This is a genomic window from Copranaerobaculum intestinale, assembly GCF_009831105.1.
GTDB lineage: Bacteria > Bacillota_I > Bacilli_A > Erysipelotrichales > Erysipelotrichaceae > Copranaerobaculum > Copranaerobaculum intestinale.
Genome location: NZ_WUUQ01000002.1, coordinates 114,931 through 230,273 on the forward strand (window position 1 = coordinate 114,931; position 115,343 = coordinate 230,273).

The window sequence follows — 115,343 nt, forward strand, 5'->3', positions numbered from 1 at the left end:
GTTTACCGTTTTCATTCTGCTGATCTTTTAGCTGCTGCTCCAAAAGACTGATCTTCGTTTCAAGCTTCTGTGTTTCTGATGTATTCGGTTTTCGAGTCAGAAGCAGGAAAGTCATGATCAGCGAAGCAGCACTTATCACAATACAAAGTATGAGTAAAAATTCCATTGTTTTTCTCCCTCTTTCGCTGCTTTATTATATCACATCTGTGAAGCTTTGAGCGAAATGGACACCGCGATAAATTCTGTAAATTCTAATTTTTTGTATAAACTCAGCAAAGCCCCAGGTAATCTTATACAATTTCCAGACTTCGGCCTAAATGGGCTTGCTTTTTTTACATACTTTATATTGAGATACACAAGAGATATCTCAGGAAAGGGAGGATTCGATATGTGTAACAGATGCAATTGTGGATGTGGCAGTAATCGTATGTGGGGAGGCTGCGGCTGCGGTACAAACCGATATGGTTATGAATACGGCTGTAACAACAGCTGCGGTGATTCTGCATGGTATGAAGCAGAACGCTTAATGCGTCGGGCTGAAATGCGCCGCTGCAGAGAAGATCGCTGTGCACGTGAATTTATTCGCTGCATGAGAAATACGCACTGCGGCTTCTAATTGCCCCTTTTATAAAAGCATCTTCCTCAGTGAAGATGCTTTTTTGATACTCTTACAGAAGTAATGGATATTTCGCTGCATACCATGTTTTCAAAACGTCAGTTGATCAGTAGATTTATGCTTTGTAATAGGTATTTCCCTTGATGATCGTCTGTAATACATGATAGTCTTGATCCATGATTGTGAAATCAGCACGACGGCCAACCTCAATCTTTCCGCGGTCTGTGATGCCAAGACACTTTGCAGGATTTTCACTGTATATGGATCCAATTTCTTCCATGCTTAATCCGATTTTTTCTTTGGCGGCGCGCATGATTTCGTTCCATACCATATTGCCGCCTAGCAGCATGCCGTTGTTATCGGTAACAGTATTGCCTTTTACATTGATTTCACCAAAGAAAGGGTTCTTGTGCTTTCCTTCCGGAAGTCCAGAAAAGCTGGTCATATCCGTAATTCCATAGATATGATCCAATCCTTTTACCCGTATCGCCAGCCGAATCCAATCGGCGCCGACATGCATGCCGTCGCAGGTAAGCTGAGCGTTGATGCGATCATCCAAGAGCGTTCCGATTCCTGGGCCATTGATTCGATGGTGCATTGGCTGGTAGCCGTTATACAAATGGGAGGCTTGCGTCAATCCATGATCCGCTGCGTCACGCACTTGATCACTGGTAGCCTGAGTGTAGCAAATTTCCGCTTTGACGCCTTGCTTCGTAACCCAATCGATCCATTCGATAGCACCGGGAAGTTCCGGAGCGATACAGATCAGCATGACGTCACTTAGGTCACCGTCGGTCATTGCCATCGTATGTTCCTTGCTAGGATTCACTTGATACTTTGGCATATTAGAGGCTGTCTGCTTTGGATTCATATAAGGTCCTTCATAATGAATCTGAAAAGGATCAGCCCCCACGATATCTTTTCTGACTTTACGAATCAGCCGGGTAGATTTTATTAAGGATTCCAAAGGTGTACTGCCGTCAAACGTAGGAAGACAGGAAGTAACGCCGCTATAAGGAAGTCTGCGGCAGATTTCGCGCACTTGTTCTTCACCGTTACTGAAATCTACATTTTCACTTTCATAAAAGGAATACGTATAGCCGCCGTGGATATGGGTATCGATCATCCCAGCATATAAGTACATACCGTTAGCGTCAATGAAATGATCATCCTGTATCTTGGTATCGACCTTAGTGATGATTCCGTCTTGATATTGGACTTCCAAATTTTGAAATTTACCGTCGAGAAATACTTTAGCATTTGTGATTTTCATAATGTATCCTTTCCTCCGCCATTAGGCTATATGCTTTCTTTACGTACATTGTAAGGAAGGATTTGTGGAATGTCAACAAATTATTATAATGTTATAACATTATATAGATTTGCGGAATAGTGATTGAAACCGGAATTTACTTACGTTATAATAAAAATATAGAAAATGGAACAGGGCAGTGATCTTTATTCCAAGGGGAGAGACGTAAAATGGATTTATCATTTATCAATATCAGTAAATATAGTAAGGTGCCGCTTCATGAACAGCTCAGAGAAAGTATTGTGAAAGCAATTCATAACGGTACGCTGAAGGCAGATGATAAGCTGCCTACTGAGGATGAGCTATGCAAAGCGTTTGATATATCTCGTATTGTTGTAAGACAGTCCTACAACGATCTTTTAAAAGACGGTTTGATTGACCGCGGCCGCGGCCGTGGTTCGTTTGTGAAGAAAATGGATGACAGCGGATTATTTATGCATCACATTTTATCGTTTCGTGAGGAAATGTCGATTCTGAATCGTAATTCACATGTAGAAGTAATCAAGGCAGAGTGTATTTCCTATGAGGCACCTATTTTTGATGAATTGGGTTTAACAAAGAGCGATCATTGTTTTCTTTTGAAACGGGTGCGGTATGCGGATGGAAATCCTTATACATATATTGAAAATTATGTGCGCATAGATCGGTTTTATAATCTCGATACCTACGATTTTACTGTGCAGTCACTGTATGATGTGCTTCAGACCGATTATGATACAAAGCCATCCTTGGCAAAGCGATCGATCGGAGCCATGAAAGCGGACGCTGAAATGGCCGGTTATCTGGGAGTCAAAAAAAATGCCGCAGTTCTAATTGTGAAGAGTGTTGTTTATGATCAATATGATCGTCTGATCGAGATCAGCAACGAATATGTAGCAGGGGATTCTCACCGTTATGATTTCGAGGTAAGGAATAATTGAGTCTATTTTTTGAAGAGTATTATATTTTTTTGAAGCAAAAAATGAATTTTATACTATATTTCTGCTTGGATGATGAAAAAAAGACGATGCTGATTGATACAGAATCGTCTTATTTTATTTCTCAATGGGGCGGTCGAAGGGAATCGAACCCTCGGAATGACTGGACCACAACCAGTTGTGTTAACCACTTCACCACGACCGCCAGGTATTATTTAAGGCAAGTGTTATTATATATGAAGGTCTTGTATTTGTAAAGAGATTTTATTGTATTTTTGAAAGTTTGTTGTTATAATGCAGGCTAAGGAGTGATTTCATGAACAGGATCGCATTGATGTGTGATTCTTCCGCAGATATAACGAAGGAAGAAGCAGCTGCGCTCGATATTCATGTTGTACGCATGCCGATCGTAATTGATGGAAAAGACTATAAAGAAGAACTGGAAATCAGTGATCGGGAATTTATCGAAGCAATGCGCAGTGACAAAAGGATTACCACCACTCAGCCGAGCCTTGGTGATTTCATTTTGATGTGGGAAGAGCTTTTAAAAGAATATGATGAAGTATTTTATATACCGCTTTCCAAGGCATTAAGCGGGACATGCCGTAACGCGATTCAATTGGCAGAAAAATATGAGGGGCGGGTCACGGTCGTTGATTCAGAATATGTGTGTTCTCCAGTAGTTGTGCAGCTTCAGGAAGCTCGTAAAATGTTTGAGCTTGGCTATACTGCTGATGAAGTGAAAAAGAAACTTGAAACAGAGAGCGACATGTTTGCCATCCTGATACCCGAGGACTTAAAGTATTTGAAAAACGGCGGTAGAATATCTCCTGCAACGGCGGCCTTGGGCGGTTTGCTGAAAATTCATCCGTTGCTGAAAGTGGAACATGGAGCCATAGATGTTCAGGACAAGGTTCGTACGCTGCCTAAGGCTCATAAAGAAGGCATACGCGTCGTTACCGAAAATATCGATCCGCAAGAGTATTATTGGATGATCATTGATGCGGATAATCGTGAAGCCAGTGATCAGCTGAAAAAAAGCCTTGAATCAGCGACTGGTCAACAGGTGATGCAGAGGGTTTTCAAACCGATTATTATGTGTCATGTGGGACCGGGAACCATAGGCTTCGGTCGCATTAAAAAGATGAAGTATTAGCCATTTGTATATGGCTTTTTTTATAAAGAAACGTAACAATAGGATCGAGCGGATTGCTGACTCGATCCTATTGTTTTATAGAATGCTATCGGATAATCTGCGTCAAGGTTTGGATACTGCCTGTTTCTTCATAGCCGACCAGTGCAATTTTGATTGGAAATGTAACTTTTACCAAATAGCGTTCCTCCTCATTGTGAATTGAAAGCTTTAAAGACGGGTATTTTTCAGTCTGATCATCAATTAGTTCCTGTACGTGCTGGTCAAGTCGATTTTGATGTTCAATCGTTGATATTGCATAATCCTGCAAATATCTTGCTTGGTTATAAGACATGAGTATTTCGACAAAGTTAATACCTAAAATAATGGCTGGGAATGTAAAAATCAAAATAAGTGATAGTTCAAAAGCACCTTTCATAATTTATTTCTCCGAATTTGCGGTCATGCTGTTCCACTGATTTTCAAGGGTATCCTGCATGATCGACTTGAATCCGTCGCTGAAGGCAATCATGCCGGTGGCAATGATTGTAACGACAAGAACCAATCCATATTCCTCAAAAAAAGCCTTCAACCCATCACCCCCTTTCCAAAGAGATCTAGAATGATCTGAAACATGACTGCCATGAACATAACGGTTACTCCCAACAGCGGCAGCATTCCCCACCACTGATAGAACAGCAGTTTGGTATCAAAGCGTTCCTTGCGCTCAGCCCGAATCCATTTTGCGGTTGTTTCAATCATCCGCTGAAGCTGTTGATAGGCATCCGCCTTGCCAACGCTTTGATAGCGATAGAGCAGCTTCATTGCCCGTTCCACCTCTGCGAGATGATATTGATTTAAAAAAGATAAATAAGGCTGTATGCTGATGGCGTCATTGCTTGTCGCTTCAATCAGGTGACTCAGATCATCACGAATTAAAGAGGGAGCCGTTTGGGTAGAAGCGATCAATGCCTGATGAACAGTGTTAGTCTGAATCAGAATTTGCAGCTGTCGAAGCCAGATTGGAAATTGAAATTGAAGCTGCCGCACCTGCTGCTTTTTTTGATGCTTCTGATTCCAATAAGGATGTTTATAAAGATAAAAAGATAAACTGAAAACCAGTATTAAAAATCGCCAATCATACTTCATAAAGGGCCATATCACAAGCGTTATGAAAACATAAAGCGATCTGCGAATGCGTTTTTGATAAAAACTATCTGCCGCGTAATGAAATATGGATTCTGCGTCGGCTTCCTTCAGCAGCGGCAGCAGGTAGTTCTCAATCGTTGTATGAAAGATCGTAATTACGGCCAAAAACAGATAGAGTATTAGGATTCCCAGCATACATATTCCTCCGCATCTATCCAGCTGTCCTGCAGAATACGGTGAGCCATGATGATGGTAACACCGATACAAATAAAGAACAGGGACATTGATATCTGATAGACACCGCCTGTTACTTGAAAGTCAATCTGGGCCAGCATCTGTTTGGATACAAAAGCGATGAGACCTGCAAAAGCGCAGAGAACCAGCATGCGGTTTTTGGCCTGAAGCTGCTGTTTTTTGAACAGATAAACATCTTCGATCCAATCATCGATATCATCCTGAATAAAATCCAGACCTTCCTGATAATAAAGTGATCCATGCTCTTCCACAGCGCAGGTGATGGTGAGAAGATTATGAATAATAAAATGCGGACAGTATGATCGCAGCGGCTCAAATGCCGTTTCCAAATCTTCGCCGTTCTCAATATTAGTCATAATGGCTTGCACCGTGATTTTTAAATCTCCCTGTGTGAGGGCCTCACAATCCGTAAGGGTTTGATAGAGCTTGGGATTGAGCTTGAAAAGGGCGATAAAATGTTGAAGGAAATTAGTCAGATCATTGAATTTACGTTCCTCAAAGGTATGTGAAGCTGACCATAAAACTAACAGCGGCATCAGTAAAACAGCAGTGAAGGCCATCACCATGATACTAGCTAACTGCAGTTGAAAGAGAAAACCCGCTGCGGTCACCAAAATTGCGCTCAGGGTGCAAATCAGAACGTGCTGACGCATTTGATACTGATAGCCATAGGCGATGACAGACTGCTGCAGATTACGGAAGCCGCCGCGCTGCAGGATGCAGTAACGGAGAATGGCACCGCCTTGTCTGCGGTTGCCCAGATACAACATAATAAGGATTATAAACAAAATGACAGTCATGATTTCTTCCTCTTTTTTTTCTGTGGATTCATCAGGCGCTCTTTCATCTCATCGGGCAGCAGCTTTATGAAATCCAGTTCTTTTCCTTGTTCATAAAGCAAAACTTGGACGGGATTGCCATGATCGACAAAGTAAGCAGTCACAGAATGGATGTATCTTTGTACACCGTCAGTACCGATGTTTGATCGGACGCAAATTCCTAAATCGACGGCATCGTAAATGACCTGCTCCAGCTGGAGATTATCAATTTCCTGACCAGGATACATCTGCTGAATTCGATAGGGGATGCGGGATGCGGAGCGGCAGTGCAGAGTAGATAAAATATGGGTTCCGGTGGACATGCTTTCCAACAGATAAACAACCTCACGGGAACGGACTTCTGATACCAGAATCCAATTGGGACGCTGCCGCAGGCCCGCTTTGATAGCATCTGCATATGTAAAATGTTCATTGACCTTCAAAGCTACACAGTCCCGCTGTGGATGCAGATCATGATATCGAAGCTCTAGGGTATCCTCAATCGTAATGACACGCTCATGTTCCGGTATGGAAGCACTCAATAACTTGATAAGCTCTGTTTTTCCTACTCCCGGCAAACCGCATACTAAAATATTAAAATGATGAGCGACTGCATCTTGCAGAAAATGCAGGAGGGATGCCGGAACATATTGAGATTTCACTGCCGCTGTATCACTAATTCGCATGAGTGCAGGAGTTTTACGAATAGAAATACTATTGCCGCCGTGGGCTATGGATTCATGAATAATACTGATTCTCAGTTCATCAGTCTCTGCTTCCAGAAGCGGTGAGGTTACATTAAAGGGCTGATTGACATAATTGGCAAGTTTGTAACAGAATTGCTTCATAAACGCCGTTTCTTCAAAATCTTCAATGGAATATCGCCCCTTTTTCAAATGGTCGATCCATAGCGTATACCCATTGAAATTAATGTCAGTGATATTTTCATCCTGAATAAACGGCTCCAGCGGGCCAAACGAAAACTCATTCATTTTTCAGATAGGAGAGCACCTTAGATTCACTTATAAAAATGGACTCTTCTTTCTCCTTGGAATTTGCAGTCTGTGCATATAGATCGATCACACCGATTTTATTAGCAATCTTCAGATATGGAATAATTTCATCACGTATTCCCAGAATGACCACATAGGGAATTCCGGTCGTATTCGGATCATCCATATTCAGGCCTTTGCGGTCTTTCACAGAAAGCACTCGTACATTTTTTACCAAACGATCTACCACCGGCTGTTCCCTTGGCTTTTGTACGGTCACATAAACATCGACTTTTTGTCCTTCCACAATTGTATTTCCGGACAGCTTAACTAGATCGCTTGGCAGTGAAAATGCTGTTTGCCCCTTTTTCAGCTGCATAGAAGGATAATCCGGCAGGTCCTTCAGGTCATGAAGCATTGTTTTATAAAAGAGCGAGCCCTTGGGAATTGTTCCAGTGATTTCTGTATATTTATGAAGCACCTGTGTTTTGTTTGTATAACAGCTGCTGTCAGCATAGGCCTTTGGTACTTTTTTGATGCCGATCATCGATGCTTTGATTTCTTGTCTTGGCCGAATTTTCACCTTCGCATAAGGAACTTCCACCAAATCAACGGAATGATCAACGGCTACACGAAAGGCTACTATATTAATCAAAACCAGTAAGGCTGTTAATATCATCAACTTTGATTTTTTAGGATTCATCCTTTACCTCCTCAATCATGGCTTCTTCTACTTTAATTTTCATATTCTGAATTTTTCCTGTTTCCTGAGCAGTTACCCGCACCTTCATAAACAGCGGTTCATCTATATAACCGTTCAGAGTCATAACATATTGAAATCCATCAACGGCGTTCATTCGAAAGTAGTCATTGAAATATTCCATCAGCTCATCCGGATGGCTGCGATTTTCTTTTCTGCTCATTACCATCGCATAGGCGATTGCCCGCTTCGTATTTGTCTCAAGGGTATTCTGGATATGGTCGTAGCGTACCCACCAGCTCCCACAGAGGAGGGATACGAAGGTGAAGAAAAGAAACATGGCAGCGAGTATGACAGCTTTCATTGCTTCACCTCCTGCTTCACTATACGGTAAAAACAGATGTTGACCTAACCCAAATTTTTTTATTTAATCTATACAGTCTTTGCTTTTGCTATATCTTTCCTTCTCTGCTTTATCTTTCTTGCTGGGTAATACATATATGAGCAGTGTCGGATCGGTTTAGAATGCATGTACCTAAAACATTAAAAATCATTTGACAATTGGATTGATCCATGATATTGTTACTGGGCATAAAGACAGTGGAAAGTAGAAGCACCCCTTCTCACCTGATGGCCGAAGTCATAGGTATATGCTACGATAGTCAAAAAGACGAAAGTACATAAACAAAGCGGGTGCCCTATCATGTGCCCGCTTTTTGCTTTAAAATGGAGGTGTCTGTTATTTACAACAAAAAAGTTATTCCAAACAACGTTAACGACGATCTGGTCAATGAAAAAATCCGGTTCAAGGAAGTTCTGGTAATTGATGCCAACGGTGAACAGTTGGGTGTCAAGCTCCGCCGTGAAGCTTTAGAAATTGCATACGATCAGAATCTTGATCTGTTATGCGTCGCGCCAAACGGAGTACCGCCGGTATGTAAAGTGCTGAATTATGGACGGTATCACTTTGAACAGCAGAAGAAAACAAAGGAAGCCAAGAAAAAACAGCATGTTACAGAAATCAAACCGCTGCGTCTATCCCCGGTCATTGATAAACATGATTTTGATACGAAAATGCGCCATGCCCGCAAATGGATAGAGGACGGCATGAAAGTAAAAGTTGATATGCGTTTCCGTGGCCGTTTGATTACAAGACTGGAAGTCGGTAAGAAAATAATGAACAGCTTTATTGAAGAAATATCAGATATTGCTACTGTTGAGAAAAAGCCGCTGTTGGAGGGCAATACCATGTCCTGCGTATTGACGGCGAAGAAAACAAAATAGGAGGATGTACTTATGCCAAAGATGAAGAGTCACAGAGGATTAGCAAAACGTGTCAAAAGAACAGGTTCAGGTCAGCTGAAAAGAGGCCGTGCTTATACTTCTCACCGTTTCCACGGTAAAACCCAGAAGCAGAAACGTCATTTAAGAAAGGCATCACTGGTCAGCAAGAGCGATTACAAGCGGATCAAACTGATGCTGCATAAATAGGAAGAGGAGGAATAAAACATGGCAAGAGTTAAAGGTGGTTATGTAACCCGTCAGAGAAGAAAAAAAGTTTTAAAATTAGCAAAGGGCTATTTCGGTTCTAAACATATTCTGTATCGCACTGCGAATGAGCAGGTTATGCATTCCCTGCGCTATGCATATAATGATCGCCGCGATCTGAAAAATGAAATGCGCAAACTGTGGATTGCCCGCATCAATGCCGCTGCTAGAATGAATGATATTTCTTATTCCCGTTTAATGCACGGTTTGAAGCTGGCTGGCATTACGGTTAACCGTAAAATGCTTTCTGAAATTGCAATCAGTGATCCGAAGGGATTTACCGGTATCTGCGATAAAGCAAAAAAAGCGTTAGAGAAATAATCGGAAGATCATCATGGATGAGACTCGTCAGACATTAAATGAGTTACTGGTCGATCTTTTCAATTACATTCTTCTAATTGAAGAACGCAATCTGCAGGAAAGCAAGGTTGCGCTCTCCATGACGGAGGTGCATATTCTGGAAGCAATTCAAAAAAGTGAATCTAAAATGATGTCTGCGATCGCCAAACGGCTGATGGTGACTCAGGGAACACTTACAGTTTCTACTTCAAAGCTTGTGAATAAGGGATATGTGATTCGTGAACGTGATGAAGAAGATCGGCGTATTGTCCGTCTGGCCTTGACGGACAAGGCACAGCATGTACTGGATGTTCATGATCAGTTCCATTCCCGTATGATCGATAAGGTACTCGATGAACTGGATATCGGCGAGGATGAGGCATTGGTCAAATCCTTAAGCAATGTCCTGTCATTCTTCAAGGAACAGTATTAAGACTGCCGTTTTGGCAGTTTTTTTAGTTATGGGAAATCACAAATACTGCCAAATCATGTACTTGTTTTAAAAAACGATACTTTCTGTTATACTATATGCGCGTGTGATTAGGATTACATGCATATGAAACGGAAGGAGCAATCGGCTTGAAAAGAATCGGATGGATATTGGCGGCGCTGTTAGTTATCAGCGGCTGTACTGCGAAAGATCCCGTGAAACCAGCAAAGGGCAAGATTAAGGAAGTGCATGCGGCAGAAGTGCTGAAGCAGCTTGATCAAAAGCAATCAATGCTGCTGGTGATCGGCACCTCTACTTGTGGTTCGTGTATAGAATTTGACGATGTGCTGAAAGAATACATAAAGGATCATAAAATTACCTTTGCTTCTTTAAAGACGGATGATGAGCCGATCATAAAAAATACAGAGGGTCAGGAGGTCCGACAGGATTACCTGGATCTGCAGGCGAGAATCGGTAAGATTACAGTTACCCCGACAATTGTGATGATCGTAAATGGAGAAGTAAAAGCCATGGAATCCGGAGGCTGGAATAAACAGGAACTCAAAGAGCTGTTAAAAACATTTGATGAAGCTAAGAATACCAAACCTTTAACGGGCAGGATCACATATAAAAACAGTACTGAGGTCATGCAGGCGATTCAAAAGAAAGAGTCAATGATTTTGATTGTGGGCAGGACGACCTGCAGTGCCTGTATTCATTTCCAGAAAACAATTCATTCTTTTCTGGAAACAGAAGCATATACTTTTACGGAACTGATGACGGATAAGGAAACAGCTGTTAAGGATGAAAATGGTAAGACCGTACTTCCGGAATTTGAAAAGCTGGAAGCAATCATCGGTCAGCTTGAATATACGCCGACGATGTTTCGTATTGAAAACGGTGTGGTTGTGAATACATCCGTAGGTTCTATCAGTGAAACTGAATTAAAAGAATTTTTGGATGGATATCCGTCTTAACAGCTGAGGGAAAATGTGCTATACTGGTTATACAAGTTAATATTGGTAAGAGAAAACGAGACCAGAAAAAGAAATTATCTTTTTTGGCTCGTTTTTTTATATTTAATGGGAGGTAAGAAAATGAAAGATGTTGTAATCATCGGCGGAGGAATTATCGGATGCAGCATTGCATATGAATTGTCACATTATGAGGGCTCTGTAGTTTTGGTGGAAAAGAACAGTGATATTGCAGATGAAGTCAGTATGGCCAATAGTGCAATCGTTCATGCTGGTTATGATCCGGAGGACGGTACATTGAAAGCAAAACTGAATGTACGGGGTGCGCAATTAATGAAACAGTGGTGTGCGGAACTGGAGGAAGAATATCAGACATGCGGTGCGTTTGTCGCCGCATGCGGTGAAGGAGAAGAATTGCTGCTCCATCGTTTGTATGAACGTGCGCTTCGGCGGAATGTAAAGGTACAGCTGCTTGATAAAGAAGCTGCGATAAAACTGGAACCAAATCTCAGCGATCAGGTTACAATGGTGATGAATGTACCGGATACAGCGGTAATCACACCTTGGAATTTTGCTTTATCAGCTTTGGAAACTGCAGTTGTGAATGGGTGTCAGGTATACCTTAACAGTCCGGTAACAGCGATTCAAAAGCTTTCAAAAGGTTATGCGGTGCAGGCGGGGAAGCAGCGAATTGAGGCTCGCTATGTAATCAATGCAGCGGGCTTATACAGTGATCAGATCGATCAAATGGCAACCGGAATCAAGCATTTTACGATTCAGGCCCGCAAGGGTGAATATTTCGTGCTCGCAAAGGATGCAAGGAATTTTATATCTCGTGTGATATATCCGGTTCCCGGACCAAAGGGCAAGGGGGTATTGGCGGTTCCAACAGTACATGGCAATATCCTGATCGGGCCAAATCGCAATGATACGGATCGGGAGGATCATGCCACCGACGCAGAGGGATTAGCGATGGTTCGTTCTCAGATCACGCATACGATGAAAAATGTACCAATGCAGGAAACAATCCGAACCTTCAGCGGTCTTCGTCCAGCCGGCAATCACGGAGATTTCTATATTCGGGAAGAGGTCGAATCCGCCGGCTTTATCAATGTTGGATGCATTGATTCACCGGGGATAGCCAGTGCTCCGGCAATCGGGGAATATGTACGGCAGCTCATTGAAAAAAAGCATCCGCTAAAGAGAAAGACACACTATAAAAAATGTAAGCCTTTGGTGCGCATGGCTGATTTATCTATGACAGATAAGCAGTCCATGATCAAGCAGGATCCGCGCTATGGACATATTGTTTGCCGCTGTGAAAAAATATCGGAAGGTGAAATCATCGCTGCGATACAGCGGCCGATCCCGGCCAAGACGATTAAGGCGATCAAAAAGCGTATTCGCCCCGGCATGGGAAGATGCCAGGGAGGCTTCTGTGAACCGCTGGTGACGGATATCCTTTCAAAAACAATGAATGTAGATATGTGTGATATCTGTTACGACCAGCCGGAAACAAAGATGTTTGTCGGTCATACCAAGGAGGAGCAGTTATGAAACAGCTAGAGCTGGTGATCGTTGGAGGCGGCAGTGCCGGCATGGCGGCTGCACTTTCGGCCTTTGAACAAGGGATCAAGGATCTGATTATCCTGGAAAAGGATGATGAATTGGGAGGAATCCTTCAGCAGTGCGTCCACAATGGCTTTGGATTACAGACCTTTCATGAAGAACTCAGCGGACCTGCTTATGCCCAGCGATATATCGATCAGATTCGAACGAAGGAAATTCCCTTTGAAACACAGGCAACGGTGATTCAAATAACGCCGGATAAGAAGATTACGTATGTCAGTCCAAAAAACGGTTATCAGGAAATACAGGCAAAAGCGATTATTTTAGCTGGGGGCTGCTATGAGCGAAGTGCCGGGGGGATACAGCTTCCCGGAACAAGACCCAAAGGAATCTATACCGCAGGTACGGCTCAGCGTTACTTAAATATTGATAATGTAATGGTCGGACGAAAAGTTTTTATCCTCGGCAGCGGTGATATCGGATTGATAATGGCAAGAAGAATGACGTTGGAAGGGGCTGAGGTTGTTGGAGTGGCAGAACTCATGCCGTATTCCAATGGGCTTATGCGAAATATTGTACAATGTCTTGAAGATTTCGATATTCCCCTCTATCTTTCACATACTGTGGTAAGAGTGGAGGGCTTTCCAAATTTGGAGCGGGTAATTATCGCTGAAGTTGATGCGTTCCGTCAGCCAATTGATGGTACCGAAAAAGTGTTTGAAGCGGATACTCTGCTTCTGTCGGTGGGATTACTGCCGGAGAATAGTCTGGCCAAGCAGCTGGGACTTGCCGTGGATACCAAAAGTAAAGGGATCATCGTGAATGAAAAGCTGGAAAGTGATATACCTGGAATCTTCGCTTGCGGCAATGGCCTGCATGTGCATGATTTAGTTGATTTTGTCAGCAGTGAGGGGAATTTAGCCGGCAGAAATGCGGCCGCATATATTCATGGTATGAAAGAATCTGCCGCGTTTATTAAGTGTACGGCTGGACAAGGTATCGGGTATATGTTGCCCCAGTGCATTCATCCCGATCGAATACAGGAGCCGCTTACTTTTTCACTGCGGGTTACGAAGCCCTATAAACAGGTGAAACTGCGTATTCTAAAAGACGGTCAGGTTTTCAAAGAGCTGCCAAAGCGCTATCTGCTGCCGGCGGAAATGGTTCGTATCATATTGAAGCCGGAAGATTTACAGGATGTTCGACAAGAGCTTAAGGTGGAGGTGTGTGAATCATGAAAAAAGAAATGATCTGTATCATCTGTCCGATGGGGTGTCATCTTCAGGTTGATAATATAGATGGAGATTGTGTCGTACAGGGAAATGCTTGTCCCCGCGGTGCGAATTATGCAAAGCAGGAAGCGATATGTCCAATGCGTACTTTGACATCTACTGTACGCATAGCAAATGCGATTCATCCATTACTGCCGGTGATTACATCTGCACCCGTGCCAAAACAGAAATTATTTGTTATAATGGAAGCAGTTAATCGGGTGCAGGCTGAAGCTCCCATAAAGTCCGGAAGTGTTGTGGCTCATAATATTGCCAACTGCGGCGTGGATCTGCTTGCATCGCGTACAATGGAGAATATACATGGAAATAAACAGTCAGCGGGTGATCCCGGTCATCCAGGATCATAAACAATTTTCAAAATTTCTAGCATCAGATTTATCTGTTTGTATTCTGATGGAATTTCATCTGAATTTCTTAGATGATTTAATTCATCAGCTTCATCATGCAGGAAAATATGGAATCGTGCATCTTGATTTGATCCATGGGTTATCTAATGACGAATATGGCGCACAATTTTTATGTCAGAGCATTCACTGTGACGGCTTGATTTCCACAAAGCCCAAAGCGGTGCAGACGGCCCGTAAGCTCCATAAGCTGTCGGTGCTTCGTATTTTCCTGATTGATTCGCGCTCGCTGCAAAAGGGAATTGAGTTAGCATCTTCGCTTCAGCCGGATTTTTTGGAAATCTTGCCGGCTACGACATGGAACGCCGTTTCTCTGATTCGCAAAAGCAGTGAGATTCCGCTGATCGGCGGTGGTTTGATTCAGACCAAGGAAGATATCGACAAATGCTTTCAGCAGGGAATGTGTCATATCACATCATCGAATTTAAAGCTTTGCTTGGATTATGAAATGGGGGATCAATCATGAAAAGTGCGCTTGTGCTCGGTGGGGGCGGTTCCAAGGGCGCGTATGAAATCGGCGTCTGGAAAGCATTGCGTGAACTGGATATCCACTTTGATATCGTGACCGGGACTTCCATCGGCGCTTTGATTGGGGCGATGGTGGTACAGGATGATTTTGCGAAAGCGTATGATCTTTGGGATCATATGGATGCATCCCAGGTCATTCAGAATGGCATATCATTGGATTTTGATTTGGATTTGCTGATGAGCCAGCGCAGTCAGATAAAGCAGATGCTGGCATCGTATATTGATCACCGCGGCGCCGATATCGCACCGCTGATAAAGATGATTGAGAATATGTTTGATGCGGATAAATTTTTCGCTTCCGATATCGACTTTGGATGCATGACTGTATGTCTTGATCCGTATTCGCCGTCACCCTTTGTCAAAAGTCAGTTTACGAAGAACAATGCACACGATTTTCTGCTGGCAAGCGCTTCCTGCTTTCCTGCCTTCCCCATGAAATTCATGGAAGGGAAGCGTTATATTGACGGCGGCTATCACGATAATGTTCCGATAGAACTGGCTCGTTCGCTGGGGGCTGATCAAATCGTAGCAGTTGATTTGAAATATAAAGAAGAAAAAGTGAACAGTGATGATGATGTTTTGTATATTGAACCGAATATGCCGCTTGGATCCTTCCTTGATTTCAAACCGGAAACCCTTCATCGCAATATGCGGCTTGGGTATTTGGACACATTAAAAAAATTTAATGTGTATTATGGCTATACCTATACCTTTGCCGCAATGGATCTGCCGCAGATTCAAGCCTATGAGGATGCTTATGAGCGCTTTTTGAACAATTACCGCAGTGATGCTTCCCAGCCGATTGTAAACCGGTTGTTTCAGCAGCTGGTTGATCGATCGATAAATAAAGCACTTGCTGAATATGAATCGTATATGTTTCAGTATCTGCGCATTCTGGAAGACTGCGCGAGAATGTTTGATATGGATGATGAACTCGTGTATACCTTTGATGATTTTGTAATTGAGCTGCTTCGTCGTTTTGATACGATGGTGCATACCATTGATAAGGTTCTGATCTCAAAAAAAACCATTAAAGAGATTGCCCTGGAAGTAAAAAACTATCGCCAGGAAGATATCATTTATTATCTGTATCATCGTTTAAAACAGGCAAAGCAGCAGGATCGCGACGATCTGTCCTATCTCTCCGTATTCTTTAAAAAGGAGTATATCGCGGCTTTGACGATCTTTGCTTTAAAATATCAATTTCAGACAAAATAAAAAGCGTTTTTTTAACGCTTTTTTTAATCATTGAATAACTCGTCCTGATGACTTGCGAACAGATATTCATCAATGCAGTTCACAATCCGATCTTTCAGCATTACTTCTGGCTTCTTTTCCAGTCGATGTTCACGAATTTTTGTATATTGGATCGGCATATACTGAGAAATCAGCGACAGCGGAATATCAATTGACGAAAGATTACTGATTAAAGTGTGAATTGCGGTCTGAACGCTTGCTTCCGGCATGTAGTAACGGCAGCGATCTGAGAAAGAATACTTGCGGGCGATATATAGTTTATTATCATCTCCGTGATAATGCTTCTGCCAGTTTTTTGGATTGGCGAGCATTGCCTGATCGAGAACCTCGATAAAATTGCTGGTTTTTACATCTGTGCCATGGAATACTTCTTCTTCGATGTGTGCTAAGGCAAACAGTGCTTCCCGCATGGCAAAGGTAAGACCCGGACCGACTTTTAAGATGCCTACACCGTCCTCTACCAATTCCTTTAATGCGTATTTGGTCTGATAATCGGTTGAATGTCCTTCAAATACTAAGTTTGGATAATCTTTGATCGAAGCCATCAGCTCTTTTGCTTCTTCTCGGTCGTATTCTTTCGGACCGGTATCTGCTTCTTCCACTCCCGGCTGAACGACCACACCAATAACATCGTTCCAGGTTTCCTGAAGTCCTTCGTTTTCGAATGCTTTTTCAAAAGCGGAAACGGTCGCTTTAAAATCCGCTACTTTGGTAACCTGCACACCAGCACTTGCTTCCTGAGCACCGCCGGGAATCGGTACTTCACTGCCGACGATATATACCGGGCGCACTGCATTTGGATCTGTTTTCAGCAGCTTTTGATACGTGTCTTCGCAAACTCGCGCCAGCCGTGCTCCGCGCTTTGAAATAATTTCATCACTAAGCCGAGTGTTTGGATCATCGTCAGCCACTTTCATGCTTGTATCGATATGAATTTTCGTGAATCCGGCAGCCACATAGCAGCGTACCAATTCTTCTGATTTTGCCATTGCTTCAGCTTCCGGGGCAGCTGCGAAGGTTAACGGACCCAAATGATCACCGCCTAAGAAAACCCGGTTGGTTTCAAAGCCAACGCGTTTTGCTATCGCATATACGAAGTTGCGGAAATCGATTGGCTTCATACCGGTATAGCCGCCGAACTGATCAACCTGATTGGCAGTTGCTTCAATCAGAACGCAGGAATGATCACGCTTGGCACATTCGATGGCAGCTTCGATAACATATTCATTGGCGCTGCAGCAGGAATAGATGCCTACTGCTTTGCCCTGCTTCTGTTTTACGACGATTTGTTTTAATGGATTTTGATTGGTCATAGATACAATCCTCCTTAATTAAAAAAATTATAGCACTGCGATTAAGGGATTGTAAAATGATTGTGTCGGGCTTGTTATTTTGTATAAACTAATTACTGAAAAATGCAAATAGAAAGGAACCATTCTATCCTTTTTTATAAATTTGTATTATACTGAGACAAAGGAGTTGATCGTATGTTTTATCAGATTGAGGATGCGCTTCATCCAATTGATGCGGCAGCTTGTGAGCCGAGTCGCCTCACCGTAGGTATTTTGACACCTGCGGAGTTGAAGCAGCAAAACGAACATTTTCATTTTCATCAGCAGACTATCGAGGAAGCGATGCATCCCCGCAATAATCATATTGATCTGTATGAAAACTATGATTTTGGAACGATCTGTTTCCATAATACACGCGGCAACGGAGAAGTAAAAGATTTTCAGGCAGCATTTTATATACGCCGCAATCAGCTTATTATCAGCAGTGAGGATATCGGACGGGTACTGGTTGCGATACGGGAAGTGACGGGCCGGATACCTTTGAAATCTTTGACTCTGGAAAAATTAATCTATGCATTGTTTGAAAAACTCATCAGTAAGGATTTTTCTCTTCTTCAGGAAATTAATGAACAGATTGAGAGAATTGAAGAAGATATCATGAATGATCGCAATGTATCCTTTCATCAGGAAATTGCGCCGCTTCGCAAAACCCTGCTTCTGTTTGAAAATCATTACAGCCATCTGATTGAAATGGGCAGTGATCTTCAGGAGAATGAGAATGAAGTATTCACCGAAGAGAATCTTCGTTATTTCCATATGATGACCGATCGTGTATCAAGACTGTTCAATCAGACCCGAATGCTTCGTGAATACATGACACAGGTGAGGGAAGCGTATCAGGCGCAGACAGACAATCACTTAAATCAGATTATGAAATTATTCACGGTGATAACGACTATCTTTTTGCCGCTTACATTAATCGTTGGCTGGTATGGTATGAATTTTACCAATATGCCGGAGCTGACTTGGAAGTACGGCTATCTGGCGGTGATTATACTAAGTGTGGTAGTGGTTGGTTTCTGTTTTTATTATTTCAAGAAAAAGAATTTGTTTTAAACCTTATCCAAAAATGAGCATTGCCATGACAAATGAAAGAAGACTTTGCAGACATCGATAGAACAAATATTGAGGATAGTGCAATGAGCTGTGTACTGCCATCGCATGAATCTGCAGATGCACGCACAATCCGCCGAAGGACAGCAGTGCGGCAGTAGCGGCCAGTTTTATGGATGAGGTCATTGTACTTTCCGCAATCATAATTGTACCGCTGGAAAATTCGGTGATCACCTTAGTAAAGAATTGCGTGATTGCGGGAAGAAGAGGAATGATTGCTGCGGTTACACTCATGACGATCATAAGATAGCCGCCGATCATGAATAGGGCTTTTCCGCTTTCCATCATGGATGAAGACAGAATATGGAAAAAGGGAACACACTGTCGTTTCGTAACCGCCGGCATCTCAACAGCTTGTCTGCGGGTCAGTAAGAGCAGCAGCAGACCACTGATAAAAGAAACTAAAAATAATTGGAAACCGATCTTTGCGGAGTGATAAAGCACAGTGCCGCAGGATAAAATGATAAAGCCGGGAGTCGCAAAGCAGCAGCAGTTAATCAGCTTACGCGCATCCTCGCTTTTTAAATATCCTTTTTGGACTTCTTCGTCAATCAGAATAGCTGAAGTGGGAAATCCTAAAAACAGCGATGCGATGACAAGCGCAAAGGCATGGGAATCCAAATGAAATAGTGGGGTGATCAGCCATTTGAAAGGCTTCGCTAACAGCGGCAGTATTTCCATTTGGTAAAGCACGCGCACCAGTACCATGGAAACAAACATGGAAGGTACGAGTTTTTCAAACCAGATCGTAAGCGCGGATAATGCATATGTATAAGTAATACCGCCCTTGATCAAATAGATCAGCAAAATAACAAACAATGAGAATCCGATTGTTTTTTTCATATTATCACCTGTATTACTATATGAAAGGAAGAACACTTTCAGACATTTGACGAGACTGTTTAAAGGGTATATACTGAACAAACAGTAAAGAGAGGGAGAGGATTATGATCGACTGGCTGATTCATCGATTCGTGAAGGATTATGAGAATATTCATGACAGCAAAGTTCGGGAGCAATACGGAAGGGTAACCTCGATAACCGGCATCGCCTGTAATATATTTTTGTTTACAGCAAAGTTTACTGCCGGTACGCTGTTTCACAGTGTCGCAATCGTTGCCGATGCGGTGAATAACTTATCGGATGCCGGCAGTTCAGTGGTATCCCTGGTGAGCTTTAAATTATCTTCCCGTCCGGCAGATGAAGAACATCCGTTCGGTCATGAACGTTTTGAATATATCGCATCGTTGGCTGTGGCCTTTTTGGTTCTGCTGGTCGGCTTGGAGCTGGCGCGCACCTCAGTAGATAAAATTATGCATCCTGATCCGATTGTGTTTTCCATGCTGAGTGTTACAGTTTTGATCGTATCTATACTGGTGAAGCTGTGGATGTATTCCTATAACCGTAAAATTGCCAGACGCATTGATTCATCAATGATGCAGGCAACTGCTGCCGATTCCATTTCTGATGTTATGGCAACCGGGGCGGTACTCGCTGCCACTATCCTTTCACCGCTGGTGCATGTTCAGTTGGATGGCTATATGGGGGTTATCGTAGCCTTATTTATTTTATATACCGGTTATGGAATAGTACGTTCTACGATCGATCAATTACTGGGGCAGGCTCCTTCTGAGGATCAGGTAAAGATGATCAGCAATACCTTGAAAAAATATGACGGGGTGCTGGGTTATCACGATCTGGTCATTCACAGCTATGGACCAAACCGCTGCTTTGCGACAGTTCATGTGGAAGTTAACAGCAAGGAGGATGTGCTGATCAGTCATGATATGATTGATAATATCGAACGTGATTTTGCTGAAAATCATCATATGAATGTAGTTATTCATCTTGATCCGATCGTATTGGATGATGAAGAAGTGAATGCCATGCGTGATCAGGTACGTACTATTATCCAAAATATCGATGAAGTACTGACCATGCACGATTTTCGTATGGTAGTGGGAGAGACGCATACCAATCTGATTTTTGATGTGGTGGTACCGCAGCGCTTCCCGCTTACCGATATTCAGCTTCATCAGCAAATTGATGAAAAGCTTCATAAAATCAATCAGCAGTACCGCACGGTGATTACATTTGATCGAACCTATACAAAGCTGAATTAGGATTTTTTATAGCAGATTTATTGAATACCAAAAAGGAGATGTTGCCGCAAATCTCCCTTTTTATATGATTTCACCTCATTGTTTTGTATCAGCGAATGAAAAAATTAAATTATAAAAAAGTAAGCTTTCTGTATGAAAGGTAAGATGAAATTCATAAATATAATGAGAAGTATGCTATGATAAGTTATAGAAAGATATGTAGTATGGTTAAGGTGCGAATGCATGGAAAGGAGATTTCTATGAAAGACAGCCAATTCATATCGAAAACCCAATGTTATATCGTTTCTGGCATATTGACGGGAGTAGTTTGTATTTTGCTTGTATTTGTTGTTCTTTTAAAGAAGGATGTAACGGCATATGAAAATACCGCATCGATCATCGGTACTTATGAATCAAATGACGGGGTTTCCGAATATACGCAATATCTGGTTTTTGAAAAGCACAAGGACGGCCTGAAATGCATTTGGTATCAGCAGGGAGAGTTTCAGCATGACGGACAGGTTACAAGCTTGAAAAAAGGAATCCATCAAATTTATTTCGATGACCTGAATCAAGAATTTTTCATTTATGTCGATCGTGAAGATCACATAAATTTTGTCGCGAAAGATTTTGCAGGATCATTTGATAAAATTGCCGATCATTCTGTTTATATGGGAAAACAGCCGTCCTAGATAAATTAAAAATCAATTGGGTTGCTTATTAATTTATCAAGATAATTGTAACGATCATGCTTATGGTAATGCTTGGATCAAGCAAAATACTATATTTTTAGATGTGAAAAAGTTTTCCGTCGTTCTATTTAGGATGAGTAAAGAGCCAAGATACATCATAATACATGCAAGATCATGGATATTAAAAAAAGATATATCATCCCATGGAAAGATATATCTTTTTCATCTGTTTTATTTCATCATAATATAAGACATATGCCGGCCACAGCTGTGATCGCGGCGATAAGAGAAGAAACGTTCATTGGGTGCGAATGTATCGTTCTTATCAACACTGATATGATGCTCCTTCAGTCCGGCATTCAGCAGCATCTGCTTATTCAATCCTTTGTTGTCAATAAAGGCTTTTTCATTAGCTGCATATTTGATGAAGGCATCGGTTGGAAAAGACATCGCTTTTACTTGTTGCACAACCTCTATGCCTACTTCAAAGCTGCTGGCCGCAATCGCTGGGCCGATATAGGCATGAATGCGCCGTGGATCACAATGTTCCACTTCAATTAAGTGTTGCAGTGCCTTGGCGGTGATTTCTTTCACGGTTCCCTGCCAGCCGGCATGGATTGCGCAAATGATTTCCTGGATTGGTTCATATAAAAGAATCGGAACACAATCAGCTGTCATAACGGTCAAAAGCAAGCCTTTTTCTCTTGTATAAAGGGCATCACAATCCTCAATGCCATCCTCATAGGAAACGGCACCGCGTCCCCGTTCAGCTGCGGTAACCGCTTTGATATGGTCACTGTGCGTCTGCTTAGCACATACCCAATCTTGCAGGGAAATTCCTAAATAATCAGAAAACGCGCGGCGGTTGTTTAAGACCTGTTCCAGATTACCTCCGGTATGCAGGGCGAGGTTGCCGTTTTCCGGCAGATTTATGTCACGAAGCGTTGTTCCCGCCATCAGTCTTGACGGCTTTTTCCATGTGATAACATTCATATCAATACCTTCTTTCTTAGTGATGTTTGAAAACGATACTATTATCCTATGCAGCATCATGAGATACATGACGATGTTTGTCTCGATCTTTAAGAAAGTATATCAAATATGCTGAAAATTACAATTCAGATGATTTTTGCCAAAAGAGAGTAAAAAGCATACAGCAATTCCTTATATAAATATAGAAAAGCGGGAAGTATAAAGAAATACACGGTACTTGATCAGGAACATGTCTGTTTTTCTTTGTATATCCTATTTGGAATCGTCATCAACATCCTCTCTTTGTACTTCAGAGTATTCTGAAAAAAATTAGCACTAAATAGTTGACAGTGCTAACGAAATGGCATATACTGTTAGCAGACATGAGATAAGAGTGCTAGAGAGGAGTGGTGAAATGTTGAATGAACGTCAGACAGCCATCTTCAAAACGATCGTTGAAGAATTTATTCGGACAGCTGAGCCGGTAGGCAGTAAAACACTGATGAACATGTTGGATTTTACCTGCTCTTCTGCAACCATACGAAATGAAATGGCGGCGCTGGAAGACATGGGTCTTTTGGAAAAGACACATACCTCGAGCGGACGTGTTCCTTCCAGTAAGGGATATCGCTATTATGTCGAAAATCTTATGGAAAAACAACTGGATGAATCAGTTAAGAATTCATTGCAGACGGTTTTCAAAGAAAAGCATTACACGCTTGATGAAGTGGTAAAAAAAAGCTGTGATATTCTATCACAGATGACCAGCCTTACTTCACTGGTGCTGGGACCGGATTCTCGCTCACAGACCTTGCAGCACATTCAGCTCTTTCCTATTTCGGATCGAACAGCCGTAGCGGTATTCATTACTGATCACGGGCATACGGAAAATAAAACATTCCAGTTTGATGAGTCGGTATCGCTGAATGATATTCAAACCTGCTGTAATCTGCTGAATGATAAACTGTCCGGGACACCGATCAATCATGTCTTGGAAAAGATGGATGAAATAAAGCCGCTGATGGCGGCGTGCGTGAAACGGCATGAGGTTTTGTTTGAAGCCTTTGTCAATGCATTCGTTCGGTTCGCCTCGGATAATGTGTACTGCAGCGGTCAAAGCAATATGCTGTATCAGCCTGAGTTTGCGGATATTGAAAAGCTGAAAGGGCTCATGAAGATGCTGGAGGACAGTTCCCTGTGGCGGCAGCTGGCTGACCATGAGGGCGATCTCGCGATTCGCATCGGCGAGGACAATGAAGTTCTGCAGTCGAACAATGTATCAGTCGTAGCCAGCAAATTCCATATTCATGACGGTGAGGAAGGACAGCTGATGATTGTCGGACCTACTCGTATGCATTACAATCAGGTCGTAGCCCTGATGGAATATATGAGCAGGGTCATTGAAGAAATGTATCGTGAAGAAAGTTAGGAGGTTATCCATGGAAGAACAGAAGAAAGAGCATGTAGAAGCAAACGAAGTCGAAAAAGAATCCTGTGAGGATGCAAAATGTACGACTGAAAAGCATGCGGATGAAGAAAAGAAAGAAGATAAAAAAGAGCGCGGACATAAGCATAAGAAGGAGCTGGAAGCGCTGAAGGAAGAAAATGCGAAACTTAAAGAGGAGCTGGCAGTAAGCAAGAATGCTTATTTCAAGGCATATGCGGATACGGAAAATTTGAAAAAACGGCTTCAGAGCGAAGCTGAGAGTACTCGCAAATATCGAATTCAAAGCTTTGCCAGTGAAGTGCTTCCGGTCTTGGATAACTTAGAGCGCGCGCTTGATGTGAAGGTTGACGATGAGAATATCAAAAATTATGCGAAAGGATTTGAAATGATTCACAGTCAGCTGATTCATATTCTCAAGAATGAAGGAGTCGAGGAAATCGATGCCTTAAACAAACCATTTGATGCCAATTATCATAACGCTTTGATGCAGGAAGCAAAAGAAGGTGTGGAAAGCGGTATCGTAATTGAAGTTTTACAAAAAGGCTATATGCTGAAGGATCGCGTATTGCGTGCGGCTTTGGTAAAAGTCAGTGAATAAATCAAAAACATGTAAATAAGGAGGAAATATTTATGAGCAAAATTATCGGAATTGACTTAGGTACAACAAATTCATGCGTCAGTGTTATGGAAGGCGGCGAATGCAAGGTTATTACGAATCCGGAAGGAAATCGTACGACACCATCGGTTGTCGCTTTCAAAAACGGTGAAAGAATTGTCGGTGATGCGGCGAAACGCCAGGTTGTCACAAATAAAAATACGGTAAGTTCCATTAAACGTAAAATGGGTACGAATGAAAAAGTTTCGCTGGAAGGAAAGGAATACACACCGCAGGAAATTTCTGCTATGATTCTGCAGTATTTAAAAGGATATGCAGAGGATTACTTAGGAGAAAAGGTTGAAAAAGCGGTTATTACCGTACCTGCTTACTTCAACGATGCACAGCGTCAGGCGACCAAGGATGCCGGAAAGATCGCCGGTCTGGAAGTAGAACGTATTATCAATGAACCGACAGCTGCGGCACTGGCATATGGTATTGATAAAACTGAAAAAGAACAAAAGGTTTTGGTTTATGACTTAGGCGGCGGTACATTTGATGTATCTATCCTGGAACTGGCCGACGGTACTTTTGAAGTATTATCAACCGGCGGTGACACTCAACTGGGCGGAGATGACTTCGATAACGCGATCGTTGATTGGATGATTGAAACCTTCCGTAAAGAAAACGGAGTAGATTTAAGCAAAGATGCAATGGCTATGCAGCGTTTGAAGGAATCTGCTGAAAAAGCGAAAAAAGATTTGAGCGGAATGGCTCAGACACAGATTTCACTGCCGTTTATCTCTGCCGGCGCAGACGGTCCGCTGCATTTTGAGGCGAGTCTGACACGGGCAAAATTCGATGAAATGACAAAGAAACTGGTTGATCGTACGATTGAACCGGTACGTCAGGCATTGAAAGATGCAGGCTTGACTAAGCTGGATATTCATCAGGTATTGCTGGTAGGCGGTTCTACCCGTATTCCAGCTGTTCAGGAAGCGGTGAAAAATGAGCTGGGTAAAGAACCAAACCGTTCGGTAAACCCTGATGAAGTAGTTGCGATGGGTGCTTCCATCCAGGGCGGCGTTATCGCCGGTGATGTAAAAGATGTATTGCTGCTGGACGTTACGCCGTTATCCTTAGGTATTGAAACCATGGGCAGTGTTATGACCGTATTGATTCCTCGCAACACGACCATCCCTACAAGCAAGAGTCAGGTGTTCTCAACCGCTGCTGATAATCAGCCGGCTGTTGATATTCATGTACTGCAGGGTGAGCGCCCGATGGCAAATGACAATAAGACGCTCGGTATGTTTAAGCTGGATGGAATCGCTCCGGCGCGCCGTGGCGTACCGCAGATTGAAGTTACCTTTGATATCGACGTCAATGGTATCGTCCACGTATCTGCGAAAGATAAAGGAACCGGCAAATCACAGTCCATCACAATTCAGAATTCATCCGGATTAAGCGATGATGAAATTGAAAAGATGGTAAAAGAGGCTGAAGAACATAAGGCTGAAGATGAGAAGCGCAAAGAAGAAGTAGAACTGCGCAATAAAGCAGAGCAGTTCATTAATCAGATTGATACTTCTATCGCGGAAGCAGGCGATAAGATCGATGCGAAACAAAAAGAAGAAACCATGAAGCTGCGTGATGAACTGCAGAAATCTTTGGATGAAAACGACATGGAAGCAGTTAAGACAAAGCTGGAAGCATTGGAACAGGCTGCTCAGGCCGCAAGCGCTGCGATGTATCAGCAGCAGGATCAGCAGGCTGCTCAAGCCGACAGCGGTGCCAAAGACGACAATGTAGTTGACGCTGAATTTGAAGAAAAGAAATAAACAAATACACATTTCCTAGTGTCAGCGCTAGGATTTGTGTATTTCATCCCTTCATTATGAGATGAATGAAGAAACCGGAGATATCTTGCTTTTCTTGTCAGATATGATAAAATAGCACCCGGTATGAAATATGAGAGCTGCCCACAATACGAATCAGCGGCGGCATCGGACATATATAAATTTGCTGCCAGAAAGATGTAGGAGGGTGATGAGGCAATGAGTAAGAGAGATTATTATGAAGTCCTGGGTATCGAAAAGGGTGCCAGTGACGATGAAATCAAAAAAGCCTATCGTAAAATGGCTAAGAAATATCACCCCGATGTGAATAAGGATGCGGACGCGGAAGCGAAGTTTAAAGAAATTAATGAAGCCTATGAGGTTCTGGGCGATCCGCAGAAAAAAGCGACTTATGATCAGTTTGGTCATGCCGGTATGGAGGGCGCAAACTTCGGTGGTGCCGGGGCATCGGGATTTGGCGGATTTGAAGATTTCGGTGATATTTTCGGGTCGTTCTTTGGCGGCGGATTTGGCGGAAACAGCCGTCGGCAGAATACAAACGGACCGCGTAAAGGAAATGATCGCTTTATGCAGATGCGCATTGATTTCATGGATGCCATCTTCGGTAAGAGTGAAGAAATCACAATTGAATTGGATGAACAGTGCAGCCAATGCTTAGGCAGCGGTGCCCAGTCAAAGGACGATGTAAAAGTATGTTCACGCTGCGGCGGTTCTGGAACGGTTACTACCCAGCAGCGTACCCCGTTTGGTGTGTTTCAGTCACAGTCGGTATGTCCGGACTGTGGCGGAACCGGGAAAACCATTCTTCATAAATGCTCCAAGTGTCATGGCAAGGGCTATGAGCATAAACGAGTAAAATTGGATATTAAGATTCCGGCAGGCATTCAGTCCGGTCAGCAGGTGCGCGTCCCTGGTAAAGGAGAGCGCGGTGCCAATGGCGGCAGTAACGGTGATTTATACATTGAAATTCTGGTTGCCCGTCATAAGACATTTGTTCGTGACGGTAATGATATTCGTATTACGGTTCCGATTTCATCAGTTGATGCGACATTGGGAACCAAGGTGGACGTACCGACCGTATACGGTGATGTCGAGCTGACGATTCCAGCCGGCACGCAATACGGCCAGCAGTTTCGACTGCGCGGCAAGGGTGTGAAAAATCCTCGCGGCGGTCAGGGCGATCAGTACGTAGAAGTACAGGTCGAAATTCCGACTAAGCTGAATAAAGAAGAAAAAGAGTATTATGAGAAGATTAAAAAAAGTAAGAGTTCTGAATCTCCATTTGAAAAATTTAAACGGGCATTCAAGTAAAGCTTGCTGAAGTTAATAAGGCATCCCAGCGGATGCCTTTTCCTATGGAGGGAAGTTTGTCTTTCCCTAAATACCGTGTTATAATGCCTAAACATGAGCATTTGGAGGAAATATTTATGATTGGAACAAATAATGTCAGTGTTCGCTTTGGCGGGCGTACGCTTTATAAAGATGTGAATTTGAAATTTACCGATGGCAACTGCTATGGCTTGATCGGCGCGAACGGAGCCGGTAAAAGTACCTTTTTGAAAGTGTTAAGCAAAGAATTGAAGCCGGATACCGGGGATGTGTTCACCGGACCGCATGAAACAGTATTTACGCTTCAGCAGGATCATTATAAATTTGATGATGTACCGGTGCTGGAAACGGTAATGATGGGAAATGAACGGCTGTACCGGATTATGAAGGAAAAAGAACATTTATATACCAAGGAGGGTGAATTTACCGAGGCCGACGGCATCAAGGCCGGAGAACTTGAAGAGGCATTTGCGAATTTGGATGGATGGAATGCCGAGAGTGAAGCCGCATCGCTGCTGGAATCTCTGGATATTCCGGTAGAGCTTCATCAGGAATTGACGGGGGCGATGACGCCGGCGCAGAAAGTGAAAATTTTATTGGCGCAGGCGCTGTTTGGAAAACCGGATACGCTGCTGCTGGATGAGCCGACCAATGGACTCGATCTGAAAGCAGTTGCCTGGCTGGAGCACTTTTTGGTGAACTATGAAAGTACTATTATCGTCGTATCACATGACCGTCATTTTCTGAACAAGGTATGTACGCATATTGCCGATGTCGATTACGGGGCGATTAAGATTTTTCCTGGTAACTATGATTTTTGGTATGAATCCAGTCAGCTTTTGGCGAAACAGCTGAAAGATGCCAACAAGAAAAAAGAAGATAAGATAAAAGAATTGGAATCCTTTGTGGCGCGGTTTTCTGCGAATGCCGCCAAGTCCAAGCAGGCGACCTCACGAAAAAAAATCTTGGATAAGATAACTCTTGATGATATCAAACCGTCAACCCGCAAATATCTGTTTATCGATTTTAAAGCTGAGCGGGAATCCGGTAAATCGATTTTGTATGCAGAAAATTTAACCGTATCGCTGGAAGGTAAGGAAATGATCAGGAATGTTTCTTTTTCTCTGATGAACGGGGATAAGATTGCCTTGATCGGAAATCCTAACCAGACTTCTTTGCTGTTAAAGGTTCTGGCAAAAGAGATTGAACCGGATCAGGGTAGTATCGAGATCGGTCAGACGATCACCCCTTCGTATATTCCGGATGACAATTCTTCGTATTTTGAAGGCGATGAGAGCATATGTGACTGGTTAAGCAAGTATACAAGTATTGATGATATGGGATACATCCGCGGCTTCTTAGGGCGCATGCTGTTCAGCGGTGAAGAAGCCTTGAAAGCAGTTAATGTTTTATCCGGCGGAGAGCGGGCTCGTTGTATGCTGTCAAAAAGTATGCTGGAAGCTCCCAACCTTTTATTGCTGGATGATCCGACCAATCATTTGGATTTGGAAGCGATTCAAGCGCTGAATAATGGACTGATCAATTTCAAGCATGAACTGATTTTCACTTCACATGATCATCAGTTTATCCAGACCATTGCGAACCGTATTATTGAAATTACTGATAACGGCATCATTGATCGCAGAATGAGCTATGATGAGTACCTTGAAAGAGAACTCGGCATCGAAGAATAAAGAAAAACGCGTTTCAGCTAAGAAACGTGTTTTTTGATATAGGATAGGCAATCCGCTTTGGTATTCGTGATACTTCCTTCAATTACTGCCTGTAAAATTATGTTTAAACCCTTCCCAATCTGGACGCCTGCTAATCCCAAGGCTTTCAGATCGTTTCCGTCTACCGCCAAGCTGGCCAGCGTCAATGCCGGGCATTGCTGTTCCAATTCATTCAAAATTTTCTGACATTGCAATAAAATCTCAATCTTTTCCTTGGCCCGGATTTGCTCCTTTGCTTGATCATCTGCGAGCTGTACCTTGATGATTGATCGGCAAAGTGCGTAATCACCTCCCAGTTTTCCTAAGAAACGGCGCATAAAACGCTCATTGGGCTGCAAATAATAATCATGGCAGGCGATCAGAGTACATACCGTATCCATGGTGGTATGATCGTATTTCAAACGCTTCATAACCTGCGCTGCCAGCTCTTTACTCACCTTTGCGTGGTGAGGAAAGTGTCCGTGATGATTTTCATCCAAATACATGGTATCCGGTTTTCCGATGTCATGAAATACGACAGCCAATTTTTCTATCAAGGTATAGCTGATCGTATGCTGAAGCGCAATCTGAGTATGCTGAAACATATCATATGGGTGCCAAAGACTATGCTGGTTATGATGATACAGCTTGGAAAGCTCCGGAAATAGGATCGTTAGTACTCCACTGTCATACAATAGATCAAGTATATGATCATATTCACTCATCAGCATGCGGTTCCATTCGTCACGGATCCGCTCTGCTGATATATAGGTCAGCAGGTGTGCGTGCTTTTTTAGAGCAGACCAGGTATTCTGCTCGATGGAAAAGTGCAAGGTCATGGAGAAGCGCAGGGCTCTAAGCATCCGCAGCGCATCCTCTTCAAAGCGCTTTTCTGCATCCCCAACACAGCGGATGATCCGCTTGTTTAAATCCTCAAGTCCTCCTACCAGATCAAGCAGTCCTGTTTCTTCATTGTACGCAAGCGTATTGATCGTGAAATCACGGCGATTCACATCCTCCAGTAGTGTATCAGCGAAGGTCACTTCCTGAGGAGTACGGTGATTCTGATAATTCTTATCGGTACGGAAGGTTGTTACTTCATAGTTTTCATGATCGATGCGCAGGGTGAGCGTTCCATGCTTTAAACCAGTTGGGATCACGGTGATTCCTTTATTTTGAAACAATTCCTGTACGAGTTCAGGCCGTGCTGAGGTTGTGATATCATAATCATGAATCGGCAAGCCCAAAACAGCATCGCGCACACAGCCGCCTATGATGTATGCGCTGTGATGATTTCGATGCAAAGTATCTAAAATTAAATGAACCGCTTGGGGCAGGACTATATACATATTCATCACCTATATATGTATATTATACCGATTCATTCGTGAAAAAGAAAGAATTTCAATATTTAGCACTCTAAGCTTGACAGTGCTAAATATCGTGCTATAATAGTATTAGCAATCGTATGATAAGAGTGCTAAAAGGAGTGATAACCATGAATTTTGAAAAAATGTCAGAAGCTTTACAGGCAGTGATTATGAAAGCGATTGAGATCGTAAAAAGCTATCATCATCCACAGATAGATACCATTCATCTTTTGAAGGCTATCTTTGAACATGATGTTTTAGACGGTTTATTTACGCGTTTAAATATAGATAAGCAGAAGGCTCTGTCCATGATTGACCGTGAGATGGGGCGCATCGCTACAAGTGATCAGGCAAATCCGAATTTTTCTAATGAGGCGGCCCGCAGTCTGGAAAAGGCTCAGCAATGGAGTGATTCCATTGAGGAGTCCTACGTCAGTGTCGCGTCGGTATTTATCGCCTTATTATTCAGCAATGCGTATATTTCCAAGGAATTGGTAAAAGAATTTCACTTGCGGGAAAAACAGTGCAAGGAAGAAGAATTAAAACGGAGAGGGGGTAAAAAAATGGATACACCAAATGCAGAAAACAATATTGAGGCGCTTTCCAAATATGGCAGGGATCTGGTTGAAGATGTCAAAAACGGCAAAATTGATCCGGTCATCGGTCGAGATGATGAAATCCGCAGAGTGATTCAGATTTTATCACGGAAAACGAAAAATAATCCGGTGCTGATCGGTGAGCCGGGAGTAGGTAAGACTGCGATCGTTGAAGGTATCGCATGGCGCATTATGAAGGGTGATGTACCGGCATCGCTGAAAGAGAAGCGACTCATTGAATTGGATATGGGTTCCTTGATCGCCGGGGCAAAATACCGCGGTGAATTTGAGGAACGATTGAAAGCCATTCTTGAGGAAGTCAAGCAGGCGGAAGGCAATATCATTCTATTTATTGATGAAATTCACAACTTGGTCGGAGCCGGTAAAACAGAAGGATCGATGGATGCGGCCAATTTATTGAAGCCGATGCTGGCGCGCGGTGAATTGCGCTGTATCGGAGCTACGACATTTAATGAATATCGGCAGTATATTGAAAAGGATGCGGCATTGGAACGGCGTTTCCAGCGAGTTCAGGTTGCAGAACCGACAGTGGAGGATACGATTTCCATCCTGCGTGGTTTAAAGGATCGTTTTGAATCCTATCACGGGGTGAAAATTCTGGATGAAGCAATTATATCCAGCGCGGTGCTTTCTAACCGTTATATCACGGATCGCTTCCTTCCGGATAAAGCAATTGATCTGATTGATGAAGCATGTGCAACGCTGCGAGTAGAAATGGAGTCGATGCCGCAGGAGCTCGATGAGCTGATGCGAAAGATCATGCAGTTGGAAATTGAAGAAACTGCTTTGAAACAGGAAACGGATAAAAAATCTAAAGAACGGCTGGTTGAGATACAAAGTGAGCTGAAAGAACTCAAGCATCAAAAGGATGAGCTGTATACAAAATGGGAAGATGAGAAGGCAGTGCTGGCTTCCAGTAAAGAAGATAAAGTAAAGCTGGAAAAAGCCCGGCTCGATCTGGAGCAGGCACAGAATGAAGCACGGTATGAGGATGCGGCAAAATTACAGTATGCGACGATTCCGCAGCTGGAGAAAAAGATCGCTCAGCATGAGGAGGCAGAGCGCAGTGATGCGTTGATTCAGGAAACGGTCAACGAGGAGCTGATTGCGAAAATTGTTTCAAAATGGAGCGGTGTGGAAGTGTCCCGTCTGGTTGAAAGTGAACGCCAGAAGCTGCTGCATTTAAAAGATGCCCTACAAAAACGGGTCATTGGTCAGGATCAGGCGTTGGAACTGGTCAGCGATGCAATTCTTCGCAGTAAAGCACAGATTCAGGATGAGCATCGCCCGATCGGCAGCTTCCTGTTCTTAGGCCCAACCGGGGTTGGTAAGACCGAAGTTGCGAAGGCTCTTGCTGAACAGCTGTTTGACAGTGAAACTCACATCATTCGCATTGATATGAGTGAATATATGGAGAAACACAGCGTTTCCCGTCTGATCGGCGCACCTCCGGGATACGTCGGTTATGAAGAAGGCGGTCAGCTGTCTGAAGCGGTACGGCGTAATCCGTATTCCATCATTTTATTTGATGAGGTAGAAAAAGCGCATCCTGATGTATTCAATGTATTGCTTCAGATTCTGGATGACGGAAGAATTACGGATTCTAAAGGAGTGACGGTTGATTTTAAAAATACGCTGCTGATTATGACCAGTAATTTAGGTTCTCAGTATGCATATGAGGAAGACCGTGACAATAAATATATGGATGAAGTAAAACGTTACTTTAAACCGGAATTTATCAATCGTATCGATGAAATTATCGTATTCAATGCATTAGATGACGGTATGATGCGAAAGATCGCCCATAAATTTATGCAGGAGCTGATCCAGCGTCTGGCTATGAAGGATATCAAGCTGGAGGTTGATGAGTCTGTTTATCAGCAGATAGCTTTGCAGGGGGTTGATCCGGTTTATGGCGCACGTCCGATGAAACGTTATATTCAGCGTCATATCGAAACCCTAATTGCCCGCAGAATGATCGAGGGCAGTGCGGAAAAGGATGATTGCATCCAACTCCATGTGAACAATGGTGTCTATGAAGCAAAAATCGTGAAGAACGGTTAAGGTACGGATATTCCGTACCTTTTCTTTTGTGTTATAATAAAGAAAGAAAGCAGGTGCAGTTATGATACGATCCTTTCAGGGAAGAATGCCGAATATTGATGAAAATGTTTGGATCGCAAAAACAGCTCTGGTCATTGGTGCAATAGCCATCAAGCGAAACAGCAGCGTGTGGTTTCATAGTGTCATCCGATCGGAAAAAGCACAAATTCTCATTGGAGAACAGACCAATATTCAGGATAATTGCGTACTGCATACCGATTTGGATTATGATTTAACGATTGGGGATCGGGTTACGATCGGTCATCAGTGCATCGTTCATGGCTGTACGATCGGCAATGATACGCTTATCGGTATGGGATCTATTATTATGAATGGCGCAAGGGTAGGAAATCATTGTATTATTGGGGCCGGAGCGATTGTCATAGAGCATATGGAAATCCCCGATTATAGTGTTGCGGTTGGTTCGCCGGCCAAAGTGATCAAACCGATTTCGGAAGAACAGCGCTTATTTATACAGCAGAACGCTGAACATTATCAAACCCTTTCACAGCGTTATCAGCAGGAGGAAAAGCAATGGAAGAACATGTAGCAGCTATTCTGGAAGAACAGCTTGAGGAAACGATTCATAATTTAAACGGACGGCGCTTTGAAACATATATTTGTGAAAACCGCAAGGAAGTATTGCCGTTATTGGATGAACTGATCAAGGATCATACGGTGGTCGCTAACGGCGGAAGTGTTACGCTTCAGGAAATCGGTGTATTGGATTATCTGAAGCAGCGCGATGTTACCTTTTTAGATCGCATGGCACCGAATTTGGATGAAGCGGGATATATGAATTGTATCCGCGAAGCGCTGCACTGTGATACCTATCTGATGAGCTCATCTGCCGTAACTCGCGATGGTCAGCTATACAATATTGACGGTAACGGCAATCGCCTGGCGTCCTTATTATTTGGGCCGAAGCAGGTTTTGGTAATTGTCGGGATCAATAAATTGGTAGCGGATCTGGAGGCAGCACGAGCACGCATGCGCAATCTCAGTGCTCCGGCAAACGCTCATCGGCTGAACTGTCAGACACCATGTGTCAAAACCGGTATGTGTATGGACTGCCGCAGTGCTGATCGCATTTGTGCACAGGAACTGATTACTTCTTGGCAGCGGTTTCCAGGCCGAATCAAAATCATTTTTGTCAAGGAATCATTGGGTTATTAAATCCATCTTAAGTGTTAATAAGAAAGAAGGGAGAAACAGATGAGGTATCTTATTCGAGATAACTGCTCGGTGCAGTTTTAAAATCTGGAAGCAGATTGTACCGAGCGTAAATGAGAATTCTGCTGTCCAGTTAACTGCACCGAATCAGAATATTTAAAAATGAGGAGGAGTAGTTATCATGAATGTAAAAGTATTAAAAGAAGCATGGCTTGCCGAAGCGGCAGAAGCCCATATTCACGGCTGGGATTTTTCCCATATTCATCATCGTTATACAGAGGAAACAGATTTACCATGGGATTATGAACAGCTGATACAGCATTACCGTAAAGATACCGATAAGCTTTTGGATATTGATACCGGCGGCGGGGAATTTCTGCTTGCTTTAAAGCATCCTTATGCAAATACCAGCTGCACTGAGGAATATGATCCCAATGTACGACTGTGTCAGGAGACATTATTGCCGTTAGGCATTGATTTTCGTCGCGGAACGGCTAAGCAGCTGCCATTTTCCGATGCTGCTTTCGATATGGTGATCAACCGACATGGCGATTTATGTGCGTCGGAGCTGTATCGCGTCTTGAAGCCGGGAGGACTGTTCATCAGTGAACAGGTCGGAGAGAATAATGATCGGGAACTGGTAGAGCTGTTATTACCGGGTACCTTGAAGCCATTTCACGGACTGAATTTACACGATCAGTCGCAGGTGTTTGAGCAGGCTGGTTTCACGATTTTGCAAGCTGAAGAAGCATATCGTCCGATTCGCTTTTTTGATGTTGGTGCTTTGGTGTGGTTTGCCTGCATTTTGGAGTGGGAATTTCCGGGATTTACGGTCGAGCGCTGTATGGACAGATTGCTTGAAGCACAGCGTATACTGGAAAAGGATGGAGAAATCATCGGATCGATTCATCGCTATTTGTTAATTGTCCGTAAATAAGCGAATTTTTAGAATTTTAGATGTAAGTGAAGCCGATCATTTGATCGGCTTTTTGCATATTTTCACAATATCTCAGCCAGCATATGAGTAGCGTTTTTTTTTAATTTGTGGCATAATCTTAAAAAGGTGATGAGATGGATCATTTAATCGGCTTACGAACGATCAAAACCGGAATTGCGGTAACTTGTACGGTACTGGTATCCAAATTGCTGGAGCTTCAGTATCCTTTTTATGCCGTGATTGCAACGATCATTTCGATGGATAACTCGATATCCAGTTCTTTTACCAAAGGGAAGAACCGCATGCTGGGAACCACGCTGGGAGCGGTTCTTGGCACTGTCATGGTTATGATTAAGCCGGAGAGTGCTGTTTTGACCGGCATTGCCGTTATGATAGTCATCACTGTATGCAACTTGTTTCACTGGAACGGCAGTATTGTGATTTCCGGTACCGTGATTGCGATCATTATGTTTAATCTGAACAATCGCGATCCGTTTCTATATGCATTATCTCGTCTGGGTGATACCTTCATCGGCATCAGCGTTGCGCTGCTAGTCAATATCAGTATCAAACCGCAGAATTATGAAAAAAAAGTAATTGTAACGAATTTAGAAATTCATAAGGAACTCGATAACTTTCTGGCGCATGATGCATATGATGTTATGAAACTGGAGCGGGAAATTCAAAGTATGAAATCCCATTTGGCTACTTATGACCGGGAGTTGAGCTGGACGCATCATTATCGTGAGGAAATCAATCTGATTCGGGATCATTTTCGATGTTACGATGAGATACTGCTGCATCTTGAGACACTTGCAGAGCTGGATGAACTGGATGAAAATGCATCCTATGTTCGTGATTATCATGAAAAAAAAGCGCGCAGTTTAATTCTGCGGTATGAGGAGGAATAAGCAATGAAAGCATATGAATTGATCGGGAATACCCCGATGTATCAATTGGAGAATACAAACATTTATATCAAGCTGGAGAAGTTTAATCTGGGCGGAAGTATCAAAGACCGGGCTGTTTTGAAGATGATTCAGACTGCGATGGCTGAAAACAAAATTACGAAAGATACAGTCCTCATCGAAGCAACCAGCGGTAATACCGGTATTGCCCTGGCGATGATCGGAGCAATGTTTCAGATACCGGTTATTATTGTCATGCCGGAAACAATGAGCGTGGAACGCCGCCAGCTGGTTAAGGCCTATGGGGCGAAGCTGGTGCTGAGCGAAGGCAAGCTGGGCATGAACGGTGCGATAGCTTATATGGAAAAAGAAAAGCAGGCACATTCGAATTATCGGTCGCTGAGTCAGTTTGATAATGCGGCAAATGTCCAGGCGCATTATGAAACTACAGCCGAGGAAATTCTGCGTCAGGTACCGGATGTCGATATCTTTGTGGCAGGCATCGGAACCGGAGGCACCTTCACCGGCGTAGCCAAACGATTAAAAGAAGTGAATCCTGCGATCCGGACGATTGCGGGTGAACCAAAGGACAGCGCAGTGCTCAGCGGTTTGAAGCCGGGGCCGCATAAAATTCAGGGAATTGGGGCTGGTTTTATCCCATCTATTCTGGATCAGGATTTGATTGATGATATCATGATGGTTACCAATGAAGAAGCGTTGGAGGAAACAAAACAGTTTGTACGGGAAACGGGAATATTGATCGGAATCAGCAGCGGAGCGAATATTGCTTTGGCAAAACGGCTTGCGGATCGTAATCCGGATAAAAAGATTGTCACAGTTGCCCCGGATGGCGGCGAGAAATACTTGTCGATACTGGATTTCGGAGAATAGCGAATGAGTCTGATACGTGATATTTCTTACAATATCACCCGTACGATGGAGTATGATCCGGCTGCGCATTCTCGGCTGGAAGTGCTGCTACTTTACCCGCACATCAAAGCTTTGCTTCTGCATCGTCTGTCTCATTTCTATTATCGGCACCATCTGTTTTTTCTGGCACGGCTGAATTCCAATATCGGACGTTTTTGGACTGGCATCGAAATCCATCCCGGCGCAACGATCGGCAGGGGACTTATCATCGATCATGGCATGGGGGTCGTGATCGGGGAAACAGCAGTTGTCGGTGATGACTGTCTCATCTATCATGGAGTGACCCTGGGAGGTACCGGCAAGGAACACTGTAAACGTCATCCGACCCTGGGAAATAAAGTCATGGTCGGATCGGGCGCGAAAATTCTCGGTAATATCACCCTTGGTGATCGAGTACAGGTTGGTGCGAACGCCGTTGTCATGAAAAACGTACCGGCTGATTGTACGGCTGTCGGAATACCCGCCAGAATCATTGAGAAACACCCAAGCGGCATGTAAAGAGAGGATACGTCCTTTCTTTTTTTTGGTGAATCCTGTATAATTACAACCGTTGAAGGAGGATGGGACATGAGTATGCAGGAACTGATACTGCCGCAGCATTATGAGAATAAGCTCGACATTGTATCGACGGAAATTGCAATTAAGTATGTGAAAGATCTGTTTGAAAAAAGACTGGCTCATCACTTGAATCTGATGCGTATATCAGCTCCGCTGTTTGTGGGGGAAGCAAGCGGACTTAATGATAATCTAAATGGTACGGAGCGTCCGGTCAGCTTCGATATTCTGGAAACAAAGGATGATATGCAGATTGTTCATTCGCTCGCCAAATGGAAGCGAATGGCATTGAAACGTTATGGTTTTTCTGTGAATAAGGGCATTTATACCGATATGAATGCAATTCGCAGAGATGAAGCACTGGATAATCTTCATTCTGTTTATGTTGATCAATGGGACTGGGAAAAAATCATTGATGAATCATCTCGTAATGAGGAAATGCTGAAAGAAACGGTACGTAAAATTATGCGAGCTCTCAAGGAAACCGAAAAAGAATTAACAATCGTATTTGAAAATTTAGAACCCTTCATTCGAGAGGATATCAAATTTATTACCGCTCAGGAGCTGGAGGACCGCTATCCAACCCTCACTCCGAAACAGCGGGAGTATGAAATCACAAAGGAATACAAATCGGTTTTCATCATGCAGATCGGTGATGTGCTAACCAGCGGACAAAAACATGACGGCCGTGCGCCTGATTATGATGACTGGAAGCTGAATGGGGACATCTTACTTTATTATCCGGTTTTGGACTGTGCCGTAGAGATCAGTTCCATGGGCATCCGTGTTGATGAAAAGACCTTACAGGATCAGATCAAAAAATCCGGATGTGAAGAACGATTGGCAATGCCGTTTCACAGACAGCTGTTAAATCATGAACTGCCGCTTACGATGGGCGGGGGCATCGGTCAGTCAAGAATTTGTATGATCATGCTGAATAAGGCGCATATCGGGGAAGTACAGGTCGCACACTGGCCAACTGATATGATCGTAGCATGTGAAAAACACCATATCCATCTGCTGTAAAAAATATATAAACCGCAGGCAAGGGGGATTAGCTTATGAAAAAAGGAAAACAAAAGGCGTTTATTTATCAATTTACCAATGTTATTTTGGTAATAGCAATAGTATTTACCGGATTGGGACTCATCCATGATGCGATGCAGGCTGAGTCATGGAACCATATGAGTTTTCTGGTCTATTATGGAGCGGCTTTGATTGTGTTTCTGCTGGCGCTCTTCTTTAATTTCGCATCCTTGCAGTATATATTTTATCGGGAAATGCAGCCGCTGACAGCACGGACTGCTTATGAATATATTCTTCATGTAAGCCGTGGATATTATTCCGTGTATTTGCATTGCCTGATCTATCTTGGCTCCTTTTCAAAAGCCCAAGAGCTGCTGCAGGAATGGAAGCCATCAAAAAATCAAATGTTGTATGCGCATTATTTTGAAGGACTGTTGGCCTATTATGAACAAGATAAGCAAACTCTTATTGCGAGTGTGCAGTGGTTTCAAAAGGATACTCAAGCTTTGGCTGATAACAAAGAAAAGCAAGAGCTTGCGGATAAAGCGCGTAATCGCCGCAAAAACAATTTCAAGTATCAGCTGGAGGCTAAAGCAGCGCTGTTGAATCATGATTATCCAACCGCACTTACAATACTTTCACAAGCTTTAGAAAGCTGCGATACCAACGTAGAAAAGCTGGCCATTACCTTTGATCAGGGGGTGGCATATGAGGGTATGAGTCAAAATGAACAGGCGCGTAGCTGCTTTCAGAAAGTGGGTGAGGGAAACAGCGATCTGTATTTTGTCAAACAGGCAAGAAAAAAATAGAAATCATAATCATTTTATCTATCCTTTATTGAAAAGAGGATAGATTTTTTTATCAAAGTGAAGTTAAATCAGAAAAAAATAGAAATTCTTCAAATTATCAAACGATACCATGTAACAAATGACCGATCATAAAACTAAACTCGGAATCATTGCTGTTCCGTTTTTAGAATTGAGATAAATTTTTCAAAGAAAAACTGCTGACAGATCGTCAACAGTTCATCAAGTTTTGTAGAACCTTAAGGCATGATGGATGTAGCACCATCGATCACTAAGCTCTGTCCGCTGAAATACTTGCTGTCAGGACCAGCTAGGAATGCGATAACCGGAGCGATATCGGTCAATGGATCACCCAAGCGTTTCATTGGCTGAGACTGCATAATCTCTGCGTATTTTTCTGGATTCTTTTTCGCCCATTCTTTTGCGGCCGGACTTTCAGCACCAGGCAGTACAACATTGACGGTAATATTATACTGACCCCATTCCTTGGCGGCAATTTTGGTTAGACCACGTACGGATTCTTTATTACAGCCGTAAGCCAGCTGTCCTGCGTAGCCGAACATACCGGTAGCGGAAGCGAAATTAATGATACGTCCTTCTCCCTGTTCCTTCATGTACGGAAAGCATTCCTGCATAAAGTTTAATGAACCGATCGTTCCGCCCTGCCATGCCAGAAGCATGTTTTCATAGGTAGTATCTTCTACCGTGGCTTTACCTGGTAAGGTTTGTGCGTTATTAACCATCACATCAATTGAGCCAAAACGCTTAACGGTTTCTTGAACAACTTCCTTAACCCGGGCACGATCTGCCACATCACAGGAGATGGCAAATGCCTCATTACCATTTGCTTTAATTTCCTCAGCAGTGGCAGTAATGGGATCAATTCGTCTTCCAACACAGACTACTTTAACTCCGCGTTCTGCCAAACACAGAGCAATTCCTTTACCGATGCCCTGACCCGCTCCTGTAACAATAGCTACCTTTTCATGTAATTGTTTCATAATCATCCTCCTATTTTCATGTCTACTTACATTATAATCCTTTCATGCGGAAGCGAAAGTCCTTTCTTGGAAAAAGGATGCCTTTTTGCACATTATGAGGAGGTTCTTTTGATTTTTTATGATAGTTTCCCGATTTGAAAGAAAATTCTAATAACACAAAACCCTTATTTATCATTATATCATCTATAAAAAGGTACCCAACCTACTATAAAAACACCCATAAACACGGTTGCAAAATTGTATAATGAAAGCGTATTCAGAAAATTCTCTGAAATTTGTTGACATGAAATTTTGAATAGCTTATAATCCGCCTGTTAATTCTATTAACGAGCATATATGAAAAGGAGAATAACAATATATGAGTAACGACAACGTAGTATTAGGAAGAAATACCGAAAACGCTCCAAAGTGTCCATATAGTTCACAGACAGTAGCATTTTCACACTACAACAACCTTTCTGCACAATTACCGATTGATCCGAAGACCGGCAATCTGGTAGCTGGCGGAATTAAAGAACAGGCAGAGCAGTGTTTACATAATATCAAAGCTATCGTGGAAAGCATTGACCACGTCATGAGCGATGTTATCCGGATCACCGTATTTGTAAAAAACATCAAACATGTTGACGCCGTTGATGAAGTATACAAAACATTCTTTACGACATACCTGCCGGCGCGTACAACCGTAGCGGTAGCGGATCTGCCAATGGGTGCCATGGTTCAGGTAGAAGCATTGATCTCCTGCGGCGAGGGAACAATTCCGAATGCGCCTCAGTCCGGCGATCTGATCAAACTGACAAACAATACCGCAAATGCACCGCTGAGCGCTTTATCTACTCAGACGGTAGCGTTCTCACACTATAACAACCTGACGGCACAGCTGCCTATTTCACCAAAAACCGGCAGAGTGGTAGCGGGTGGCATCAAGGAACAGACGATCCAGTGCTTAAGCAACATTAAAGCAATCCTGGAAAGCATCGATGTACCTTTTGATGATATTGTGAAAACAACAATTTACGTAAAAGACCTTGCGGATATGGATAAGGTAAACGAAGTTTATACAACGTTCCACCCGGATTCAGCAATCGCAAGAGCGGTCGGCTATATGCCTGCTCGTACTGTCGTTGAAGCTGCTGATCTGCCGATGGGCGCTTTGATTCAGATTGAAGTAGTTGTATCTCATGGCGATGGCACTCCTCCACAGCTGGTGGAAGACAGACATGGTCTGATTATCGAAGCAAACAATACGGAACATGCACCGGTATGCAAATATGCTTCTCAGACAGTGGCTTTCTCACACTACAACAACATTTCAGGACAGTTTCCGATCGATGCGGAAACTGGTAAAATTGTTGCGGGCGGAGTGAAAGAACAAACGGTTCAGTGCCTAAACAACATCAAAACGATTATTGAAAGTGTTGATCACGTAATCGAAGATGTCGTAAAGGTGAATATCTATCTTAAAAACCTTTCCGATATGGATGCTATGAATGAGGCTTATTCGACTTTCTTTCCAGATGGAGTACCGGCAAGAAGAATCGTTGGTGTTTCCAACCTAGCGCATGATGCATTGGTTGAAATCGAAGCAATCGTAGGAAATGCGGAAGGTACACCTCCGGTAAAATAAGCAGTATACTATAAGTATAAAATAGACAGATGATTGCCTACGGAGAAATCATCTGTTTTTTTCTATTTAAAAAGGATTCAGCAAGATGCTTTCACAATAAAAAGCCTTCCATATCGATGATTGGAAGGCTTCATGGTACACGTCTATGTCGATCACTGCTGATACCGATCGTACAGCTCCTGCACATCTGCTTTTGAGGGATCGATATAGATCGTTTTATAGCTTTGCATCGTAACCAATCCCAGCTTAGAGCCGGGGATTTTTTTTAGTTGCCGGATGTTACAGTAATTTACCGGGACACTGGATGATTCACGCCCCTTGGAATACCAGGCTGCGAGCATGGCACCGCCTCTCAGCAGCTGTTCGCTGATGTTGTCGCTGCGGATGATGACATGGGCGCCGTGGAAATCTTTTGTATGCATCCATAAATCATTTTTTCGAGCGAAATGCCAAGTCAAATAATCATTTTGAATATTGTTTTTTCCGACATAGACCATGCCGTCAGGAAATGCAAAGGTTTCAAAATGGGGGAGTTCCTGTTTCTTCTTTCTGCGAATCCGACTCTGTACGTTTCGCATATAGCCCAGCTTAACCAGCTCAGTACGAATTTCTGCGGCATCCTGCATCGTTGCCTGTTCCAGCTGCATTTCGATCATTTCAAAATAGCGTGCTTCACTTTGTGCTTGGGCTATCTGTTCACTGACAATTTTCTGAGCGCGTTTTCCCTTATGATATTTATTGTAATATTTATTGGCATTCCCTTTTACATCCAGCTTAGGATCCAGCGGGATGGAGATATCTTCACCGGTTTCAAAGGACGGCAGCACCGCATGATCGCATTTTTGGGGAAACTGATACTGATAGGCAAATAATAAATCTCCGTATTCTCGATAACGATCACAGTTCATCGCTTCATCGAGAGTGGCCTGCAGCTTTGGCAGCTTGCTTTGATTCTTATGCAGTTCACGCCGTACAGTACGGATCAGATCACCGGTCTGCTGCTTGATCCGAACCCTCTCTTCTTTTTCATAATAAACGATATCGATGCCGTGCATCAGCTCATAGACAGCGGCCGGCACTTCCAAATGTTTTAGCGGAATACCGTGATAATAAGTCTGATGATCCTTTTCACTGATATAAATTTGACTTGACTGCTTCAATTCATCCATGACGTCATCAAAAGCTTCTCCATGGGCGATGCGGTATTGCATCTCATCGGCAAAGAGCGGCGAGAAGCCGTGAAATTGTTTGGTGAACGGCATTTCATAGTCGATTTGCTCATGATGATAGGGATCTTGTTTTCCTGTATGTGCCTGCGGCATAACGAACTGTGCCTGCGGCAGAATCAGCCGTTTACTATTCTCATATGGAGGGATGCGCTTTAACGCATCAATGATCTTATTTTCTTCATCGACCAAAATAACATTGGCATATTTGCCCATTAATTCGATATACATATGCAGTTTATGAATATCGCCCAATTCATTGCGTACTTCAATGATGGTATCGAGGATACGGTCTAATCCAATCTGTTCCATGGATAGTATGATGCCGCCGTCGAGATGCTTACGCAGTACCATATTGAAGTTGCCCGGCACCTCTAAGGTCACATAGCTTTTGGTTGTCAGGTTAATGCGGTTATAGACGCTGTGAGCCGAAATCAATAATCGGTGGTTATGATTTTGGGAGCGCAGGGTCAAAAGAATTTCCGTATCAGATATCTGCTGTATTTTCGTAATTTTTGCGGGCAGCAGCGTTTTGATTGATTTTTGCAGCTGCCGAAGCAGCAGTCCATCCAGTGCCATGAAGCCATCATCCTCTCATTTGCTGTACCATTATAACATACTTCTCAGAAATTCCGGCAGATTCGACAAATGTTGTTTGACATCCTATCGGGGCACGAGTAAAATGGTTACACAAGGATAAGCGAGGATATGATATGAAGAGAGGATTGTTGATCATCATCAGCGGACCAAGCGGTGTCGGAAAGGGAACGATACGCTCGTATTTCATGCAGGATGAGTCACTTTGCCTGGCGTATTCCACATCAATGACGACCAGGAAGCCTCGGGTTGGTGAAGTAGATGGGAAGGATTACTTTTTTACGACCCGAGATCAGTTTGAGAAAGCGATGGAAGCTGGTGAGCTTCTGGAGTGGGCCGAATTTGTGGGCAACTATTATGGTACACCGTTAAGGGAAGTAGAGCGTTTGCGTAATGAGGGGAAAAATGTTCTGCTGGAAATAGAAGTGCAAGGGGCAACCCAGGTAAGGGAGAAATGTCCGGATGCTTTATCGATCTTTATCGTTCCGCCGAATATGGAAGAGTTGGAAAAACGGATTCGCGGCCGCCGCAGTGAACCGGAGGAAATTGTTCAGCAGCGTTTAGCGAAAGCAGCTGGTGAAATGAAAATGGCAAAAGATTATAAATACGTTATTTGTAATGATGATCCGCAGCTGGCTGCGGATATGATCAAGCTGATTATAAAGAAACATATGCATGCTTAAGCCGTCCCTGACGGTTTTTTTATTTCCTTCTAGGCTTTGCTCAGTTATAATAAGATTTAGAAACGGAGGATGGACATGAAGCTGGTACATGTTTATATCGAACACGCTGCAATGCAGCTGAACCGCACCTTTGCATACGACGGCGGTAATTTTAATGTGCAGCGCGGAATGCGTGCCGTAGTACCTTTTCATCATCGTGAGCTGATCGGTTTTATTGATAAGGTGGAAGAAATTGATGATCGAGATGCGGCCGGTTTTCCTTATGAATTAAAAAAGATCGTTGATGTCATTGATGATCGCCCGCTGATTTGTGATGAGCTTTTTGAGCTTGCCTCCTGGATGAGTCATTATTATATTGCACCGATGATCAGCTGTTTTCAGGTAATGCTGCCAGCCAAGCTGAAGCCCCGCACAACTCGTCATACAATAAAAACCGAGGTATGGGTACGTTATGTTAAATCGGCGGAATGCTTAACGGTGAAGCAAAAAGCGGCCTTACAGAAACTGCGGGAATCCCAGGAAATGCTGCGCAGTGATTTCTATGCAAAGTATAAAAGTGTAGGAAAAAAGCTGTTGGAGAAGGGGTGTGCAGAAGCCTTCTTTAAGGAAGCCTCAGCCCATAGACAGATACGTCCGGGTACTGCTTCTCCATTCACGCTGAGTGAGGAACAGCAAAATGCAATAGCTTGCATTCAAGGCTGGAAGAAACATCATGTTCATCTGCTGCACGGCGCTACCGGCAGTGGAAAGACAGAGGTTTTTCTGCGGCTCGCACAGGATGTGATCGAACAGGGGAAGCAGGTGCTGATACTGGTGCCGGAAATATCATTGACGCCGCAAATGGTGAAACGGGTGGAAGACCGATTTGGATCACAGGTTGCGATTTATCACAGCGCGCTGAATAATCAGGAAAAATATGAACAATTTCAGCTGGTATATAAAAAACAGGTAAAAATTGTTGTCGGAACACGCAGCGCGGTATTTATGCCGTTTCATGATCTTGGTCTGATTGTGATGGATGAAGAACATGATGCAAGCTATAAACAGGAAAACGCTCCGCGTTATCACTGCCGGGATGTCGCAATCTGGCGCGGTCAGTATCACCGCTGTCCGGTTGTTTTGGCCAGCGCGACACCTTCATTAGAATCCTATGCTCGTGCTTATAAAGGAAAGTATCAGCTGGTAGAGATGCCGGGCCGCATCAATCAGCAGTTTCCCCAGGTTCAGCTGGTGGCAATGCGCAATGCGGTGCGCCGCGGCGATGACTATTTGCTTTCTCAGGAACTGCTGAATGCGATAAAAGCGCGAATCAAACGGCAGGAACAGATTATTCTGCTCTTGAATCGAAGAGGCTACACACCGATCCTGCGCTGTGTATCCTGCGGCCATGTGCAGATGTGTCCGCACTGTGATATTGCCATGTCTTATCATAAGGAAGAACAGCTTCTGAAATGTCATACATGCGGTCATCAGGAGCCGATGCCGTATGCATGTCCTGCATGTGGCGCACACACCTGGCGCTATTTGGGCGCCGGGACGCAGAAGCTGGAAGAACTTCTTCATCAACAGCTGCCTGAAGCAAAACTGATTCGAATGGATGCGGATACCACGTCCCGTAAATATGCACACCAACAGCTGCTTCAGCGTTTTGAACAGCACGAAGCGGATATTTTGCTGGGTACCCAAATGATTGCCAAGGGACTGGATTTTGCGAATGTGACGCTCGTCGGTATTTTAAACGGTGATGCCTTGCTGAATCGTACCGATTATCGCTGTGTGGAAATGACCTTTGATCTTTTGGAACAAGCCTGTGGCCGCAGCGGCCGCGGTGATAAAAAGGGAGAGGTGATCATTCAAGCGTATGATCCCGCACATTATGCAATACAGCTTGCTGCAGCTCATCAATACCGCCGCTTCTTTAAAGAAGAAATGAAATACCGGCATATTGCCAAATATCCGCCGTATGCTTATTTAGGAAGTTTGGTGTTTATCCACCGCGATCAGAAGATTGCGGGAAAGGATGCGCATAATGCCGCCAAGCGATTGTACGGGAAAGCGGATCGAATATTAGGCCCCAGTGAATTAACCAAGGTAAAGGATGAATATCGCTACCGTATCATTTTGAAAGGAAAGGATCGTGAGGCTTTGGTGGAGCTGTTAATGGAAACTTATCAATATCATCGCTCTCAAAAACTGCACAGCCGGCTGGAATTAGATATTGATCCGTTGGTGCTGGATTGATGCGCCGTTGTCTGATCGTCTATGCCATATTGATTGTACTACTAGGGATTGGAGCCCGCTATGATCTCTCACTGAATCAATACTTCTATCATCCTCAATCAAGCTTTGGCTGGTTTATGGAGCATATTTATATCTTATTTATGATTGGAATTCTGCCCGTTACCTTTATCATGCTGATGAGTGTAAGAACACATATCGGTACGGTAGTACTGGGGTTTGTATCCTGTCTGTATATGGCTCATGAAATTACATCCTATTTATTAGCGAGCCATCATAGCTATCAGCTGCTGGGACTGTCCGTCATTTTATTTGTGGGATTAACTCTGCTTATGCAGTTGATCCCCAAAGCAACACGCAAAGCAATGCTGCCGTTTCTTTTATTCGTATGTCTGGTGCTGATCAGTGCTTCCCTGCTTGTTGAGCTATTAAAAAACTTGTGGGGAAGAGTGCGGTTTCGCAGTTTCCACGGTCCGCAGCGTTTCACTCCATGGTATCTGCCGCAGGGCGTCAATGGTAATAAATCATTTCCCAGCGGTCATACGACAGCGGCCAGTATAACCCTGTGTCTGTTCGCACTTCCCTTGTTTACAAAGAAGCGCTTATCATCATGGCAGACCATGCTTGCCGTGTTATCGCCGATCATGATGGCATTATCCCGAATGATCATGGGAGCTCATTACCTAAGCGATACCGTTTTCGCTATTCTTATCGTTTATACAATGCTTGAGGGAGCGATTCTCTATATGAAAAAATCAAAAGAAACCGGATAGCGATTCGGTTTTTTATTTTATTTCCATAAATTCGTGCATTTATTATTTCTCAGTTGAATAAGTGATTTACGATTGACGGAGAAGGTAATACAGCTTATAATATCGATATACGATATCATGTTACGATATTGGAGGTGAAAGAATGGCTAAACGTACGATGGAAACATTGACAGAATCGATGTTATATGTGCTGATGGCTTTTCATACCGGAGCTTGCTGCGGGACTGATATAGCAGAATTTGCGGAAAGAAAAACACATGGTCGGGTGAAGATCGGTCCGGGTACGCTGTATACGATTCTTTCTAAATTTGTGGAAGAAGCCTTGATCTTGGAAATTTCTGTTGACGGACGCAAACGCACCTATCAGATTACGGAAAAGGGCCGTGTTGTTTTTCAAGAAGAATTAGACCGTCTGCGTAAATGTGTAGAGGACGGAGAAAGTGTGCTGCTATGAATTATAAATATCGTTTTATGAATATCCACCTATTTGAACGGAAAGCCTTGGAAGATTATTTTTCGCACATGGCGGCAAACGGATGGCAGGTCGATCGCCTGCGTTATGGATACGTACGGTTTCACAAAGAAAAACCGCAGCAGCGCTATTATCATATCGGATTTCATGATAAGATCGGATATTTATCCCTTCCTTATGCAGAAGGGGAAAACAGTGATTATACCGGCTTTATGGAATCTTTTGGATATACGTATGTCAGTAGTATCGGCGTAGCTCAGTTATTTGTCAGCAGTGAAGATCAACCGTTTTTCAGTGAACCGGAAATTGATGAAGCGGCGTTTCGTAAAGCGGTCTTTAAGGATGAATTTTCTAAAAGTATTCTGCCGTTTATTTTGATGTTGCTGCTCTTTATCATGACGGAGTTTCCGTTTTATTTAGATTCTTTAGCTTCCAATGCGACATTGCTTTTAAACGGCATGGAATTCCTGTTAATGGTTTATTTTTTTGGTCAAATGATTCCCTATCTGCGCTATTTACAAAATCATAAGGAATGTACAAACCGTGCGATCACTGCGCGTTTTCGTGCTTACCATATCATATTTCCCTGTGTGTTTTTGACGGTATTATTATTTTTCTTTTTGCCGACATCCCTCTTTGTGCCGGCGATTTTGGTAATTGCATTGTTAATGACAATGCGTTTGGGTCTGCGTTTTGTAACCAATCATACGGTGCATAAAAAACTATGGCAGGCGCTTGTCATAGCCGGATATGCAGTCGCCTATCTGGTGATTTTGAATATCGGTCATGATTCTGATCCAACCCCGCTCAGGATCAAGGATGATAAACCGTTCATGACCGCAGCTGATTTTAAGCAGCCGGTAAAAACCGCCGATTTTGAGAGTCAGCAATCCATCCTTTTAAAGGTGCAGTACTATACGGATGAAAAGATGTCCTATCGCTACTTGAAGGTTGCTGATACACCCTTGAGCGGGTTGATCGAAAAACGGATTTTAAGTGATTATCAGCTGTCCTTAGCAGCGTATGAACAACGTGGAAGTGTACGCGTCTACCATGTTCCGGGTGAATACGGTGATCAAGTTGAGGTAAATATTTTGGTGAAACAACGAAATTATTTACTGATATACGGTAAGCTGAAGGACGCATATTTGACCTTCTTTGAGAATCATGTATAATCGTCATAGTGAGAATACGGAGGCGTTTGAATGAGTGAGCGTAAAAAAGCATGGGAGTGCCTGATTCAGATCATAAAGGATGGAAGGTACAGCAATTTGGTGCTGCGGCATGAGTTAGATAACATGAATATGGGCAATAAAGCACTGATTACCCAGATCGTGTATGGAACTCTGCAGAATTACCGGCTGGTGCGTTATCAGTGGGAAGCGGATGTAAAGCATTTGCCGATCGAGGAAATTGCGATCCTATTGGATATGAGCGTCTATCAGCTGCTGTATATGAAGCAAGCGGATTATGCGGTTCTTGATGAAGCCGTGCAGCTATCCAAGCAGATCAAGGGCGCGAAATTCAGTCCTTTGGTCAATGCGGTGCTTCGCAAGGTACAAAAACGAAGGGAGCGTCCGCTTCCTGAGGATGCATGGAAACGGCTTGGTATCGTTACTTCGCATCCGGATTGGCTGATCTCCATGTGGAAAGCGCAATATGGGGAAGCGGCATGCAGGGCGATTTGTGAACATGATCAGAAGACTTCACCGCAGGCCGTCCGAGTCAATCGTTTAAAAATAACTGAGGATGCTTTTTTAAAACAATTTCCAAATTTTGAAAAGCATCCAAAGCTGACGCAGGTGCTGCTTGCCAAAAAAGGTGCCATGCTGGATCGGGAAGCCTTTGAAGCTGGTTTGTATTCTATACAAAACGCTTCTTCTCAGCTGATCGTTCCGTTGCTGGATCCTCAGCCGCGGGATCATATTTTGGATATCTGCGCCGCTCCGGGAACCAAGACCTGCCAAATTGCGGAATGGATGCGGGATCAGGGTTCCATTACAGCCTGTGATCTTCATGAGCATCGAGTTAAGCTGATTGAGGAGGGAATCCAACGTTTGGGCATCACTTGTGTAAAGACAAAGTGCTGTGATAGCACACATGCCGATACACTGTTTGAGAAAGCAGAATTTGACCGTATTCTGGTCGATGCACCATGTACCGGGTATGGTACCCTGCAAGGGAAAAGTGATATCCGCCTGCGGATGAAAAGTGAGGATATGGATGAAATTATCACGATCCAAAAAAACATCTTGGATGCCTGCAGTAAGCTTCTAAAGGAGCGTGGTACGCTTGTCTATTCTACCTGTACCTTAAATAAAAAAGAGAATGAGAAACAGATAGAAAGCTTTCTGAAACGGCATGAGCATTATGAATTGATCGAAATGCGCACGATCTTTCCCGATGAATATGACAGTGATGGATTTTTCATGGCTAAGCTCACAAAGCATTAAATATGATTACTGCCTGGGTTCAGGCAGCTTTTTTTATTTTCCCTTCGCGTCGATATTTTTCTTACTCGATAAGTTTTTGTGTTTCGCGGTAACCTTATTAGTATCAAAGGCAGTTTTATGGTAAAATAAAACAAGGTGATGAAATGAAAAGTCTTTACGATTTAAGCTATCAGCAAATGCAGGAATATGCCATCAAACAGGGATGGAAAAAATATCGGGGCCATCAAATTTTTCAATGGCTGTATCGCAAGCGCGTTGACCGAATTGATGCGATGAGCGATCTGAAAAAGGAAACAAGGGAAGTGCTGGAACAGGATTTTATCATATCTCCGCTTACATTAAAGGAGCGTCAGATATCCAAGGATGGTACCAGAAAATACTTGTTCGCCTTAGCGGACGGTTCATTAATTGAAAGTGTGCTCATGAGTTATGATTTCGGCAAGAGTGTATGTGTGACATCTCAGGTCGGATGTAATATGAGCTGCGCCTTCTGTGCCAGCGGTTTAACAAAGAAGAACCGTAATTTGACATCCGGAGAAATGGTTGCGCAGATCATGTATGTGCAGCGTGATCTCGATGAAAATGAAGAACGTGTTTCCCATATCGTCGTGATGGGAACCGGTGAGCCCTTTGACAATTATGACAATGTTATGAATTTCTTGAGCACGGTCAATGATGATCAGGGACTCGGTATCGGGGCCCGTCATATCACGATATCTACCTGTGGCATCGTGCCTAAGATTTATGAATTTGCACGAGCGCATACACAGTATAATCTGGCAATCTCGCTGCACGCTCCAAACGATGAGCTGCGCTCAAAATTGATGCCGGTGAATAACGCATACCCATTAAAAGACTTAATGACTGCGATTCAATATTACACAACGGAAAGCAACCGCCGGCTCACCTTCGAGTATATTCTGTTAAAAGATGTGAATGATCAGATAGAACATGTCAAACAGCTGGCTAAGCTTGTAAAAGGGATAAATGCCTATGTCAATTTGATTCCTTATAATGCGGTGGATGAACACGGCTATCAGGGATTATCACGTAATGAGGCTATGAAGTTTTATGATGCTTTGATGAAGGAAGGGGTGCGCTGTACCATTCGTAAAGAGCATGGCGGTGATATTGATGCAGCGTGCGGACAGCTTCGGGTAAAACATTTAAAAAGGAAAGGAGAATGAGGATGCGCAGTTATTGTTTAACGGATCAGGGGCTGGTTCGCAAAACCAATCAGGACAGTATTTTATTGACCCATAATCAAAACGGGGATCTGCTGGGTGCGGTCTGTGACGGTATCGGCGGCGGAGTTGCTGGCGATGTAGCGAGCGGGCTGGCTGTCGCGGCCTTAAAGGAAGCCTTTCAAAATGCCCCGCGTTTTGAAAATGATCAAGGTGCGAAGCAGTGGTTACATAAAGAAATCAGTAAAGCAAATGAAGCAATCTTTGTCCAGGCATCGCAAACCATTCATCAAAAAGGAATGGGAACAACGCTGGTCGGGGTATTGATAACGGATCAGGATGCCTATAATTTTAATATCGGCGATTCTCGTACCTATGGGTTATACGGTAAGGAATTTGTGCTGCTGACAGAGGATCATAATTTAGTCGGTGATTTGGTGAAATCCGGCGAAATCAGTGAAGAAGAGGCAATGCATCATCCGCAGCGCAATCTTTTGACGAATGCATTGGGTATTTGGGATCATGTAAAAATCGATATCAATAAAATTAAGCGGGATTTTGACTGCTTGCTGATCTGCAGTGATGGCTTGCACGGATATGTGTCCAATGAGAAAATTTATCGGGTGCTTATGGAATCTATTGATATCAAAGAAAAAGCTCAGAAGCTGGTGGAGTTATCAAAAGCAGCCGGCGGATATGATAATGTCAGTGTGATTTTGATCGAGAATGGTGATGCGCATGAAAAATAAGATGATTGCGGATCGCTATATGATCGTATCTTCCATCGGTGAAGGCGGAATGGCTGATGTTTATCTGGGCATTGATACGATTCTCAATCGTGAAGTGGCGATCAAAATTCTGCGCGGGGAGTTATCCAATGATCCGATAACCCTGCTTCGTTTTCAGCGTGAGGCCAATGCCGCAAGCAAGCTGAATCATCCCAATGTGGTAGGTGTCTACGATGTCGGGGAGAGTGAAGGGCGGCATTATATCGTCATGGAGTATGTGCGGGGCCGCACTTTAAAACAGTTGATTTCACAGCGCGGTGCTTTGGACAAGGTAGAAGCTGTGCAGATTATGAAGCAGTTGGTTTCAGCGGTACAGCACGCGCATGAGAATAATATCATCCATCGTGATATTAAACCGCAGAATGTTTTGGTAAAAGATGACGGCACCGTGAAAATTACCGATTTTGGAATTGCTTTAGCCCATGATGCCGTACAGCTGACGCAAAGTGATGCCGTGCTGGGCAGTGCTCATTATCTGGCGCCTGAAACAACCCGAGGAGAACCGGCAACGGTACAGATTGATATTTATGCACTCGGTATTGTTTTTTATGAATTATTATGCGGTGATGTGCCATATCACGGTGATAACCCGGTGCAGATCGCGATGAAGCATCTGCGTGAGGAAATTCCGAGTATTCGTGATTTCAATCCTACGCTGCCGCAGTCAATTGAAAACATCATTACCAAAGCGACGGTAAAGAATCGTTCTCAGCGATACCGCACAGCTCAGAATATGCTGGATGATCTAAACCGCTGTCTGCTGCCGGAGTATGTAGACGTAGCGCCGCTGGTGTTTGAAGAAGAAAATGATCAACAGGGCTCCACGCGAATTGTAAGCCGGGAAAAGCCGAAACAGGTACAGCCGGAAGAAACAAAGGAAGCGCGTTTTGACCGGCGCAGTAAGCTGATCATCGGCTGTCTGCTGTTGGCAATTGTGGCTGTCGCGACCGTCGCGGTTCTCTTCTTTACCGGAGTTTTTGATTTTGCGAAAAAAGTAACGGTTCCGGATGTGCTGGGACTTGATCAGGATGAAGCCATAGAGCTGCTGGAGAAAAAAGGTCTGGAAATCGATAAGGTTAAACAGGAACTGACAGATGATAAAGACAAGAATACCGTTCTTTCACTCAGTTTGAAACCAGGCACTGAAGTAAAAGCAGGCAGTAAGATTACGATTACCGTATCTGCCGGAGAATACTTCGTCATAGAAGATTATGTCGGCAAAAATATATCAGAGATTGAAGACTTATTCCAGGATTCCCACTTGAAGATAAAAATTGAGAAAAAGGAAACGGCTACCAGCAGCTATGAGCCGGGAACGATCCTTTCTCAGTCGGGCTTGAAGCGCGGAAAAAAGATCGATCCGTCCAAGCCGTATACAATCACTTTGGAAATATCGATGTATCCGCAAGTCACGATTTCCGGTATCAAAGGTATGAAGATCGATGATGCGATCGCAAAGCTGAAAGCGATGGGACTGAAAGTGATCACATCCCAGAAATCCACAGTTGATTTTACCGAGGAAGAGCTGGCAAGCCTTCAAAAAGGTGTCGTGGTGGATTCTGATCCAAAAGAAGGAACCTTGTATACGCAAGATGGGAACAGCGTGATTACGCTATACTACTATTAATATGAAAAAAGGAACCATTATAAAAATTATATCCAATCAGTATGATGTGCTGAGTGAAGCGGGCGATCGCATTTCTTGTGTAGCGATGGGAAAGCTGCGCAAATCTCGTTCACCGGTCGTCGGCGATCATGTTTGGTGGGAAACGATTGGAGACAAGAACGGTATCCAGAAGATCATGCCGCGAAGAAATGAACTGAAACGTCCTTTGATTGCCAATGTGGATCAGGCAATCATCGTGATGTCATCAGTTGATCCCGATTTTTCTTCTACGCTGATTGACCGTTTGATCTTTCAAATCTGCTATGCGGGAATACGGCCGCTTTTGTGCGTTACAAAATGTGATTTGATCGGGAGCGATCATGTAGTATGGAAACAGATCGAAGATTATCGAAGCAGCGGGTATGAGGTATATGTCAGCGGTATCGGCTATGATAATCATGATTTGATTTTGGCTTTAAAGGATAAAATCAGTGTTCTGACCGGTCAAAGCGGCGCCGGGAAAAGCAGCTTGCTGAACCGCATCGAGCCTTCCTTTCACTTACAGACACAGGAAATCTCAAAGGCACTTGGACGAGGTAAGCATACTACCCGGCACTGTGAGCTGTGGAAGGTGAAAGAGGGATGGGTAGCGGATACCCCGGGGTTTTCATCCTTAGATTTTTCGACCATGGATATGCAAAAGCTGGCGGAATGCATCCCGGATTTTAAACCCTATCAGGGACAGTGCAAATTTCGAGACTGCATTCACCGCAATGAACCGGACTGTGCTGTATCGCAGGCTGTTGATGAGAAAAGGATTGTTAAGAGCCGGTATATGCATTATTTAGATATCTTGGATATGATTGAACAGACAAAAACGAAATATCGTTAGGAGGTAGAACGATGCAGGAACTGATTATTTCACCGTCCATCCTGTCCTTGGACTATTCAAAAGTGAGTGAACAGTTGGATGCGCTGAATCACAGCGGAGCCAAATGGATGCATTTTGATGTCATGGACGGTCATTTTGTACCGAATTTAACATTTGGTCCTGATATTTTGAAGGGTTTCAAGAAAGCGAGCCCCCTGGTAATGGATGTGCATATCATGGTAGATGACCCTCAGATGTTTGCGGAAGTCTTTATGAAAGCAGGAGCTGATATTGTGACCTTTCATCTGGAAGCGGTTGAAAACATCGATGCCTGTGTGAAGCTGTGCCGTAAGATTCGATCAATGGGCGGCAAAGCCGGAGTTTCACTGAAACCGAATACCCCGGTGGATGCGCTGCTTCCCGTTCTTGAAGAGCTGGATCTGGTGCTGATCATGTCGGTGGAACCCGGTTTCGGCGGCCAGTCATTTATGGCGCACACTCTTGAGAAAGTGATAATTCTGCGTCAGGAAATCAGTCAGCGTAACCTACCGGTTCATCTTGAAATTGACGGCGGTATCAACCGTAATACTGCCAAGCAGGCGATTTTAGCCGGCTGCGATGTATTGGTTGCTGGAAGCTATGTTTTTAAACAGGATATCCGGACTGGAGTTCAATCCCTATTATGCGCCGCGCAATCTTAATTGCCGGTATGGCCAAGCAGATTCCCGATCTGGAAGGTGATTATTTTGGGATCGACAGGGGTGCCTTCATCGCCCTTCATCAGGGATTTTCGCTGCAAGCAGCGATCGGTGATTTTGATTCTATTACAAAAAAAGAGCGGGAAGAGCTTGAAAAAAGCTGCCCGATGGTCGTATTGCCTACCCACAAGAATGAAACTGACAGTGAAGCCGCAGTAAAGCATGTGCTTTCACTTGGCTATGATTCTATTTTGTTATATGGATGCCTGGGCGGACGTATAGACCATGAGCTGGCTAATCTTCGGCTTATGACGCAGCGTCGTTATCCGCTTACGCTGATGAATGAGAAAAACCAGTTGGAGGTATTGAATCCCGGAACCTATACGATTTTCAAAACTAGAAAATATCTTTCCTTCTTGGCTTTGGAACCGTCGTGTATCAGTGAAGCGCATGTTGCATATCCGCTTGATCATCAAAGGATTGACATGCAGGATATATACACCATATCCAATGAAATTGAGGATCAGGCGATCGTAACAATTCACGAAGGACGAGTTATGATGATGCAAAGCGATGATTAAGACGCATTCTTTGCGTCTTTTTATTGTTTTCAGCTATCTCAATCATCTAAACGGCATTCGCGGCAGTTCGCTCAAGAAAAAAACCAGACAAGATGGGCTTGCCTGGCTTTTTTTGTTTAATGAACAGATGCTTTGTAAATTTCAAGGATAGCCTGTTTCAGTGCGTTATCAAATTCTTCCTGGGTTTGCTGAGCAGACAAATCTGATAAGAGTGCTCGGGAGAAGCTTGCAATCAAACCCTGATTCTTCATCAGAAGATCATCGGCCTCTTTGCGGGTATATCCGCCGGATAATGCGACAACCCGTACGACATGGGGATCATCAATGATTGGTGCGTATAAGTTTGTTTCGGTTGGAATCGTCAACTTAAACATGAGCAACACATCGTCATCCAATTTCACAAGATGCTCCTGAATTTCCTTCAGCAACAATGCTTCTGCTGCTTTTTTGGTGCTGCTATTGATGGATACCTCCGGCTCCAGAATCGGAACCAAACCGGCTTTTACAATCTGTAAGCCTATTTCAAATTGCTGATCGACAATCTTTTTAATACCTATCGGGTTTGCTTCCTTGATGACACTACGCATTTTTGTACCGAAGATGTGCTTTTCATTTGCGGTTTTCAACAGTGCTTCTAAGTCCGGCATCGGCTTCATGAGCTGAACATCATCGGCTTCGTCAGCCAAGCCTTTATCCACCTTCAGGAAAGGTACGATTCCTTTCTTCTCCCACAGATAGTCTGCCGTGTCCATACCTTCCACCTTCGAATTCATGGTTCGCTCAAAGAGAATTGCCCCCAGTATATGCTGTGCGGTGAAAGCACAGCTGGTGATGATACGGCTGCGCATCTGATGAATGAGATCAAACATCTCTTCATCATTATGAAAGGCTGTTTCCTCGATACCATAAGCTTTCAAAGCTTTTGGGGTACTGCCGCCGCTTTGATCTAGCGCTGCGATGAAACCGGGATCCTTGCGCATGCGTTCAAATTGTTTTGTGTTCATGTATGAGCACCTCCTTTACTTGTATTATATACCCGGACTTACATAGTTACGAGTGAAATGTTCAGGGAATGGAAACCGTAAATGAAAAGCTGCCTGCTATGTAAAATAGTTGATGTAAATTGAATAAAATCGGTTCATGAATTGGATGCTTTCGATAATGGAAGGAACTGTAAAATTATGTTTTTAAAATTCATGGTAAGATACCTTCAACAGAGATTTCGACACTGTCGAAAATTAAAAAAAAGATTATATGCAGTGTCTGAAATTTATGATAAGAGGCAGTGAGTGTTGAAACATTTCAAAAGTGTCCGTTTTTTGCATACGCTTTTCTATAATGTAGTCATCCAAAATACTGCCTCGGATCAGGAGGAAATGTTTATGAATGTCATCAGCACAAAAAAACTGCTGCTTCAGTTTCTGGAGCGAGATGTGGAATTCAGTATCGAGAGTCCGTATCGCTGTACGACAAGTGATATCAGTGAGACCATGCACATCAGCCGTTCTTTAACGAGTCAGTATCTGAATGAACTGAACAAGGAAGGAAAGCTAGTGAAAGTAACTTCCCGTCCCGTATATTATTTCAGTACCAAACGGTTAGAGGAATTATATTCCGCAACCGTTGGTGAATTTGAATTTTATGATATGGAAGAATTGCATGGTTATTTACAAAAAGGGAAAAACAGCGTTCAAGATTTTCAAAAAGTCATCGGAAATGAAGGAACCCTCAGCTATTGTACGATGCAGATGAAGTCTGCAATGCTATATCCGCCCGATGGACTGCCGATTATTTTTCATGGCAGGAAGGGAAGCGGCAAGGCTTATCTGGCGGAAGTCATGTATGAATATGGTGTCAACCAAAGAATATTGTCATCACATGCTCATTTTGTAAAAGATCATATTGCTTCAATTCATGAACCGTATGAAGAAGTACTGTTTGGAACGAGCCATGCGGATCGAATCGTTCCCGGCTTACTTGAAAAAGCTGCCGGAGGACTGCTTTATCTTGGGGACGCGGGAAATATGAATATGGAATGTCAGCGGCGGCTTACCGCTTATATTACCAAGGGTACCTTTACCAGGATCTATGATGATAAAACGATATTGAATGTAAAGACGCGAATCGTGTTAGGGGTAGAGCATGATCTGCATGAACAGCTGTATGATGAACTGCTGCTGAACATACCCGTCGTCTGTGAGATACCTGCGTTGTCGATGCGCCCTCAGGGTGAGCGAAATGATATGATCGTCTCATTTCTGATCAAAGAAGCGCAGTCCTTGAAAAAGGAAATTCTGCTGTCAAAATCGCTGTATCAAGTATTCATGGGATATCATTTCCATGACAGTATCGATGATATGAACACCAATCTGCGGCTTGCGTGTGCCAATGCCTATGCACAGAGCGGAAATGAAGAAGAAATTCATATGTATCTTCGGCATTTGCCGATGGAGGTGTTCGGTGACCTGGAATTATCGCTTCGCGGTCGTGACAGCGAAGAACTGCTGGGCGTGGATGAGTTGAAGATGCAGGATGGAAAGCGTCAGATTCTTCAGTTGTATGAACAGATTCTGGAAGCTCATCAGATGTACCTGGAGCGCACCTTTGATGAACCGGAATGGGTGAATTCAGGATTAAATGCGATGCGCTGTTATTATGATTTTATCGTTTTTGAACAGCGTGATGATGACTTGGGAAGAAAGACGATCGCCGCAAAGCTGGAAGAGCTAATATCAGAGGTTGAGAAACAATTTCAAATTACCCTGCCCTTGAATTGCAGCTTTATTTTAGCAAGGATGGTGTATGCGATCTATCGGATGCAGTCGGAAGTGCAGCTTTGGGAACATCAGCACAAGGATGCAATTCACAGCTGTCAGGAAACGCTGGATAAACAACTGCCGGATGTCAGTGCGATGGCTGCTTCGATCATTCGCAAAATTAACGGCGCCATGGATGTGAAGCTGGGGACGATGAACACGATCTTTTTGATCTTCAATATTCATTTCTATAACCGGGATGTCATTAACCGTGATACCTGCGGGGTGATTATCTCACATGGTTATTCCACGGCCACAAGTATTGCCGATGCAGTCAATCAAATGCTGGAAATGCAGGTTTTCAAAGCGATTGACATGCCCTTGGATACCGATGTGAAGCAAATCCAGAAAAAGCTGGTCCGCTTTGTGGAACTGCATCCGAATTATCGAAATTTGATCATCATGGTTGATATGGGATCATTGGAGGAAATTGCCTCCGGTCTGCAAGCCGATATGAATATCGGTGTCATCAACAACATATCAACCGGCCTGGCCCTGGATATCGGAAATCGGATTCAGCGCCATCAGGAATTGGAGGATATTCTCCAGAATGCATGCCGCGGGTTTGAATGTCATTATCAAATTTTATCCAAGAGCGGTAAAGAAAAAGCAATCGTCTTTACCAATGATGTAGGAATGAAGGTTTCTTCAAAGCTGGTGGAGCTGTTCAAGAGCAGTCTTCCGAAAATCATTAATCTGAAGTTTATCGAATACGATTATGACCGCCTTCAGAAGATGGGAATCCAGGATGTGCTGTTTGATAAATATGAAGTCATTTTGTTGATCAAGCCCCACATGCTGAAGCTGGACGGCATTCAGAGCTTGTCTTTGGAAGAACTGATCAGCTTTAAATCCATTGCGCAGGTGAATCAAATACTCTCGCAGTACTTGAATGACGCTGAGATTGAAAGCTTTAATAAACAGCTGCTGAAGAATTTTTCATTGCAGAGCATCATGGAGAATCTAACGATTCTCAATCCCGGCAAACTGCTTGATCAGGTATCAGAAGCGATCACTCAGCTTCAGCTGTTGATGGATCGCAAGTTTCAAAGCAAAACCATTATCGGCATCTACATGCATACCTGTTTTCTAATTGAGCGGCTGGTTACCAAAACCGCAATTCTTTCAGATGATATGGATGCTTTTGAAAAAGCACATCCGGATTTTATCCGCAATGTCCATATCAGTTTTGAGAAAATGCTGAAAAATTACAGTGTCGAGATACCGATCAGTGAGATATCTTATTTATACGACTACATCCAGAACGAAGAATGGGAGGAGAAATAATGCGAAGAATTATTCTGGCATCACATGGTGAAATGGCCAAGGGGATGAAAAACACATTGGAGATGATAGTTGGCAAGGATGAGCGGATACAGCTGCTGATGTTAATGCCGGGGCATCATCCGGACGAACTGAAACAGCAGGTAGAAAGGTGGGCAGCTGAGAATCCCGAGGATGAATTTATCATTCTGTGTGATCTGTTTGGCGGCAGTGTCGCAAATGCGCTCATGCATCTGTGTACCTGTGAAAAAATCCATGTGGTCACCGGGGCAAATTTAGGAATGGCCATTACGATTTGTACCGCAAAAGATGAAGAACCGCTTGCCCAGCTGATTCGCAATTCTTTGAGCGAAGCAAAAAAGTATATGCTTTATACCAATGATCTCATGTAAAAGAAAGGAGGGATATTATGATCAAAATGTTGAGAATTGATGATCGTCTGCTGCATGGTCAGGTTGTCTTTATCTGGTCAAAACAGTTGGATATCAAGGGAATTGTCGTCGCCAACGATGCTTTACCCGATGATCCGATCCAATCTATGGCAATGAAAATGGTCGTACCGGAGCACATCAAGCTGCTGATCAAGAAGGTTGATGATGCGGTGCATTTCCTGAATGATCCCCGGATTGAGGGGATGGGCGTTATGGTGGTCGTAAAAGATCCTGAAGATGCCGCAAGGGTCATGAAAGGCTTGCACAATCCAAATGTTGTTCAAAAGCTGAATATCGGCAACAGCGGTCGGGTCGATAAAGGGGACCGCCAAAAGCTGACGCCCGAAGTATATGTCGATCAAACGGATATAGCGGCATTGAAAGAACTGCTTCAATATCAAATTCCTTTTGAGATCCAGATGATTCCGACCAATGGAAAAACGGATGTAAAGGATGCGTTAAGCCATTATCATGAAGCAGATACAGAAAAATCCTCATAAAGAGGAGGAAAGCATCAGGCAAGATGGATTTCTTAAAAGTACATGATCTTTCATAAGAAACAGCAGAGCATGTATGAAAATTAGGGAAAAGAAAGAGGAGGTTACGTTATGGAATTATATCAGGCTTTACTGATTGCGCTAACGGCCGCAATCGCACAATTTACATTCAACACGATGGGATTGATGCTGAATCGTCCATTGGTTTTGGCTCCTATTGTAGGACTTATCCTAGGCGATCTGCATCAGGGTATTATCATGGGTGCTGCCTTGGAATTGATTTTTCTGGGCGTTGTTTCGATTGGCGGATCAACTCCGTCCGATGCCAACATGGGTTCGGTATTGGGGACGGCCTTTGCCATCAGCATGAGCAAAGGGGTTCAAGTCGCCTTGGCATTATCCGTTCCGATCGGTATTCTGATGCAGATGATCACCTATTTAATTTATTTCTTCCGTTCCACAACGATGGACCGCGTTGAAGTGTATGCAGAGCGCGGCGAATTTAATAAAATCACAATGCTTCATTTCGGACATCAGTTATTAGAAGTAGCTATCTATGGAATTTTGGCATTTTGTTCCCTGCAGTTTGGGGCTGGGGCAATGAAAAATTTGGTTGATTCCATCCCGGAGATCGTTATGACCGGATTGGATGTCGCATCACAAATGCTGCCGGCAGTCGGATTTGCATTGCTTATGAATATGCTTTGGAATAAACAGCTCTGCATCTTTGTATTCTTTGGGTTCATCCTGGCTACCTATTTGGAACTGCCGATTATCGCCATTGCCGGGATCGCACTTACGATCGGCATCGTTATGATTTTGACTGATATGAATATGAAGAGTACAAAAGCTGTTAATCAAGCACCGGTAAGTGCTGAGGAGGACTTCTTCAATGAATAAAATGAGTTTGAGTACAGATGAAAAAAAGCTGACCCGTACCCTCTTCTTGCGTTCTTTCATGCTGGAGGCTTCCTTCAACTTTGAAAAAATGCAGGCGTTGGGATTTGCCTGGGCGATGTTCCCGGTCATTAAAAAATTCTATCCAACCAAGGAGGAGCAGGTAGAAGCGCTAAAACGTCATACGGCTTTCTTCAATATTACGCCTTATATCGTGACATTCTTACTAGGATTATCCGCATCGATGGAAAAAGAATATGCGGAAAATAAAAGCATTGATCCATCCATGATCAATGCCGTCAAGGTATCGCTGATGGGGCCGTTGTCCGGAATTGGTGATTCCTTCTTCTGGGGTACCTTCCGCGTAATCGCCGCCGGTGTCGGTATTTCATTATCCCAGCAGGGAAATATTTTGGGACCGATCTTATTTCTATTGATCTTTAATGTTCCGCATTTATTGATTCGTTATTATTGTTCAGTGCTTGGTTATTCACTGGGTTCTAAATTTATCCAGAGCTCCTATGAGAACGGATTGATATCTCATATGACAAAGCTGGCAACGGTGATCGGTCTTACTACGGTCGGTGCTATGATTTCTACGATGGTTGTTTTCCAGGTCGGTTTTACGACGAAAATCGGCAGTATGAAATTTGTATTACAGGATATTTTTGATCAAATCGTACCGAATATTCTGCCATTGTCTTTGACCTTCTTCGTATTCTGGCTGATCCGTAAAGGGGTTAAAGTAAATTATATCATCATCGGTGTATTTGCTTTTGGACTGCTTGGAACCTTAGTCGGTATTTTATAAATGCTTCCTCTCCGCAAGGAGAGGATGTATTATGATAGGAAGGAGGAATTTTATGCAAATCATAAAGAGTCATGCAATTTATACGGAATCCGGCATTGTAGACGGTTATCTTGTTTTAAAGGATAAGCAAATTGATCGAATCTTAGACAAACGCGGTGAGCTTCCTGAAGGTTCGATCATTGATTATGGCTATCACCGTATTTTGCCGGGCATCATTGATTTGCACACGCATGGGTACCGATCCTTTGCGGCGCGAACCCTGCACTTTGAGGAATGCTTAGGATTTGCCCGGGTAATGCCCTCGATCGGGGTAACGAGTTTTCTGCCGACAGTATGCGGGTGGAAGGAACATCAGATAGAAATGATCGAAGCAGTATCCAATGCGATCGCAGTACAAAAGCAGGGAGCGCGCATGCTGGGTATTCATATGGAAGGCCCGTATTTTCATCCCAGCCGACATAACGCGACACCTCTAACTGAGCTGAAAGAACCAAGTATCAAAGAATTTGAGGATTGTCTGAACGCTTCTAAGGGATATCTGCGCTATGTAACCTTGGCTCCGGAACTGCCGCACGCACAGAAAGTTATAAAATGGTTGGATGAACACCATATCATAGCCGGAGGCGGTCATACGACAGCGGATTATGAACAGTTTTCAGATGCAAAAGCAAATGGTATGAGGGTAAGCATCCATACCGGTAATGCGATGAATCAGATGGATCGCCGTGAGATTGGACTTTTGGGCGGTGCGTTGGCTGATCCGGACATGTATTGTGAGATCAACTGTGATCTGGTTCATCTTTCCAAAGAAATGCTGGAAATCATGTTCCGGATTAAACAGAATTATGAACGATTTATTATGATTTCCGATTCGGATACGGTCAGCGGGATCGAGCCCGGCTATTATCTGGTCGGCAATCAGCGAACCAGGGTTACAAAGGACGGCCGCATGCTGCTGGATGACGGGACGATTGCCGGAAGCTGCCGTAATATTTTATACGGGATCAGAAATCTGGCTGAAGAATTCCATATCCCATTGACGGATATTTTGAAAATGAGTTCGCTGAACGCGGCACGGCTGCTTAAAATCGATGATCATAAGGGTTCAATTTTGGAGGGAAAGGATGCTGATTTGGTAATCGTTGATGAAGCGTATGACGTCCTTGAAACCTATGTAGAAGGACAATCTGTTTATCAAGCGAATGATGAATTGCCATCGAATCCGCGTTTTTGTGAAGAAGTGCCGATAATTTTTGAAAAGGAGGGTGCTATATGATTATTCAGAGTGATGCAATTTACACAGAAAAAGGAAAATACAGCGGTTATATGGAAATTGAAAACGGACATTTTATCCGCTTTTTCGATAAACTACCCAAGCAGGAAGCAGTACTCGACTATCGTGGTTGCTTGATCCTGCCCGGCTTTATCGATATTCATACACATGGCTATGACGGTCATCATGCGCAGGCGGTGGATAAGCAGGAGCTGATCGCTTTAAAAAAATCTATGACGAAGGCGGGTGTTACTGGCTTCTTGCCAACTGCCGGGGCTCATTTTGAACAGGAGTATGATAATCTGAAACAGCTGGCAGATTGTATTGAAGAACAGGATTTTGATCATCCAATCGGTGCTCAAATGTTGGGGATACACATGGAAGGCCCTTTTTTGAATCCTGAACGCAGAGGTGCATTTCAACCGTATCAGCTGCTGCCGGCAGATATTCAAAAGGCATCTGCATATTTGGAAGCAAGCCGCCATCATATCGTTTATATGGCATTGGCACCGGAACTGGATCCTGACGGTAAACTGATTCAATACCTGAAGGAACAGGGTGTAAAGACGGCCGGTGCTCATACGACTGCATCGTATGAAGAATATGAGCGTGGGATTCAGCAGGGTTTGTCAGCATCGACTCATACAGGAAACGGCATGTGTCAGATTGACCGCAGAAATGTCGGAGCACTTGGCGCTGCACTGTTAAATGATGATCTTTATTGTGAGGCGATCTGTGATTTTCACCATGTTGACCCAAGGATGCTGGATATTATGTTTCGGGTAAAAAAGGATGGATGCCGCAAATTTATCATGATTTCCGATTCCACAGAAGTATCCGGTCTGCCAAAAGGAACCTATACTTCTGATGGCATGCAGGTAACCATTCAGGATAATGGGTTGATCCTGGATGAGGAGGGGACGATCATGGGCAGTGCTCATGATGTACTGTACGGTTTCCAGAACCTGAAAAATAAGATGAAACTGCCGATTGAAGATATTCTGATGATGACGTCACTAAATCCTGCTTCTTTATTGGGAATAGCGGATCATAAAGGCAGTATTCTGGAAAATAAGGATGCGGATTTTATCATTCTGAATCAGAAGGATGAATTGCTGGCGACCTACGTACAGGGAAACTGTGTTTATCAAAAAGCATAGCTTGAAGAGGGCATTGACTGTAAGTATTACATTACTTTTAAAGGCTGTATTGAAATCAGCCTTTTTTTATGCTTTGTATTTTGACCTTCCCCAAAAACTTGATTGCATAACATAGGACAAGTATCCCTACAAGTGATATAGTTAAAATAACATATGTAAACGATTACATATATGGAGGAGGCTTTGCTATGAAATATGTTTGTACAATATGCGGTTACATATACGATGAAGCCGCAGGCGCCTTAGAAAGCAGAATACCGCCTAATACCCCTTGGGATGCTCTGCCTTCCGATTGGGTCTGTCCGATTTGCGGCGCACCGAAAGATGTATTTGAAAAAGCGGAAGAGGAAGCACCTGCGGCAGTTAAGGATGAACCTTTGACATCTTTTGATGCATCGTGGAATCAGTTGGCATTGAGTGCTTTGTGTTCCAATCTGGCAAAAGGCTGTGAAAAACAGTATCTTGCTGAAGAAGCAGCTTTATACAACCAGCTGGCTGCTTATTTTGAGACGAAAGCAGTGCCAAAGGAAGGCAATGTACAGGATCTTTTAAATCAGGTCGAACAGGATTTAAAGGAACTTTATCCGGCTGCTAAACAAGCTGCGGATGACGCCTATGATCGAGGGGCAAAGCGTATTCTGGTATGGAGTGAAAAAGTAAAACGGATCCAAGAATCATTATTGAAACGATATGAAACAGAACAGCAAAATCTGATTAAGGATACCAAAGTGTATGTTTGTGAAATCTGCGGTTTTATTTATGTTGGAGATACACCGCCTGAGGTATGTCCTGTCTGTAAAGTTCCCAGCTTTAAGCTGGTAGAAGTGGAAAGGGGTTGAAAGCCATGTTTGCGGTAAGAACGATACGATTATGTACGAAGGATTGCTTATGTCTTTATGTGTGTCCTACGGGTGCCAGTGATACAGAGAACGGTCAGATTGATTGGAGTAAATGCATCGGCTGTGGTTTGTGTGCAAAGGCATGCCCCTCTCATGCAATTTCCATGGTACCGGAAAAATATCCTGCTCAGCAAAAAAAATCAGAAGCAGTTGAAAATACACTCAATGCTTTGATTGAAAGTACGGTAAAACAGGAAGCAGTCGCAGGATATATTGCCCATACTTCTAAGGATCCGATCTTATCTCAGTTTGCGACAGCACTGAAAACTTCAAATCGTTTAATGAGTGAGGATTTGTTTCGGGAAGCCGGCTACATGCTTCCGCAGAGTAAAAATGCTCATGCCTTTCTGCGATCTTTGTTGGATGATCCGGAGTCTGATTTTCCCGTAGCGATTGTGAAAACACTTCTTGATAAAATCGAACAAAATGAAAATTAAAAATATGGCTGATCAATATCTTAAAGAGATGATTATCAGTTTTTCTTATTAATCATTTGAAAAAAGCTCCAATTCAACATGTTGTTGATTGGGGCTTTTATGAATCGTATACTACTGAATTTCTTTATGTCCTTTTTCTGTTTTCTATTCTTCAAACATGTAATAACTTATTCGGATAATCCCCGCGAGGATATTTAAAACCACCATATGCGCAGGTAGGATGATTTGATATGTTGCAATTCCCGAGTTTTGTAAGGTTTCTTTATTTTCAATGACATGAAATTCTCGAGGATGTGCATTCCTGCTAGAAGGTGAGAACTGCACTTCTTGCAATATTTTTAATAGTTTCTCTTTTTACGCTGATGTTTGATTTAAACATCATGGCTTTTTCTCATGATAACTCTTTCATCCATTCATACATTTATCTCATATACATAATGAAAACTGCTAATATGAAAAAAACAGACCCTTCGATCTGCTTTAGATAGCGTTTTTTGCTTTTAATGTTTTTAAAGCACGAGCAGAAATGCGAAGTGTCTGAGGTTTACCATCAACAACAACTTTTACTTTCTGTAAGTTAACATTCCATTTACGACGAGAAGCGCGCATGGAGTGAGAACGCTTATTTCCGGACAACGGTCCTTTACCTGTAATTGCACAAACTTTTGACATACCGAGCCCTCCTTCCGTAGGTGCTTTCCATAATTGCTTACTAAGCATATCATTTCTCCTCTTAAAAAGCAAGAAGTTTCTTACAAAAAGATACTTAAAAAGGAACACATTGCGGATTGTAATATTTTATAATATAATTATGTTGAGAAAGTGGGGCATAAAGCAAAGGAGGGTACAAAATGACAAAGATTTGGAAAATGGGTACAGTTCTTTTTCTTGGTGCAGCCTTACTGAGCAGTTTTGCGTATCCCCTGCATGCCGAAGATTCAGTAACAGGTGAGGGAACGATCATTGATGTGGATGAGCACGGTAATGTGTCTTTCATTGAACCGAAAGAAAATGATATAAGCGAAGAGCTGAAAAAGCAGTATGAAAATACCGATACATATGAAGTTGTCAGTACGATTGGCAACTATAAACAGGTCATTGGAACCTATGACAGTTTTGAAGAAGCAAAGCAGATGAAGAATCTTCGTAGCCGTATGCGTTCTACAGGTGATGTTACGATTGAAGGGAATGGTTTGCTGCGTGATGTGCAGTATGGCACTGTGGATTTTAAGACAAAAGCCAATACCTCGACTACAACGTATTATCAAAATGCGGATAAGAGCGGAGTACAGGGTTATTTGAACGGCAATTCAGCATCTGACGGTGCATATCTCGGTACCAATGCTGACGGCAGTATGGTGAAATTCAAAATGTCCGGAGTTACTGCATGGGTCAGTATTAACGATGTGGTCATCCGTGATTTTAATAATTCGTATAACAGTTATTATAAGATTTATGACGCGACAGGATATTTGTGTCATTATGTTTCTTTTCAAGCAGATAGTACGAAGGGACAAAGTTACAGCGGCGGTATCGTTGTCGGAAAGGCTCCTTCTTATTTAAAACGAGGTACGTATTATTACAGTTATGACGGTATTTATTTTTATACCGATTACAGTCTGATGATCAATGATTATAAAAATGGGGTCAGTACCCATGCGGTCAATGCTGATAGTCCGTATTATAATTACTTCCAGTATCTGCCGTTTCGCACCAAAACAAACTTTACGGCAGGGCAGCTCAATCAGCTGGTCATAACCGAAACTCATAATAATGCGGCATCGAAACTGATGAATACCGGCAGTCTGTTTATAAACCAGCAGAACAAATACGGGGTAAATGCGGCTATGATGCTGAGCGGAGGAGCGATCGAAAGCGCATGGGGAACCAGCAGCTATGCGGTTAACCGCAATAATCTCTTTGGGCATATGGCCTACGACAGCGATCCGGATAATGCCGCTAATTATGCAACGATCGAAGATGGGATTGCCGCCCATGCGAAAACTTATCTTTCCGATGGGTATCTGAATCCCAAGGACTCTCGCTATTTTGGGCCTCAGTTCGGTAATAAAAACGGCGGGATCAACTTTAAATATGCATCCGATCCGAATCTCGGTGAAAAATATGCTTCAATTATGTATGATATTGAATTTGACAACGGTGAGAAAAATATTGACTATGGGAAATATACGATTGGTATCGTTAACGGTTGGAGCTTGAATGTCAGAAAAGAAGCGACAACTTCTTCCAAGGCGCTGTATCAGACTTCCCCATGGGGCGGACAGCCGGTGGTTATTTTAGGAAAAGTGTCCGGACAGGCAGTCAATGGCAACACAACATGGTATAAAATTCAAAGTGATGCGGTACTGACAAGCGATCGCAGTGCGGTGCAGGGAATAGGCAATTATGATTTTGATCGTGATTATGGCTATGTATCCGCTGAATATGTAGATGTGATATATAACAACGGAAATATCCCGAATACCGATCCCGAGCCCACTCCTGATCCGAATTATAAGTTGGGAGATGTAAATAATGATGGAAAAATTTCGACTATGGATTATGTTTTAGTAAAAAATCATATCTTGCAACTCGGTAACTTAACTGGAAAAGCAGCAATTGCTGCGGATGTAAATAAAGACGGCAAAATTTCGACTATGGATTATGTATTGATCAAAAATCATATTTTGGGGATTTCGCATATTACAGAATAAGGAGAATAACATTGAAAATAACATATAAAAGAAAACTTTTCATTTTCATGATTTTATCGTTTTTGCTAGTCAGTACTACTTCCATTCGTTCGGCAAATGTTGCTCCTTATGGTACTTTCTCGGCTACTGCATCGTGTGGATCTTATGAAGGAAAAGTAATTGTCAACGTATCAAATGCGACACTGGTCAGTGCAAATGACTGGTGTGATCGCGGGAAGACGGTGCAGGCTACCGCAAAAGCTGGTGCTTCAGGAAGCGCGTCTATCAGCATGTCTATAGTAGATGCAGTGAATACCGGTACGAATCCCCCCACCGAGGCCGGAACAGTGTACATCGGAGGCACTACCATTTCAATTGTTTCTAATAGTGGCGGTAATAGCGGCGGCAACGGAAACAATAACAGCAGTAACAATAATAACAGCGGAAGCGGAAATAACAATCCTGCGACCCCTCCTGTTAAAGACGATCAGGATGATAAAAGCAGCGAATCTATGCTTTCATCCTTGACGGTAAGCAAAGGAAAGCTTTCACCAGAATTTGATGAGAATATCACTTCCTATAACCTTAATCTGACAAATGACATAGCGTCAATCGACGTAAATGCAAAAGCAAAGGATGCCAAGGCAGCGGTTTCAGGTATCGGCAAGCATGATCTGAAGGCCGGCAAAACGGATATCAATATAACCGTGACCGCTGAGAATGGCAGTACTCGCACCTATACAATTCATGTCACGGTCGAGGAAAAACCAAAAGAATTTATCAAATACAACGGGCAAAAACTTGGAATACTAACCAATCTTGATGAGGTAACCCCACCCTCAGGGTTTGAAAAGACCAAAGTAAAGGTTTCGGGCAAAGAGCGTGATGGATGGTACAATGCCGCTTCAAAAATTTATCTGATCTATCTGGCTGATAAGGATATGGTTAAAAATTTCTATATGGTTGAAAACCAACAGGTCACATCCATTTATAAACCGATTCAACTGCTGGGTAAATCTTTGGTTATGATTGATGTGCCGGATGTTTTACAGAAAAAGAACGGCATGAAATTTACAACGATTACAATTGATAATCAAAAGTTAAAGGGATGGACATTCAAAGATAAGAATTTTCAAAATTATTATTTGATTTATGTAATGGATACCAAAGGCAATGTAAAGTATTATCAGTATGAAAAAACGGAGGAAACTCTTCAGTTATACAGTGGTGCAGCGCCGATTACCGCACATGACTATGAAAAAGAAAGAGCGAACAGCGGTAATAGCTGGCTGATCTATACAGGGCTGGGCAGCAGTGCAGTGTTGCTTGCTGCGCTCATTTACACCTATCTGCGCAATAAGAAAAACGTGGCATATCTGATGACCCAGCGGCGTTTGAATTATCGAAATGAAGATAAGGAATCCTTATAATGTAAACGGAAAAGAAAGAAACGGGAAAACCAAAGTTGGGATTCTCGTTTTTTTTGATGTAAGCATCCTATTTTTGGAAATGTAATGCCATATTTATTTTTGGTGTAAAATAAGATTTTAGTATTTTTAATAAGGGCAAATTATGATATGATATTATAGAATGAATGATTCATGTAAGGGGGTTCATCCTTATGCAAATAAAGCAGATTTATGCTGCACTTGAAATTGCTGATCATGAAGTCCGTTTGATTGTCGGCGAGTTCTTTGAAACTCGATTCAACGTGCTCTGTGTAGAACGAGTTAAAACAACCGGAGTAAGCAATCGAGTTATCGTTAATGAACAAAACGTGATTGCCGCTATTATCAAGGCGACAACCAATGCGTCCAAAACTCTCGGTTATCGGATCAATCGGGTGTTATTGGCGATACCATCAGTGAATGTGGCTCGTCATAATAAACGAATCAATGTGTTCGTTGAGGACGGCTCTCATCGGGTTCGTTTGCAGCATATTCAAAAGGGAATCAACGATGCGATCGTGTATCGACCGGAAACGGATAAAGAATTGGTAAATGTAGGATGTATTAAGTACATTACGAATGGAATTACCTCACGTAAGATGCCGCTTCAGGAAATCTGTGATGTGTTAACTCTGAACGTCGATCTGTTATATGCGGATAAAGAAATAGTTTACAGTTATGCCAGCTGTATTGAAAAAGCTGGTCTTGAAATTCTCGATATTTGTCTGGATGCTTACGCACAGGCACAGGAAGCCGCTGTGTTTGAACAAACAGTTGATAAATATGTAGTATTAGTAGATTTAGGAAGACAAAATACGACACTTTCTTTATTTACGCATGGTAAACTAGTGAGTTGTGAGCTTCTTGAAACCGGATACGGGGAATGGTGCTCACGGCTGAAGGATACATATGGTTTGCCGGTTGATATCGGCTATCGGCTGCTTCAAAATGGTTTTGCGATGAACAGCGACGCGATCAGCGATCGGTTGGTCTATATCTGGAATGAGCATGGAGAGCAGAAGCAGCTGACGGAGCGTCAGCTTTATGAAGCGGTTCATGAAAGCATGGAAAAGTGGATCGAAACATTGAATATTTCCTGCCAGCCGATTGTGGAAAGCGGAAATGTACATTATATGATTACCGGAGAGGGTGCAGAAATTCAGCCTTTGGAAGTATTAAAGACAAAGCTGAACGCGCCGGCTCAGATTTATGTTCCGCAAACGATCGGGGCTCGAGATTGTGCTTTGGTTACATGTCTGGGATTGTTTTACAGCTGGCGTGAAATCAACACAATTCGCAAGGATGAGCGGGTTAGCTGTGATTTACGAGAAATGGAAACGGTCATGGTTTCGGCTGCTCATAAGAGCACACATGATGAAAGCAGCTTTACGAAAAAGTTAAAGAATATTCTATTAAGTGAAAAAGAGAAATAGAGAGCGAGGAAGAACGATGAGCGACTTACAATTTGAACAGGTAGCCAATATCAAGGTATTTGGTGTCGGCGGCGGTGGCTGTAATGCAGTGAACCGTATGATTTCCGAAGGGGTTCACGGAGTTGAATTTTATGTATGCAATACTGATTTACAGGCCTTGAATATTTCGGCTTGTACGAATAAACTGGTTCTGGGACGTGAGGTAACCCGAGGTTTGGGCGCAGGGGCAAATCCAGAAATCGGACGCCGGGCAGCTCAGGAAAATGAAACTGAGATTCGTGATGCGATCAAGGGCAGTGATATGGTCTTTATCACTGCTGGATTAGGCGGAGGAACCGGAACTGGTGCAGCGCCATTGTTTGCGAAAATAGCTAAGGAAGAGGGTGCACTGACGGTAGGTATTGTCACAAAGCCGTTCACTTTTGAAGGAAAGAAAAGATTGCTGGCAGCTGAAGCCGGGTTGGCAGAACTGCGTGAATATGTGGATTCCTTGATCATTGTATCCAACAATAACCTGATAGAAGTAATTGGCCGCAAGCCGCTTGTAGAAGCGTTCCAGGCAGCTGATAACATCCTTCGTCAGGGAGTTCAGACGATCACGGATTTGATCGCCGTACCAGCGTTGATCAACCTTGATTTCGCTGATGTTAAGGCAATTATGGAGGGTCAAGGCAGTGCATTGATCGGAATCGGTATGGCTGAGGGTGAAGATAAAGCTCGTGCCGCAGCTGAAAAAGCAATTCAGTCACCGCTTTTGGAAGCACAGATTTCCGGGGCAAAGAATGCCATTGTCAATATTACCGGCGGTGAAAGTATTACGCTGTTCGATGCGGAGGATGCTATGGCATTGGTACGTGAAGCAGCCGGCAATGATATTGATGCGATCTTCGGTGTTGCCATCAATGAAAAGCTAGGCGACTCTATTATTGTTACAGTTATCGCAACGGGATTCGATCAGCCGAAGGAAAGTGTTGTGAAAGCTGTACCTAAGGCTCCGGGAGCGCGCAGCAGCACATTTGTGAAACCGCAGCCGATTGAGGAAGAACCAATTTCTCATTTTGAAGAATCAAAAGTGGATGAGGATGAAGATGAGGGCGGTATTCCTACTTTCTTTAGAACACGTTGATTCTTATGTTTCTCTATTATCTTGACAGTGGTTTTTTCAAGCCGGGGAGAAAAAGTGAAACTCTTTGTTCAAGAGTCTTAAAGCTTTGTGAAAAAGAATCCCCATCGGCAGTTCTGATTCATGGCGAGATACTTTATCCGGAAGGATTTCAGCGGTTTACACGTACTCTGCAAGCTTTGCGTATTGCGTGTATAACAACGCAGGAATCATTTGAAGCAACGGATTCATATCAAACGCTTTGCGGTCTTTCGGCAGAAGCTCGGGCTGAACTGCGAAAGCCTGCCGCAGATACCTTGTATAAAATACATAAAAATGATTCAGAGCTGACAAGAATTTATATGCAGCTGTTTGTTCGCCATAGCATTACAGATGATCCGGATTTTCTGGCCGAGCTGGAGAAACGGATACAGGGTATGGGGAAAGAAAGCAAAGCAGGCTGTATCAAACAGAAAATGAATTAAACCGGGTAAACCGGTTTTTTTATATGTTTTTGTCGAAACGATCATAACCAATCTCCTGCCACATACATTTGAATAAGCAGGAGGGATATGTATGGTTTATCAAAAAAATATAAAGGCGGTTCTGGAGGAATACAAGGTCGACGGCGATCGCGGACTCAGTACCCATGAGGCCGAGGAACGGCTTAAGCAGTATGGACGCAATGAATTACGCAAAGAAAAGAAGATAACGCTGCCGCAGATGCTGTTGGAACAGTTTCAAGATCCAATGGTTATCATTTTAATTATTGGCGCGGTTGTTTCTTTTTTCTTAAAAGAGGTGATTGATGCTTCCATTATTCTCGTGGTTATCATCATGAATGCGATGATTGGCGTAGCACAGGAATTCAAAGCGGAAAAAGCGATTGAAGCCTTAGAGAAATTATCCACACCGAAAGCACATGTCATTCGTGAAGGATTTATCCGTGAAATAGATTCATCACAGCTGGTGATCGGTGATATTGTAGATTTGGAGGTAGGATGTTATATACCTGCTGATTTACGTCTGATCAGTTCTCATTCATTGAAGATTGAGGAATCCACGCTGACAGGGGAAAGTGAGCCGGTTGATAAGGATGCAACACTGCTGCTGGATACGGATACAGGTATTGCTGATCAGCGTAATATGGCTTTTATGTCTACCTTTGTTACATATGGAAAAGGCCGTGGAGTAGTTGTTGCGACCGGAATGAAAAGTGAAGTTGGTAAAATTGCCAAGCTGTTGGACGATACCAAGGAGGATAAAACTCCGCTTCAGCAGCGACTGGCGCAATTATCAAAAATTTTGGGTATCGGATCAGTTGCAATCTGTATGATCATGTTTGTGGTATCACTTTTGCAGGGAAGAGATATCTTCGATATGCTGCTGCTGTCTATTTCACTTGCCGTGGCGGCAATTCCGGAAGGTTTACCGGCTGTGGTTACGATCGTGCTGGCGCTTGGAGTACAAGTTATGTCAAAGAATCATGCGATCGTCCGTAAGCTGCATGCGGTGGAAACGCTCGGCTCTGTCAGTGTGATCTGCTCCGATAAAACTGGTACCCTTACGCAGAATAAAATGCATGTGGTCAGTACCTATGCCAATGGTGAAATGAATGGAAGCTTTGACGAGGATATGCTGTTTGGTATGAGTCTTTGTAACGATGCCAAGGTACAGGAACAGGAAATCATCGGAGAACCAACGGAAAAGGCACTGGTTGCTTTTGTGGAGCAGCAGGGCATTCATAAGCATACTTTGGAATTGGATTATGTGCGAGTGAATGAAATTCCTTTTGATTCACAGCGCAAACTAATGACTACGGTGCATAAATATCGAAATGGGTATGTATCATTTACCAAAGGAGCATTAGAGCGTATCTTGGATCGCTGCACACACATTCAGCTGCACGGAGAAAAGCTTGCATTCTCTGCTTATGAAAAAAGTCGGATCATGGAAGCCAGCCGACAAATGAGTGAACAGGCGCTGCGGGTGCTTGCGATTGCCAAAAAGCCGGTACGCAATCCGATGTCTGACAATTTGGAAAGCGGATTGATCTTGCTGGGCTTGGTAGGTTTGATCGATCCGCCGCGTGAAGAAGTAAAAGAGAGTATTGCCATCGCTCATAAAGCCGGCATTGAAGTTGTTATGATCACAGGCGATCATCCATTGACAGCGCTTGCGATTGCCCGGCAGCTAGATATTGCGAAATATCAGCAGGAAGTATGCACCGGTGCCGATCTGGATGCGATGAATGATCAAGAGCTCGGCGATGTCATTTCCCGCTACCATGTGTTTGCGCGGGTCACACCCCAGCATAAAGTGCGCATCGTCCGTGCGCTGAAAGCGAATGAACAGGTTGTCGCAATGTCCGGTGATGGCGTTAATGACGCGCCGTCTTTAAAAAATGCTGATATCGGCATTGCGATGGGAAAAAGCGGAACTGATGTATGTAAGCAGGCGAGCGATATGATTCTCGCGGATGATAATTTTGCGACGATCGTCAAGGCGGTAGAAGAAGGAAGAAATATCTATCTGAACATACAAAAAGCTGTACTCTATTTATTAAGCTGCAATCTGGGCGAGATCATGTCATTGTTTTTGACCATGGTGCTGATGCCTCATGTAGTTTCCACCCTTAGCGCAGTGCAGATTCTTTGGGTGAATATGGTAACCGACGCTTTTCCGGCCCTGGCCCTTGGGGTTGATCCAAAGGATCGTTATATTATGGAAGAAAAACCGCGCAATGCGAAAGAGAGCTTATTCGCACATGGAGGTTGGGTGTTTACGATTCTTAACGGTATGCTGATCGGTACAATAACGATGGTCGCCTTCCGGTATGGACTCAACAGCAGTCCGGAAAAAGCAAGAACCATGGCCTTTATGGTTTTATCCATTTCACAGCTGTTTCACGCAATGAATCTTACCAGCCGTACCCATTCACTGTTTCAGGTCGGCATCTTTAAAAATAAATGGTTGATATTAACCGTATTCTTTGGAATTGCTCTGCAGGTAATGGTAGCGAGTTTGCCGTTTTTCCAGATGCTTTTGAAAACAGTGTCGCTCGATGTGTTCAGTTGGGGCATTGTATTCTCTCTTGCCTTTTCACCTATTTTGTTAAATGAAGCTAGTAAGTGGATAGCTCATGAACGCTGAGCTAATAATCATACGTACCGGGAAGTCTTGAAAATAAGACTTCCTTCTTTATTTTCTTTATAAAAATGAGGTGCTGATGGAAGAATTTAAAACAGATAAATCCATATTACAGATCGCATGCATTTATAAAATGTACTTGATAAGTGCTTAAAAGGTGATATTATCATCAGAAAGAATTGGAAATCATTTGTTTATGCTTCACAGGATTTATATCCTATGCTAAAATAAGAACAGCACATAGGTCTTTAAGCGGATCCAGAGAGGTCGCAAGGCAACTATCTCATCATCATATTGCCATATACGGACTGCGGGTGCAGTTCGTTTTTATCTGCCTGTGTGATAAAGGAGGATATACATATGAGTGATTCAAAAATGTTACTGGATGTTCGGGATAAACCAAAACCTGCACAATGGGCCCTGCTGTCATTTCAGCATGTGTTCGCAATGTTTGGTGCTACGGTGCTGGTACCGATTATTACTGGATTTCCTGTATCGGTGGCACTGTTTGCTTCTGGTATCGGAACCCTTATTTATACCGTATGTACCAAAGGAAAGGTACCGGTTTACCTAGGCAGCTCCTTTGCTTATATCGGAGCTGTTCAGATTGCTGTAGCGGCACTCAGCGGGGATGTGTCGGCGGCACAGACCGGTTTGATGCTGATAGGTGTTACCTATGTAATTGTCGCAACCGTTATCAAATTTGTCGGTAAGAATTGGATCGACAAGCTGCTTCCGCCAATTGTTATCGGTCCGATGATTGCCGTGATTGGTCTGGGTCTGGCAGCCAATGCGGTTAAAAACGCCGATCTGGTACAGGGTGGTGATCTTCGCAATATGGCTGTGGCAATCATCACATTTTTAACAGCTGCGTTCATCAGCACCAAAGCAAAAGGCTTCTTTAAAATCATTCCCTTTTTAATTGCTATCGCAGTAGGCTATATAAGCGCCGTTGCATTCGGACTCGTGGACTTTTCGAAGATTGCCGATGCCGAATGGTTTTCTCTGCCGGAATTTATTCTGCCGTTTAAGCTTGCGGGCTTCAAAAGCTGGCATTTCTACTTCGGCCCGGAAACTTGGGCAATCCTGCCGGTTGCCTTTGTTACGATTGCTGAGCATATCGGTGATCATACCGTCCTTGGTAAAATTTGCGGACGCAACTTCTTAAAAGATCCTGGTTTGGAACGCACCCTGATGGGTGATGGTATCGCAACTGCTGTTTCTGCCTTTTTAGGCGGCCCGGCCAATACGACATACGGAGAGAATACCGGAGTTATCGGTATGACCAGAGTATCAAGTGTTTACGTGACCGCAGGGGCTGCCTGCATCGCAATCCTGCTGTCCTGTGTCGGCAAGATATCCGCGTTTATTTCAACCATTCCGGATCCGGTACTCGGAGGAATGAGTATATTGCTCTATGGCGTAATCGCCAGCAACGGCTTGCGGGTACTGGTTGATAATCATATCAATTTTGCACATCAGCGCAATTTGATCATCGCTTCAGCGATGCTGGTCATCGGTTTGGGCGGGGCAATCCTTCCGTTTGGCAAGGTTGTTACCTTATCGGGAACAGCACTGTCTGCATTGGTGGGAGTTATTTTGAATCTGATTCTGCCAAAACACGAAGAAGGACCGGAAGCTCCGGAAATATAATATGAAACACCGGTGTGTCCGGTGTTTTTTTATGATATACTTGGTTTGGTGATGAAATGCGATTTAAACGGATTTATGTAGAAATTATGAATAGCTGCAATCTGCATTGTTCGTTCTGCATCAAAAACAAACGGCCGCCGCAGTGCATGTCAGCAGAGCAGTTTAAAACCACGGCAATACAGCTTCGTCCTTACAGTGACTATCTGTATCTGCATGTACTTGGGGAACCGCTCATGCATCCGGAATTAGAAAAAATTTTGAATATCTGTGCAGAATTGCGTTTTCAGGTCAATCTCACAACCAACGGAACGCTTTTAAAAGAGCGGCTGCCCATTTTAAAAAAGGCCGCCGCACTGCGTCAGATCAATGTTTCTCTGCACAGCTTTTCACAGCAGGACGGAATTGACAACAACACCTATCTGAAGGATTGTCTGGAAGCTGGTGAACAGCTCTTGGATCACGTCTATATGTCCTATCGACTATGGAATAAGCAAGGCGGCAGCTTGGATGAAGCTACAATGGCGCTCGTGTCAAGTATCAATGACCGTTATCATGCTGAGATTGCGCCGCAGGGGATACGAGGAAGCGATAAATATACTCTGAAGCAGAATATGTTTCTCAATTTTGAAGAAATGTTTATATGGCCGAGTCTGGACAATCCGATTCAAGCTGATCCGGCACGCTGTCTTGGATGGAAAAGCATGTGTGCGATCTTAGTGAACGGTGATGTCGTACCATGCTGCTTAGATGGGAATGGAGCCTGTGTATTGGGAAATTTAAAAGATCAGCCCTTCTCTGAAATTATTGAAGGAGAAATGGGGAAGAAAATTCTGGAAGGCTGGAAGCAGGGAAAGGCAGTTATGCCGCTTTGCCAGCGCTGTTCCTATCGGCTTCGTTTTGGGGCTAATAAATAATGGCTGCCTGATTGGCGGCTTTTTTATTGGATCCTGGCTTATCAATATTTACAGAATGAACGCTTTTGTAATTAAAATTATGCGAAAGTTAATAAAGCATGAGAATGTTCTTATAAATTCAATAATTTCATTCCTTTTGATCCTTTCTTCTCCTTATATCGCATCGCTGCTAAACGATCATTCGCTGTTGATAATACTGTTCAAGCACAGCACACGACAAAGGATAAGAAAGAAAGGGCAGAACGTGAATGAGAAAGTCTGGTATCTTCATATGCTTTACTGTATGTTTCTTCACTTATTTTCTTAAATTCATTGACTGACAGAGTGAATTTGTTGAATGAAAATCACTGCCGCCGGAGCATATTAGTAGGTAGAATGGAACGTTCGTTGTAAGGTTATGGAGTAAAAACGAAAAGAGGTGCTCATATGATCACAGGATTTGTGGGGACATATTTATCTCCGCGAAGCAAAGGTCTTTATCGCTTTCAATTTGATGAACAAAACCTTCACTTTCTTGAAAAGCAGCTGTTTTTTGAAGCGGAGGATGTGAAATATGTATCCTACATGGATGGTATGCTGGCATTTCCCTGCCGCCGCGATCAAGCGCAGCTGATCTGTATTCAGGATCAGATGGTACATGCCAAGGAAAGCTTCGAACAGGATGTTGCGGTATATGTGGTGCAGGATCAGCAATATATTTATACGGTCAATTATCATGACGGAGTGCTGATACGGTATGAGAAAGCAGATTTGAAGATTGATAAGAAGGTGTTTATTCAGGAAGAAGCCGGCTGTCATCAGGTATTGTTGACAAAGGATCGAATAATCGTACCATGCCGGCTGTTGGATGCGCTCTATATTTATGACCGCAGGGATTTAACTCTCGTACAGATACTGAATTTTCCGGTTGGAAGCGGGCCCCGCCACGGTGCGGTGACTGCGGATGAAAATACAATTTATGTCATTAGTGAAAATACCAGTGAGCTTTTCCTTATTCATAATGAACCAACGATGAAAATTGTCAAACAACTCACGCTGTCAGTGAAGGGAAGACAATGGGGTGGAGCGGCAATCCGTTTATCAAGAGATGAACGATTCCTGTATCTTTCGTTACGCGGAAGCAACCAGGTAGCAGTCGTCGATACTTCAAAGTGGCAAGTCATTCAGCGAATGGACAGTCATGGTGATCATCCCCGTGATGCAGCACTGAGCCCGGATGAGCAGTATGTATTTGTTATCAATCGTACCTGCGGCACAATGGCGGTATTCTCCAGAAATGCTGAAAATGGACGATTGCAGGACTTGAATCGTGAAATTACGATCGAACAAGGTGTCAGTATCGTATTTGCAGAAAAGGAGGCATTCAAATGAATCAAATTGGAATCATCGGATTAGCGGTTATGGGGCGCAGCCTGGCGCTCAATATGGCCGATCACGGATATCAGGTAGCAGGCTTTAATCGCAGCTATGAAGTCACAAAGCAGATGATCGAAGCTTCACCGCATAAGAATTTTCATGGTTATCGCACCTTACAGGAAATGGTTTCTTCCTTAGAAAAGCCGCGGCGGATTATGATGATGATCAAGGCCGGCAAACCGGTGGACAGTCTCATTGAACAGTTGCTTTTGCTTTTGGATAAAGGGGATATCATCATGGACGGAGGAAATTCGTTTTTTGAAGATACGATCCGCCGTGAATCTTATTTGCGCTCACAGGGCATTCATTATTTCGGAGTTGGAGTATCCGGCGGTGAGGACGGAGCCCGTTTTGGACCGAGTATGATGCCGGGCGGTGATCCTGCTGCTTATTTCAATATCGGTCCGATTTTGGAAACGATATCCGCTAAGGCGGATGACGGCAAGCCCTGCTGTATGTATATCGGCCCAAACGGCGCAGGTCATTACGTGAAAATGGTGCATAACGGTATTGAATATGCAGATATGCAGATGATTGCTGAAGCCTATTTGCTGTTAAAATATGTGAGACATATGAATAATCAGGAAATGGCAGATGTGTTTGACGACTGGAATCAGGGAACCTTGAATAGCTTTTTGATCAAAATTACCGCCGATATCCTAAGGGAGCACGATGATCAAAGCGATAATGATTTGATCGATCAAATCAAGGATGCTTCTCAGCAAAAGGGAACCGGCCGCTGGACGAGCATCGAAGCACTGAAGCAGGGTGTTGATGTTTCTATGATTACAGCTTCCGGTAATGCCCGTGTAATGTCTAATAACGAAAGCCGCCCATCCGCGGCACAATATTTCCATGATGCAAAAGCTGATAATTTAGGAAGCAGTATATCGATCGAGGATATCCGTTCCGGTTTGTATGCCGCCAAAATGATAGCCTATGCACAGGGGTTTGATTTACTGAAACAGGCGAGCAATGCTTATCACTGGGATCTCAAGCTTGGTGGCATTGCTTCAATTTTTCGAGCCGGCTGTATTATCCAAGCACGTTTTTTGAATCAGATAACAGATGCCTATGAACGTAATCAGCAGTTGCATCATCTTTTACAAGACCCATTCTTTGCGAAGCAGGTAAAGGAATCGCTTCCGGCATTGCGGAAAATTGTTATTCAAGCAATACATGCCGGGATTCCGGTGCCGTCTTTAAGCAATGCCGTATCCTATTTGGATATGTATGCAGCACGCCATGCAGGAGCCAATTTGATCCAGGCACAGCGCGATTATTTCGGCGCTCACACCTTTGAACGGGTAGATCGTGCCGGCAGTTTTCATCATGAATGGAGGCGATCATCATGAATGGATTGACGTTCACGATCTTTGGCGGAACCGGTGATCTCACTTTTCGCAAGCTGCTTCCGGCTCTATATAATCTGCAGGTATCTAACAAGCTTGATCGAACCTTTCGCATCGTCATCATCGGACGCCGGAAATACACCCGGGAAAGCTATGGTGAAAAAGCCAAGGAATGGGTGATGAAATATGCCCGGCTCGCTTTTCAGGAAAGTGCCTTTGATGAGCTTGTCCAGCGGATTCAGTATGTGCAGATGGATTTTACCGCTTTGCAGGAATACAATTCCTTAAATATCTGGTATCAGCAGGGCGGTTATGAAAATCACATTTTCTATTTTGCTGTAGCACCTCGATTTTTCCCAATCATCGCACAGGGTCTGGAAAATGTGGAACATGCATGTGAAGGAAAGGTAATCGTGGAAAAGCCATTCGGTGAAAATCTTTCTGCGGCTCGCTTGCTGAATCATGATCTGGAACGTTTTTTTCCGGATTCTCATATTTTTCATATCGACCATTATCTGGGCAAAGAAATGGTTCGCAACATTCAGGCGGTTCGCTTTATGAACCCTATCTTTAAGAATGTCTGGAATCGAGAATTTATCGAACATGTACAAATCAGCGCAATGGAGGAGGTCGGGGTGGAAAGCCGCGGCGGTTATTACGATCAAAGCGGAGCATTAAAAGATATGGTACAAAATCATCTCTTTCAAATACTTACGATTATCGCTATGGAACAGCCGGAACGCTTCTTCGGTGATGATATGCATCAAAAGCAACTGGATGTCCTGCACGATCTAAGACCGGTAGATAAGCTGGATATGAAAAAAACGATGGTTTTAGGACAGTATCGAGGATATCGGAAGGAAGAAAAGGTTCAAGCAGATTCGACCACGGAAACCTATGCGGCCCTGCGTTTGTTAATCGATAATCCTCGCTGGCAGGATGTACCCTTTTATATCCGTACTGGTAAAAAATTAAATCGGAGGGAAATGGAGGTAATCATCACTTTTAAAAATGTGAACCCGGAAGCGCAGGCAAATGTGCTGATTATCAAAATTCAGCCCAAGGAAGGCATCTATCTGCAATTTAATATCAAGAAGCCTGGTGACAGCGATGAAATTATCGCTACCCGCATGGATTTTTGTCAGAGCTGTTTGGAAAGCAACCGTATCAACACGCCGGAAGCATATGAGCGGCTGTTGTTGGCTGCGGTCAATAATGAGGTCTCTTGGTTTTCCAAATGGGATCAAATTGAAACCAGCTGGCAGTATATCAATCGCATGAAGGAAGCTTATCAGAAGGCTAAGCTGCCAATTTACGATTATGAACCGGGCAGTGATGGCGTTGAATTTTCAAAAACGCTGCTAGGTGGTCAGGATTGGGCCGAACTGGCATAAATAATTTTGAGAATTTGTTTTCAGATAAAGAAAAGATCTCTTCCGTGTCATGTCCCCCAGAACCATGCAGTTTACTGAAATGGAGAGATCTTTTTTGTTTATAATATAGAACAGTATGGAATTATCTTAACTTCCATACTTTTTTTCACGATGAATATCCTGTATGATAATAAGAAAAAGGAGGTATATTATGTATATCATTAAAAATGGAACCATTTATACAATGGGAAAAGAAGGCGTATTTCAGGGGGATATTCTAGTAGCCAACGGAAAAATACAGGCGGTGGGCACAAATCTTTCCTCATCTGATGCGAAAGTGATCGATGCGACTGGATACAATGTGTATCCGGGGCTGATCGATGCGCACTGTCATCTGGGCATGGAGGAAGCCGGTATTCGCACCGAGGGCGATGATGTGAATGAATACAGTGACCCGATTACCCCGCATATGCGTGCTATTGATGCAATCAATCCGATGGATGAAACGATTAAGCATGCCCGTGAGGGAGGCGTTACAACGGTATGTTCCGGACCGGGCAGTGCGAATGTGCTGGGTGGTACGTTTTTGATTTATAAAACCTATGGAAACTGCATAGATGAAATGATCGTCAAAAATCCGGCCGCGATGAAATGTGCCTTCGGTGAAAATCCGAAAATGGGGTACATGGACAGTAAAATCAAAACTCGCATGAATGTTGCGGCTTTACTTCGTGAAACATTGTTTAAGACCAAAGAGTATATGCATAATAAAGAGCTGGCAAGCACTGATACCACACAAAAGCTTCCGCCATATGACATGAAGCTGGAAGCAATGATTCCGGTAATTGAGAAAAAAATTCCCCTCAAGGCTCATGCGCACCGCGCGGATGATATTCTGACCGCGATCCGCATCGCGAAAGAGTTTGATTTAGATATGACACTGGATCATTGTACTGAAGGTCACCTGATACTTGATCAAGTGAAAGCGAGCGGATTCGATGCGATTGTGGGGCCGAGTCTGACCCATAAATCAAAATTAGAATTTGAAAACCATAAAATTATGAGTGATTATTGCTCTCCATAGGTTATCAATAAAATCCTCCAAAAGCCTTGAAAATAAAGGATTTATCGCAATGTGTTCACCTTATCCTTTTATATGATTTCACACAAGTTTACTCTTTCCCTGCCTACTTATAAGGGCAAAATCAAGGGCAAGAAAATCTCATAACAAGATATAACAGAGTGTGGCAATCGGAGAACTGTGACATATGTGCGAATATATTATAACGGAGGATTTTTTAATGGACAAGTATATTTATGATGAAAGCAACGGTTTATGGTATGAGTTGCAGGGAGATTATTATATTCCTTGCATTACTTTACCAACCGAAAAAGAACACAAGTTTATCGGCTTATGGGGACAGCGGTACAAACGCTATTTACAGGAACATAAACGAGCAGTTTACACCACGCTGCTCACAAGCGGAAAATTGAACGGTTATCTTGCTGATATTGACGAACAGGCAATGGATATGATGTTCCGATTGGTTGAGCAAATGGCTGACAAGGAAGGTGTGACTGAGCAACTCAAAGCGGAAAACCCGATGTTGTGGGTTGTAAGAATGAACGAGATACAGGCAAGGGCAAGAGAAATAATCAATAGAGAAATTATATACACATAAAAGATTAGAGCGGCAGGGAGAAATCTCTGTCGCTTTATTCTTGCCCTTGACAATAAGGCACAACTATTATATACTGTACTTGTAGATGTAATACACTATATAATAGCAAGTAACAGAATGGCGGTGGAATTTTGGATATTGTTGTAAGCAATAAGGCAAGCCGACCTTTGTACGAACAAATTTCTACACAAATCAAGGCGGCAATTATGAGTGGTGAATTGAAAACAGGTGAAGCCATTCCGTCTGTAAGGTCATTGGCAAAGTCCTTGCACATTAGTATTTTAACGGTACAAAAAGCTTATGCCACATTACAAGAAGATGGATTTATAGAGTCAACAGCTGGTAAAGGGTGCTATGTATCGGCACAAAATCAGGACTTTTATCTTGAGGAACAACAAAAGAAGATAGAGGAACACTTTACAGACGCAATCGAAGTGGCAAGGGCAAGTGGAATATCACTTGATAAACTAATCAATTTACTGACACTTTTATATCAGGAGGACGAATAAATGAGCGAAAATATTTTAGAAGTTAAAGGTTTGACAAAAGATTACGGTGATTTCGTTCTTGATAAATTGACCTTCACTGTACCTAAAGGCGTAATTATGGGACTGATTGGAGAAAATGGTGCAGGAAAATCAACAACTATTAACTGTATTCTTAATGAAATATCAAAGACAGATGGAAATATTGAAATTTTCGGAAAGGATTATCTCTCTGAAGAAATTGAAATCAAAGACAAAATAGGCGTTGTATTTGATGAAAACCATTTCCCAGATATATTTACACCAAATGAAATTGGAACATATATGTCGGGAATATATTCAAAATGGGAACGAAATACTTATGTCAATTATCTCTCGAAGTTTGAACTTCCTGCTGATAAAAGGGTAAAGGATTTTTCTAAAGGTATGAAAGTTAAGTTGGCTTTTGCTGTGGCACTTTCGCACAAAGCAGAACTTTTAATTTTGGACGAAGCAACAAGTGGTCTTGACCCTATTATCAGAGATGACATTTTAGATATTTTGATTGACTTTGTTCAAGACGAAAATCATTCGGTATTGGTATCTTCTCATATCATAAGCGATTTAGAAAAAGTGGCAGATTATATTACTTTTATTCATAAGGGGAAATTGGTTTTCACCCACTCAAAAGACGAATTAGTTGATAATTACGGTGTAATGAGTTGTGGTGCTATGGTTTTTGACAACTTAGATAAATCAGAGATAATCGCTTATAGGAAAGAGGATTATCAATACAAAGTGCTTGTAAAAGACCGTCACATTGCCGAGAAAAAATATCCAAAAGCGATTGTTGTTCCAGCCGCAATCGAAGAAATTATGCTTTTCTATGTAAAGGGGGAAATGAAATGAAAGGGCTATTAACAAAGGATTTTCTTACAATTAAAAAGAAATATGGCTTACCTCGTGTGATTATGGATATAGCCATTATTATTGCGTTAATGTTCATATTGGAAAAAAGCGGAACAATATATATCAGTTTTTTACTCATTCCTATTGAAATAATGTCAATGATTATCTCCCTAACAACTTGTGACGAGCAATGGAAATGGGGGAAATATGCTGTATCACTTCCTGTATCTAAAAAACAGATTGTATGCAGCAGATATGCTTGTGCGGGTATTTTGTCCTTAATTGGCTTTGTGGTTGCACTCATTGTAAATTCTGCCTCATATATTCTGTTTCCACAATATGCATATGGTTTTTATCTCTTTATGTCCTGTGCTTCATTTGCACTGACATTATTGTTTTTGGCATTTGTTTTGCCATCAAATTACTCGTTAGGTGTTAATGCTGGATTTGCGACAATGTTTATCTTAATTATACTGCTTGTTGTTTTGGGCTTATGGACTAAGGCAACAAATAATTCAATTATGTGGTTTGTTGTAGAGAATTTTGAAGTAAGCATTGCTATTGCAGGAGTTTCTGTTGTTGCAATATGCGGGTTGTCTTTTGTACTGTCAAACTTGTTTTTCAGAAAAAAATATATATAGTTAGGAGTAAGAAATGAGAAAGTGTATCAGATGTGGATGTGAAATGAAAGAAAATTGTGCTGTAAAAATTGAAGGGGCGGGATATGGAATTGTTTTATCATCTGATGAAAACAAGTTATTTGGTGGTCGAATAGGAAAGCCTAAAGTAGCCATTTGCCCTGAATGTGGAGAAGTGTCTATTTATCTTGAAGATTTGGATAGATTAAACTAATCCCTTCTTTTTCTACGATAATGTTATGTACGCCGCCGCTATGGGTAAAACCGTAACGGCGGTTTTTCAATGCTACCTGCTATCTCTGTCAATGGATTTTTTATACTGTCTTTGCGGTGGTTGCTGCTTGTTGCGTTCCTGTATCTCACGCAGATGTTTTAACACGCTCTGCCTTTCGGGCGGTCTGTGCTGTTCTTTAGTGGCAGCTGTCGGCTTCCTGCTGACTTGGTATTCCCACTCGGCAAGGTCACGGTTGTACTGCTCTACAACGCTTTCCATTTCTCGGAAAGTACGCATAAATACCTGCACATCAGGATAACCGTCCGCTTTGAGTGTATCGGGGATTTTATCCAGCCTGTCGGCAATTTCCACTTCGGTTTCTTTGATTTTTACCTCCAACGCTTTTCGTTCTTTACCTTTGAAAAGCCCCTTTGTATCAGCAAGCTGCTGTTTCAAGTGCGGCAGAACTTTGTCCTGCAAGTTTTTAATTTCCTTTGCCTTATCCTGTACTTTTATCATCAGATTTCGCATATGACGGAACTCTGCCATATCAATATCAAGTGTAGGCTTGGGTGGCATATCCTTTTCCCGAATAAGGTTTTGCAGAAAATCTTTTGCCTTTGCCACAATCCCACGGAACAGATTAGGAAGCCAGCCTTTGCTTTTAATTGACTGGCTTGCTTTTTCGTGTATCTCGGTCTGCTTGACTTCTAAAATCTTTGCTTCGGAAATACCCGATAACAACGCCATATCCGCTGTCCTGTTCCATTCCTGCCTTGCGGTATTGTCCGCTTCAATCTCGGCGGCTTTGGGATTGTTCTTGCCGATTTTCTTGGTGGGAAGATAAACGCTGTTCTTATCAAATACCTTTAACTGCTGTTCGGGATCGGAGATATGCCGATTGATAAGGTCGGTGTAAATCTCTTTTATCTCCCGAAGAAAAGGCTCGCTTTTGAATTTATCATCTTTCACGGTAAAGAGGTGGCTTTCGTAAACCTCGCCCTTTTTAATGACGGTACAGCCTTTGCGTATCTGCCCGTCCTCCCCTGTGATTTCTTTCTTGGTGCGTACCCTTTTGCCCGTTTCATCATAGAACACGCTGCGTGTGGCTCTCTTGATGTCAGACTCAGGAAGCAGTTTTCTTTCGCTGAAGATAAGATGGATATGATAATTGGTTTTGCGTTTGTTGTGGTGGAGGGCTGACACGCACTCCACACCATATCTCTTGCGGAACTCCTCCGTAAAATCTTCAAGGACTTCCTGCGGCTCGTATCTTGTATAAACTTCGGGCAGGGCGATAATCAATTCCCTTGCTTCGATACATTTGCCCTCTGTGCCGCTCCGCTTAAACTCCTGCTGGCTTTCCCTTGCAAGGTTACTCCAAAATTCATTGTCGGCGGTGCGGTAGGTGGCATAAAGGTTTTCCTGCTTTGCGTGGCTTGTGATATAGGATATTCTTCCCTTGACATTGGATAGCTTCGACATCTGTATAAATGAATGTCTTGCCATATACTCCTTCCTCCCGTGACGGGCATACTCTTTTTGCAACCGAGAAATCGGTTGCCGCTGTTTCGGCGGCGTAAGCAGACGGACAGCGAAGAAAACAGCGGGCTGTTTTCTTCTGTATCATAGCGGCGGTGCATTGCCCGAAGCGATGGTACAGTGCCCCCTGCAAGGGCGAAATACCCAGAGTACAAATCGAAGATTTGTGCGAGGGGTGTATTTCGCTCTCAAACGCCGAGGGCTTGGAGAATGGTTATTCTACTTTGCGGACATCGTTTTCATTCAGCAGGTTTCTTCCCTGATTGACGCTCATAAATCGCTCTAAAGTATCCCTGCGGATAATCGCTTTTCTTCCGACCTTGAGGACGGGAAGTTTGCCCCAGTCTACCAACTTACGCATTGTATTTCTTCCGATACCCGTACATTCTGCTGCTTCTTCTATGGTTAAACCCATTTTGATGTTGCCCATTTTATCAACCTCCTTTCAAAACACGCATTTTGCAACTATGTATCTGTAATTATACTTATTTTGATACCTCTTGTCAACTCGTTTTGCAACTTATTAAGAAATATTTTTGTCTATTATTAAATTTATGGTTGCAAAATAGGTTTTTCCGTGCTATACTATCAGCAATAGGAGGTGAAAGCCTTGAAAAAAGAAATTACATTCACCGCAAAACAGGTCGGTGAACGAGTGAAAGAACGCCGAACAGAATTAAACTTAACAATGCCCGAACTTGGTAAGCGTGTCGGGGTAAACAAATCTACCATTCAAAGATATGAAGCGGACGGAGTAGACCCGAAGCGTACAATGATTATCAACGGGCTGGCAGAAGCACTCCTGACCACTCCCGAATGGCTGACAGGACTTTCCGAAGATAAGGAATATGACAGCCGCACTTTATGTGCAAGGGATATGGAGGAACATATCAAAAAATATCTTGATACGGTTTCTTCTGTGGTAAAGGGAGAACCGCACCAACAACTGCTTACCACATTCCTCGGAAAGATGATTGACCTCTATACGGTTATGACTTATCACTTTGCAGACGCAATGGCTGAGGTTGACCGTGTAGCGGAGGACGAGGGCTTAAAGCAGTCCTTACGCCGCTATGCGATTGAGTCAGGGGCGATTATGGAAAGGGTTTACCGTAAAGAAATGGAACTTCCTATCGAGAATATGAAGCAGTTTTTAGATGGGATTTTACATATCTACGATGAGGGACGCACCGCTGTAAAGATGGGCGACCTGTTCGGGATAGTGACAGCAGCCGAAGAAAGGGTTGCTGAAAAAGAAAAATTCCGTGGCACTTTGACAAGTGAAAATGCCGATTGACATTCATCGGCATAAGTGACACTATTACTTTACGCACACCATATGTCACAGTCCCGATTGCCACGGATAGAAAGGAGAAATTTATCTATGGCAAAAGGTTCTGTAAGAAAAAAAGGTAAAAAGTGGTACGCACGCTTCTATATCGAAGATGAAAGCGGCAGAAAAGTACAGAAAGAGTTTGTGGGAACAGAAAGCAAGTCTGAAACAGAAGCCCTGCTCAGAAAAGCAATCGCTGACTATGAGGAAAAGAAATTCGTTGCGAAGTCTGAAAACATCACAGTTGGTATGCTGCTCGATCTGTGGGTGGAGGAAGAACTGAAACCCGGCAATCTCAGCAATGGTACGGTAATGTCCTATCAGGGAACGGTCAACCGTATCAAACAGCACCCGATAGGAAACCGAAAGCTGAAAACCGTAACCGCCGACCATTTACAGGCGTATATAGACTTTCTCAGCTTTGGCGGTACAAATCCTGACGGTACAACCGCAAAGGCACTCAGCAAAGGGTATCTCCGATTGTTTTCGGCTGTTTTACAAGGGGCGTTCCGTTTTGCGGTATTCCCGAAAAGACTGATAACCTTTAACCCGATGCAGTATGTGGTATGGCGAGGAAAGAAAGAAGAATGCGAACTGTTCTCGGACGAGGACGGAGAAACTGCCTCCACACCAACGCTCAGCTACGAACAGTATCAGAGATTAGAGGACTTCCTGAAAAAGAAAAACAATCCTGCACTTCTTCCTATACAGATAGCCTATTATACAGGTTTGCGTATTGGAGAGGTCTGTGGTCTGACTTGGCAGGACATTAACCTTGAAGAACAATATCTGACAGTACGCCGCAGTATGCGTTACAACGGGGCAAGGCACAAAACAGAAATAGGGGCAACAAAGCGTAAAAAAATCCGCACCGTGGACTTTTGCGATACGCTTGCCGCAATCCTGAAAACTGCGAAAACAGAACAGCACAAAAACCGTTTTCGATACGGGGAACTGTACAGCCTTAATTACTATTTGGAGGTCAAAGAAAAAGACCGCACCTATTATGAGGTTTACAGTCTGCCGAGGTCGGAGGAAGTCCCAGAGGGGTACAAGGAATTATCCTTTGTCTGCCTTAGACCTGATGGGGCATTTGAAGCACCGAGTACGGTGGGGATTATGTGCAGGACAGCGAGAAAAAAGGTGGAGGGATTGGAGGATTTCCACTTTCATATGCTCAGACACACCTATACAAGCAATCTGCTTTCAAACGGTGCAGCACCTAAAGATGTGCAGGAACTTCTCGGACACGCTGATGTCAGTACCACAATGAACATTTACGCTCACGCTACAAGGGAAGCGAAGCGTACTTCCGCAAGACTGCTGGATAAGGTAATCGGCGGAGAATAAAAATTTCCCTTGTTTCGGCTCATAAGGGCAAAAACAAGGGAAAATACATAAGGTTTGAACATTTAATAGGCGATATGCCTTGAAAATACAGGGTTTATAGAGGATTGAATAGATAAATTTGAATTAAAGAATTTAACTTTTGATACCGCCGGCATTCTGCAGAAAGATGGAATACGCATCGCCATCAATACGGATTCACCGGTAATTCCGGAAGAATACCTTCCCATTTGTGCAGGTCTTGCCGCAAAAGCCGGACTGGGAGAAGAAGCGGCGCTTAAAGCAATTACGATCAATGCGGCTGAAATATTGAAAGTGGATGATCGCATCGGTTCCATTGAGATCGGTAAGGATGCCGATTTGGTAATTACCAAAGGCAATATCATGGAGATCAACGCAACGGTTGCATATACGTTGATCAATGGCGAAATTGTTTATCAAGGCCACTAAAAAAAGACTTCCGACAGTATCTCGGAAGTCTTTTTTAATCGGAATATGATCGAGGAATACAGTGAATTTCTAAGATTTCCGGGGTATTGCGAAAGCGCGCCGAGAACAGTGCTCCGCCGATCCCAGAGGAAACAATCAGTTTGGCTGAATGAATCGTATACAGTCCTTTTACATACCGCCGGCCGAGTTTTGGCAGTACCAGCTTAGTAAGAATCGGTACTCGAATTTGTCCGCCATGGGTATGACCGGATAAGGCTAAATCAACATGATTCAGATTCACATTGTCCATGACATCAGGCTCATGTGAAATTAGGATTTGAAACGGCATGGTACGGGCATGATACAGTTCTTTATCCTGCGTACCGAATAAGGCATCCTCCAGCCCGCCGATGGCTATTTCTAAATCAGGAAGAGATATCGTTTCATTGTTTAAGACCTGAATGCCGCAGCTGCGCATGAAGGAAGCATATGTTTTATGAGAAATATAGCTGGCATCGTGATTGCCGCATACTGCATAGGTTCCATGCGGTGCCTTCAGTTCCTTTAAAAAGGTCTGCAGCTTGATTAAGAATGCAGTATCTTCCCACTGAATATCGATCAGATCACCGCCGAAGATTATGAGATCCGGTTGGATGATCTGTAAAGTATTTAGAATGTTGCGGCTGCGATAGCCGAAATTGAAGGCGGTAAAGTGAATATCACTGAAGAATGCGATCTTTAAGGGCTGTTTTAGTTCACCTTCAACATTGATGTTTCGAATTATCATACGGCGCGGTTCCCATATGGTCATATAAAGAAAAAAGCCGACAGCCAATACACTTAACAAAATCAAATAGATCATGACATCACACTCCTTAAGATACCATAGTATATCATATCCGGTTGTTTGAAAGTATATATTTCGGTACTACTATGCTCCGAAATTCATGCGTTTATGAATAAGATAATTTCAGCTTTATAAGATAATGCGATCCGTTTGATGATTGATGTAATTTTAAAAAGTGAATAATGTATACCTTGAGCCGTTTAAACATCGTTTGTAACAGTATCGCCTGATGATGTGAAATATTATGGAAAAGGCTTTTTGATGAGATACGCAAAGGAAGATTATTGAAATTATGAAAAGGTTTCACTAATTTCTATAAATTTTTGTAGTATAATATGCTCATTGAGGTGATTTTAATGTCAGAGACAGCTGTGCGCTATGAAGAACAACTAGAACTGCTTTATCAAAAACAGCTTCGTCAAGAGCCTTTGAATGAAGCGGAGCAGGAGCAGTTAAAAGCGCTTGTAGAACATCCCAAGGAACCGATGGACAGCGCGAGTTTTATGAAGATTATGTATTTGTACGGCATACGGTACATGCAGACGGATAAAAAAGCTGCCGCCCGCTATTGCGCGATGCGGATACGAAGCGTGCTTCAGCTTCAGGAAAAGAAACGGATGCCGCGGCCGCGGTTTCTGGATTTTAAAATAATGGAGGCAGATGATGCAATGTTGGACTTTATGAAGGAACGCACCGCTTTTCTGGAAGATACCTATGCGTATATTCAAAAGAAGCTGCTGATGCTAATTATTGTATTCAGTATGATCTTAGGCTTTGGACTTACCTTACTGCGCATTTCGATGCCGGTGATGATTCTGGTTTGTTTCATGTTCGCTGTTTTTAATTATTTGGTGATGTATGGCAAGCTGAAGCGTAAGTTTGACCGTAAGCAGACACTGGCGTTGGCGGATTATGTGGACGAGGAACTAAAAGAAATGGATCGTCCGATTTTATACTCATGAGTACGATGAAGCTGATTGCCATCGATATGGACGGCACCCTGCTGAATGACCGCAAGGAGATACCGGAATCCTTTTTTCCGGTTATGCAGGAGCTGCAGAAGCAGGGCGTGCAGTTTGTCATCGCAAGCGGCCGTCAATATGCAACACTGGCAAGCTTGTTTAAAGGTCACGATGAGCATTTTATCTATATTTGTGAAAATGGCGCTGCCGTCTTTCAAGAGGGGAAACCGTTATTTCTCGATCAGGCTGATCCGTCGGTCATGAAGAATATCGTAAAGGATCTGCGAAAATTTGGAAAAGTGAATCCAGTCATATGCGGTGCTCACGGCGCGTATATTGAAAAGGGCTCCAGGGATGTGATCGAACATGTGGAGCAATATTATAAAAGCTATCAAATTGTCAATGATCTGCTGGATATCATTGAAAATCAGCCGATCTGTAAGATGTCGATTCTTGATCTGCACGACGCAGAGCATCATGTATATCCTTATATGAAGAAATATGCCGATATTTTTCAGATTTTACTATCCGGCTATGAATGGGTAGATGTCATGAATGTCGGTGTCAATAAAGGTGAAGCGTATACCCGCCTGATGAAACGTTTAGGTTATACTAGTGATCAATGTATGGCGTTCGGTGATTATCTCAACGATATTGAATTGCTTCAAAGCTGTAAATACAGCTATGCCATGGAAAATGCTCATCCGGATGTTAAACAAGCGGCGAATTTTATTGCCCCCAGCAATGAAGAAGCCGGGGTTGTACAAATTTTAAAAACCATGTTATAAGTACATCACTTATAGGCAGAAACACAAAAACATCAGGCCCCTTCCCATATACTGTAAGGAAAGGGGGCTTACCTATATGTATACACGTTACGTTATCCGTCCTGGTGACAGCGGAATCGGTGTAAATAAAATGCAGGGATATTTAAATATCATGCAGGAAAATGGTTTTATCAATACCAAGCTGCTGCTTGATGGACAGTATGGCTCGAAAACATCGGAGGCGGTAAAAGAATTTCAGCGTTATGCTGGATTGGCTGTCGATGGCGTGATCGGATCACAGACATGGGATTCTTTAGTAGATAAACTGCGCGATATGGGCGTGGTAACGAATATTCCGGTTGTCAGTCCTACGTTTTTCTTAGGCGCTGGAAACAGCGGTCTGGATGTATTCAAAATGCAGGAATACCTGAATGAATTATCCGCAGTCAATCCATGTCTGCGTCCGGTACCTGTAGATGGTAACTTTGGCAACCGTACGATTGCGACGGTTTCTCAGTTTCAGTACCTGTATGGATTAACTATTGACGGACGCATCGGCAAGGCGACTTGGGATGCCATAGTCAATGAGCGAAATAAAATCAAAGCGTAAAAAAGCTGAGTGGTATTCTCAGCTTTTTTTAATTGATTAGGTATAGCCAAACGCTGAATGCTTTAAAGCTTTTAAACGTCGTTTCCTGTGCGTTTATGAGTCATTTTTTTGTAAACGGAATGTCTTTGCTTTTTTACAGCTGCGGAAACAGAAATAGTAAAGCTTTTTGATCAATTGTGATTTTTGGATTCTGCAGGTTTTCAATTTCACCGTCGATATTCATGATCAGCTTGTCATCCGCAAGCAGCTCCACTTCCTTGCAGCGGCGGAATGTCACAATATCGGGGTAGTCCAGATGCTGACCGCGCTTGTAGATATTTACCAGCTGAAGGACTTTCATGCGGGATACGCGCTTTACGCAGATGAAGTCCAGCATACCGTCCTGCACATCGGCTTTGGGAGCGGCTCGATAACCGCCGCCATAGTACTGGGCATTGGCGATCACGGCGAAGATGTAATTATCTTTTGGGAAAAGCTCACCATCCACTTTGTAAGAGAAATAATTGTCCAAGGATGTAAAAAAACAGTAACCAAGGGAAAGATTATACGCAGCCGGTCCGTTTACCAGGGGCAGGTTTTTAAACTTCATCACATTTTTCGCAATCGCGCTGTCCAAGCCGGTAGAAATCAGATTGATGCTGATCGTATCACCCATGCGCATCAAATCTATAACTTCTTCATGGGCAAACAGTTGTTTTTCGATATCCAGGAAATCACTGGTTTGATATTGATCAAAGCTTTTGATAAAATCATTGCCGGTGCCAATCGGCATAATACCAACTGCACAGTGAGGATGACCGTAAGCTCCATTTACTACTTCACCGAGGGTACCGTCACCGCCGCATGCATAAAAACGCAGGCGTTCTGTATGAGCCTGTGCCATTTTTCTTGTAAAGGTTGTTGCTTCACCGATTCCCTCGGTGATGTGGATTATCAGATCACGAAGCAGTCCATGCTTCTGAAAGACTGCCGTGATTTCTTCGCTGAGCTGATGGGAGCGATCCACTTTGCCAGCGGTAGGATTTATGATAAATATATATTTCATGAAAAAAGTATACCATAAATCTGCCGCAGTGAAAGCTTTTCTAAGCAGCTAATTGACAATTCTCCTTGCTTTTTTTTAAGAATCATCGCTATAATGAGAAAAAATGAAAGGAAGGATCGTATGGAAGCAAAAGTATTAGAGGTTTTAAAGCATCGCAGCAGTGTTCGCAGCTTTACTGACGAACCGATCCCAGAAGCTGTTTTTCATGATATTTTGGACTGCGGAGTACATGCTGCGAGTGCCGGTAATCTGCAGCCGTTTTCAATCATTCGCTTGTCAACACCCGCGGATAAGAAATTTCTAACCGAAACCTGTCACATGCAGGGGTTTGTTAAAAAGGCAGCGGAGAATTTGTTGTTCTGCATCGACTTTCACCGTCTGAAACAATGGGCGATGGTAAATAAGGCGCCGTTTGCGGCTAATCACAGCTACAATCATTTTTGGGTGATCTTTCAGGATGTCGTTATTTGCGCGCAGACGATTGAAACTGCAGCCAATGCCTATGGGATCGGTTCATGCTATATCGGCACGACCATGGAAAGCAATGATGAGATCATTGATTACTGTCAGCTGCCGGAAGGTGTATTCCCAGTCGTTTTGCTCACCATGGGCTATCCGCTTCAGGAACGCACGATAAATGATAAGCTTCAGGTGGAAGATGTTCTGCACTCCAGTCATTATCATACATACAGCGATGAGGAAATCAAAACGATGTATCAAAAGAAATACGGAGAGATTCAGATGCCCCTGAATGACCGAACAAAAAATAAGGTCTATCAAACCGCCAAAAAGGTAAATGGGGATGCGTATGCTGAAGAATGTCTGAAAGAAATGGAAGACAATGGCTATGTGAACTATGCCCAGTATCGCTTTGGTCTGCATTATGTGGCGGATGAAATGCTGGAGGGGCGTGAAACCTTTATTCAGGCACTGCATCGGCAGGGAATTGACTGGATTCAGTAAGATGGAAAAGATTGGATTTCCATCTTTTTTTATGCAATGGTCATGAGAGGAAAACAATTTCATAAAATTGTATGAAAGATATTTACAACTAAATGAACAATGTTACACTTCTTACAGAAAAACCGAAAATAATTTACATTAAGTCTTGAAAGTGTGTGAAAATTGTTGTATTCTAAATACAAATTTGTAAGGAAGGAAAGGGACGAAGGATATGGCATTTTATAAAGATAAGCTGCAAACAGCATATGATACGATGAAAAAAGAAAATATCGATATGTGGATCGTCGCCGGACAGGAATCGGCTACCAACAGTGAACCGATTCTGCCGATCATCAGTGATCATGAATTTATTGGAGAAACGGCCTTGATCTTCATGAAGAACGGAAAAGCGAAAACCGTTTGTACCCCAATTGATAAGAATGGGTATGTTAATGCTGGTGTGTTTGAGGAAGTTATTGATTTCCCGGTATCCTTCGATCAGAGCGTAGCGGATGTCATCAAGGATGTGAAGCCGCAGGTAATCGCATTGGATTTCAGCGAAAATGATCCGAGCAGCGATGGACTGACGGCTGGAACTTATCTGCATTTGATGGAATCCTTCAAGCTGGCAGACTTTCAGGGGAAGGTTGTCAGTGCGAAACCGATCGTGAATCGGGTAAGGGGTATCAAGTCTTCGCGAGAGCTTGATAAGATCAGAAAGGCTTGTGCTGCAGCGGAAGAAATTTTCCGTAAAGCAGCGGATGTTATCCGTGATGGTGTAAATTGTCAGGATGTATATGCATTCTTCCAAAAGGAAACGGATGATCATGGCTATGGATATGCCTGGTCCAAAAGCTGTAATCCCGGAGTATTCAGTGGTCCTGGCTGCCCGGCCGGGCATATGGGAGCACCGGATGTTGTAATTCGCAAGGGACATGTTGTCAACATTGACTTTGGAGTCAAGGTAGATGGATACAGCTGTGATCTGCAGCGTATGTATTATGTATTAAGGGATGATGAAACCGATGCACCAGAGGATATTAAATTCGCGTTTTATACAGAGCGTGACGGCATTGCCGCTACAGCGAAGTATATGACGCCGGGGAAGACCGGATTAGAAGTAGACACCTTCTGCCGAGAAACGATAACCTCAAAGGGATTCGCAGAATGGGGATGTGCGACCGGTCATCAGATGGGCATGGAAGCCCACGACGGCGGTTCAATTCTCGGCCCTCAAAAACCCCGTTATAATCGTGACGATCTGATTCGAGTGCCAATCGAAGCTGGCAATGTGTTCACGATCGAGCCGGGCATTGAGTGCAGCGGTGGTCATTTGGGAATGGAAGAGGATGTTGTGGTGCGTGAACAGGGAGCGGAATTCTTAACACCGCCGCAGCAGGAACTGATCTTAATCAGGTCAAAATAAGAGAGGAAGAGGAACGATGGTCAAATATATTGGAAAGAGGTTGCTGTTAGGTATCTTCACCCTGTTTATCCTGGCAACGATTACCTTCTTTATGTCAAAGGCAATGCCGGGTTCTCCGTTTGCCGGCGATACACAGAGAATGAGTCAGGATCAGTTGGATGCCCTGAATGAAAAGTACGGTTTGGACAGACCGATCGGTGAACAATATGTCACCTATATGTCCAATGCGATTCACGGTGATTTTGGAGAATCACTTACTCGCCGGGGTACACCGGTGAATGAAATTATCGCAACCAGCATGCCGGTTACTGTTAAACTGGGATTAACCGCTGTTGTTATCGCTTTGGTCGTCGGTATCGGTCTTGGTACCGCTGCCGCGTTGTCTAAACATAAATGGGTAAACAATGTCGTCATGTTTATATCGACAATCGGTGTCAGTCTGCCGAGCTTCTTGTTTGCGCTGCTGTTATTATTGTTTGTCGGTGTGTATCTGCGGCTGTTGCCGACGGTCGGCTTGGATACCCCATTGCATTATATTATGCCGGCTTTCTCCTTGGCCCTGTATCCGATCTCGATGATCTCACGATTGACGCGTTCTTCGCTGATTGAGGTTATGAAGCAGGATTATATGGTACTGGCGAAATCAAAGGGAAGCTCTTCGAAAACAATTATCTTCAAGCATGCGCTGAAAAATGCAATGCTTCCGGTTATCACGTATGCCGGTCCGATGATTGCCTTCATGATGACAGGCAGCTTCATCGTAGAATCCTTATTCTCGATTCCGGGAATTGGACGTGAGTTTGTATCCAGTATTTCAACCCGTGATTATTCAATGATTATGGCGGTTACTATTTTCTTAGGGGCGCTGATGATTGTTTTGAATATTCTTTCTGATATTGTGAACGCGTTCATTGATCCGCGTATCAAGTTGGGCGATTAGGAGGTCGATAACATGATGGATGAAAATGTAAAACTGACACCCGATATGTTTGAAAAGCTTCCTGATTCAGAAAAAAATAATGAACAGATCGCTGTTGAAGCAAAAACATATCTCCAGGATGCCTGGAACCGATTTAAAAAGAATAAACTTGCTTTGATCGGACTGGTCTTTTTGACCATAATGATTCTGTATGCTATTTTAGGGCCGATTCTGTCACAGTATTCCTATGATCAGCAGAATTTGAATCTGCAGCATCAGCTGCCGAGTGCCGCGCATTGGTTTGGTACTGATAAATTCGGCCGTGATATCTTCGTTAGAGTTGCCTATGGTGCTCGTATCTCATTAGCTATCGGTTTCTCCGCAGCCGCGATCAACCTGCTGATCGGTATCACTTATGGTGGGATTGCCGGCTACTTCGGCGGTAAGGTGGATATGCTGATGATGCGCTTTGTCGATATTATCTATTCCATGCCGGATATGCTGTATGTCATCCTGATCATGCTGATTCTGGGTGATAATCCGTTCTTAGCGATCATTATCGGTATTTCCATTACCGCATGGGTAAATATGGCCAGACAGGTGCGAACGCAGGTTATGACGCTGAAGCAGCAGGAATTCTCATTGGCTGCCTTTGTCCTTGGAGCCAGTCGTAAACGTATCTTATTTAAGCATTTGATTATCAACTGTATGGGACCAATCATCGTATCGGTTACGCTGATGGTGCCGTCCGCAATCTTCACCGAAGCATTCCTGAGCTTTGTAGGCATTGGTATCAATGCACCGCAGGCTTCCTGGGGTACTTTGGCGAATGAAGCAAGACAGCTGCTGGAACGCTACCCGATTGAAACGATCTGGCCGTTAGCCGCTATCTGTCTCACGATGTTATCACTGAACTTTATCGGTGATGGTCTGGGCGACGCGCTCGACCCGAAGAAGAAATAGGGAGGGCGTAAGAAAGATGAAGAATATTTTAGAAATCAGGAATCTGCAGACGGAATTCTCAACCGAGCAGGGCGCGGTGCAGGCGGTACGCGGTGTATCGATTACCCTTGGTGAAAAAGAAGTGCTGGGTATTGTCGGTGAATCCGGCTCCGGCAAAAGTCAGACGATGTTCTCCGTTATGGGACTGCTGTCCGCTAACGGCAAAATCACTTCCGGTGAGATTCTCTTGAATGGTGAGGATATTTCTCCGTTGGCGTTCACGAGTGAAAAAGAATATGAAAAACGCATGGAAAAGCTTCGCGGCAATGATATGGCGATGATTTTCCAGGATCCGATGACCTTTTTGAATCCGGTTCTCAGAATTGATACACAGCTGATGGAACCGATCTTAAATCATACCAATCTCAGTAAAGAGGAGGCGCGTAAGCAGGCAATCGAGCTCATGCGCAAGGTCGGTATTCCTTCTCCGGAAAGCCGGATGAAGCAGTACCCGCATCAATTTTCCGGCGGTATGCGGCAGCGTATCATCATCGCGATGGCACTTGCCTGCAATCCGCAGGTGATCATTGCCGATGAACCAACCACAGCGCTGGATGTTACCATTCAGGCGCAGGTGCTGGATCTCATCAGTAATCTGAAGCATGAAATCAATTCTTCCATCATCATGATTACTCATGATCTGGGAGTGGTAGCCAGTATATGTGATCGCATTGCGATCATGTACGGCGGTAAGATCGTTGAGGTGGGAACCGATGAGGATATCTTCTATGATCCCAAGCATCCATATACGATCGGTCTGCTGAGCTGTGTACACAACCCGGAGGAGGAGAGTAAGGAATTAAAGCCGATCCCTGGCTCACCGCCGGATCTGCTGGATCCGCCAAAAGGCTGTCCGTTTGTGGATCGCTGTGAGAAAGCCATGAAGATTTGTAAGGAACAGATGCCTTCGGTAAGTGTATTCTCAAATACGCATGAATGCTCCTGCTGGCTGCATCACGAAATGGCCTTGAAGGGAGGTGACGTCAAATGAGCGAAGAAATCTTGAAGGTTGAAGATCTGAAAACTTATTTCGATGTTACCAAGGGGCTGTTATCTAAAAAACAGATCGTAAAAGCAGTTGACGGAGTAAGCTTCACGATTTATAAAAATGAAACCTTTGGACTGGTTGGTGAATCGGGATGCGGAAAGTCAACCCTGGGTCGGACAATCGTAAAAATTTACGATCCGACCGGCGGTAAGATTGAGTACAAGCAGAAAGATATTACTAAGATCAAAGGAGCGGAATTAAAGCAGTTCCGCAAGTCGGTACAGATGATTTTCCAGGATCCGTATGCGTCCTTAAATTCTCGTATGACGGTAGGTGAAATTATCCGTGAACCGATGGAGATCCATCATATTTATGACACCAGTGAAGAACGCGATAATCGTGTTCGAGAGCTGCTCAACATAGTGGGCTTGAAGGCAGATCATATTCGCCGCTATCCGCATGAATTCTCAGGCGGCCAGCGTCAGCGTATCGGAATTGCCCGTACCCTAGCACTGAATCCGGATTTCATCGTCTGCGATGAGCCGATTTCCGCCCTGGACGTGTCCATTCAGGCACAGGTTATCAACCTGTTGGAAAAGATTCAGAAGGAGATGGGAATTTCCTATCTGTTTATCGCCCATGATCTGAGTATGGTCAAGCATATATCAGATCGGATCGGTGTCATGTATTTAGGAAATCTGGTCGAGGTTGGTCCGAGTGATGATGTCTATCATAACCCGCTGCATCCTTATACCAAGGCTTTGCTTTCAGCAGTGCCGGTGCCGGATCCTAAACTTGCGAAGAGCAAGAAACGCATCGTGCTGGAAGGTGAGCTTCCTAGCCCGATTAACCCTCCAAGCGGTTGCCGTTTCAGAACCCGCTGCCCGAATGCCACGGAAAGATGCGCTAAGGAGCGCCCAGGAATGGTTCAGGTAGGACAGCGGCAGGTAGCCTGCTTCCTCTATGAAAAGTAAAAAAAGGAAAGGATGAAAGCAATGAAAAAATTATGTCTGTTTGCTGTATCCGCATTGATGATGGCAACAGCTTTGACCGGCTGCGGCAGTGATTCAAAAGATTCCAGCAAACCGAAAACCGCTATGACAGTTGCAATCGGTGGTGACGTTAAAGATCTGGATCCGGCAAAAGCAAGTGACTCTATTTCTAATAACGTCCTCGTAGAAATGTATGAAGGATTATTCGAATATGATAAGAACGGTAATCTGAAGAATCAGCTGTGTGATTCCTACACAGTATCTGATGATGGATTGGTATACACGTTTAAACTGAAAGACGCAAAATGGAGTGATGGCAAGGCCATTACCGCCGGCGACTTTGAATATGGTATCAAGCGTAGTGCAACCTACGGCGCTGATGCTTATTATGGACACTTTATCTACGATAGTGTTGTAGGTGCTTATGACTTATTCAAGGCGAATGCAAGTGTAGCTGATGCATCCAACATGGGGGTTAAGGCACTGGACGATAAAACCTTGGAAATTCGTTTAACTGCTCGTACTCCTTATTTCTTGAACGTACTTACAAGCGGTGTATTCTATCCAGCTCGTGAAGATTACGCAAAAGAAAAAGAATCCACTTGGGCTAACAAAAAAGGTTACCCGACAAATGGTCCTTTCGTACTGGATTACTACAGTGCCAAGGATAAGGTTGTCCTGAAGAAAAACAAAAACTACCGTCAGGCAAAGAAAGTCAACCTGAAAGAGCTGACCTTCAAGGTTATGTCTGATCAGCAGGCTCAGCTGTCCGCGTTCAAGACGGGTGAAGTTGATCTGGCTACTTCTGTTCCAAGTGATGTAGCAACCGATGATGCTTACAAAAACACCCTGTTTACTATCGATCCATTTGTAATTAACTATTTTGTTACGGTAAATGCTACTGGCTCTAATGAAGCTCTGCATGATGTTCGTGTACGTAAAGCACTGATGAAGAGTGTTGACCGTAAGTCCATTCTGAAAGTCTTAAACGGCGGCAAGCTGCAGTATGAACTGTTCGGCTTTATTCCAAAGGGTATTCCTGATACAAAAGGCGACTTCCGTACCAATGCCGATAAAGAAGATAAATATGCGGCAGAGGATTTAGAAGAAGCTAAGAAGCTGTTGAAAGAAGCAGGCTACGATACAAAGAACCCGCTGAAACTGACTTACAAGTATAACGCAAACCAGATGCATACAGACGTTGCTCAGGTATTGAAAGAAAACTGGAAAAAGATCGGTGTCGAAGTAGAACTTCAGACGAATGAGACTCAGGCTTTCTTTGATGCACGTGACAACGGCGACTTCGAGCTTGCTCGTCATGCGATGAGTGCTGACTACATGGATCCTACTGCATATCTCGATATGTATAAATCCATCGCTCAGAAAACGGCAGTCGTAAATGATGCTGATTATGATGCATTGTTGGCACAGGCCAACGAAGAAGCCGATCCGGCAAAACGTATGGAAATCCTGCATGCTGCTGAAAAGCTGTTAGTAGCTGATCAGGCTTATGTCATTCCATTGTTCGGATACAGTGATCCAATGCTGCTGCAGGAAGGTATCTCCGGTATCGAAAGCAATCCAGCTGGTCACTATGTATTGGCATTTGTTAAAGTGAAATAAAACCGGCTATACAGACCGCGTAAAAACCAGAAAGGTGTCCGGGACTTGACTTCCAGACACCTTCTGTTTTGAAAGGAAAGATGATTATGGAACTAAACAGAGAAAAACTTCCGATTATTTATGACACACTGGCAAAACAGAATATTGATGCGTGGCTGATCTGCGGAAGAGAAACGGCCATGAACAGTGAGCCGGTGCTGCCGGTGCTGGGAGATCTGGACTTCATCATTGCCACCTGTCTGATCTTTACCAAGACCAAATGTATTGCGATTGTATCGCCGCTCGATGTGGAGGGCTACAAGCTGATTGATGGTATTGATGAAGTACGCTGTTATCAGGGAAGCTTTGACGATGAAATTGCCGCTGTGTTAAAGGACTTGGCACCGAAGCGGCTGGCTTTGAATTTTGCCAAAAATGATTCTGCCAGCGATGGTTTACGGACCGGTATGAAAATGATGCTTGACCGTATTTTTGAAGAAATTCATTTTCATGGGGAAATTGTCAGTGCCTATGACATCATTGCCAATGTAAGAGGACGTAAGACCGAAGCGCAGCTGGAAAAGATTCGCCACTGTGCTGAAGTAGCGGTGGGTCAGCTGCTGAGCGTTCCGTCGATACTGAAGGCTGATTCTACTTCCAAGGATATCTTTGATTATCTGCATAAGCTTGCTTATGATGCAGGATATGGCATGTCCTGGACGCCGTCGCAGTGCCCGGGGGTCAGTGTTGATCCGGCGGTTCCGGCCGGCCATATGGGAATTGTCGATACCCCGATCGTTAAGGGATGTATGATCAATATAGATTATGGAGTATCCAAGGATGGTTATGTCAGTGATGTTCAGCGTGAGTTCTATGTGCTGAAGGATGATGAGAACGAAGCGCCGGATGAGGTCAAGAAGGCTTTTGAAACAATTAAAAAGGCGATCCGCATGGCAAAGGATTTCATGAAGCCGGGAGTGACCGGCTTTGAAGTGGATCAGGTTGCACGTGAATATATCATGAGTGAAGGCTATGAATCCTGGAATTCCGCATTGGGTCACCAGGTTGGTCATGTATGTCACGATGGAGGACCGATTCTAGCTAACCGCAGAGCCCGTTATAACCGTCCGGAGCTGATCGATACCCCGCTTTGTGCTGGCAATGTATTTACACTGGAGCCGGTAATAGAAATACCGCAGGGACGTGTTTGTATGGAAGAAATGGTCGTTATTACGGAAACCGGCTGTGAATGGCTGGTAGCTCCGCAGGACGAATTAATTTTGGTGAGGGTGTAACGATGAGGGTATTGGATGAAAGCAAGGCATACTGCCGTTATTTAGAGGATATCAGTAGGATCCCGCATGGTTCTAAAGATGAAAAAGCATTAAGTGACTGGATTGTTGCGTTTGCGCGCGCGCGGGGCTTGTCCTGGTATCAGGACGACTGGCATAATGTAATTGTATATAAGCCGGCAGCAGCAGGATATGAAGATCATGCACCGCTGATGCTGCAGGCACATATCGATATGGTATGTGAAAAAAATCAGGATGTTGCGTTCAATTTTGAAAAGGATGCCCTGAAATTAAAAATTGAAGACGGCTTTCTGAAAGCTGAAGGAACAACCTTAGGAGCAGATGATGGGGCAGGGGTTGCCTATATGATGGCTATTTTAGATGATGCGGCAGCGAAGCATCCTGCTTTGGAATGCGTGTTTACCACCCAGGAAGAAATCGGTCTGTACGGGGCTTCAGGACTGGATAAATCTAAATTAAGCGCTCATCGCTTAATCAATTTAGATGGCGGCGGAGAGATTCAGACGCTGATATCTGCAGCCGGTGGTCTCAGCTGCTGCCTGCAAGCCGCGCCAAAACTTGAAAAGTCTGAGGGAAACGCTTATCAGATATCAGTGAGCGGCTGTAAGGGCGGTCATTCCGGTGGTGAAATTGATAAAGAACGGGTCAATGCCAATAAACTGCTGGCACGGATACTTCATGAATTGATGAAAAGCTTTGATGTTCAGCTGGCTTCTTTCAGCGGTGGACTAAAAGAGAATGCAATTCCAAGAGAAGCGCAAAGCGTAGTATTTTTAAATGCATCATTGTCTGCTGTTGAGGAAAAACTGAAACCGTTAATTCAAGCTTTGAAACAGGAAAATGAGGCGGCGGATGCTGATCTGACGATTGCGGCACAAGCAATTCAAGCTCCGCTCCAAAGCTATACCAAGGCTCAGACTAAGAATATTATACAAATGATGTTTTTGATGCCCAACGGTATGGTTCATCGCAATTTGGATTTGGATCAGCTAGTTGATGCATCCTTAAATATGGGGGTCGTACGCATAGATGAACACCAATGCAATCTGGAGATTTCCTTGCGTTCGGCTACCGATTCCATGCTGGATATGCTTGGCGATCAGGTTCGTGAAACCGCTGAAATCTTCGGATTTACGGCAGCCTTCAGCGCCCGCTATCCCGGCTGGGCGTTTGAGAAAACATCAGTACTGCGCGATCAATTAAAGACGGTCTTTAAAAATATGTACGGAAAAGAGCTAAAACTGGAAGCCGTTCACGGCGGTTGTGAATGTGGAATCTTTCGGGCAATGTATGATGATATGGATATTGTCACGATCGGTCCGATTACCAAGGATATTCATACCCCGCAGGAAGCGATGGATCTGGCCAGCTTTGATCGTACGTACGACCTTTTGACTGCCTTTCTTGAGGCTTTGTAATCATGCTGCAGACGGTTACGCGTAAACAGATGGCATTATTCTTTGCGGCCGTAGCGCTGCAAAGCCTTGCGGCAAATTTCGCTCATCCGATTACGCCGACCATCATTCAGGATCTAGGGCTGCCTGATTATATGTTCGGGCTGGCATTTGCGGGGATGTCTTTTACGTGTTTTCTATTTTCACCTTTTTGGGGAAAGATCAGCACCTTTTTATCCAGCCGCGCCGTACTGCTGATCAGTAATTTGGGGTATGCGGCAGGGCAATGGCTGTTTGCGGTTTCCACGACTGTAGAAACTATTTTAGCGGCTCGCCTGATTGCCGGTTTCTTTGTCGGCGGGGTGAGCGTCTGCGTACTGACGTATGTTATCAACTGCTCGCCGGTGGGAACACGCGCGAAGGATCTGACGATCGTGGCTACGCTGACAACGGTGTTTGCGGCATTCGGCTATATGGTTGGAGGGGTGCTAGGAGCGTATTCGATTCCTTTCACTTTTGCCTTACAGGTTGTACTGCTGTGTGTGTCAGGCGGCTGCTTTTACATCTGGATGAAAAATGATCAGCTCGATGAGAGACGGCCGACTAAGCGGGAACTGCTGAAAGAAGCCAATCCATTTATTTCCTTTTTGGAGGTCCGCGATCTTTTATGCAAGATCTTTGTGATTCTTTTTGTCGTAGTGCTTCTCTCCAGTATTGCATCCACCGCATATGACCAATGCTTTAATTATTTCATCAAGGATCAGTTCCATTTCTCCAGCGCCTACAATGGTCTGCTGCGGGCAATCGTTGGATTCATCTCTTTAGCAGCCAATGCGACAATCTGTATGTGGATCATTCGTAACCGCGATGTCAAGCATTCGCTGATCTGGATTTTTGCGGCCGGCGCAGTAACACTGGGGGCGATGATTTTGGTGGAGGATGTGATTCTGTTTATCATAATCAATTTGATTTTCTTCGCGATCAATGCAATTTACATACCGCTGTTACAGGATGTTGTCGCAAAAAGCGCAACTCATGAAAACAGCGGTGTGTTGATGGGCTTCTATAATGCGATCAAATCGCTGGGGATGATCTTCGGATCATTATTTGCAGGATTTATTTATGTATACGGGGCAAAGCTGTCCTTTCTGTATGCAGGAATCTTTTTTGCAATTTCGGCATTTCTGATGGTGTGGTACTGTCGCCACTTTAAGACAGAGAAATGAGGTGCTATATGGTAGAAGTAAAGACATTGAAAGAACAGATGCAGGTGATTGACAGCTTGTTTGAAAAGCGGCTGGATACATTGATCGAGCCGATGATGGAAGAATGCGGACTGGATATGTGGATCATTCCGGCAAAGGAATATAATGAAGATCCGCTTTTGAAATTTCTGACGCCTTCCGGCTTTCCTACGGCGAGAAGACTGACGATTCTGGTTTTTGCGAAAGGTCCTGACGGAGTTAAGCGCTATTGTGTAAACCGCCATTATCCGGAGCTGGATAAATATTATGAAAATCGTTGGAACGATGAATCAAAAACGCAGTGGGAAGCGCTGAGTGAACTGATTGAGGAATACGACCCAGAAACCATCGGTTTAAATTTCTCGGAGCATTTCGCGTATTGCGATGGTTTAACCAAAGGTATTTACGATGAGATGGTGGAGCATCTAAGTCAGGATATTGTCGATCGTTTCACCTCTGCGGAAATGATGGGGATTCGCTTTTTGGAAACCAGAAGTGAGGAAGAATGTGATCTCTATCCGGAGGTAATGCAGCTGGCGATCGATATCATCAGTGAAGCCTTCAGCCGTCAAGTCATTACTCCGGGAGTTACCACGACCAGTGATGTAGAATGGTGGATGATGCAGCGGGTCAATCGACTGGGCCTGCCGTTTTGGTTTCCGCCGACAATCGATCTGCAGCGTAAGGGCGTCGGTATGATGTTTGATACGGTTATTCAGCCCGGAGATCTTCTGCACTGTGATTTTGGTATCACGTACTATAATCTATGCACGGATACCCAGCGTTTGGCCTATGTGCTGAAACCTGGAGAAACTGAGCTGCCGCAGGATTTAAAGGATGCCTTCAAGGAAGGTAATAAATTTCAGGACATCGTTCGTTCTAATTACCAAATTGGCAGAACTGGCAACGAAGTATTCACCCGCTCAATCCTGGAAGCCAAAGAACAGGGCATTCGCCCAATGCTATATACGCATCCATGCGGTTTTCACGGTCATGCGGCCGGTCCTACCATCGGTCTGTATAACGAACAGCGTGCGATTCCCGTACAAGGTGATCTGAAGCTTCATGATCGCACGGCCTATGCTTTGGAATTAAATATCAAAAAAGAATTGGCCTGCTGGGATCACCAGGATGTTTCTATTTTCTTAGAGGAAACGGTATTGTATCGTGATGGAACCGTTTCGTTTCTGAACAATGGCCGAGATCAGATTTATCTGATAAAATAAGAGGGAGGTGAGGTATATGAAAAAAGGAATGATTTTGGTACTGACCGGAGCGAGCTCAGTAGGCAAAAATCTGATTCGTGACGAGCTCATGAAGGATGAGGAAATGAATTTGTTTTACTCGATTTCGGTTACAACACGTCCTAAAAAAGAAGATGAAATTGATGGCAAGGATTATTACTTTGTCAGTTATGAAACCTTCGCCAGTGCCGTCCGCAATCGTGAACTGTTGGAGTATACGGAGTTTGGCGGGTATTATTACGGAACCCCGTGCCAGCAGGTTGATTTTTTGATCAATCAGGGAAAAAATGTCCTGATTGAAGTTGAGGCTCAAGGAGTGGGACAGATCAAGCTGAAGCACCCGGATGCTTTATGTGTGTTTGTTATCCCGGAAAACATGGATGAATTGGAAAAACAGATCCGTCTGCGTTACAAGGATGATGAGACGACGATTCAGCAGCGCCTGAATAAAGCAAAGATGGAAATGGAGCTGCAGCCGCTGTTTAATAATGTAGTTACCAATACTGATGCTGCCGCAAGTGCTGCCACAATTAAAAAAGCCTTTCTGGATGAATGGAAGAAAGGATAACGGAAGCAGGAAAAAATCCTGCTTTTTCTTAGTCTTATAAGCGAAATGATAAATATAGATTATAAGCTTTTTAATAACGATTTGTTTTCTGAATCATCCTGAAGAAAAAGCTTAAAAAGACCATAAACAGGGATTCTATGTATGCTATAATACAAAAAAAGGAGGGATCGCCATGAGTACTATTATGCCGCTGTATGAGATTGTCTATCATGAGATTGTAACTGAAATCTATGTCGGCGGCTTGACTTTTGGTGATTATCTGCCTAACCTGAAGCGGCTTGAGGAGCAATATCAGGTCGGACGCAATACCATGCGCCGTTCACTGCAGCTGCTGATTGAAAACGGTTTTATCCAAATGACGAAAGAGAAGCGCTATCAGGTTATTTTTGATATGAATAACCCTCAGTATCTGGAACGCTATTACTATGAAATGGCTCAGCGCCGTGATGCGATGCAGGATGTTTTCTATAATCTGATTCTGCTAATGCCAAAGCTTGCTGAATTCAGTATACGAAACGGCGGAGCAGAGGGAAAGCGGGAGATCATTGACTCCTTGGATCGGGTAAATACTGTTGATTTTACCAATGGATTGGAATGTTTTGCGGTATTGAACCGCATATATCAGAATGCATTGGGAAAGGCGAAGAATCCCCTGGTGCTCAGTTTGTTTGAAGCACTGTTTTACTTTATCCGAATTCCCTATGAAAAAGGCAGAAAAGGCAGCTATGTGATGAAAATGGTGGCGCCGATCATCCATATGTATCTGCGCCGATTTAAACAGGCGCTGCTTCAGGACGATTATTTGTTTCTCAGTGATCAGATTATTCATTTCTGCAATCTGTTAAATAAGACGGTATCCCGCCATATTGATGAATTTGAAATGAATATTCCTCCCGATCAGCAATATGCTTTTGTGTGGCATCCGATGCAACAGCGGGAATATAGTTATGAACTGCTGATTGCAGCGATTTTACGAAGGGTAGGAACCTTTTATGAATTTGGACAGGAGCTTCCATCCTATCAAGAACTGGCGGATATATATTCGGTTTCTTTGAAAACATCGCGTAAAGCAATCGCAGTTCTGTCACAGATGGGCATTGTTCATACTGCCAATGGCCGCAAAGCGGTTTTAGCGGATCATTTTGAAAAAGTGGAGTCGATGCTTACATACGATGACACACTCCGCAATAAAATTATCAATTTTTTCGATGCGCTGCACTTGCTGTATATCACTTCAGAGCCTCCGGCCGCTGCCGCTATGAAAGAATTGGAAAACAGAAATGCTGTCTTTGTCATTCATCCTCAGCATCCCTATGTGCCATATCTCATTGCTGATGTGTTTGATTTTATTTATGGATTAATTCCATCTCCAGCCTTTCAAAATATTTATCAGGAATTGAAAGTGCTGCTGTCTTGGGGTTCTTTGCTTGACATGGTTCAGCGGTCAAGGAAATCTGTGCTGAAGCAGAGCGCAGAAAGCGTTGTTGATGCCATTCATAAAAATCCTGCACTTGTGAGCAATGCCTTTCAAAAGCTTCTGAGCGATGTGTATCATGAATTGGAGGCATGTGCAAAGGTGTATGAGATTAACGTACCGCATAAAATTGTATAAGCATCCTTTCCTTTTCCATACTAAGGGAAAGGAGTGACGATATGCTTACAATGATCGATCATAAAACAATGGGGCGAAGTGAAACGGATTGGCTGAGCAGCTGGTTTCACTTTTCTTTTGCGGATTATTATGATCCCAAACGCATGCAGTACGGAGATTTGCGAGTTGTGAACGATGATACGGTGTTACCAGGAACCGGTTTTCCGATGCATCCGCATCAAAATATGGAAATCATAACGTATGTTGTGGATGGCGAGCTAACCCATCGAGATCATTTAGGAAACAGGACGGTGCTGAAGCGTGGCGAAGTTCAGCTTCTGCGCTCTGGCAGCGGTATCCTTCATAGCGAGGAAAACTGCAGTAACGCGATGCTGCGGCTGATTCAAATTTGGATTGCTCCCGATCAGTTGGAATTGAAACCGGTCTATCAAGATTATCATTTTTCGTGGTGCGGCCGGGTCAATCAATGGATGCAGATTGCCAGTGATAAAAGTGGGGATGGACCGATTCTGCTTCATCAGGATATCCGGGTGCTGGTAACGATGCTAAGTGAGCATTCCTTATCTTATCAGCCTAAGCAACACCGTCAGCTCTACCTCGTCTGCATGGAGGGAGAAGCGATGGTAAACGGCAGAATTTTGAAAACGCACGATGCCTGCAAGGCGGTTGATGAACCGCTCCAGATTTTATCCAAACCGATTGCCCATCTGCTTTTGTTTGATATGAAAGCTGCGGATGATGAATAATTTACAGCTGTCGGCAAATGAAATAGCCGCGGCTGTTTTTTTGCTGCTTTACAAGGGTGCTTTGAATATGGTAACATGGGCGATATTAGGGCTTTTTCAGCTTTAGGAGGAAGTATGAGTATTTTAACGGTATCAAATGTATCGCATAGTTTTGGAGGCCGTGATATTCTGGAGAATGTATCATTTCGGCTGTTGGCGGGGGAGCATGTAGGACTTGTAGGAGCGAACGGAGAAGGAAAATCAACTTTTTTGAATATCATAACCGGCAAGCTGGAACCGGAGGCAGGTAAAGTTGAATGGTGCAGCCGCATCACCACAGGTTATCTGGATCAGCACACGGTTTTACAGCCGGGATTTAGTATCAAGCAGGTTCTGGAGGGTGCTTTTTCACATTTGTTTGCCTTGGAAAAGGAAATGCTGGATTACTATCAAAAAATGTGTAACTGCACGGAATCGGAAATGGAACAGTATTTGGAAGAAGTAGGGGTGATTCAGGATATTCTGGAACACAGCGGATTCTATATGATTGATGCCAAGATTTCTGAAGTAGCCGGTGGTCTTGGGCTCACAGAGATCGGTTTGGATAAGGATGTTTCTCAACTGTCAGGGGGACAGCGCACCAAAGTTCTGCTCACTAAGCTGCTGCTGGAAAATCCGATGATTTTAATACTCGATGAGCCGACAAACTATCTGGATGAGGAACATATCAAATGGCTTCAGGGCTATTTATCTAATTACGATAATGCGTTTATTTTGGTCAGCCATGATATTGAATTCTTAAACAGCGTAGTCAATATCATCTATCATGTTGAGAACTGTCAGCTGTCCCGTTATGTGGGGGATTATCAGCATTTCTTGGAACAGTCAGCGCTGAAAAAGCGTCAGCAGGAAGCGGCTTATCATCGCCAGCAGAAGGAAATTGACGATCTGGAGGATTTCATCGCTCGCAACAAAGCACGGGTTGCGACACGTAATATGGCGCATTCCCGGCAGAAAAAGCTGGATAAGATGGAGCGGATCAGCAAGCCGAAAGAAAAGATCAAGCCGATATTTGAATTTACTGGCGACCGCACCCCGGGACGATTGATTTTTGAAACCAAAGATTTGATAATCGGTTATCAGGAGCCATTGACCGCACCGCTTAATCTCACATTAAACCGTAATCAGAAGGTTGCTGTAAAAGGAGTAAACGGTCTGGGAAAAACTACTTTATTAAAAACCTTATTGAATATGATCGAACCGTTACAAGGTAAGGTTGAGGTTGATCCTTATGTATCGATCGGCTTTTTTGAACAGGAAGATGCAACCTCTTCAAAGAGCGCTTTGGATGACTTTTGGGATGAGTATCCTGCCTATACCAATGGTGAAGTGAGGGCGGCGCTGGCGAAGTGCGGTCTTACCACCGATCATATCGAATCGGCCGTCTGTGTATTGTCAGGCGGTGAGCAGGCAAAGGTTAGACTGTGTAAAATTATGAATCGTCCCTGCAATGTGCTGGTGCTTGATGAGCCGACCAATCATTTGGATGTGGATGCCAAGGAAGCGCTGAAAACCGCTTTGAAGGAATACAAGGGAACAGTATTGCTGGTATCCCATGATCCATCTTTCTATATGGACTTTATAGATGAGGTTTGGAATCTGGAAGCATGGACAACAAAAATTATATAGAAAGGAAATGAATATGGAACAGACAACACAAAAAAGGAAATTTGGATTATTGACCACAGTGGCCATGATCGTAGGCATCGTTGTCGGTTCCGGAATATTTTTTAAATCACCGCAGATTTTAAAGCAGGTGAACGGGAACATCCCGGTCGGCATTGCCGTATTCGGCGTTGCGGCAATCGGCATTATTTTTGGCGGACTGACCATTTCGCAATATGCACAGAAGGAGGATCATGTCGGTGGGGTCATTACCTATTGTGAAATGGCATGGGGGAAAACGATTGGCTATATCACCGGATGGTTTCAGTGTGTTTTTTATTACCCGGCGATCTGCTCTGTCATTGCTTGGGTTGCGGCGAATTATACCTGTGCTTTGTTTGGCTGGCCGAATCTGTTGATAAACGGTCAGCATAGCTGGCATGTCTGGGGTCTTGCAGTGCTGTATCTGATCGGCAGCTATTTGCTGAATTGCTTGTCTACGATAAATGCAGGAAGATTTCAGAATATCGCCATGTTTATGAAGCTGGGGGCACTGATCGTGCTGGCCGGCGGCGGTATCATATTCGGTGATCCAGCCGAAGCTATAACTCATTCCGGCATCTATGTCACCAGCGGATCGGGATTTCTATCAGCCTTGGTTGTCGTAATTTTTGCATTTGACGGATGGATGGTCGCTCCAAGTATTGCGCATGAAATCAAGAATCCCAAACGAAATCTGCCGCTTGCCTTGATGGCAGCGCCACTCATCATAACCGGCTTCTATCTGGCATATTTCATCGGGATCAGCTCAATGGCCGGAGCTGACTTTATCCTGGCCGGCCATGATCCGCTGCAATTAGCTGCTACTACATTGTTTGGGGTGATGGGCATGAAGGCTGTTATGTTTTTTGTCATCATATCCGTGTTGGGAACGCTGAATGGTTTAGTGCTCGGTTATATCCGTCTGCCATATGCGCTGGCATTAAGAAAAGAGATCGTCTTTTATCCTACTCTTGTAAAGGTACATCATAAATTTGATACACCGCTTTATGCGGCCGCTGCCGCTTTCCTGCTGACATTGCTGTGGATGCTGCTGCATTGGCTGTCAGTAGATGGAACAGCATTGTTTCACCTCACCCTGTTTCGCGGACTTGAGGTGGATAACCTGCCGATTGTTTTAACTTATGTGTTCAATGGGTTGCTGTATCTGGCCGTTATTATAAAGGGCATTGACGGACGCCGGCTGAACTG

Annotated in this window: 112 protein-coding genes and 1 tRNA gene (2 of these 113 only partly in view); 91 read left to right on the plus strand and 22 right to left on the minus strand. The window is 43.5% G+C overall.

Translation table 11 applies throughout. The annotated features are described in order from the left end of the window. Positions 1 to 166: the beginning of a DNA recombination protein RmuC gene (locus GSF08_RS05390; protein ID WP_160624822.1), read on the minus strand. The gene continues 1,127 nt to the left of window position 1, outside the view; the window shows 166 of its 1,293 coding nt (coding positions 1-166); the start codon lies at positions 164 to 166; the stop codon falls past the left edge of the window. 222 nt (positions 167 to 388) lie between these two features. Between GSF08_RS05390 and GSF08_RS05395 the strand changes: the two genes are divergently transcribed. Continuing rightward, positions 389 to 616, plus strand: a complete 228-nt coding sequence (locus GSF08_RS05395; protein ID WP_160624823.1) for a hypothetical protein — start codon at positions 389 to 391, stop codon at positions 614 to 616. Between the two features lie 115 nt (positions 617 to 731). Here the strand turns inward: GSF08_RS05395 and GSF08_RS05400 are convergent, their stop codons facing one another. Further along, entirely contained in the window at positions 732 to 1,889 is a 1,158-nt protein-coding gene (locus GSF08_RS05400) for an N-acetylglucosamine-6-phosphate deacetylase (RefSeq protein WP_160624824.1), read from the minus strand. 209 nt (positions 1,890 to 2,098) lie between these two features. Between GSF08_RS05400 and GSF08_RS05405 the strand changes: the two genes are divergently transcribed. Further along, the gene (locus GSF08_RS05405; RefSeq protein WP_160624825.1) at positions 2,099 to 2,848 is read left to right on the plus strand and encodes a GntR family transcriptional regulator; all 750 of its coding nucleotides are present in this window, start codon (positions 2,099 to 2,101) and stop codon (positions 2,846 to 2,848) included. A 125-nt stretch (positions 2,849 to 2,973) separates the two neighbouring features. Here the strand turns inward: GSF08_RS05405 and GSF08_RS05410 are convergent. Further along, a tRNA-His gene (locus GSF08_RS05410) sits at positions 2,974 to 3,050 on the minus strand. A 111-nt stretch (positions 3,051 to 3,161) separates the two neighbouring features. Here GSF08_RS05410 and GSF08_RS05415 point away from each other — a divergent pair. Continuing rightward, positions 3,162 to 4,001 carry a DegV family protein gene (locus tag GSF08_RS05415; protein ID WP_160624826.1) on the plus strand — a complete coding sequence of 280 codons (840 nt, stop codon included), beginning with the start codon at positions 3,162 to 3,164 and terminating at the stop codon, positions 3,999 to 4,001. A gap of 85 nt (positions 4,002 to 4,086) precedes the next feature. Here the strand turns inward: GSF08_RS05415 and GSF08_RS05420 are convergent, their stop codons facing one another. The 7 genes from GSF08_RS05420 to GSF08_RS05445 are packed head-to-tail and all read right to left on the minus strand — an operon-like array spanning position 4,087 to position 8,255. Then, positions 4,087 to 4,416, minus strand: coding sequence for a hypothetical protein (locus tag GSF08_RS05420; protein WP_160624827.1), 330 nt, complete (start codon positions 4,414 to 4,416; stop codon positions 4,087 to 4,089). A gap of 3 nt (positions 4,417 to 4,419) precedes the next feature. Continuing rightward, entirely contained in the window at positions 4,420 to 4,569 is a 150-nt protein-coding gene (locus GSF08_RS11525; RefSeq protein ID WP_249805928.1) for a hypothetical protein, read from the minus strand. Further along, complete coding sequence (locus GSF08_RS05425; RefSeq protein ID WP_160624828.1) at positions 4,566 to 5,321, minus strand: hypothetical protein; 756 nt, start codon at positions 5,319 to 5,321, stop codon at positions 4,566 to 4,568. The genes GSF08_RS11525 and GSF08_RS05425 overlap by 4 nt, the downstream gene beginning before the upstream one ends. Further along, complete coding sequence (locus GSF08_RS05430; protein WP_160624829.1) at positions 5,306 to 6,181, minus strand: hypothetical protein; 876 nt, start codon at positions 6,179 to 6,181, stop codon at positions 5,306 to 5,308. The genes GSF08_RS05425 and GSF08_RS05430 overlap by 16 nt, the downstream gene beginning before the upstream one ends. Continuing rightward, positions 6,178 to 7,191 carry a CpaF/VirB11 family protein gene (locus GSF08_RS05435; RefSeq protein ID WP_160624830.1) on the minus strand — a complete coding sequence of 338 codons (1,014 nt, stop codon included), beginning with the start codon at positions 7,189 to 7,191 and terminating at the stop codon, positions 6,178 to 6,180. The genes GSF08_RS05430 and GSF08_RS05435 overlap by 4 nt, the downstream gene beginning before the upstream one ends. Then, positions 7,184 to 7,894 carry an RcpC/CpaB family pilus assembly protein gene (locus tag GSF08_RS05440; RefSeq protein WP_160624831.1) on the minus strand — a complete coding sequence of 237 codons (711 nt, stop codon included), beginning with the start codon at positions 7,892 to 7,894 and terminating at the stop codon, positions 7,184 to 7,186. Before GSF08_RS05440 ends, GSF08_RS05435 begins: the two co-directional genes overlap by 8 nt. Next, entirely contained in the window at positions 7,884 to 8,255 is a 372-nt protein-coding gene (locus tag GSF08_RS05445; RefSeq protein ID WP_160624832.1) for a hypothetical protein, read from the minus strand. Before GSF08_RS05445 ends, GSF08_RS05440 begins: the two co-directional genes overlap by 11 nt. 362 nt (positions 8,256 to 8,617) lie before the next feature. On the opposite strand from GSF08_RS05445, the gene infC reads away from it, so the two are divergent. The 10 genes from infC to GSF08_RS05495 all read left to right on the plus strand — a co-directional run bounded on the left by infC (position 8,618) and on the right by GSF08_RS05495 (position 16,193). Continuing rightward, positions 8,618 to 9,175 carry a translation initiation factor IF-3 gene (infC, locus tag GSF08_RS05450; protein WP_160625370.1) on the plus strand — a complete coding sequence of 186 codons (558 nt, stop codon included), beginning with the start codon at positions 8,618 to 8,620 and terminating at the stop codon, positions 9,173 to 9,175. Between the two features lie 12 nt (positions 9,176 to 9,187). Further along, complete coding sequence (gene rpmI, locus GSF08_RS05455) at positions 9,188 to 9,382, plus strand: 50S ribosomal protein L35 (protein ID WP_160624833.1); 195 nt, start codon at positions 9,188 to 9,190, stop codon at positions 9,380 to 9,382. 18 nt (positions 9,383 to 9,400) lie between these two features. Further along, the gene (gene rplT / locus GSF08_RS05460; protein ID WP_160624834.1) at positions 9,401 to 9,760 is read left to right on the plus strand and encodes a 50S ribosomal protein L20; all 360 of its coding nucleotides are present in this window, start codon (positions 9,401 to 9,403) and stop codon (positions 9,758 to 9,760) included. A 13-nt stretch (positions 9,761 to 9,773) separates the two neighbouring features. Continuing rightward, on the plus strand, positions 9,774 to 10,211 hold the full coding sequence (locus tag GSF08_RS05465; protein WP_160624835.1) for a MarR family winged helix-turn-helix transcriptional regulator: 438 nt from the start codon (positions 9,774 to 9,776) through the stop codon (positions 10,209 to 10,211). Between the two features lie 146 nt (positions 10,212 to 10,357). After that, positions 10,358 to 11,185 carry a thioredoxin family protein gene (locus GSF08_RS05470; protein WP_160624836.1) on the plus strand — a complete coding sequence of 276 codons (828 nt, stop codon included), beginning with the start codon at positions 10,358 to 10,360 and terminating at the stop codon, positions 11,183 to 11,185. Positions 11,186 to 11,305: 120 nt separating this feature from the next. After that, complete coding sequence (locus GSF08_RS05475) at positions 11,306 to 12,739, plus strand: NAD(P)/FAD-dependent oxidoreductase (protein ID WP_160624837.1); 1,434 nt, start codon at positions 11,306 to 11,308, stop codon at positions 12,737 to 12,739. Then, entirely contained in the window at positions 12,736 to 13,989 is a 1,254-nt protein-coding gene (locus GSF08_RS05480) for an NAD(P)/FAD-dependent oxidoreductase (RefSeq protein WP_160624838.1), read from the plus strand. Before GSF08_RS05475 ends, GSF08_RS05480 begins: the two co-directional genes overlap by 4 nt. Continuing rightward, a complete protein-coding gene (locus GSF08_RS05485) occupies positions 13,986 to 14,390 on the plus strand; it encodes a DUF1667 domain-containing protein (protein ID WP_160624839.1) in 405 nt (134 codons plus the stop codon). Before GSF08_RS05480 ends, GSF08_RS05485 begins: the two co-directional genes overlap by 4 nt. After that, positions 14,344 to 14,913 carry a glycerol-3-phosphate responsive antiterminator gene (locus GSF08_RS05490; RefSeq protein ID WP_160624840.1) on the plus strand — a complete coding sequence of 190 codons (570 nt, stop codon included), beginning with the start codon at positions 14,344 to 14,346 and terminating at the stop codon, positions 14,911 to 14,913. Before GSF08_RS05485 ends, GSF08_RS05490 begins: the two co-directional genes overlap by 47 nt. After that, entirely contained in the window at positions 14,910 to 16,193 is a 1,284-nt protein-coding gene (locus GSF08_RS05495; protein ID WP_160624841.1) for a patatin-like phospholipase family protein, read from the plus strand. The genes GSF08_RS05490 and GSF08_RS05495 overlap by 4 nt, the downstream gene beginning before the upstream one ends. Before the next feature lie 23 nt (positions 16,194 to 16,216). On the opposite strand, the gene GSF08_RS05500 is transcribed toward GSF08_RS05495, so the two are convergent. Continuing rightward, entirely contained in the window at positions 16,217 to 17,545 is a 1,329-nt protein-coding gene (locus tag GSF08_RS05500) for a class II D-tagatose-bisphosphate aldolase, non-catalytic subunit (RefSeq protein ID WP_160624842.1), read from the minus strand. A 174-nt stretch (positions 17,546 to 17,719) separates the two neighbouring features. Here GSF08_RS05500 and GSF08_RS05505 point away from each other — a divergent pair, with 174 nt between their 5' ends. After that, the gene (locus tag GSF08_RS05505) at positions 17,720 to 18,640 is read left to right on the plus strand and encodes a magnesium transporter CorA family protein (RefSeq protein ID WP_160624843.1); all 921 of its coding nucleotides are present in this window, start codon (positions 17,720 to 17,722) and stop codon (positions 18,638 to 18,640) included. A 3-nt stretch (positions 18,641 to 18,643) separates the two neighbouring features. Here the strand turns inward: GSF08_RS05505 and GSF08_RS05510 are convergent, their stop codons facing one another. Continuing rightward, on the minus strand, positions 18,644 to 19,540 hold the full coding sequence (locus GSF08_RS05510) for a hypothetical protein (protein WP_160624844.1): 897 nt from the start codon (positions 19,538 to 19,540) through the stop codon (positions 18,644 to 18,646). A gap of 104 nt (positions 19,541 to 19,644) precedes the next feature. Between GSF08_RS05510 and GSF08_RS05515 the strand changes: the two genes are divergently transcribed. Both GSF08_RS05515 and GSF08_RS05520 read left to right on the plus strand, forming a co-directional pair. Then, entirely contained in the window at positions 19,645 to 20,820 is a 1,176-nt protein-coding gene (locus GSF08_RS05515; RefSeq protein WP_160624845.1) for a cation diffusion facilitator family transporter, read from the plus strand. Positions 20,821 to 21,059: 239 nt separating this feature from the next. Continuing rightward, on the plus strand, positions 21,060 to 21,491 hold the full coding sequence (locus GSF08_RS05520) for a hypothetical protein (RefSeq protein WP_160624846.1): 432 nt from the start codon (positions 21,060 to 21,062) through the stop codon (positions 21,489 to 21,491). 231 nt (positions 21,492 to 21,722) lie between these two features. Here the strand turns inward: GSF08_RS05520 and pgeF are convergent, their stop codons facing one another. Next, positions 21,723 to 22,484, minus strand: coding sequence for a peptidoglycan editing factor PgeF (gene pgeF, locus GSF08_RS05525; RefSeq protein WP_160624847.1), 762 nt, complete (start codon positions 22,482 to 22,484; stop codon positions 21,723 to 21,725). 394 nt (positions 22,485 to 22,878) lie between these two features. Between pgeF and hrcA the strand changes: the two genes are divergently transcribed. The 5 genes from hrcA (at position 22,879) to GSF08_RS05550 (ending at position 29,387) form a co-directional block, all read left to right on the plus strand. Continuing rightward, complete coding sequence (gene hrcA / locus GSF08_RS05530; protein ID WP_160624848.1) at positions 22,879 to 23,892, plus strand: heat-inducible transcriptional repressor HrcA; 1,014 nt, start codon at positions 22,879 to 22,881, stop codon at positions 23,890 to 23,892. Positions 23,893 to 23,902: 10 nt separating this feature from the next. Then, the gene (grpE, locus tag GSF08_RS05535; RefSeq protein ID WP_160624849.1) at positions 23,903 to 24,508 is read left to right on the plus strand and encodes a nucleotide exchange factor GrpE; all 606 of its coding nucleotides are present in this window, start codon (positions 23,903 to 23,905) and stop codon (positions 24,506 to 24,508) included. Positions 24,509 to 24,540: 32 nt separating this feature from the next. Beyond that, complete coding sequence (gene dnaK, locus GSF08_RS05540; RefSeq protein WP_160624850.1) at positions 24,541 to 26,346, plus strand: molecular chaperone DnaK; 1,806 nt, start codon at positions 24,541 to 24,543, stop codon at positions 26,344 to 26,346. A 216-nt stretch (positions 26,347 to 26,562) separates the two neighbouring features. Beyond that, complete coding sequence (gene dnaJ, locus GSF08_RS05545) at positions 26,563 to 27,675, plus strand: molecular chaperone DnaJ (protein WP_160624851.1); 1,113 nt, start codon at positions 26,563 to 26,565, stop codon at positions 27,673 to 27,675. Positions 27,676 to 27,791: 116 nt separating this feature from the next. Next, positions 27,792 to 29,387, plus strand: a complete 1,596-nt coding sequence (locus GSF08_RS05550; protein ID WP_160624852.1) for an ABC-F family ATP-binding cassette domain-containing protein — start codon at positions 27,792 to 27,794, stop codon at positions 29,385 to 29,387. Between the two features lie 17 nt (positions 29,388 to 29,404). Here GSF08_RS05550 and GSF08_RS05555 read toward each other — a convergent pair whose 3' ends face one another. Continuing rightward, entirely contained in the window at positions 29,405 to 30,754 is a 1,350-nt protein-coding gene (locus GSF08_RS05555) for a CCA tRNA nucleotidyltransferase (RefSeq protein ID WP_160624853.1), read from the minus strand. Between the two features lie 149 nt (positions 30,755 to 30,903). Here GSF08_RS05555 and GSF08_RS05560 point away from each other — a divergent pair, with 149 nt between their 5' ends. From GSF08_RS05560 to GSF08_RS05600, 9 genes are all read left to right on the plus strand, one after another. Next, on the plus strand, positions 30,904 to 33,456 hold the full coding sequence (locus GSF08_RS05560) for an ATP-dependent Clp protease ATP-binding subunit (RefSeq protein ID WP_160624854.1): 2,553 nt from the start codon (positions 30,904 to 30,906) through the stop codon (positions 33,454 to 33,456). A 61-nt stretch (positions 33,457 to 33,517) separates the two neighbouring features. Beyond that, positions 33,518 to 34,045: a gamma carbonic anhydrase family protein gene (locus tag GSF08_RS05565; protein ID WP_160624855.1), complete on the plus strand. Its 528-nt coding sequence runs from the start codon at positions 33,518 to 33,520 to the stop codon at positions 34,043 to 34,045. Then, positions 34,030 to 34,671, plus strand: a complete 642-nt coding sequence (locus tag GSF08_RS05570; protein WP_160624856.1) for a lactate utilization protein — start codon at positions 34,030 to 34,032, stop codon at positions 34,669 to 34,671. Before GSF08_RS05565 ends, GSF08_RS05570 begins: the two co-directional genes overlap by 16 nt. Positions 34,672 to 34,849: 178 nt before the next feature. Beyond that, a complete protein-coding gene (locus GSF08_RS05575) occupies positions 34,850 to 35,605 on the plus strand; it encodes a class I SAM-dependent methyltransferase (protein ID WP_160624857.1) in 756 nt (251 codons plus the stop codon). 134 nt (positions 35,606 to 35,739) lie between these two features. Continuing rightward, a complete protein-coding gene (locus GSF08_RS05580; RefSeq protein ID WP_160624858.1) occupies positions 35,740 to 36,516 on the plus strand; it encodes an FUSC family protein in 777 nt (258 codons plus the stop codon). Positions 36,517 to 36,519: 3 nt separating this feature from the next. Next, positions 36,520 to 37,404, plus strand: coding sequence for a cysteine synthase A (gene cysK, locus GSF08_RS05585; RefSeq protein WP_160624859.1), 885 nt, complete (start codon positions 36,520 to 36,522; stop codon positions 37,402 to 37,404). Between the two features lie 3 nt (positions 37,405 to 37,407). Next, entirely contained in the window at positions 37,408 to 37,941 is a 534-nt protein-coding gene (gene epsC / locus GSF08_RS05590) for a serine O-acetyltransferase EpsC (protein WP_160624860.1), read from the plus strand. A gap of 69 nt (positions 37,942 to 38,010) precedes the next feature. After that, positions 38,011 to 39,024 carry an aspartate--ammonia ligase gene (gene asnA, locus GSF08_RS05595; protein ID WP_160624861.1) on the plus strand — a complete coding sequence of 338 codons (1,014 nt, stop codon included), beginning with the start codon at positions 38,011 to 38,013 and terminating at the stop codon, positions 39,022 to 39,024. Between the two features lie 35 nt (positions 39,025 to 39,059). Continuing rightward, entirely contained in the window at positions 39,060 to 39,833 is a 774-nt protein-coding gene (locus GSF08_RS05600; RefSeq protein WP_160624862.1) for a hypothetical protein, read from the plus strand. 236 nt (positions 39,834 to 40,069) lie between these two features. Here the strand turns inward: GSF08_RS05600 and GSF08_RS05605 are convergent, their stop codons facing one another. Further along, positions 40,070 to 40,831, minus strand: coding sequence for an SDR family NAD(P)-dependent oxidoreductase (locus GSF08_RS05605; protein WP_160624863.1), 762 nt, complete (start codon positions 40,829 to 40,831; stop codon positions 40,070 to 40,072). A gap of 358 nt (positions 40,832 to 41,189) precedes the next feature. Here GSF08_RS05605 and GSF08_RS05610 point away from each other — a divergent pair, with 358 nt between their 5' ends. Further along, on the plus strand, positions 41,190 to 42,458 hold the full coding sequence (locus tag GSF08_RS05610; protein ID WP_160624864.1) for a RidA family protein: 1,269 nt from the start codon (positions 41,190 to 41,192) through the stop codon (positions 42,456 to 42,458). Between the two features lie 152 nt (positions 42,459 to 42,610). Here the strand turns inward: GSF08_RS05610 and GSF08_RS05615 are convergent, their stop codons facing one another. Beyond that, positions 42,611 to 44,263 carry an Rqc2 family fibronectin-binding protein gene (locus tag GSF08_RS05615; protein WP_160624865.1) on the minus strand — a complete coding sequence of 551 codons (1,653 nt, stop codon included), beginning with the start codon at positions 44,261 to 44,263 and terminating at the stop codon, positions 42,611 to 42,613. A gap of 134 nt (positions 44,264 to 44,397) precedes the next feature. Here GSF08_RS05615 and gmk (GSF08_RS05620) point away from each other — a divergent pair, with 134 nt between their 5' ends. From gmk (GSF08_RS05620) to GSF08_RS05675, 12 genes are all read left to right on the plus strand, one after another. Next, positions 44,398 to 44,964: a guanylate kinase gene (gene gmk, locus GSF08_RS05620; RefSeq protein ID WP_160624866.1), complete on the plus strand. Its 567-nt coding sequence runs from the start codon at positions 44,398 to 44,400 to the stop codon at positions 44,962 to 44,964. 75 nt (positions 44,965 to 45,039) lie between these two features. Then, positions 45,040 to 47,205 (plus strand): replication restart helicase PriA, encoded by a 2,166-nt coding sequence (gene priA, locus GSF08_RS05625; RefSeq protein WP_160624867.1) that lies wholly within the window; start codon positions 45,040 to 45,042, stop codon positions 47,203 to 47,205. Further along, positions 47,205 to 47,975 carry a phosphatase PAP2 family protein gene (locus GSF08_RS05630; RefSeq protein WP_160624868.1) on the plus strand — a complete coding sequence of 257 codons (771 nt, stop codon included), beginning with the start codon at positions 47,205 to 47,207 and terminating at the stop codon, positions 47,973 to 47,975. Before priA ends, GSF08_RS05630 begins: the two co-directional genes overlap by 1 nt. Before the next feature lie 142 nt (positions 47,976 to 48,117). After that, complete coding sequence (locus GSF08_RS05635; protein WP_160624869.1) at positions 48,118 to 48,429, plus strand: PadR family transcriptional regulator; 312 nt, start codon at positions 48,118 to 48,120, stop codon at positions 48,427 to 48,429. Beyond that, the gene (locus GSF08_RS05640; RefSeq protein ID WP_160624870.1) at positions 48,426 to 49,622 is read left to right on the plus strand and encodes a DUF2812 domain-containing protein; all 1,197 of its coding nucleotides are present in this window, start codon (positions 48,426 to 48,428) and stop codon (positions 49,620 to 49,622) included. The genes GSF08_RS05635 and GSF08_RS05640 overlap by 4 nt, the downstream gene beginning before the upstream one ends. A gap of 30 nt (positions 49,623 to 49,652) precedes the next feature. Beyond that, positions 49,653 to 50,900, plus strand: a complete 1,248-nt coding sequence (gene rsmB / locus GSF08_RS05645) for a 16S rRNA (cytosine(967)-C(5))-methyltransferase RsmB (RefSeq protein ID WP_160624871.1) — start codon at positions 49,653 to 49,655, stop codon at positions 50,898 to 50,900. Between the two features lie 143 nt (positions 50,901 to 51,043). Continuing rightward, complete coding sequence (gene rlmN / locus GSF08_RS05650; protein ID WP_160624872.1) at positions 51,044 to 52,087, plus strand: dual-specificity RNA methyltransferase RlmN; 1,044 nt, start codon at positions 51,044 to 51,046, stop codon at positions 52,085 to 52,087. 2 nt (positions 52,088 to 52,089) lie between these two features. Beyond that, on the plus strand, positions 52,090 to 52,833 hold the full coding sequence (locus GSF08_RS05655; RefSeq protein WP_160624873.1) for a Stp1/IreP family PP2C-type Ser/Thr phosphatase: 744 nt from the start codon (positions 52,090 to 52,092) through the stop codon (positions 52,831 to 52,833). Then, the gene (gene pknB, locus GSF08_RS05660) at positions 52,823 to 54,499 is read left to right on the plus strand and encodes a Stk1 family PASTA domain-containing Ser/Thr kinase (RefSeq protein WP_249805930.1); all 1,677 of its coding nucleotides are present in this window, start codon (positions 52,823 to 52,825) and stop codon (positions 54,497 to 54,499) included. The genes GSF08_RS05655 and pknB overlap by 11 nt, the downstream gene beginning before the upstream one ends. Before the next feature lies 1 nt (position 54,500). Then, entirely contained in the window at positions 54,501 to 55,370 is an 870-nt protein-coding gene (gene rsgA / locus GSF08_RS05665; RefSeq protein ID WP_160624875.1) for a ribosome small subunit-dependent GTPase A, read from the plus strand. An 11-nt stretch (positions 55,371 to 55,381) separates the two neighbouring features. Continuing rightward, a complete protein-coding gene (gene rpe, locus GSF08_RS05670) occupies positions 55,382 to 56,050 on the plus strand; it encodes a ribulose-phosphate 3-epimerase (RefSeq protein ID WP_160624876.1) in 669 nt (222 codons plus the stop codon). After that, positions 56,032 to 56,628, plus strand: coding sequence for a thiamine diphosphokinase (locus GSF08_RS05675; protein WP_160624877.1), 597 nt, complete (start codon positions 56,032 to 56,034; stop codon positions 56,626 to 56,628). Before rpe ends, GSF08_RS05675 begins: the two co-directional genes overlap by 19 nt. Positions 56,629 to 56,744: 116 nt before the next feature. Here GSF08_RS05675 and GSF08_RS05680 read toward each other — a convergent pair whose 3' ends face one another. Next, positions 56,745 to 57,632, minus strand: a complete 888-nt coding sequence (locus GSF08_RS05680; protein ID WP_160624878.1) for a fructose bisphosphate aldolase — start codon at positions 57,630 to 57,632, stop codon at positions 56,745 to 56,747. Between the two features lie 378 nt (positions 57,633 to 58,010). Between GSF08_RS05680 and GSF08_RS05685 the strand changes: the two genes are divergently transcribed. From GSF08_RS05685 to GSF08_RS05725, 9 genes are all read left to right on the plus strand, one after another. Beyond that, a complete protein-coding gene (locus GSF08_RS05685; RefSeq protein ID WP_160624879.1) occupies positions 58,011 to 60,731 on the plus strand; it encodes a sigma 54-interacting transcriptional regulator in 2,721 nt (906 codons plus the stop codon). Beyond that, entirely contained in the window at positions 60,731 to 61,120 is a 390-nt protein-coding gene (locus GSF08_RS05690) for a PTS sugar transporter subunit IIA (protein ID WP_160624880.1), read from the plus strand. Before GSF08_RS05685 ends, GSF08_RS05690 begins: the two co-directional genes overlap by 1 nt. 17 nt (positions 61,121 to 61,137) lie before the next feature. After that, positions 61,138 to 61,659: a PTS sugar transporter subunit IIB gene (locus GSF08_RS05695; RefSeq protein WP_160624881.1), complete on the plus strand. Its 522-nt coding sequence runs from the start codon at positions 61,138 to 61,140 to the stop codon at positions 61,657 to 61,659. Between the two features lie 108 nt (positions 61,660 to 61,767). Next, complete coding sequence (locus GSF08_RS05700; RefSeq protein ID WP_160624882.1) at positions 61,768 to 62,556, plus strand: PTS mannose/fructose/sorbose/N-acetylgalactosamine transporter subunit IIC; 789 nt, start codon at positions 61,768 to 61,770, stop codon at positions 62,554 to 62,556. After that, positions 62,549 to 63,364 carry a PTS system mannose/fructose/sorbose family transporter subunit IID gene (locus tag GSF08_RS05705; RefSeq protein WP_160624883.1) on the plus strand — a complete coding sequence of 272 codons (816 nt, stop codon included), beginning with the start codon at positions 62,549 to 62,551 and terminating at the stop codon, positions 63,362 to 63,364. The genes GSF08_RS05700 and GSF08_RS05705 overlap by 8 nt, the downstream gene beginning before the upstream one ends. A 52-nt stretch (positions 63,365 to 63,416) precedes the next feature. Next, positions 63,417 to 64,640 carry an N-acetylglucosamine-6-phosphate deacetylase gene (gene nagA, locus GSF08_RS05710; protein ID WP_160624884.1) on the plus strand — a complete coding sequence of 408 codons (1,224 nt, stop codon included), beginning with the start codon at positions 63,417 to 63,419 and terminating at the stop codon, positions 64,638 to 64,640. Then, positions 64,637 to 65,797: an N-acetylglucosamine-6-phosphate deacetylase gene (nagA, locus tag GSF08_RS05715; RefSeq protein ID WP_160624885.1), complete on the plus strand. Its 1,161-nt coding sequence runs from the start codon at positions 64,637 to 64,639 to the stop codon at positions 65,795 to 65,797. Before nagA (GSF08_RS05710) ends, nagA (GSF08_RS05715) begins: the two co-directional genes overlap by 4 nt. A gap of 188 nt (positions 65,798 to 65,985) precedes the next feature. After that, complete coding sequence (locus tag GSF08_RS11650; RefSeq protein ID WP_160624886.1) at positions 65,986 to 66,636, plus strand: rubredoxin; 651 nt, start codon at positions 65,986 to 65,988, stop codon at positions 66,634 to 66,636. 5 nt (positions 66,637 to 66,641) lie between these two features. Next, a complete protein-coding gene (locus GSF08_RS05725) occupies positions 66,642 to 67,133 on the plus strand; it encodes a 4Fe-4S binding protein (protein WP_160625371.1) in 492 nt (163 codons plus the stop codon). A 480-nt stretch (positions 67,134 to 67,613) separates the two neighbouring features. Here GSF08_RS05725 and rpmB read toward each other — a convergent pair whose 3' ends face one another. Next, the gene (gene rpmB / locus GSF08_RS05730) at positions 67,614 to 67,805 is read right to left on the minus strand and encodes a 50S ribosomal protein L28 (RefSeq protein ID WP_160624887.1); all 192 of its coding nucleotides are present in this window, start codon (positions 67,803 to 67,805) and stop codon (positions 67,614 to 67,616) included. 179 nt (positions 67,806 to 67,984) lie between these two features. On the opposite strand from rpmB, the gene GSF08_RS05735 reads away from it, so the two are divergent. The 17 genes from GSF08_RS05735 to GSF08_RS05815 all read left to right on the plus strand — a co-directional run bounded on the left by GSF08_RS05735 (position 67,985) and on the right by GSF08_RS05815 (position 87,574). Further along, the gene (locus GSF08_RS05735; RefSeq protein ID WP_160624888.1) at positions 67,985 to 69,847 is read left to right on the plus strand and encodes a glucosaminidase domain-containing protein; all 1,863 of its coding nucleotides are present in this window, start codon (positions 67,985 to 67,987) and stop codon (positions 69,845 to 69,847) included. Positions 69,848 to 69,858: 11 nt separating this feature from the next. After that, the gene (locus GSF08_RS05740; protein ID WP_160624889.1) at positions 69,859 to 71,256 is read left to right on the plus strand and encodes a cadherin-like beta sandwich domain-containing protein; all 1,398 of its coding nucleotides are present in this window, start codon (positions 69,859 to 69,861) and stop codon (positions 71,254 to 71,256) included. Between the two features lie 191 nt (positions 71,257 to 71,447). Beyond that, a complete protein-coding gene (locus GSF08_RS05745) occupies positions 71,448 to 72,707 on the plus strand; it encodes a cell division protein FtsA (protein ID WP_160624890.1) in 1,260 nt (419 codons plus the stop codon). A gap of 16 nt (positions 72,708 to 72,723) precedes the next feature. After that, positions 72,724 to 73,833: a cell division protein FtsZ gene (ftsZ, locus tag GSF08_RS05750; RefSeq protein ID WP_160624891.1), complete on the plus strand. Its 1,110-nt coding sequence runs from the start codon at positions 72,724 to 72,726 to the stop codon at positions 73,831 to 73,833. Between the two features lie 5 nt (positions 73,834 to 73,838). Continuing rightward, positions 73,839 to 74,294, plus strand: a complete 456-nt coding sequence (locus GSF08_RS05755) for a hypothetical protein (RefSeq protein WP_160624892.1) — start codon at positions 73,839 to 73,841, stop codon at positions 74,292 to 74,294. Between the two features lie 91 nt (positions 74,295 to 74,385). Beyond that, the gene (locus GSF08_RS05760) at positions 74,386 to 76,962 is read left to right on the plus strand and encodes a calcium-translocating P-type ATPase, PMCA-type (protein WP_160624893.1); all 2,577 of its coding nucleotides are present in this window, start codon (positions 74,386 to 74,388) and stop codon (positions 76,960 to 76,962) included. Positions 76,963 to 77,319: 357 nt separating this feature from the next. Next, complete coding sequence (locus GSF08_RS05765; protein WP_160624894.1) at positions 77,320 to 78,612, plus strand: uracil-xanthine permease family protein; 1,293 nt, start codon at positions 77,320 to 77,322, stop codon at positions 78,610 to 78,612. Positions 78,613 to 78,668: 56 nt separating this feature from the next. Next, positions 78,669 to 79,526 (plus strand): radical SAM/SPASM domain-containing protein, encoded by an 858-nt coding sequence (locus GSF08_RS05770; protein WP_160624895.1) that lies wholly within the window; start codon positions 78,669 to 78,671, stop codon positions 79,524 to 79,526. A gap of 426 nt (positions 79,527 to 79,952) precedes the next feature. Then, positions 79,953 to 80,897, plus strand: coding sequence for a lactonase family protein (locus tag GSF08_RS05775; protein WP_160624896.1), 945 nt, complete (start codon positions 79,953 to 79,955; stop codon positions 80,895 to 80,897). Next, entirely contained in the window at positions 80,894 to 82,297 is a 1,404-nt protein-coding gene (gene gndA / locus GSF08_RS05780) for an NADP-dependent phosphogluconate dehydrogenase (protein ID WP_249805931.1), read from the plus strand. The genes GSF08_RS05775 and gndA overlap by 4 nt, the downstream gene beginning before the upstream one ends. Then, positions 82,294 to 83,688 (plus strand): glucose-6-phosphate dehydrogenase, encoded by a 1,395-nt coding sequence (zwf, locus tag GSF08_RS05785; protein ID WP_160624897.1) that lies wholly within the window; start codon positions 82,294 to 82,296, stop codon positions 83,686 to 83,688. The genes gndA and zwf overlap by 4 nt, the downstream gene beginning before the upstream one ends. Before the next feature lie 190 nt (positions 83,689 to 83,878). Next, complete coding sequence (locus tag GSF08_RS05790) at positions 83,879 to 84,751, plus strand: amidohydrolase family protein (RefSeq protein WP_160624898.1); 873 nt, start codon at positions 83,879 to 83,881, stop codon at positions 84,749 to 84,751. A gap of 217 nt (positions 84,752 to 84,968) precedes the next feature. Next, entirely contained in the window at positions 84,969 to 85,349 is a 381-nt protein-coding gene (locus GSF08_RS05795) for a TnpV protein (RefSeq protein WP_117541435.1), read from the plus strand. A gap of 131 nt (positions 85,350 to 85,480) precedes the next feature. After that, complete coding sequence (locus GSF08_RS05800; RefSeq protein WP_117541437.1) at positions 85,481 to 85,858, plus strand: GntR family transcriptional regulator; 378 nt, start codon at positions 85,481 to 85,483, stop codon at positions 85,856 to 85,858. Then, positions 85,859 to 86,722 (plus strand): ABC transporter ATP-binding protein, encoded by an 864-nt coding sequence (locus GSF08_RS05805; protein ID WP_117541439.1) that lies wholly within the window; start codon positions 85,859 to 85,861, stop codon positions 86,720 to 86,722. After that, positions 86,719 to 87,363: an ABC-2 transporter permease gene (locus GSF08_RS05810; RefSeq protein ID WP_117753961.1), complete on the plus strand. Its 645-nt coding sequence runs from the start codon at positions 86,719 to 86,721 to the stop codon at positions 87,361 to 87,363. Before GSF08_RS05805 ends, GSF08_RS05810 begins: the two co-directional genes overlap by 4 nt. Before the next feature lie 43 nt (positions 87,364 to 87,406). Beyond that, positions 87,407 to 87,574 carry a nucleic acid-binding protein gene (locus GSF08_RS05815; protein WP_237999755.1) on the plus strand — a complete coding sequence of 56 codons (168 nt, stop codon included), beginning with the start codon at positions 87,407 to 87,409 and terminating at the stop codon, positions 87,572 to 87,574. Positions 87,575 to 87,646: 72 nt separating this feature from the next. Here the strand turns inward: GSF08_RS05815 and GSF08_RS05820 are convergent, their stop codons facing one another. Together GSF08_RS05820 and GSF08_RS05825 are read right to left on the minus strand one after the other, a co-directional pair. Then, positions 87,647 to 89,083, minus strand: a complete 1,437-nt coding sequence (locus GSF08_RS05820) for a MobA/MobL family protein (RefSeq protein WP_160624899.1) — start codon at positions 89,081 to 89,083, stop codon at positions 87,647 to 87,649. A gap of 247 nt (positions 89,084 to 89,330) precedes the next feature. Then, positions 89,331 to 89,546, minus strand: coding sequence for a helix-turn-helix domain-containing protein (locus GSF08_RS05825; protein ID WP_022358410.1), 216 nt, complete (start codon positions 89,544 to 89,546; stop codon positions 89,331 to 89,333). A gap of 180 nt (positions 89,547 to 89,726) precedes the next feature. On the opposite strand from GSF08_RS05825, the gene GSF08_RS05830 reads away from it, so the two are divergent. From GSF08_RS05830 to GSF08_RS05840, 3 genes are all read left to right on the plus strand, one after another. After that, positions 89,727 to 90,413 carry a helix-turn-helix domain-containing protein gene (locus GSF08_RS05830; protein WP_160624900.1) on the plus strand — a complete coding sequence of 229 codons (687 nt, stop codon included), beginning with the start codon at positions 89,727 to 89,729 and terminating at the stop codon, positions 90,411 to 90,413. Positions 90,414 to 90,500: 87 nt separating this feature from the next. Beyond that, the gene (locus GSF08_RS05835; RefSeq protein ID WP_117541451.1) at positions 90,501 to 91,799 is read left to right on the plus strand and encodes a tyrosine-type recombinase/integrase; all 1,299 of its coding nucleotides are present in this window, start codon (positions 90,501 to 90,503) and stop codon (positions 91,797 to 91,799) included. A 156-nt stretch (positions 91,800 to 91,955) separates the two neighbouring features. Next, on the plus strand, positions 91,956 to 92,246 hold the full coding sequence (locus GSF08_RS05840; RefSeq protein ID WP_249805983.1) for an amidohydrolase family protein: 291 nt from the start codon (positions 91,956 to 91,958) through the stop codon (positions 92,244 to 92,246). 34 nt (positions 92,247 to 92,280) lie between these two features. On the opposite strand, the gene GSF08_RS05845 is transcribed toward GSF08_RS05840, so the two are convergent. Next, positions 92,281 to 93,087, minus strand: a complete 807-nt coding sequence (locus GSF08_RS05845) for a metallophosphoesterase (RefSeq protein WP_160624901.1) — start codon at positions 93,085 to 93,087, stop codon at positions 92,281 to 92,283. A 341-nt stretch (positions 93,088 to 93,428) separates the two neighbouring features. Here GSF08_RS05845 and GSF08_RS05850 point away from each other — a divergent pair, with 341 nt between their 5' ends. The 3 genes from GSF08_RS05850 (at position 93,429) to GSF08_RS05860 (ending at position 95,411) form a co-directional block, all read left to right on the plus strand. Further along, positions 93,429 to 94,034, plus strand: a complete 606-nt coding sequence (locus tag GSF08_RS05850; protein ID WP_160624902.1) for a hypothetical protein — start codon at positions 93,429 to 93,431, stop codon at positions 94,032 to 94,034. Then, positions 94,031 to 94,822, plus strand: a complete 792-nt coding sequence (locus GSF08_RS05855) for an HAD family hydrolase (protein WP_160624903.1) — start codon at positions 94,031 to 94,033, stop codon at positions 94,820 to 94,822. Before GSF08_RS05850 ends, GSF08_RS05855 begins: the two co-directional genes overlap by 4 nt. Before the next feature lie 76 nt (positions 94,823 to 94,898). Further along, complete coding sequence (locus GSF08_RS05860) at positions 94,899 to 95,411, plus strand: peptidoglycan-binding domain-containing protein (protein ID WP_160624904.1); 513 nt, start codon at positions 94,899 to 94,901, stop codon at positions 95,409 to 95,411. Positions 95,412 to 95,544: 133 nt separating this feature from the next. On the opposite strand, the gene GSF08_RS05865 is transcribed toward GSF08_RS05860, so the two are convergent. Further along, a complete protein-coding gene (locus GSF08_RS05865; protein WP_160624905.1) occupies positions 95,545 to 96,456 on the minus strand; it encodes a diacylglycerol/lipid kinase family protein in 912 nt (303 codons plus the stop codon). Positions 96,457 to 96,576: 120 nt separating this feature from the next. Here GSF08_RS05865 and GSF08_RS05870 point away from each other — a divergent pair, with 120 nt between their 5' ends. The 16 genes from GSF08_RS05870 to GSF08_RS05945 form a co-directional block, all read left to right on the plus strand. Next, a complete protein-coding gene (locus GSF08_RS05870) occupies positions 96,577 to 97,419 on the plus strand; it encodes a nitroreductase family protein (protein ID WP_160624906.1) in 843 nt (280 codons plus the stop codon). A 211-nt stretch (positions 97,420 to 97,630) separates the two neighbouring features. Further along, positions 97,631 to 98,824: a M24 family metallopeptidase gene (locus GSF08_RS05875; RefSeq protein ID WP_160624907.1), complete on the plus strand. Its 1,194-nt coding sequence runs from the start codon at positions 97,631 to 97,633 to the stop codon at positions 98,822 to 98,824. 16 nt (positions 98,825 to 98,840) lie between these two features. Next, a complete protein-coding gene (locus tag GSF08_RS05880; protein WP_160624908.1) occupies positions 98,841 to 99,764 on the plus strand; it encodes an ABC transporter permease in 924 nt (307 codons plus the stop codon). Positions 99,765 to 99,776: 12 nt separating this feature from the next. Beyond that, a complete protein-coding gene (locus GSF08_RS05885; RefSeq protein WP_283809453.1) occupies positions 99,777 to 100,706 on the plus strand; it encodes an ABC transporter permease in 930 nt (309 codons plus the stop codon). Positions 100,707 to 100,722: 16 nt separating this feature from the next. Next, positions 100,723 to 101,736 (plus strand): ABC transporter ATP-binding protein, encoded by a 1,014-nt coding sequence (locus GSF08_RS05890; RefSeq protein ID WP_160624909.1) that lies wholly within the window; start codon positions 100,723 to 100,725, stop codon positions 101,734 to 101,736. Next, the gene (locus GSF08_RS05895; protein WP_160624910.1) at positions 101,733 to 102,707 is read left to right on the plus strand and encodes an ABC transporter ATP-binding protein; all 975 of its coding nucleotides are present in this window, start codon (positions 101,733 to 101,735) and stop codon (positions 102,705 to 102,707) included. The genes GSF08_RS05890 and GSF08_RS05895 overlap by 4 nt, the downstream gene beginning before the upstream one ends. 21 nt (positions 102,708 to 102,728) lie before the next feature. After that, positions 102,729 to 104,348: a peptide ABC transporter substrate-binding protein gene (locus GSF08_RS05900; RefSeq protein WP_160624911.1), complete on the plus strand. Its 1,620-nt coding sequence runs from the start codon at positions 102,729 to 102,731 to the stop codon at positions 104,346 to 104,348. An 86-nt stretch (positions 104,349 to 104,434) separates the two neighbouring features. After that, the gene (locus GSF08_RS05905; protein ID WP_160624912.1) at positions 104,435 to 105,622 is read left to right on the plus strand and encodes a M24 family metallopeptidase; all 1,188 of its coding nucleotides are present in this window, start codon (positions 104,435 to 104,437) and stop codon (positions 105,620 to 105,622) included. 2 nt (positions 105,623 to 105,624) lie between these two features. Then, the gene (gene pepD / locus GSF08_RS05910) at positions 105,625 to 107,058 is read left to right on the plus strand and encodes a beta-Ala-His dipeptidase (RefSeq protein WP_160624913.1); all 1,434 of its coding nucleotides are present in this window, start codon (positions 105,625 to 105,627) and stop codon (positions 107,056 to 107,058) included. 2 nt (positions 107,059 to 107,060) lie between these two features. Next, on the plus strand, positions 107,061 to 108,260 hold the full coding sequence (locus GSF08_RS05915) for an MFS transporter (RefSeq protein ID WP_160624914.1): 1,200 nt from the start codon (positions 107,061 to 107,063) through the stop codon (positions 108,258 to 108,260). Between the two features lie 8 nt (positions 108,261 to 108,268). Then, positions 108,269 to 109,504 carry a M24 family metallopeptidase gene (locus GSF08_RS05920; protein ID WP_160624915.1) on the plus strand — a complete coding sequence of 412 codons (1,236 nt, stop codon included), beginning with the start codon at positions 108,269 to 108,271 and terminating at the stop codon, positions 109,502 to 109,504. 16 nt (positions 109,505 to 109,520) lie between these two features. Continuing rightward, a complete protein-coding gene (gmk, locus tag GSF08_RS05925; protein ID WP_160624916.1) occupies positions 109,521 to 110,090 on the plus strand; it encodes a guanylate kinase in 570 nt (189 codons plus the stop codon). 172 nt (positions 110,091 to 110,262) lie between these two features. Beyond that, a complete protein-coding gene (locus GSF08_RS05930) occupies positions 110,263 to 111,702 on the plus strand; it encodes a GntR family transcriptional regulator (protein WP_160624917.1) in 1,440 nt (479 codons plus the stop codon). A 41-nt stretch (positions 111,703 to 111,743) separates the two neighbouring features. Further along, complete coding sequence (locus GSF08_RS05935; protein ID WP_160624918.1) at positions 111,744 to 112,448, plus strand: pirin family protein; 705 nt, start codon at positions 111,744 to 111,746, stop codon at positions 112,446 to 112,448. A gap of 114 nt (positions 112,449 to 112,562) precedes the next feature. Further along, positions 112,563 to 114,116 carry an ABC-F family ATP-binding cassette domain-containing protein gene (locus GSF08_RS05940; RefSeq protein WP_160624919.1) on the plus strand — a complete coding sequence of 518 codons (1,554 nt, stop codon included), beginning with the start codon at positions 112,563 to 112,565 and terminating at the stop codon, positions 114,114 to 114,116. A gap of 13 nt (positions 114,117 to 114,129) precedes the next feature. Then, a protein-coding gene (locus GSF08_RS05945) for an APC family permease (protein ID WP_160624920.1) crosses the window boundary here: on the plus strand, positions 114,130 to 115,343 show its 5' portion. The gene runs 97 nt beyond the window's last position; only the first 1,214 of its 1,311 coding nucleotides appear in the window; the start codon lies at positions 114,130 to 114,132; its stop codon lies off the right edge, out of view.

Coding starts and splice junctions, on each gene's coding strand:
- GSF08_RS05395 (WP_160624823.1), top strand. CDS start 389: ATGTGTAACAGATGCAATTGTGGATGTGGCAGTAATCGTATGTGGGGA.
- GSF08_RS05400 (WP_160624824.1), bottom strand. CDS start 1,889: ATGAAAATCACAAATGCTAAAGTATTTCTCGACGGTAAATTTCAAAAT.
- GSF08_RS05405 (WP_160624825.1), top strand. CDS start 2,099: ATGGATTTATCATTTATCAATATCAGTAAATATAGTAAGGTGCCGCTT.
- GSF08_RS05415 (WP_160624826.1), top strand. CDS start 3,162: ATGAACAGGATCGCATTGATGTGTGATTCTTCCGCAGATATAACGAAG.
- GSF08_RS05420 (WP_160624827.1), bottom strand. CDS start 4,416: ATGAAAGGTGCTTTTGAACTATCACTTATTTTGATTTTTACATTCCCA.
- GSF08_RS05425 (WP_160624828.1), bottom strand. CDS start 5,321: ATGCTGGGAATCCTAATACTCTATCTGTTTTTGGCCGTAATTACGATC.
- GSF08_RS05430 (WP_160624829.1), bottom strand. CDS start 6,181: ATGACTGTCATTTTGTTTATAATCCTTATTATGTTGTATCTGGGCAAC.
- GSF08_RS05435 (WP_160624830.1), bottom strand. CDS start 7,191: ATGAATGAGTTTTCGTTTGGCCCGCTGGAGCCGTTTATTCAGGATGAA.
- GSF08_RS05440 (WP_160624831.1), bottom strand. CDS start 7,894: ATGAATCCTAAAAAATCAAAGTTGATGATATTAACAGCCTTACTGGTT.
- GSF08_RS05445 (WP_160624832.1), bottom strand. CDS start 8,255: ATGAAAGCTGTCATACTCGCTGCCATGTTTCTTTTCTTCACCTTCGTA.
- infC (WP_160625370.1), top strand. CDS start 8,618: ATGGAGGTGTCTGTTATTTACAACAAAAAAGTTATTCCAAACAACGTT.
- rpmI (WP_160624833.1), top strand. CDS start 9,188: ATGCCAAAGATGAAGAGTCACAGAGGATTAGCAAAACGTGTCAAAAGA.
- rplT (WP_160624834.1), top strand. CDS start 9,401: ATGGCAAGAGTTAAAGGTGGTTATGTAACCCGTCAGAGAAGAAAAAAA.
- GSF08_RS05465 (WP_160624835.1), top strand. CDS start 9,774: ATGGATGAGACTCGTCAGACATTAAATGAGTTACTGGTCGATCTTTTC.
- GSF08_RS05475 (WP_160624837.1), top strand. CDS start 11,306: ATGAAAGATGTTGTAATCATCGGCGGAGGAATTATCGGATGCAGCATT.
- GSF08_RS05480 (WP_160624838.1), top strand. CDS start 12,736: ATGAAACAGCTAGAGCTGGTGATCGTTGGAGGCGGCAGTGCCGGCATG.
- GSF08_RS05485 (WP_160624839.1), top strand. CDS start 13,986: ATGAAAAAAGAAATGATCTGTATCATCTGTCCGATGGGGTGTCATCTT.
- GSF08_RS05490 (WP_160624840.1), top strand. CDS start 14,344: ATGGAAATAAACAGTCAGCGGGTGATCCCGGTCATCCAGGATCATAAA.
- GSF08_RS05495 (WP_160624841.1), top strand. CDS start 14,910: ATGAAAAGTGCGCTTGTGCTCGGTGGGGGCGGTTCCAAGGGCGCGTAT.
- GSF08_RS05500 (WP_160624842.1), bottom strand. CDS start 17,545: ATGACCAATCAAAATCCATTAAAACAAATCGTCGTAAAACAGAAGCAG.
- GSF08_RS05505 (WP_160624843.1), top strand. CDS start 17,720: ATGTTTTATCAGATTGAGGATGCGCTTCATCCAATTGATGCGGCAGCT.
- GSF08_RS05510 (WP_160624844.1), bottom strand. CDS start 19,540: ATGAAAAAAACAATCGGATTCTCATTGTTTGTTATTTTGCTGATCTAT.
- GSF08_RS05515 (WP_160624845.1), top strand. CDS start 19,645: ATGATCGACTGGCTGATTCATCGATTCGTGAAGGATTATGAGAATATT.
- GSF08_RS05520 (WP_160624846.1), top strand. CDS start 21,060: ATGAAAGACAGCCAATTCATATCGAAAACCCAATGTTATATCGTTTCT.
- pgeF (WP_160624847.1), bottom strand. CDS start 22,484: ATGAATGTTATCACATGGAAAAAGCCGTCAAGACTGATGGCGGGAACA.
- hrcA (WP_160624848.1), top strand. CDS start 22,879: ATGTTGAATGAACGTCAGACAGCCATCTTCAAAACGATCGTTGAAGAA.
- grpE (WP_160624849.1), top strand. CDS start 23,903: ATGGAAGAACAGAAGAAAGAGCATGTAGAAGCAAACGAAGTCGAAAAA.
- dnaK (WP_160624850.1), top strand. CDS start 24,541: ATGAGCAAAATTATCGGAATTGACTTAGGTACAACAAATTCATGCGTC.
- dnaJ (WP_160624851.1), top strand. CDS start 26,563: ATGAGTAAGAGAGATTATTATGAAGTCCTGGGTATCGAAAAGGGTGCC.
- GSF08_RS05550 (WP_160624852.1), top strand. CDS start 27,792: ATGATTGGAACAAATAATGTCAGTGTTCGCTTTGGCGGGCGTACGCTT.
- GSF08_RS05555 (WP_160624853.1), bottom strand. CDS start 30,754: ATGTATATAGTCCTGCCCCAAGCGGTTCATTTAATTTTAGATACTTTG.
- GSF08_RS05560 (WP_160624854.1), top strand. CDS start 30,904: ATGAATTTTGAAAAAATGTCAGAAGCTTTACAGGCAGTGATTATGAAA.
- GSF08_RS05565 (WP_160624855.1), top strand. CDS start 33,518: ATGATACGATCCTTTCAGGGAAGAATGCCGAATATTGATGAAAATGTT.
- GSF08_RS05570 (WP_160624856.1), top strand. CDS start 34,030: ATGGAAGAACATGTAGCAGCTATTCTGGAAGAACAGCTTGAGGAAACG.
- GSF08_RS05575 (WP_160624857.1), top strand. CDS start 34,850: ATGAATGTAAAAGTATTAAAAGAAGCATGGCTTGCCGAAGCGGCAGAA.
- GSF08_RS05580 (WP_160624858.1), top strand. CDS start 35,740: ATGGATCATTTAATCGGCTTACGAACGATCAAAACCGGAATTGCGGTA.
- cysK (WP_160624859.1), top strand. CDS start 36,520: ATGAAAGCATATGAATTGATCGGGAATACCCCGATGTATCAATTGGAG.
- epsC (WP_160624860.1), top strand. CDS start 37,408: ATGAGTCTGATACGTGATATTTCTTACAATATCACCCGTACGATGGAG.
- asnA (WP_160624861.1), top strand. CDS start 38,011: ATGAGTATGCAGGAACTGATACTGCCGCAGCATTATGAGAATAAGCTC.
- GSF08_RS05600 (WP_160624862.1), top strand. CDS start 39,060: ATGAAAAAAGGAAAACAAAAGGCGTTTATTTATCAATTTACCAATGTT.
- GSF08_RS05605 (WP_160624863.1), bottom strand. CDS start 40,831: ATGAAACAATTACATGAAAAGGTAGCTATTGTTACAGGAGCGGGTCAG.
- GSF08_RS05610 (WP_160624864.1), top strand. CDS start 41,190: ATGAGTAACGACAACGTAGTATTAGGAAGAAATACCGAAAACGCTCCA.
- GSF08_RS05615 (WP_160624865.1), bottom strand. CDS start 44,263: ATGGCACTGGATGGACTGCTGCTTCGGCAGCTGCAAAAATCAATCAAA.
- gmk (WP_160624866.1), top strand. CDS start 44,398: ATGAAGAGAGGATTGTTGATCATCATCAGCGGACCAAGCGGTGTCGGA.
- priA (WP_160624867.1), top strand. CDS start 45,040: ATGAAGCTGGTACATGTTTATATCGAACACGCTGCAATGCAGCTGAAC.
- GSF08_RS05630 (WP_160624868.1), top strand. CDS start 47,205: ATGCGCCGTTGTCTGATCGTCTATGCCATATTGATTGTACTACTAGGG.
- GSF08_RS05635 (WP_160624869.1), top strand. CDS start 48,118: ATGGCTAAACGTACGATGGAAACATTGACAGAATCGATGTTATATGTG.
- GSF08_RS05640 (WP_160624870.1), top strand. CDS start 48,426: ATGAATTATAAATATCGTTTTATGAATATCCACCTATTTGAACGGAAA.
- rsmB (WP_160624871.1), top strand. CDS start 49,653: ATGAGTGAGCGTAAAAAAGCATGGGAGTGCCTGATTCAGATCATAAAG.
- rlmN (WP_160624872.1), top strand. CDS start 51,044: ATGAAAAGTCTTTACGATTTAAGCTATCAGCAAATGCAGGAATATGCC.
- GSF08_RS05655 (WP_160624873.1), top strand. CDS start 52,090: ATGCGCAGTTATTGTTTAACGGATCAGGGGCTGGTTCGCAAAACCAAT.
- pknB (WP_249805930.1), top strand. CDS start 52,823: ATGAAAAATAAGATGATTGCGGATCGCTATATGATCGTATCTTCCATC.
- rsgA (WP_160624875.1), top strand. CDS start 54,501: ATGAAAAAAGGAACCATTATAAAAATTATATCCAATCAGTATGATGTG.
- rpe (WP_160624876.1), top strand. CDS start 55,382: ATGCAGGAACTGATTATTTCACCGTCCATCCTGTCCTTGGACTATTCA.
- GSF08_RS05675 (WP_160624877.1), top strand. CDS start 56,032: ATGCGCCGCGCAATCTTAATTGCCGGTATGGCCAAGCAGATTCCCGAT.
- GSF08_RS05680 (WP_160624878.1), bottom strand. CDS start 57,632: ATGAACACAAAACAATTTGAACGCATGCGCAAGGATCCCGGTTTCATC.
- GSF08_RS05685 (WP_160624879.1), top strand. CDS start 58,011: ATGAATGTCATCAGCACAAAAAAACTGCTGCTTCAGTTTCTGGAGCGA.
- GSF08_RS05690 (WP_160624880.1), top strand. CDS start 60,731: ATGCGAAGAATTATTCTGGCATCACATGGTGAAATGGCCAAGGGGATG.
- GSF08_RS05695 (WP_160624881.1), top strand. CDS start 61,138: ATGATCAAAATGTTGAGAATTGATGATCGTCTGCTGCATGGTCAGGTT.
- GSF08_RS05700 (WP_160624882.1), top strand. CDS start 61,768: ATGGAATTATATCAGGCTTTACTGATTGCGCTAACGGCCGCAATCGCA.
- GSF08_RS05705 (WP_160624883.1), top strand. CDS start 62,549: ATGAATAAAATGAGTTTGAGTACAGATGAAAAAAAGCTGACCCGTACC.
- nagA (WP_160624884.1), top strand. CDS start 63,417: ATGCAAATCATAAAGAGTCATGCAATTTATACGGAATCCGGCATTGTA.
- nagA (WP_160624885.1), top strand. CDS start 64,637: ATGATTATTCAGAGTGATGCAATTTACACAGAAAAAGGAAAATACAGC.
- GSF08_RS11650 (WP_160624886.1), top strand. CDS start 65,986: ATGAAATATGTTTGTACAATATGCGGTTACATATACGATGAAGCCGCA.
- GSF08_RS05725 (WP_160625371.1), top strand. CDS start 66,642: ATGTTTGCGGTAAGAACGATACGATTATGTACGAAGGATTGCTTATGT.
- rpmB (WP_160624887.1), bottom strand. CDS start 67,805: ATGTCAAAAGTTTGTGCAATTACAGGTAAAGGACCGTTGTCCGGAAAT.
- GSF08_RS05735 (WP_160624888.1), top strand. CDS start 67,985: ATGACAAAGATTTGGAAAATGGGTACAGTTCTTTTTCTTGGTGCAGCC.
- GSF08_RS05745 (WP_160624890.1), top strand. CDS start 71,448: ATGCAAATAAAGCAGATTTATGCTGCACTTGAAATTGCTGATCATGAA.
- ftsZ (WP_160624891.1), top strand. CDS start 72,724: ATGAGCGACTTACAATTTGAACAGGTAGCCAATATCAAGGTATTTGGT.
- GSF08_RS05755 (WP_160624892.1), top strand. CDS start 73,839: ATGTTTCTCTATTATCTTGACAGTGGTTTTTTCAAGCCGGGGAGAAAA.
- GSF08_RS05760 (WP_160624893.1), top strand. CDS start 74,386: ATGGTTTATCAAAAAAATATAAAGGCGGTTCTGGAGGAATACAAGGTC.
- GSF08_RS05765 (WP_160624894.1), top strand. CDS start 77,320: ATGAGTGATTCAAAAATGTTACTGGATGTTCGGGATAAACCAAAACCT.
- GSF08_RS05770 (WP_160624895.1), top strand. CDS start 78,669: ATGCGATTTAAACGGATTTATGTAGAAATTATGAATAGCTGCAATCTG.
- GSF08_RS05775 (WP_160624896.1), top strand. CDS start 79,953: ATGATCACAGGATTTGTGGGGACATATTTATCTCCGCGAAGCAAAGGT.
- gndA (WP_249805931.1), top strand. CDS start 80,894: ATGAATCAAATTGGAATCATCGGATTAGCGGTTATGGGGCGCAGCCTG.
- zwf (WP_160624897.1), top strand. CDS start 82,294: ATGAATGGATTGACGTTCACGATCTTTGGCGGAACCGGTGATCTCACT.
- GSF08_RS05790 (WP_160624898.1), top strand. CDS start 83,879: ATGTATATCATTAAAAATGGAACCATTTATACAATGGGAAAAGAAGGC.
- GSF08_RS05795 (WP_117541435.1), top strand. CDS start 84,969: ATGGACAAGTATATTTATGATGAAAGCAACGGTTTATGGTATGAGTTG.
- GSF08_RS05805 (WP_117541439.1), top strand. CDS start 85,859: ATGAGCGAAAATATTTTAGAAGTTAAAGGTTTGACAAAAGATTACGGT.
- GSF08_RS05810 (WP_117753961.1), top strand. CDS start 86,719: ATGAAAGGGCTATTAACAAAGGATTTTCTTACAATTAAAAAGAAATAT.
- GSF08_RS05815 (WP_237999755.1), top strand. CDS start 87,407: ATGAAAGAAAATTGTGCTGTAAAAATTGAAGGGGCGGGATATGGAATT.
- GSF08_RS05820 (WP_160624899.1), bottom strand. CDS start 89,083: ATGGCAAGACATTCATTTATACAGATGTCGAAGCTATCCAATGTCAAG.
- GSF08_RS05825 (WP_022358410.1), bottom strand. CDS start 89,546: ATGGGCAACATCAAAATGGGTTTAACCATAGAAGAAGCAGCAGAATGT.
- GSF08_RS05835 (WP_117541451.1), top strand. CDS start 90,501: ATGGCAAAAGGTTCTGTAAGAAAAAAAGGTAAAAAGTGGTACGCACGC.
- GSF08_RS05845 (WP_160624901.1), bottom strand. CDS start 93,087: ATGATCTATTTGATTTTGTTAAGTGTATTGGCTGTCGGCTTTTTTCTT.
- GSF08_RS05850 (WP_160624902.1), top strand. CDS start 93,429: ATGTCAGAGACAGCTGTGCGCTATGAAGAACAACTAGAACTGCTTTAT.
- GSF08_RS05855 (WP_160624903.1), top strand. CDS start 94,031: ATGAGTACGATGAAGCTGATTGCCATCGATATGGACGGCACCCTGCTG.
- GSF08_RS05860 (WP_160624904.1), top strand. CDS start 94,899: ATGTATACACGTTACGTTATCCGTCCTGGTGACAGCGGAATCGGTGTA.
- GSF08_RS05865 (WP_160624905.1), bottom strand. CDS start 96,456: ATGAAATATATATTTATCATAAATCCTACCGCTGGCAAAGTGGATCGC.
- GSF08_RS05870 (WP_160624906.1), top strand. CDS start 96,577: ATGGAAGCAAAAGTATTAGAGGTTTTAAAGCATCGCAGCAGTGTTCGC.
- GSF08_RS05875 (WP_160624907.1), top strand. CDS start 97,631: ATGGCATTTTATAAAGATAAGCTGCAAACAGCATATGATACGATGAAA.
- GSF08_RS05880 (WP_160624908.1), top strand. CDS start 98,841: ATGGTCAAATATATTGGAAAGAGGTTGCTGTTAGGTATCTTCACCCTG.
- GSF08_RS05885 (WP_283809453.1), top strand. CDS start 99,777: ATGATGGATGAAAATGTAAAACTGACACCCGATATGTTTGAAAAGCTT.
- GSF08_RS05890 (WP_160624909.1), top strand. CDS start 100,723: ATGAAGAATATTTTAGAAATCAGGAATCTGCAGACGGAATTCTCAACC.
- GSF08_RS05895 (WP_160624910.1), top strand. CDS start 101,733: ATGAGCGAAGAAATCTTGAAGGTTGAAGATCTGAAAACTTATTTCGAT.
- GSF08_RS05900 (WP_160624911.1), top strand. CDS start 102,729: ATGAAAAAATTATGTCTGTTTGCTGTATCCGCATTGATGATGGCAACA.
- GSF08_RS05905 (WP_160624912.1), top strand. CDS start 104,435: ATGGAACTAAACAGAGAAAAACTTCCGATTATTTATGACACACTGGCA.
- pepD (WP_160624913.1), top strand. CDS start 105,625: ATGAGGGTATTGGATGAAAGCAAGGCATACTGCCGTTATTTAGAGGAT.
- GSF08_RS05915 (WP_160624914.1), top strand. CDS start 107,061: ATGCTGCAGACGGTTACGCGTAAACAGATGGCATTATTCTTTGCGGCC.
- GSF08_RS05920 (WP_160624915.1), top strand. CDS start 108,269: ATGGTAGAAGTAAAGACATTGAAAGAACAGATGCAGGTGATTGACAGC.
- gmk (WP_160624916.1), top strand. CDS start 109,521: ATGAAAAAAGGAATGATTTTGGTACTGACCGGAGCGAGCTCAGTAGGC.
- GSF08_RS05930 (WP_160624917.1), top strand. CDS start 110,263: ATGAGTACTATTATGCCGCTGTATGAGATTGTCTATCATGAGATTGTA.
- GSF08_RS05935 (WP_160624918.1), top strand. CDS start 111,744: ATGCTTACAATGATCGATCATAAAACAATGGGGCGAAGTGAAACGGAT.
- GSF08_RS05940 (WP_160624919.1), top strand. CDS start 112,563: ATGAGTATTTTAACGGTATCAAATGTATCGCATAGTTTTGGAGGCCGT.